This window comes from Flavobacterium sp. IMCC34518 (genome assembly GCF_027111095.2).
Classification (GTDB): Bacteria; Bacteroidota; Bacteroidia; order Flavobacteriales; family Flavobacteriaceae; genus Flavobacterium; species Flavobacterium praedii.
In genome coordinates this window covers 3,131,460-3,246,802 of sequence record NZ_CP114284.2, presented here as the reverse complement: position 1 = coordinate 3,246,802, position 115,343 = coordinate 3,131,460, and the positions used below count along the sequence as shown (strand labels likewise).

The following is a 115,343-nucleotide window of genomic DNA, read 5'->3' as shown; positions in this document are numbered from 1 at the left end:
AATCAAGCCAAGTTGATTTAGGAGTTGAAATTGGTTTTTTAAATCGATTTAATATAGACGCTGATTATTATAACAAAAAAACAAATGATTTACTTTTTCAATTACCTATTCCAATCAGTTCAGGTACATCAACAGTTAATCAAAATATTGGAGATATACAAAGTTCAGGATTTGAGTTTACATTAAATTCTAAAAATATTGACAACGATAATTTCAAATGGAATACAAGTTTCAATATAACAACAAACAAAACGGAAGTTATAGCACTAGCTAATAACAAAGATGTTGTTGGGGCTTATACCATAAATAGAGTTGGCGAAAATGTATCCACATTCTATTTAAAAGAATATGCCGGTGTAGACCCTGCAAATGGAGATGCATTATACATCAAAAACACTGTTAATTCAGATGGAACTATTGACAGAAGTACAACAAATGATTATTCTGAAGCACAAAGAGTAGTTACAGGTAACCCATTCCCTGAATTAATGGCAGGATTAACCAATGTTCTTAATTACAAAAACTTCGATCTTTCTTTCACTTTTCAAGGAGAATGGGGCGCAAGTATCTACAATTCTGCAGGAAAATATCAATCGGTAAATGCAGATTATTTTGACAATCAAACCTTAGATCAATTGGACCGTTGGCAAAAACCAGGAGATATCACAAATGTGCCTCAAGCCCGATTTGGTGGTGGTAATGGAGCTGGTGAATCAACACGTTTTCTAGATAGTGCTGATTTCATTCGATTAAGAAATCTTACATTAGGATATACTTTACCAACTCAAGCACTTAAAGAAACAGGCTTAAGTTCTGTAAGATTATACTTCACAGGGGTTAACTTATTAACTTTTACTGATTACAAAGGATACGACCCTGAAGCAAGAAGAGACGATCAAGGAGTTGGTGAAGAATTCTACTCTGCACCGCCTGCTAAAACAATGGCATTAGGTGTAAATATTAATTTTTAAATTTAAAAAAATGAAAACAAATAAATTAATCCTATTTATAATTCTAGCTTCATTTTTTGTAAGTTGTGAAAATGAATTAGAAATTGAACCTAAAAATTCAAAAGACGCAGTAGAGATATTAAAAACCGAAGCAGGTATAATTAATATTTTAAACGGAACATATGCTCAAGCAGCTGCAGGTAGTGGCTACGGCGGAAGAATATCAATTGTTTCTGATTTATTAGCTCAAACAGGAAAATCATCTTCTGAATGGAGATTTAGAGGTACAACTGGAAGCTTAAGAAATATATTCACAAAATCTATATTGGTAGACAATACTGCTGTAGAAGACATCTATACTAATAGTTATGCTATCATTAACAGCACTAACACGGTAATTGAGAATATAGATAAAGTAACCGATACAAATTTGCAAACTAGAATGATTGCAGAAGCAAAATTCCTTCGTTCATTAGTTTATTTCGACTTAGTACGATTGTTTGCCAAACCCTATATTGCAGGATCTATAAACAATCAATTGGGGGTTGTTATTAGATCAAAAGCGATATATGATTATAAAGCAGATTTATCTAAAGAAAGAAGTACTGTAGAAGAAGTTTATGCTTTAATCATTTCTGATTTAAAAGATGCATATGCAAACCTACCTGATACAAATAGTTATTATGCTGACAAATATGCTGCTCAAGCAATTTTAGCTAGAGTTTATTTGCAACAAGGAAACTATGCCGAAGCAAGAGATGCTGCAAATGATGTAATTTTAAATAGTGGAAATGAATTAATGAAAAAATATTCTCAAGCTTTTAATCATGACACTGATCAATTAGAAGATGTATTTGCTATCCAAATGACTAAACAATCTGGTTCAAATCAATTAGTAAATTCTTATGCTTCTGAAGTAAACGGAGGTCGCGGGGGTGATATTGTAATCAATTCAGCATACATCAATAAGTTTGAGACAAACGACGAAAGAGGTAGTTTTGTATATATAAATCCAGTTAATAATCGAAGACTTAGTTCTAAATACACAAGTGAATTTGGAGACGTTCCTTTAGTTCGTTTAGCTGAAATGTATTTAATTCGTGCAGAATCTAATTTTAGAGAAGGAACTGCTGTTGGTGATACCTACACAAATGACATCAATTTGTTAAGAAACAGAGCCAAAGCAACTCCATTTGCAAATCCAACTCTAACTGATATTTTAAGAGAACGCGAACTTGAATTAGGAATGGAAGGGTTTAGAATACATGACATCAAAAGAACAAAAGGATCTATTTCAGCTTCTTTACCTTGGGATTCTGATCTATTGGTTTTCCCTATTCCACTGTATGAAACCAATACTAATAAATTAATAACTCAAAATCCTGGATATTAATAACTTTTATTCTTGATTAAACTAAACCATCCGCCTCATCGGATGGTTTTTTTTTGACTCATTTCTATAGCAAAAATCAAAGATGAACCAAAAGTCCAAAGATTTGATTGAGAAACAAAAGATATTCAAGGGTACAATAACTATTTATTATCCAATGCCTTGTCCTTAATGATTGGCTTTTGTCATTCCGACGAAAGAGGAATCACATTATGTGTTCATGTAATCTGAATTCTCCCGCTGGACGAATTGAAAAACTAAACGAATATAGTTCGCGAGCTCCTTAAGTAAATGATAATGATTCATTATCCATAAATCACTCCAAACTAAATTATGATTAGTTAAAGCTGAAGTATTACAGCAAATTAGACCGAACGGAACCTAAGCGTCAAAATTCACTAATTTTTAAGCAAAAAAAAAGCCTAAAAACAAAAATATGTTTTCAGGCTTTTAACCAAATTCAAAATATGTATAACCAAACTAACTTATTACTCAATAGGCAAAACTAAATTTACCGTTATGGCTTCTAAAACCTGAAATGCGGTTTCTGCCATTTTATTCCCTTTGGTATCCAAAAGTGGATTTACTTCAACCACTTCAAAACAAACCACTTTTTTAGATCGAATAATTTGATTAATGATTTCAATAATCTCATATTGATCAAACCCTCGAGAAACGGGAGTTCCTGTTCCAAATGAAATTAAATCACAATCCATAGAATCGACATCAAAAGAAACATATAAAACATCACAATGTGATAATTTTGCCAAGGCTTCATCTACACAAATCTCTAAACCTCTAAAACGAATTTCATCTACTTTGTAATTACGGATTTTCAATCTTTCAATCTGTCTGTCTTCTGCTTCTTCTGTATCGCGAACACCAAAATAAATCAAGTTTTCAGGCAAAACTTTAGCGCCTTCAATACCAATATTCTTCATTTCGTTCCAATGTTCCTGAGTGTCTACAGCAACAGAATTTACTTGACAATCTATATTATCATCTGCAAGCGCTGCCGCCAATGGCATACCGTGAATATTACCTGATGGCGTTGTATAAGGCGAATGCAAATCGGCATGGGCATCTATCCATATTACACCAACAGTTTGATTTGGATAAGCTGCTTTTACACCGCTTATAGTTCCTAATGCTGAAGAATGATCTCCAGACAGAACTATCGGAAAATAATTAGTATTCAAGTTTTTTTTGACCGAATTACTCACACGTGTACATTGTTCTACAACATGTTCAATTCTTTTGGCTACAGAACTACGGTATTTGTCATATATGGATTCGTTATGCGTTTTAACATCTTCAAATTCATATTCATTAAAATATTCACTATTTTTATTAATCGCTGCTATTTCAATGGCATCAATCCCTAAATCCGAGCCTCTGGTTCCAGCTCCGATATCGGATCTGTTTTTTATTATTTTAATAGCTTTTTGCATGGATACTATTTTTGACTATTAGAGCATTAGACTTTATAAACTTAGAATCTCAGAATCTTAGAATCTCAGAATCTTATTTAAAATCATTTAAAGCTCTTTCGATAATAGCCAAACACTCTTGAATTTGAGTTTCTGTAATTACTAATGGTGGTGCAAAACGAATTTTGTTACCATGAGTTGGTTTTGCCAATAATCCATAATCTCTAAAACGAAGACATATATCCCAAGCCAAATCTGAATCTTCTCCACAATTGATCACAATAGCATTCAATAATCCTTTTCCACGAACCAATTCGATTAATGGATTTCTTTCTGCAATTTCATTCAATCCTTTTCTTAAAATAATACCTAATCTTTCTGCATTTTCAGATAAATTTTCTTCGCGAACCACTTCAAGAGCTGCAATAGCAACAGCGGCAGCCACAGGATTTCCTCCAAAAGTAGAACCGTGCTGTCCTGGTTTAATGACATTCATGATTTCATTATTGGCCAATACTGCCGAAACTGGATAAACACCACCAGAAATTGCTTTACCCAAAATCAAAATATCTGGTTTTACTTCAGGTCTATTTTCGCATCCTTTTTCACAAGAACAATTACCACAAGTTGCCAATAGTCTACCTGTACGAGCAATTCCGGTTTGAACCTCATCTGCAATAAACAAAACATTGTGAGCTTCACAAAGCGCTTTGGCTTTGGCCAAATAACCTTCAGTAGGTACATAAACGCCCGCTTCGCCTTGAATTGGCTCCACCAAAAAACCTGCAATATTCTTTGACGATTTTAATACATTTTCTAATGCTTCAGTATCGTCGTATGGTATTTTTATAAAACCTTCGGTAAAAGGACCAAAACTTTTACGAGCTCCTTCATCATTAGAAAAAGATATAATAGTAGTAGTACGACCGTGAAAATTATTTTCACAAACTATAATTTGCGCTTGATTTTCGGCAATTCCTTTTACTTCATACGCCCATTTTCTACATAATTTCAAAGCGGTTTCTACTGCCTCAGCACCAGTATTCATTGGTAATATTTTATCAAAACCAAAATAGTTTGACATATACTCCTCATAAACACCCAATTGATCATTATGAAAAGCACGCGATGTTAAGGTTAATGTTTGCGCTTGTTTTATCATTGCACCAACAATTTTTGGATGGCAATGTCCTTGATTTACAGCCGAATAAGCTGATAAGAAATCATAATATTTTTTTCCATCTACATCCCATACAAAAACACCTTCTCCTTTTTCTAAAACAACTGGTAGAGGATGGTAATTATGAGCCCCATATTTATTCTCTTTTTCAATTAAAACTTCCGATTTTGAAGAAAGTTCTTGTGCTGTATGTATCATGATTCAATAATTAATTAAAAAACTTTACACAAAAGTAACAAATATTTTTTATTTACCAAATAAAATACTAATTTTGACTTAAATTTAATCTAAATAAAGAAAATATTTTTTAAATTCATTTTAAATAAAGTCATTTTGGCCAATTCATAATTCATTTTACAGATTAATATAGGATATGAATAAAAAATAATTACTTTTATAACTCTAAAAAAAAGTGATTTTAACTTAAAAAACCAGATATGGACGTATTAGATGAATTTGACATCAGCATCATTAAAGAATTAGAAAAAGATGGTAGAATGGCCTTTTCGGCAATTGCGAGTAATCTTAAAATATCAAATACTATGGTGCATCAACGCATCAATAGACTAATAGAACAAGGAATTATTGTAGGAATCAAACCCGTTTTAAACGAAAAAAAAATAGGTTATGATTGGGGTTCTTTTACTGGAATCACTTTAAACAAAGATCAAGATTCTGACAAAGTTATTGAAGCTTTGAAAAACATACCCGAAGTAACCGAATGTTATTACATTACAGGATCTTTCACACTATACATTAAATTGATAGCAAAAGATCACGAACACATGAGAAAATTACTATATGAAAAAATAGATAATATACCAGGCATTGCCAAAACCGATTCTATAATCGAGTTAGGTTGTGCTTTTAAGCGAAACGTAACTTTATAAACCACTATAAAATGTCCTCAGATTTATTCATTAAAACAATCCGAAAATTAACACTTGCCATTACTTATTTTAGCTTAACATTTACACTTTTATCTTGTGATAGTAGTTCAAATGAACCAAGCCCCTCTCCTACTCCAAAACCCGTTTTTAAACTACCATCATCAATTGGTATTGTAGGAGACACGAGTAATGTAAATGCACCGTCAAGTTTTGGTACTGTTTTAATGGGTGGATCGACAGATGTTGACGCTGCCATGAAATGGATGATCAACAAAAGCAAAGGCGGTGATGTCATTATTCTAAGATCAACTGGCGGCACAGGTTACAATCAATACCTTTATGACTTGGTTAAAGTTGACGGAAAAAGCCAAGTAAATTCGGTTGAAACTTTATTAATCAACAGTATTGAATTGGCCAATAATCCAAAAGTAGCTGAAAGAATCAAACAAGCCGAAATGGTTTTTATTGCTGGAGGAGATCAATCCAATTATATTAATTATTGGAAAAATACTTTAGTTGAAGATGCCCTAAATTATTTAATTGCGACAAAGAAAATTCCAATCGGAGGAACAAGTGCTGGTTGTGCCATTATGGGCGAGGCCTTGTATACCGCCGAAAAAGGTTCTGTAACTTCGGACCAAGCACTAACAAATCCTTATAATGTCGACATGACGCTACAAAGAGATTTTGTAAACAACCCGTATTTAAAAAATACCATTACAGATACTCATTACAACAATCCAGATAGAAAAGGCAGACACTTTACTTTTTTGGCTCGTTTGATGAAAGATTTTTCTATTGCAACTCCAAAAGGAATTGGTGTTGAAGAAGAAACAGCTGTATGCATAGATGAAAATGGTAAAGCAACTGTTTTTGGAATCGGTTCCGCTTATTTTTTAATTGCAAAAGAAGGTGCCCCAGAAAACTGCACTACAAATACCGCTCTAAATTGGGTTTTGAACAAAAAAGCTGTTCAAGTATATACCATTGTTGGAAATTCAACTACTGGCAACGGAAATTTTGACCTTACCAATTGGACTGCCGTTTCAGGAGGAACTACTAAAAATATGTACAGTACAAATGGTGTACTTACTATTGAATAATTTTAAATCCTTCTAATACAAAACAGTTATGAAAACTACCCTTTTTACTACTACAACTATTTTCAAATTATTCACACTATTACTACTACTTTTGTTTTGTAATTACAATCAAGCCCAAACTCCTAAAGGGAAATTATTCATTATTGGAGGAGGAAAACGCTCTGATAAACTAATGAGTCAACTTTTATCCATTTCGAGTTTACAGAAAAAAGATTATATCGTCGTCCTGCCCATGTCAAGTGAAGAACCAGACAGTGCTTATATTTATTTCAAAGAACAAGTACAAAAATTGACTTCCAACCCAATTGTAATGCTAAATTTCGACAAACAAACGGCAACAAATCCAGTTTTAGTTGACTCCTTACAAAAAGCAAAAATAATATTTATTAGTGGTGGAGACCAAACACGTTTTATGGGAGTGGTAGCTAATACTCCCGTTTTCAAAGCCATTCATCAAGCCTATCAAAATGGCGCCAGCATTGCTGGAACAAGTGCTGGAGCTGCGGTTATGTGCGAACACATGATTACAGGAAATCAAAAATTAGAAACCAAATATACCGAAACTTTTGACAACATTCGATATAACAATCTAGAAACTGCCGAAGGTTTAGGATTGATTAAAAACGTAATTATAGACCAACATTTCCTTAAAAGAAGCCGCTACAATAGACTCCTTTCCGGTTTAATTGAATTCCCAACTCACATCGGAATTGGTATTGATGAAAGCACCGCAATAATTGTACGCAATAAAGAAATTGAAATTGCGGGTGAAAGCGAAGTTATTGTGGTACAAAATCCAAAAGAAATTACAAAAGGACCAAGAAATAATACGATAGGAATAAAAAGTCTTGAAATGGGTGTTTTTTATGAAGGTCAAAAATTTAAAATCAAGTAATATGCAAATCTTTAGAAGAAATATAAAAGTTGGAATTCTATTTATTTGTTTTTCAACAATTGGTTTGGCTCAAAAACTGGATAGTAAAGAAATAAATAGACTGAATAAAATTGCTCAACAAGTTACTATTATCAGAGACAATTGGGGAATTGCTCACATTTATGGAAAAAAAGACTCAGATGCAGTTTTTGGGATGTTGTATGCACAATGCGAAGATGATTTCAAGAGAGTCGAAATGAATTATATAGACAAACTTGGTCGACTTGCCGAAATAAAAGGACAATCTGTTTTATATAATGACTTAGAGACCCGTTTATTAATTGATGTAGACGAGGCCAAAGCCGATTATAAGAATGCAGCTCCTTGGTTAAAAAAATTACTAAACAGTTATGCAGATGGTATTAACTACTACTTATACAAACATCCTGAAGTAAAACCATTAATGCTTACTCATTTTGAACCTTGGTTTCCTTTACTTTGGACAGATGGTAGCATTGGCGCTATTAGTACAGCAGATTTATCAAACGCTGAATTAAAATCCTTTTACGGAAGTGATGACAAATTTGCTTATATCGAAAAAGTAAAAGACATGCAAACAGGTTCCAACGGTTTTGCTATCGCTCCTTCAAAAACAGCCAGTGGAAATGCTATTCTGTATATTAATCCACACACTACTTTTTATTTTAGACCCGAAATACAAATCAATAGCGAAGAAGGTTTGAATGCTTATGGTGCCGTAACTTGGGGTCAATTTTTTATCTATCAAGGATTTAATGAAAATTGTGGTTGGATGCATACTTCATCCAATGTTGATGTTGCCGATATGTACGCCGAAAAAATAGTAACAAAAAACAAAAAACTTTTTTATCAATATGACACCAAATTATATCCAGTTATAGAAAAGAAAATCACCATTAGTTATCTAGAAAATGGCAAATTAATTCCAAAAACATTTACTACTTTTTTTACCAATAATGGTCCAATAATGGCCAAAAGAGATGGGAAATGGATTAGTCTCAAGTCCAATAACCGTTCCATGAAAAGCTTAGAACAAAGTTGGGTTCGTACAAAATCCAAAAACTTTGATGACTATAAAAAAGCAATGGAATTGAAAGCCAATGCTTCAAACAATACGGTTTATGCCGACAATAAAGGAAATATCGGATACTGGCACGGAAATTTTATTCCGATTCGGGACAAAAACTTAAATTGGGCAAAAGTAATGGACGGAACTACTTCAGCAACACAATGGAAAGGTTTTCACAATCCATCTGAAACAGTACACCTTTTTAATCCACCAAATGGTTGGCTGCAAAATTGCAATTCGACACCCTATAGCGTTGCGGGAACAAATAGTCCAAAAGAAGAAAATTACTTGCCGTATATGGCACCCGATGGCGAAAACTTTAGAGGAATAAACGCCGTCCGTATTTTAAGCCCGGGAAAAAATTATACCTTAGATAAAATAATTGCTGATGGATATGACTCCAAACTTTCTATTTTTGAAGTTTTAGTCCCTGCTTTGATTGCGAGTTTTGAAAAAAACATACAACCCGAAAATCCAATTTATACTGAATTAATAGAACCTATAACTTTATTAAAAAAATGGAACTATTATGCCAATGAAAACTCTGTTGCTACAACTTTGGCCAATGAGTGGGCGTACAAACTTAATCCGATCATTCAAAAAGTCTATATCGATGAAGGTGAAATGGACCAAGTTGAAAATACCATTCAATTTGCCAAAACTGCAACAGCTGACCAACTAATTCCGCAATTGCAAACTGTCGTAAATGAGTTAAAAACAAAATTTGGTACTTGGCAAATTCCTTGGGGCGAACTCAACAGATTTCAGCGCTCCTCTGGCGACATAGATTTAACATACAATGACAACCTTGAAAGCTTACCAATTGGCAACGGATCTGCGCTGTGGGGCAGTTTGCCTGCATACAAAAGTGCGTATCAAAACAGTACCAAAAAACGGTATGGTTATAATGGAAATAGCTTTGTTTGTGCAGTAGAATTTGGAACAAAGGTAAAAGCAAAATCACTTTTGGCGGGAGGCAATAGTGGCGATCCAAAATCGAAACATTTTATGGATCAAGCAATACTGTATCAAAAAGGACAATTCAAAGATGTATTATTTTACAAAGAAGACGTTCAAAAAAATGCTGAACGTACTTATCACCCTGGTGAATAATTTCAAAATTAATCAATCTCATAGAACCTTGAAAGAAGTAACTTTCAAGGTTTTTTTATATCATTATTATTCTGATATTTGTAAAAACTAAAGCCATGAAAAATTTAAAATTTTTACTATTCTTCTTATTATCAATTACAAATCAGACTTTTGCACAATTAAAACCCGTACAATACAAAGATGATAAACAAATTCTAAATGGTTTTAAAATCGCCCCGACAAAAAAAAGCACAGAAAAACCAGGGATTTTAATTTTACCAGCATGGAAAGGAATTGATAAACTCTCTAAAGACACTGCTGATAAACTTTCAAAAATGGGCTATTATGCCTTTATTGCTGATATTTATGGAGAAGGAAATTATCCAAAAGACAACAATGAGGCTGGAAATAATGCAGGATTTTACAAAAAAAACTATGAAGCTTATCAAAAAAGAATCTCATTAGCTTTAAACCAATTAATACTTGCTGGAGCCAATCCAGAAAATATTGTAGTCATTGGATATTGTTTCGGAGGAACTGGAGCACTTGAGGCAGCTCGCGGCCATCTTAATGTAAAAGGTGTTGTATCTTTTCATGGAGGTTTAACCAAAGACGAATTTCGTGCCACTGAACCAATTACCGCAAAAGTTTTGGTATGCCACGGAGCCGATGATCCTTATGAATCTACTGAAGAGATTTTAGCTTTTCAAAAAGAAATGCGAGACACAAAAGCCGATTGGCAAATGATTTATTACGCCAATGCTGTTCATTCTTTTACCAATCCAGAATCTGGAAATGACAATTCAAAAGGAGCTGCTTATAATGAAAAAGCTGCAAAACGATCTTTTGAACATTTCAAATTATTTTTAAACGAAGTATTAAAAAAATAAAATAACAAATTTAACTCCTCCAATTCTAAATGAAAAAAGCACTTGCTATAATTGCGTTTATCTCAACATTTTCCTGTTTTGCTCAAAAAAAAGAAGCTAACATTGACCCCACAATCCAATACATGAATACTATTACTGCAGAGAAACTAAAGACAAGACTCTACATAATTGCTTCTGATGAAATGGAAGGCCGAGATACAGGATCCAAAGGCCAAAAAAAAGCTGGAAAATATCTAATTGAACAATACAAAAAAAGTCAAATATCTTTTCCAAAAGGTGCTAAAAACTATTATCAACCAATTCCTGCTGCCTACTTAAATGCTAAGCGAAACGAAAACTTACCCGATTCTGAAAACATCTGGACCTATATTAAAGGATCCGAAAAACCAGACGAAGTAATAGTCATTTCTGCTCATTACGACCATGTAGGCGTGAAAAATGGTGATGTTTACAATGGTGCCGATGATGACGGTTCAGGTACTGTTGCAATCCTACAGATTGCAGAAGCTTTTCAAAAAGCTAAAAAAGAAGGTCATGGTCCTAAACGTTCTCTATTATTCTTGCATGTCACTGGCGAAGAGCACGGTTTACATGGTTCTCGTTTTTACTCAGAAAACCCTTTGTTTCCAATTTCAAATACTGTTGCCGATATCAATATCGATATGATTGGTCGTCGCGATGTAGAACATACCAATACCAATAATTATGTTTATGTAATTGGTGCCGATAGACTGTCAACCGATTTACACAACATTACTGTTGCACAAAACGAAAAATACACAAAACTTGATTTAGATTTCAAATTCAATGACCCGAAAGATCCAAATCATTTCTATGAGCGTTCAGATCATTATAATTTTGCAAAAAATGGTATTCCTGCTGTATTCCTTTTTAACGGTGTACATGCTGATTACCATCAAAAATCAGACGAACCAAACAAAATTGAATATGATGCTTTGGCAAAAAGAGCACAACTTGCTTTTACAATTGCTTGGGATTTAGCCAATAGACCAGACAGAATCGTAGTCGACAAACCGATTCAATAGTTGAATTGGGGGTGATTCTCTACTTACAATTAATTAAAAAAAGAGTTTTGAAGCAATTCAAAGCTCTTTTTTCATTACATTACAGCCATAATTACAGATAATAGTCTTTAAAAAAAATAGTCTATCATCAAAATTCTATTAAACAATATCCATAATAGTTTTTAGTTTCATTAAATACTAGGCAGCATCTTTTTAATTCACTTAATTGGAACCGAAAATTTAGAAAATTCTTAAATCAAATGATAACAGAAAAGTTCAATTCAAATTTAAATCCTAACAACAACTATATTTTCGAACATTTTTTCGAACTTTCTGCTGATTTGTTATGCATTGCTGGCTTTGATGGTTATTTTGTAAAAATAAATCCAGCTGTTTCTAAATTATTAGGGTATACCAATGAAGAATTATTTTCTAAACCAATTAATGAATTTGTCTATATTGATGACAGACATTATACCACTATAGTTCGAAATGAACTTCTAAACAATAAACCGCTTTTGAATTTCGAAAATCGATATGTAACAAAGAGTGGTGAAATTGTATGGCTCTCATGGTCATCCATGCCAATCGCAGAAGAAAAATTAGTTTATGCAATTGCCAAAAATATAACTCACAACAAAAAACTGGAAGAGGAAAGAAACTTGCTACTTTCAAACATAACAAAAATTAACAAAGATTTAAAAAAATTAAGCTATACTAGCTCACACGACTTAAGATCACCTGTAAACAATCTTCTGTCAATTTTTGACATACTAGATCTTTCAAAAATTGAAGATCAGGAAACACTACAATTTATAGAAATGCTGAAATCAACCAGCGAAAATTTAAAACTTACTTTAAATGATTATGTTGATCTTTTAATTCAAGAAGACAACATGACTATACAAATTGAAGAATTAGACCTAGGTGAATCTCTAAATTTAGTCATAAAGTCAATTAGTTCTTTAATAAAAATTTCAAAAGTCTCCATTTCTATAAACTTTAGTGAATTAGAAAAAGTCTATTTTAATAAAGCCTACTTAGAAAGTATATTTCTAAACTTAATAACAAATTCCATTAAATATGCCAAACCGGGTTGTTCTCCCACTATTTCTGTTTATTCTAAAAGATATAATGATACAGATCAATTGTATTTTTCAGACGAAGGGATAGGCTTTGACATGGAGCTTGTAAAAGACAAAGTATTTGGTTTGCATCAAAAATTCAACAACCATATTGATAGCAAAGGAATCGGTCTTTATTTAATAAACAACCATATTACTAGTTTGGGAGGTAAAATTGAAGTGGAGAGCCAAATTAATGAGGGCGCAAAATTCACAATATCCTTTAAAAAAAAGGATCAGAACCAATAAAACAAAAGAATAAAAGTTAACGTAACAAAAAAAGCCTTGAATTTCTTCAAGGCTTTTGACTTTTGGGTGGATGACCGGGTTCGAACCGGCGACCCTCGGTACCACAAACCGATGCTCTAACCAGCTGAGCTACAACCACCATTTGCGCTTAGCGGTTGCAAATATAGAACAAATGTTTACTTCTACAAACAAAAAATCAAAAAAAATTCAACAAATTTACATTAAATCTCCTAAACTATTGACTACCAAATACCTTTCAACAGTAAAACCTTCGGCATGTTCTACTCCAGTTAACCTTCCTAAATCCCTAGAACGATAATTCAAGCTTTCCATAAAGTTTTTACTCGATATGGGTGACTCTGGCTCATTTGAGTTTGGATCATAAAACTGGGAGCGATAAGCTAAAATTGAATCCATTTTTTTATCCGTAAAACCACTTATATCTACAACAAAATCAGGTTCAATATTCTTCCATTGCATATAATGGTATACCACTTTCGGTCGCCACGCTTTCTGCATCTCGCCATCAAAAACAGTTTCAATTTTCAATAAACCAGATAAAAAACAAGCATCCGAAACCAATTTACTCCCTTTTGCATGATCAATGTGTCTATCATCAATTGCATTGCATAACACAATGTCGGGTTGGTATTTTCGAATCATTTTTATAATTTCTAATTGGTGTTTTTCGTCATTAACAAAAAACCCATCTCGCATATTCAAATTCTCTCGAACAGAAACTCCTAAAATTTTGGCTGCGGCATTTGCTTCTTGATCTCGAATTTCAGCAGTTCCACGCGTTCCAAGCTCGCCTCGGGTCAAATCAACAATTCCAACTGTTCTTCCCAAAGAAACTTCTTTTAGGATCGTACCAGCGCATCCCAATTCTACATCATCGGGATGTGCACCAAAAGCTAGTATATCTAATTTCATCTGTTTTATTTTAATGTTAAAAAGAGAAAATTTAAAATCAATTCTCTATAATATTTTTCTAAATTCTAAATTCCGCATTCTAAAGCCCCCTCTTCATTGTCATTGACTTGTTTAGACTTTCCTCCCATTCTTTTTCGGGAATACTATCTTTGGTAATACCGCAACCCATAAATAAATTGACCTTTGTTATGCTGTTTACCAAATTAGTCTCAATTTCCATACAACGCAAATTCACAAATAAATCAGAACTGTTTTCATCTTTTGATGAACTACTATTCATTTCCCCTAAAAAACCAGTATAAAACCTCCGATCGTAAGGTTCATTATCCAAAATGAATTTTTTCGACTCAGCTTTCGGCAAACCACAAACGGCGGGAGTTGGATGTAATAAAGCAATCACTTCTTTCAAATTTCGGACAGAATTTAATGCTCCCGAAATATCCGTTTTTATATGCCAAATGCTCCCTGCTTTTAAACTATATGGATTTGAAATCTGAATTGATTTTGAAACCTTTCTCAATTCAGAAACAATAAAATCTGTTACAAATTGTTGCTCTTGTTTTTCTTTATTTTGCCAAACTACTTCTTCATTACCAATACTTTTTTGCGTGCCTGCCAAAGCCATAGTTTCAAAAAAAGCACCTTTTACTTTGATCAATTGCTCTGGTGTAGCGCCCATCCACAATCCTACTTTAGGATGAAAAAAACAATAAACAAAAGTCGCTGGATACAATTGAACTAATTTTTCAAAAGTTGAAACCAAATCAAAATCAAATATGTCAATACTTTCTTTTCGGGACAAAACAACTTTTTGAAAAACATCATTCTGTATTTCTTCAATTCCTTTGTTTACTAATGCTTCAAAATCTTCTTTTACAATTTTATCTGGAGTAACAAACTTCATTTCAATTTCCGAAAACTCCTTTTTATCAATAATAAAATATTCTATAACAGAATTTTCTTCTAGGATTATATATTTTTCATTTCCATCAAAAGGAGCAAAAACAAAACCTTTCTCCGTAAAATCGATAATTTCACTTAAAACATCATTTTGCTGAAACATACCAATTACAGTATCTGAATTGGGTTTGCAATACATAGCAAATGGAAGTTTTTGCTCTAGTTGTAGAATTACTTTTTCAAAAAAATCATTCATAATTACTTAGTCTCTCGTGTCAAAACCATATTCGTCAATTTGCAAAGTGAAATTAAATTTCCCGCTTCATCTGTGATTTTAATTTCCCAAAGATGCAAACTTCTACCTTTATGAATGATACGCGCTGTCCCAAAAACAACACCTTCACGAATACTCTTCAAATGGTTAGCCGAAATCTCAATACCACGCACTTCTTGATTTTTATCATTAATAAAAAAATGGGATGCAGCACTTCCCACACTTTCTGCCAGCGCCACTGAAGCGCCTCCATGCAATAATCCCATAGGTTGATGAACAGCCGAATCAACAGGCATCTTGGCAACAAGAAATCCCTCTCCTGCATCTATAAACTCGATTTTAAGCGTTTCCATCATAGTGTTCTTGGAAAAGGCATTGCAATATTCGAGCATTTTATCTTTGTCTATTACCATATCTTGAATTTAAAGAATGTAAAATTACGCTAATTTGATAATTCAAAAAAGAAATAAATGGAATGCTAAAGAAACTAAAAATCTATTTTATTGCTATTTTTACAAAAAATAAAAATTATGCGCCACATCACCTTGCTTTTTTTAATTGGAATCCTATTCTCTTTCTGCTCTTGTCGCTCTGATTTTGAAACCATTCCAAGTTCTGGTGATTTGACTTTTTCTAAAGATACTGTTTATTTAGACACCGTTTTTACTAATTTGAGTTCAAGCACCTTTACCCTCAAAGTTTATAACCATTCCAAAAATGACATCAATATTCCCCTTATTAAATTCGGTAAAGGATTAAACTCAAAGTATCGGATGAGTGTTGATGGCGCACAAGGTAATCAAGGCAAAATATTTGAAAATGTTACGTTGTTAGCCAAAGACAGTTTGTATATTTTTATAGAAACCACTGTAGAGAGTGACAACACTACCCCTTCTGAGTTTTTATACACAGATCAAATCGAATTTGATGGAGGCACTAATCTTCAAAAGGTAGAATTAGTAACTTTAGTTCAAGATGCTATTTTATTATACCCCAACCGTAATTCAGATGGTACGACAGAAACGCTACCGAATGGAAATGAAAAAATAAACGGTTTTTATCTGGACAAAAACGATCCCATTCATGGCAATGAACTCCTTTTTACCAATAAAAAAGCCTATGTTATTTATGGTTATGCTGCAGTACCAGAGGGAGAAACAGTAACTTTTGAACCCGGTGCAAGAGTTTATTTTCATGCCGATTCTGGGCTAATTGTACCTAAAAATGCTTCAATTGAGATCAACGGAACCAATTCAACTACAGATAAACTGGAAAATGAAGTCATTTTTAGCAATGATCGTCAGCAACCTGATTTTGCTTATATACCAGGCCAGTGGGGAACAATTTGGTTACAAAATGGAAGCACCAATAACAAAATCCAAAATCTTACACTAAAAAATGCAACAGTTGGATTATTAATCGACGGTAATAATGGCAGCACTACTTCTATAAAAAATACACAAATTTACAATTGCACACATTATGGAATTCAAGCAAAAAATGCTTTAATTGAAGCCGAAAATATCGTCATTAATTATACTGGGCAAGCAAGTTTGGCTTGTACTTATGGAGGGAATTACAAATTTACCCACAGCACTTTCAACAACGACTGGTCTAGTCCAGAACAAGTTGCATTATACATTAGCAATTATAATACTGGAGCAACTCCCGAGACAAAAGACCTTAATCAAGCAACTTTCAACAATTGCATTATTTATGGCTCTTTTTCTAACGAACTTCTTTTGGATAAAAAAACAGGAGCTGCTTTTGAATATCAATTCAACAATTGCTTGATTAAATTCAACAATACCAACAATAAATACACAAAAGACGCAGATTATCAATTCGATACAGATCCGATTCATTACAATGCAATAATCCTCAATAAAGACCCAAAATTCTTTAATTCAAATATTAATAATTTTAACATAGACAATACTTCTTCCGCTTTCGCAAAAGGGAATTCGACGTATTTAGTTCCACTAGATATTATTGGAATTACAAGGGTTCTACCACCAGATTTAGGAGCATATCAAAGCAAACCCTTTCCTAAATCAAAATAGTTAAAAAAGATTCATTGACAATAAACCCTTAATAATCTTATTTAAAAAAATCAGAAAAAACATAATTTTATTACCTTTTCTTAACCTTTTATAATACAAAAAATTATATTTTTGTTTTTAAAAAACAAATACTAACCTGACAATCAGGCTTATATTTATTACCACAACACTAATAACCTAATTTTTTAAATTATGAAAAAAATTTACTCTTTATTATTTTTATTGTCCTTTGCTATAGGAATTGCGCAGATTCCAAGTGGTTATTACACAACGGCAACTGGTACAGGCTATACTCTAAAAACCCAACTTTACAATATCATTAAAGGGCATACTGATAATGGTTATGCAGGTTTATATACTACTTATCAAAGTTCTGATATTGATAATTTTTATGAAAATGACGGAACAATTTTAGATATGTACTCCGAGAAACCATCTGCAACAGATCCGTACAATTACACTTCGGGATCTACTCAAAGATGCGGAACCTATTCTACAGAAGGAGATTGCTATAACAGAGAACATATAATTCCACAATCGGTATTTAATTCGGCTACGCCAATGGTTTCTGATGCCCATTTTATTACACCTACAGATGGGAAAGTAAACGGACAACGTTCCAATTATCCACATGGTACAGTAGGAACTGCAACTTGGACATCTTTAAACGGAAGTAAACTAGGTTCAAGCTCGGTTTCTGGATATACAGGCACTGTTTTTGAACCGATAAATGAATTCAAAGGTGATATTGCGAGAATGTATTTCTATTTTGCAACACGTTATGAAAATACGGTTTCTGGCTATTCTTATGCCATGTTTAACGGAACTTCTAATCAGGTATTCACAACTGCATTTCTAAATTTACTTTTAACTTGGAATACACAAGACCCCGTGAGTGCAAGAGAAATTGCAAGAAACAATGCCATTTACACCAAACAAAACAACAGAAACCCTTATATCGATCACCCAGAATACGTTCAAGCTATTTGGGGAGGAACTACTCCAGTTTCAGACACACAAGCGCCAACAACACCATCAAGTTTAGCAGTCACTACCAAAACAGCAACTTCGGTTTCATTAAGTTGGACTGCTTCTACAGATAATGTTGGAGTAGCCAGTTATGATGTTTATATGAATTCTGTTTTGAAAACGACTGTTGCCACATCAACTGCAACCATTTCAGGACTAACAGCCTCAACAGCATATTCTTTTTATGTAAATGCAAAAGATGCAGCAGGTAATGCATCTGCATCTAGCAATACCGTATCTGCTACAACAAACAGCAGCGGAGGAACAGCAGCAGAATTACTTTTCTCTGAATATATTGAAGGTTCGTCTAACAATAAAGCTTTAGAAATAGCCAATATGACTGGTGCTGCAGTTAACTTATCAGTTTACACAATCAAAAAACAAACCAATGGAGCTGGAGCTTGGAGTACAGGTTTAGCTTTATCTGGCACATTAAACAGTGGAAGTAAATTTATCATTGTAAATAGTTCAATAGCCTCAAGTTGTTATTCAATAAGTTTAGCCAATATTTCTACAGCAGCAACCGAATTAACTTTTAATGGAAACGATGCAGTAGGTTTATTCAAAAATGGAGTGCTTATTGACGTTATTGGAACTTTCAATGGTGGAACCGCAAACTTTGCAGCCGATGTTACTTTGAGAAGAAAATCAACTGTTACTTCACCGAGCACTACATTTAATTTATCTACCCAATGGGATTCATTTACCACAGATACTTGCACTAATCTTGGCAGCAAAATAAGCACCAAAGTAACAAAAGAGGAAATTGTTACGGAAGCCGATGGAATTGCTTTATACCCAAATCCATCAAATGGTGAATTCACCGTTTCCTATACCAATTCTAACAAAACTTATACTATCGAAATATTTTCAATGTTAGGTCAAACTGTTTATAGTAAAGAAAATATAAAGCAATCTTCAGTACAAATAAGCAATCTTCCAAAAGGAATTTATCTCGTTAAAATTACCGACGATTCTAAAACAACCAATAAAAAGATAATAATCAACTAATTATAAATTTAGCATCTTAAAAAAAAGCGACACAATTGTCGCTTTTTTTTTATTCCTTTTTTAATCTTAATTAACTAAATTTGCACCTTTCAATACAACAAACTACACAACAATGATCCATTTCTTTGAAAACCAAAGCAAAACTGTTTTTGCAGTACACACGCAAAACGAAATTTCGGCTCAAGACATTTCAAAACTCAACTGGCTTTTTGCCGACTCCAATAAAATAGAAAAATCCGTCTTGTCGGATTTTTTTGTTGGACCTCGTGCCACTATGATAACACCTTGGAGTACCAATGCAGTAGAAATCACTCAAAATATGGGGATTTCTGGAATCATTCGTATTGAAGAATTCCATAAAGCTACTGCCGATTTCAATGATTTCGATCCAATGCTTTCGCAAAAATATACCGAGCTGAATCAAGATATTTTTGCCATACACATTCAACCCGAAGCGATTTTAGATATTGATGACATTGCTGCTTATAACCAATCCGAAGGGTTATCGTTGAGTGCTGAAGAAGTGGAATATTTAGATAATTTAGCCACAAAACTGGGTAGAAAATTAACGGATTCAGAGATTTTCGCCTTTTCACAAGCCAATTCAGAACACTGTCGTCACAAAATTTTCAACGGAACTTTTGTAATTGATGGTGTAGAAAAAGAAACCTCTCTTTTTAAATTAATCAAAAAAACATCTCAGGAAAACCCTAACGATATCGTTTCGGCTTACAAAGACAACGTGGCTTTTGTAAAAGGACCAAGAGTACAACAATTTGCTCCAAAAACTGCCGACAAACCTGACTTTTATGAAATAAAAGAATTTGATTCGGTTATATCTTTAAAAGCTGAAACACATAATTTCCCAACAACAGTGGAGCCTTTCAACGGAGCTGCAACTGGATCGGGAGGAGAAATTCGTGACCGTTTAGCAGGTGGACAAGGTTCATTACCAATGGCAGGAACTGCTGTTTACATGACTTCCTATTCTCGTTTAGAAGAAAATCGTCCTTGGGAAGATGCTGTAGCCGAAAGAAAATGGTTGTATCAAACTCCAATGGACATCTTGATAAAAGCTTCGAATGGAGCATCTGATTTTGGAAATAAATTTGGGCAACCGCTTATTACCGGTTCGGTTTTGACTTTCGAACACGAAGAAAACAACCGCAAAATTGGTTACGACAAAGTAATCATGCAAGCAGGTGGAATTGGTTACGGAAAATTAGATCAAGCCATAAAAAAGAAACCACAAGAAGGAGACAAAATTGTTATTCTTGGTGGAGAAAATTATAGAATCGGAATGGGTGGAGCAGCAGTTTCCTCAGCTGATACTGGAGCTTTTGGTTCTGGAATCGAATTGAATGCTGTACAACGTTCCAACCCGGAAATGCAAAAACGTGCTGCCAACGCCATTCGTGGTTTGGTAGAAAGCGATAATAATCCAATTGTTTCTATTCACGATCACGGAGCTGGAGGACACTTAAACTGTCTTTCGGAATTGGTTGAAGAAACTGGAGGATTAATTGATTTGGACAAGTTACCTGTTGGTGACCCTACCCTTTCGGCAAAAGAAATCATTGGTAACGAGTCTCAAGAAAGAATGGGATTAGTTATTGGTCAAAAAGACATCGACATTTTACAACGAATTGCAGATAGAGAACGCTCGCCAATGTATCAAGTGGGTGACGTAACTGGTGACCACCGTTTTACTTTCGAGTCAAAAACTACAGGTTTGAAACCAATGGATTATGCTTTGGAAGATTTCTTCGGAAGTTCTCCAAAAACAGTTATGACCGATACCACTATCGATTACAACTATGGTGGTTTAACGTATGATAAAAACAATATTGACACCTATTTAGAGCAAGTTTTACAACTAGAAGCCGTTGCTTGTAAAGACTGGTTAACAAACAAAGTAGACCGTTGTGTGGGTGGAAAAGTAGCCAAACAACAATGTGCTGGTCCTTTGCAATTGCCATTAAACAATTGTGGTGTTGTAGCTTTAGATTATTTAGGAAAAGAAGGAATTGCAACCTCAATTGGACACTCTCCTATTGCTTCCTTAATTGACCCAGTTGCTGGAACAAGAACTGCCATTGCCGAATCCTTGTCTAATATTGTTTGGGCTCCTATAAAAGACGGAATGAAAGGGATTTCACTTTCGGCCAACTGGATGTGGGCATGTAAAAATGCAGGAGAAGATGCTCGCTTATACGCAGCCGTTGAAGCGTGTTCGGATTTTGCAATCGAATTAGGAATCAACATTCCTACTGGAAAAGATTCGCTTTCGATGAAACAAAAATATCCAAACGACGAAGTTATTGCACCGGGAACGGTAATTATTTCTGCTGGTGGAAATTGTATCGATATCAGAAAAGTAGTGGAGCCCGTTTTACAAAAAGACGGTGGTTCAATTTATTATATCAATTTATCCCAAGACGACTTTAAACTAGGAGGTTCTTCTTTGGCACAAACCATGAACGCTATCGGAAACGAAGCACCAACAATTAAAGACGCTGCTTTTTTGAAAAATGCATTCAATACGTTACAAGAATTGATTTTAAACAATCAAATCTTGGCAGGACACGATATCGGAAGTGGTGGTTTGATTACTACTTTATTAGAAATGTGTTTTGCAGATGTGAATTTGGGAGCTAAAATTGATTTCTCTTTATTTGAAGAAAAAGACATTATCAAATATCTTTTTGCCGAAAACATTGCAGTAGTTTTCCAAGCCAAATCAGACGAAACTGTTGAAGCTAAATTAAAAGCAAATGGCGTTTCTTTCTACAAATTAGGAACAGCAACAACCGAAGCTACTTTAGACTTTGGCCCTTGTAAATTAGACATTGCCAAATACAGAGATATCTGGTTTAAAACTTCTTTCTTATTAGACCAAAAACAAGCCAAAAACGGAACTGCCCAAGCGCGATTCGATAATTACAAAAATCAAGCATTAAACTATACTTTCCCTGCACACTTTACGGGTAAAGCACCAGTAATAGATAATTCAAAACCAAGACCGAAAGCGGCAATCATTCGCGAGAAAGGAAGTAATTCTGAACGTGAAATGGCCAATGCGATGTACTTAGCAGGTTTTGACGTGAAAGACGTTCACATGACCGATTTGATTTCGGGACGTGAAAATCTGGAAGACATTCAGTTTATTGGAGCTGTTGGTGGATTCTCGAATTCGGATGTTTTGGGTTCTGCCAAAGGTTGGGCCGGAGCATTCAAATACAATGAAAAAGCAAATACAGCATTGAAAAACTTTTTCAAAAGAGAAGATACTTTATCAGTTGGAATCTGTAACGGTTGTCAATTGTTTATGGAATTGGAAGTAATCAATCCAGAACATAAAGTTCACGGAAAAATGCTTCATAATGAAAGTCATAAACATGAAAGTATTTTCACGTCAGTAACGATACAAGAAAACAAATCCGTAATGTTATCTACATTGGCTGGAAGCACACTTGGAGTTTGGGTTTCGCATGGTGAAGGAAAATTTAATTTACCTGAACCGGAAGAAAACTACAATATTGTTTCCAAATATGGTTACGAAGGCTATCCAGCAAATCCAAACGGATCTGATTATAACACTGCAATGATGTGCGATGCAACCGGAAGACATTTGGTAATGATGCCACATATTGAGCGTTCTACCTTTCAATGGAACTGGGCACATTATCCAAAAGACAGAAACGACGAAGTTTCTCCTTGGCATGAAGCCTTTGTGAATGCAAAAAACTGGTTAGAAAAAATATAACTTTTTTTTGATTATAACTTTTTTTAAAAAACTCATTCGAATAACCGAATGAGTTTTTTTTATCTACAATTCAGTTTGTATCTTAGCCAATTCAAACACCAATTTGTACTTTATAATAGTATTAATGGTATGATCCTCAGCCCAACCCTCTTTGAAGCAGAGGAAGATAAAATTAAATTATTATATATTTCGAAATAATTCAATCCTAACTTTGGTTTAAAAAGTAATGCCCTTTGCTCTTTAAACTTTTAAAATTAACCTACATTCATGAAAAATTTTTACTTATTGGCTGCTGCACTTGTGATAAGTGCAACAAACTCTTATGCTCAAATTAAAGTTACCAAAATTAAAAACAGCAACAAAGATCATTACATTGCCACAGTAATCGGTTATCCAATAACTGGCCTTTATACTTATGTAAATCAAATTGAACCTACAACACTACTCAACGAAGACGGTACAGGATTCATTCAAAATGAAGACCTCATAAAAGAAAACATCCTTTGGGGAATTGAATGTTCCGAATCGGGAATTCCAATTTTCAAAGAAGGCTTTAACAGTGCTTCATATTCCTTTTGGTATAGAAAAAGTGATCAAAACAATTCAAAATCAAATGATCAAAATGAGTGGGAATTAACTTCATTTTCCATTCACTACGATAAAAAGAAAATATATATTTCGGGAGAAAGATTCAAAGAATATATCGAGTAATAAACAAATCGTAATAACCTGAACACCTTATTATTCCGATTTATTTTAGTAGAATTCATTCAAATACAAAATATTTAAGAAATCGATTTCGTTGATTGTCAATTATGTAATTATATTTTTGATATTTATTCCTTGAAAAAAAATAAATATTAATAATTTTTATTTAATTTGCGACCTAAACCAATAAATATACGATGACAACGATCACCCGTCTCTTTGATTTTCCATACTTTCAGTTAGAAAATTATGACAAACAAGATGCTTTAGTAACCAAGCAAAATGGGGTTTGGGTGAAAACCTCTACTCAAGAATATATCGATAGCGCGAATGCTATTTCTAGAGCTTTGCTCCGAATGGGTATTCAAAAAAATGATAAAATAGCGATCATTTCAAGCAGTAACAGAACCGAATGGCACATCATGGACATTGGTATTCTGCAAACTGGCGCGCAAAACGTTCCTATTTATCCAACTATCGCTCAAGAAGATTATGAATACATTCTCAATCATTCTGAGGCAATGTATGTGTTTGTCTCGGATATTGAAGTATTGAATAAAGTAAACAATATAAAAGCGAATGTACCATCCTTAAAAGACGTTTATTGTTTTAATGAAATTGAAGGCTGCAAAAATTGGAAAGAATTATTAGTTCTTGGAGAAGATAAAAGTAATCAAGATGTAGTTGAGGATCGAAAAAACAACGTAAAACCAGAAGATTTAGCAACAATCATTTATACATCAGGAACCACAGGAAGACCAAAAGGTGTCATGTTATCCCATAACAACATAGTTTCTAACGTTTTAAATAGTGCTCCAAGAATCCCTTTTGAAGCTGGAAAAAGTGTGGCTTTGAGCTTCCTTCCAATCTGTCACATATTTGAAAGAATGATTTTATATTTATACCAATATTATGGTGTATCGGTATATTTTGGAGAATCAATAGATAAAATCAGTGACAACATAAAAGAGGTAAAACCAAATGTTATTACTGCAGTTCCAAGGCTTTTAGAAAAAGTATACGATAAAATTTACGCCAAAGGACTAGAATTAAAAGGAATAAAAAGAATGTTGTTCTTTTGGGCCATCAATTTAGGTTTGCATTATGCACCTTATGGAGCCAATGGTTTTTGGTACGAATTCCAATTAAAAATTGCCCGTAAATTAATTTTCAGCAAATGGAAAGAAGGATTGGGCGGTAATTTGGATTTAATGGTTTCCGGAAGTGCTGCGCTTCAAAAAAGGTTAGCCCGTGTTTTTGCTGCTGCCGAAATTCCAGTAATGGAAGGCTACGGATTGACCGAAACCTCACCGGTGATTACAGTAAACGACATGCGAAATCGAGGTTTCAAAGTGGGAACTGTAGGGAAAGTGATAGATAATGTAGAAGTTAAAATTGCCGAAGATGGCGAAATACTTTGTAAAGGACCAAATGTAATGATGGGGTATTACAAAGATTCTGAAAAAACAGCCGAAGCTATCATCGATGGATACTTCCATACGGGAGATATTGGAAATCTTGATGAAGAGGGCTTTTTAACCATTACCGATCGCAAAAAAGAAATGTTCAAAACCTCTGGAGGAAAATACATAGCACCACAAATTATCGAAAACACCATGAAACAATCCCGTTTCATTGAGCAAATTATGGTCATTGGTGATGGCGAAAAAATGCCTGGAGCTTTTATTCAACCTAGTTTTGAATTCATAAGAGAATGGGAAAAATTACACGGAATTGAAGTGGGTAAAACTAATCAAGAAGTAATTGCCCATCCAAAAGTAATTGCCCGTATTCAAGAAGAAATTGATCACCTAAACCCAAAATTCGGAAATTGGGAACAAATCAAACGTTTTGAATTGACACCCGATGTTTGGTCGATTGAAGGAGGACACCTTACCCCTACTTTAAAATTGAAACGAAAAATTATATTGGAAATTTATAAAAACCTATACATAAAAATATACGGTCATTTCGAATAAAAACCAATTAAATTAAAATTCACAAGTCCTGATAGCTACTATCGGGACTTTTGCATTTAAAAACTTCTTATCTTCACAATAATTTTGAAAAAAAGTTTATAAATCAATCTTTCGCAAAGACACTAAGACGCAAATAGAAGGGTTCTAAACTTTGCGTCTTTGCGTCTTTGCGAGAAAAAAAATTGCATGATAACTGCCTTAATCCATTAAAAACAAATACTATCAACCTATGAAAATCAAAATCTACACCCTGCTTTTCATCAGCCTCTTTTTAATTGCAGGCTGTAAAGAAAAAACAGAAGACAGCGTAAAAGCCAATTATCTGAGTTTTGCAAAAAGAGACGATCAATTTACGGGTGGTATCAAAATGATTCCGATTACCACTCCAAAAGGCACTTTCAAGGTTTGGACAAAAACGGTGGGCAATAATCCAACCATCAAAGTATTGTTGCTTCACGGAGGTCCTGGACTTACCCATGAACTGTACGAAGCTTTTGACGGCTATTTTCCAAACGAAAGTATTGAATACATCTATTATGACCAATTGGGTTCGTATTACTCCGATCAACCGAATGACAATAGTCTGTGGACCAACGAACGTTTTGTGGAAGAAGTGGAACAGGTTCGAAAAGCACTGGGTTGCGACAACACCAACTTTTATGTTTTGGGACAATCCTGGGGCGGAATCCTTGCGATGGAATATGCTTTGAAATACCAAAAGAATCTCAAAGGACTGATTATTTCCAACATGATGGCCAGTGCACCTGCGTACAACAAATATGCCGAAGAAGTACTAGGACCCAAACTTCCAAAAGCTGTTTTTGATCAAATCAAAACATTTGAAAAAAACAAGGATTACACCAACCCAAAATACACCGAACTGCTGTTTAAATATTACTATACCGAGCACATTCTGAGAATGCCTGTTGATCAATGGCCAGAATCCATAAACAGGGCTTTCAAGCACATGAACCCGTCTGTGTATGTGTACATGCAAGGCCCAAGTGAATTTGGAATTACAGGAAACGCCACTTTAAAAGATTGGGATGTCACGGCTCGACTCAAAACCATTACCGTTCCTACGCTTGTGATTGGTGCCAAATTCGATACTATGGATCCCAAACACATGGAATGGATGTCCCACGAAGTACAAAACGGACGCTTTTTGTTTTGCCCGAACGGAAGCCACCTTTCGCAATACGATGACCAGAAAAACTATTTCAAAGGCGTGATTCAGTTTTTGAGAGATGTGGATAGTGGGGATTTTAAGAAAGGGTGAATGATATGAAAAATTTTAGAAATATAAAAGCGTCCTGAATTGGGACGCTTTTGATTTATAATAATGATTCGAAAATTAATTCTGAATATTTATAAAATCACTTTTTCAATTTCGAATCCTTTAAAAAAATCTAACAATTGTTTTTCTTCTTCTTCATCAGAAACTAATCTAACACAAATCAAATTTTTAATGGTTCTCGAACAAGCAACATAAAAAAGTTTTTGATTTTTTGATTTTTTAATTAAATCTTCCTCATCAACATCATAAATTGATTTAAAATTATACTTATTCCAAAAATATTCATCCATTACAACCATTACATTTTCAATACCTGAACCTTTAGTTTTATGCATAGTAATATAATCGGATACTATATTCTCATCAATATAATTATAATAATTTAAGACTTCAGCAAATTTTAATTTCTCAGAAAATAAATCATTGTAGAATGTTTTTCTCTTAATATTTTTTTCAAACTCTACAAACTCTTCATCAGAAATGGAATCATCCTTTGCAATCATTCTCGTCGACGTATTTCCTTCATCAATATATAAAGACTCTAAGTATTGGAATCTATCGTCTTTTTTAAAATTTGCGAGAAAAGCATCTTTATTTGAAATATATTGTTTGTATGAATCTGATTTATTAATCAAATTGCTTTTAAATGCTGTATCTAAGACATTATTAACAGACTCAGTAGAACTTAACAATTCATTGAAGATTTCATTAATCTTAATCTTGTCTTCTAGAGTTTTAAGTTTAAAACCATTTTTTTTCAATTTGGTAAGAACAAAATTATAATTCTTGCTTTTATAAGCAGAACAGAGTTCATATAATTCTATTAATTGAATCCTTGCTAATGTTTTTTCAATTTCCTCTTTAACTTCTGTATATCTGTCATTAAATATCTGATAAAGTATACTAAAATTTAACTCACTTGAAATAGATTTATTAGTTAACATCAATTTTTTAACTTCTGCATTATTAGTTGAAACTTGAGTTATTAATCCATTAAGAGTATCAAAGTAAATGTTTTTGTCTTCACTACTACTGAAAGCATTTGGCTTCTTTCCATAAATAGAATAATACAATTTCACTTCTCCTTTTCTATCATCTACAGTTTCTAAATCTTTTAAAGCTAATTCTTGTTTTAAACCATCATTTCTAATTGTGTTTATAAAATCAATAACTTTATCAGAACATCTAAAATTATCTTCCTTTTCAATTTTAATTAATTTCTCTTCTGATATTTCTCGTTCTACATCTCCAATCCCATCATCATAAATTCCTTGCATAGAATCACCGAAAAAACCAATTGTTGTTTTATTATTTTTAGGTATTGAATTTAAAAAAATATCAACTATTTTTTCATTTGTATCTTGATATTCATCAATTAATATGAAGTCAAATTTATCACTAACAATTTTCCCTAATAATTCATGTTTTTTAAAAAGTAAAGAAGCAATATGTAATAATTCATCATGCCCAAAAGACAATTCTTTAAAATTATTATAACGTGTTTCATTATATCTTACTTTGTTATAATCTATTGAATTAATTTCTGCTTTGATTATTTGATTTAATTTATCTACTTCCGTATTTAGATCATTATTGAATTTTATTGGTTCTTTATCATATTCTCTCTTGCCTGTAACTTTAGAGGTTTTCTCTCCAGTTGTTGAAAATAGCATACCAGAATATTTCCCATATAATTTCTTAAACTTTTCATGTTCATTTTTATTATACCCTTTTTCGTCATCACCAGTAATCAATACTTCTCTTATTATTTTCTCAACTTTAAAAATTTCAAAAATTACCTCGTGAATATTTTTTTTATAATCTTTAATTAAGTCATTTAAAAAAGAGTGTATTGTTGATACTATAAAGTTGTTTTTCTCTCCAACTCTTGCCTTTATTTCTTCAACTGCTACATTAGTAAGTGTGATACAAACCCCTTTTTTATCAGGATAACTTTCAGTAATAAATTCAAGTATTTTTTTTAATGATTCTGTTTTACCACTTCCAGCACCTCCTTGCAAAACAAAATTTTCAAATTTTAACTGAGGATTTTGATTATTATCTATAACCTCTTTTATTTTTTCAATTGCTATCATTTAGCTATCCATTTTAATCCTTCAACAATATATAACGGAGTTTTCCATTCTGCTTTACCCGTTAATGCTAAATACAAAATCGAAGAAGCAAAATCTGATTTTCCATCATCTTTTAAAATTTCTTCAATTAGCTTATAAAAATCAGTTCGCGAATCTATTAGCTTATCCTTTTTCTTGAGTCCCGAAATATCACCCTTAAAATCAGCTATCTTTTTTAAATTGATACTTAAAAAAGCATCTTCAAAACTTCTACCATGATAATTTTCTTCTTTAATCTGATAAGCTATTTTTATAAAATAATCATCATCTTGTAATGAGTTTGATTTCAGCGCTTCGAACCATTTTGTAAATTCAGTACTGTCTAAAGCTGGCTTACATAAAAATTCTGCTATCGAATAATTACTTGTATTTTGACTTTCTGATACCTCACAAGCTTTGAAACTTGATTTTTCTTTTTCTGTAGTCGTTTCAGGTGTAATAACTAATTTAGTAGTATCAATATCTGTAATAATCAAAGTCTTAATTTCTAAAAATTCTAAAAAATGTTTAAATACTTTTGAATTAGCCCCGACTTCAATTATAGAAATATTCTGTGATGATATTTTGTTTTCCGGAGCTACGACTAATTTATCATATTGACTAATAAAGTAAGGTAATAACATTTTTTCTGTAGTTCCTTCAATAAAAATAATTTTTTCAGCAAAGAAAAGTTCAGAAGAATATAGAGTCAAATATTGTTTCAAAAATTTAAAATATTCTTCTTCGCCTTTATATTTAACTTCTAAATCTGTGTAAAAATTTTTTATATTAATATTTCCGCCCTTGAGTTTAAAATAACGCAAATCTGAAAAATCACATTGAGAAACTATGTGTGAAGAATGTGTAGATATAAAAGTTTGTAAATTAACTTTTTCATTAATCTCTCTTATTATTTCCTGAATTTTTTGACTAAAAACATATTGCATTTGAGGATGAGTATGTGCTTCCGGTTCTTCAATAAATAATAGATTTATATCTTTTTTCTCATCCAAAAAATATTTTTTCTTTACTTCAATTTGAAGCAATAAATAAAGAATATTTAAATAACCTAAACCGTTTAAATGTTCAGGTAGATTATTTGAACCGTCACCATAAACAATTTTAGAGTGATTAGTAAATAATTGTTTAGATTCTAAATCTGAAACAACTCTTAAATCCTTTATATCAAGAAATTTTTTAGCATTTTCTAAAAATGGTTCAAAATGTGTTTTATACTTTTCATCTAAAGTAGAATCCATAGTAGCTATTGCATCATTAATCTCAAAAAAATCAGCAGATGATTCTTTATTCTCTTTGTTAAAATACTGAGTAGTCATTTCTGACAAAGCTCTTTTACCATTACCTGTTGTTTCAGAACTTGAAACATTTCTTTTTGCATGAATAACTTGAAAATTTATTAAATTTCTAATACTAGAAATATCTTTCTTAACTAGATTTCCTCTATTAGCTACTTCTAAATCAATGTCATTTTCAAAAACATATATATCTTTATTAATTAAATAGTCTGACAAATTCTTTTCAATAAACTTCTCCTTCTTACTTGTTACTTGTAATAAATCCTTAACCAGTTTATCTTTATCAATTGAACATTCAAATAAAATCTTAACAACATTTACAGCAGGATCTAAGTCTAAAATAAAATCAGATATATTTTCTAAAGAATCTTTAACATCATATTTTATTTCAAGAATCATCTGAATAGATAAATCCTCAATAACTGTAGTATCATCTATCTTAAAAATTTTATCTCTTAGTGATGTAGAAAAATCATAGAAATTAAATTTAAAATTATCATTTCTATAAAACTTATCAAAAAGCATTATAAATGAAGTTTTACCACTATTATTTCTCCCAATTAAAAGTGACAATTCTTGCTTTTCATCTTCATTTAGTAAAAGTGTAGTATCTCTTAATAATCTAAAGTTTTTAATTTTAATTTTGCTTATATACATAATCTTATTTATTTCCTCAAATATAATTATAATAAATTTCTTAAAATTACGACAAACCGTAAAAAGTGAATAAATCGGATTATCGGTTGTCAATCAAATGCAAAAAAGCTTGGAAAAATCGCTTTTGAGTACTCCAAATCAAATTTTTATCCCTTTTTATTCAAAACTCAAAAAAACATCCTTTTTGTTAAAATCACGAAATACTGCGCATGCATAATATTTTCTAAAGTCCTTATTTCAAAGGAGTTTTTTGTCTATATTTATAAAATATTAAAAAAAAACGAAATTTATTATGCGTGCATAGTATTTTTTTTATTACTTTTGAAATCGATATAGTAGAATATGAAAAACAAAACAATAGATTATATCCTAAGAGCAACTTGGCAAGCCGTATCCAGAATGTACAACGAAGAAGCTCATAAATATGAAGCCACAATGGCCACTGGATTTGCTTTATTAAGCATTGATAGAGAAACAGGAACACCATCAACTGCCTTGGGACCCAGAATGGGAATGGAAGCCACCAGTTTGACCAGAACGTTGAAATCGATGGAAGAAAAAGGGCTAATCACCCGCAAGAAAAATCCGGAAGACGGCAGAGGCGTTTTGATTTATCTGACCGATTTTGGAAAAGAAAAAAGAGAGCTTTCGAAGAATACCGTTTTGAATTTTAATGAATCCGTAAGAAAACACATTTCGGAAGAAAAGATAAACACTTTCATAGAAGTGGCAGAAATAATAAACGAACTAATTCAGAATAAAAACATATTTAATCAACAAGAAAACAGTAATGATGAATCGAACCATTAAAAAAGTTGCAGTAATTGGATCCGGAATTATGGGTTCAGGAATTGCTTGCCATTTTGCTAACATTGGTGTTGAAGTCTTACTTTTGGACATTGTACCAAGAGAATTGACTGATGCAGAAGCAAAAAAAGGATTGACTCTTGAGAGTAAAATCGTGAGAAATCGTTTGGTAAATGATAGTTTAGCTACGGCTTTAAAATCAAAGCCCTCTCCTATTTACAGTCAGAAATTCGCCAGCCGAATCACCACTGGAAATACTACGGATGATATGGCGAAAATTGCCAATGTAGATTGGATCATCGAGGTAGTTGTGGAGCGTTTGGACATCAAAAAATTGGTTTTTGAGCAAATTGAAAAATTCAGAAAACCAGGAACTTTGGTTACATCAAACACTTCTGGTATTCCAATTCATTTCATGAGCGAAGGACGTAGCGAAGATTTCCAAAAACATTTCTGCGGTACTCACTTTTTTAACCCGGCTCGTTACTTAAAATTATTCGAAATCATTCCTGGTCCACAAACTTCAACAGAAGTATTGGATTTCTTAACGATATACGGAGAAAAATTCTTGGGAAAAACTTCCGTTGTTGCCAAAGATACTCCAGCATTTATTGGAAACCGTATTGGTATTTACGGAATTCAAAGTTTGTTCCACTTGGTAAAAGAATTGGGATTAACTATTGAAGAAGTAGATAAATTGACTGGTCCGGTTATTGGACGTCCAAAATCGGCTACCTTCAGAACTGTAGACGTTGTTGGATTGGATACTTTGGTGCATGTTGCCAACGGAATCTACGAAAACTGCCCGACAGACGAACAACACGAATTGTTCAAACTTCCAGAATTTGTTAACAAAATGATGGAAAACAAATGGTTGGGAAGCAAAACAGGTCAAGGTTTCTACAAAAAAGTAGACAGAGATATTCTTTCTTTGGACTTGGATACTTTGGAATACCGTCCTGCCAAAAGAGCTTCTTTTGCTACTTTGGAATTGACAAAAACAATTGACAAACCAATCAACAGATTTAAGGTTCTGGTAAAAGGAAAAGACAAAGCAGGTGAATTCTACAGAAAAAGTTTCTCTGGAATGTTTGCTTACGTTTCCAACCGTATTCCTGAAATCTCAGACGAATTATACAAAATAGACGATGCCATGAAAGCTGGTTTTGGATGGGAAAATGGTCCATTCGAAATTTGGGACGCCATTGGTGTTGAAAAAGGAATCGAAATCATGAAAGCCGAAGGTCTTGCCCCAGCCCCTTGGGTTACCGAAATGTTAGCTTCTGGAAGTACTAGTTTTTATACTATTAAAGAAGGAGCAACTTATTTCCATAATATTCCAACCAAATCGCAAACTAAAGTTCCAGGCCAAGATGCATTCATCATCCTGAACAACATTCGCGAAAGCAAAAAAGTTTGGAGTAATAGCGGTGCTATCATCCAAGATTTGGGTGACGGAATTTTGAATTTAGAATTCCAATCCAAAATGAATACTATTGGAGGTGATGTTTTAGCTGCGATCAATAAAGCGATAGATTTATCCGAAAAAGAATACCAAGGTTTGGTTATTGGAAACCAAGCAGCGAATTTCTCTGTTGGTGCCAATATCGGAATGATTTTTATGATGGCAGTGGAGCAAGAATACGATGAGTTGAATATGGCTATCAAGATGTTCCAAGACACTATGATGCGTGTGCGTTATTCCGGAATCCCGGTTGTAGTTGCTCCTCACGGAATGACTTTTGGCGGTGGTTGCGAAATGAGTTTGCATGCTGATAAAGTGGTTGCTGCTGCAGAAACCTATATGGGATTGGTTGAATTTGGTGTTGGGGTTATTCCTGGCGGTGGTGGTTCGAAAGAATTGGCCTTACGTGCATCCGATTTATTCCGTAAAAATGATGTCGAACTGAATGTGTTGCAAGAATACTTTATGACTATCGCTATGGCAAAAGTATCGACTTCAGGTTACGAAGCATTTGATACTGGACTTTTACAACATGGTAAAGATATTATAGTTGTAAACAAAGACCGTCAAATTGCTGAAGCTAAGAAACATGCTTTATTAATGGCCGAAGCCGGTTATACACAACCGATTCGCAGAACAGATGTAAAAGTCTTAGGAAAACAAGCATTGGGAATGTTCTTGGTAGGAACCAATCAAATGGTTGCCGGTAAATACATCTCGGAACATGATCTAAAAATCGCAAACAAACTAGCTTATGTTATGGCTGGTGGTGATTTATCTGAAGCTACTTTGGTGTCTGAGCAATATTTATTGGATATTGAAAGAGAAGCATTTTTATCACTTTGTACTGAGAGAAAAACGCTAGAAAGAATTCAGTTCATGTTAACCAAAGGGAAACCACTCCGCAATTAATTTTAAATTATAAATTATGAATTTTAAATGCCCTTTGAATTAATTTAAAATTCAAAATTCAAAATAATAATTATGAAAACAGCATATATAGTTAAAGCGTATCGTACTGCGGTAGGTAAAGCGCCAAAAGGAGTTTTTAGATTTAAAAGACCTGATGAGTTGGCTGCAGAAACCATTCAATACATGATGAATGAGTTGCCTGATTTTGACAAAACACGTATTGACGACGTTATGGTAGGAAACGCCATGCCGGAAGCAGAACAAGGTTTGAACGTAGGTCGTTTAATCTCTTTGATGGGATTAAAAGTAGATGACGTTCCAGGTGTTACCGTAAACAGATATTGCGCTTCAGGATTGGAAACAATCGGAATGGCAACTGCCAAAATCCAATCAGGAATGGCACATTGTATCATTGCCGGTGGAGCCGAAAGCATGAGTTTTATTCCAATGGGAGGTTACAAACCTACTCCGGATTATGCTGTTGCAAAAGCGGGACACGAGGATTACTATTGGGGAATGGGATTGACATCCGAAGCGGTGGCGAAACAATTCAACATATCTCGTGCAGACCAAGATGAATTTGCTTTTCAATCACACAACAAAGCATTGAAAGCTCAAGCTGAAGGTAAATTTGACAAACAAATTGTGCCTATCACGGTAGAGCAAACTTTTATCAATGAAAACGGTAAAAAAGAAACCAAATCATACGTGGTAAGCAAAGACGAAGGTCCAAGAGTTGGAACTTCTTTGGAAGGATTAGCAGGTCTTAGAGCTGTTTTTGCTGCAGACGGAAGCGTAACTGCCGGTAACTCTTCGCAAATGAGCGATGGTGCGGCATTCGTACTGGTTATGAGCGAAGAAATGGTAAAAGAATTAAATCTTGAACCAATAGCTCGATTGGTAAACTTCGCCTCTGCAGGTGTTGAGCCAAGAATCATGGGAATTGGGCCTGTAAAAGCGATTCCAAAAGCGTTGAAACAAGCAGGATTAACGCTGAATGATATCGATTTAATTGAATTGAACGAAGCTTTTGCTTCACAAGCATTAGCAGTTACTCGTGAGTTGAACTTAAATCCAGATATCATCAATGTAAATGGTGGGGCGATTGCCTTAGGTCATCCTCTAGGTTGTACCGGAGCTAAGTTATCTGTTCAATTGTTTGACGAGATGAAACGCAGAGGAAGCAAATACGGAATTGTGAGTATGTGTGTGGGAACTGGACAAGGAAGTGCTGGTGTTTTTGAATTAATTTAATTTTATTATAAATTTTGAATTATAAATTTTAAATGAACGTGCATGAAGGAAAATATTATTGCAACAAAAACATTTGATTTTGCACTATCGATAGTAAACCTTTTTATTCAGCTTAAAAAAGAAAATGAATTCATAATTTCTAAACAAATCTTAAGATCTGCCACAAGTATTGGAGCGAATGTTGAAGAAGCAATTGCTGCACAATCAAGAAAAGATTTTATTCATAAAATGTCCATTGCTTCAAAAGAAGCTAGAGAAACTAAATATTGGTTGCGATTATTAGATAAATCTGATTTAACAACAATTGAAATTAATCATTATTTAATCGAAGTTGAACACATAATTAATATAATAACCAAAATCATTAAAACATCACAAGAATCAAAATAATTTAAAATTTAAAATTCATAATTTAAAATAATAAAGCAATGAGCGACAAAACAAGAGGTGGTCAATTCATCGTAAAAGAAACAAAATGTGAAGATATCTTCACGCCAGAAGATTTCAATGAAGAGCAATTAATGATGCGTGACTCTGTAAAAGAGTTCGTTGACAAAGAATTGTGGGCACACAAAGATCGTTTTGAGAAAAAAGATTACGGGTATACACAAGAGTGTATGAAAAAAGCGGGAGATCTTGGTTTCTTAAGCGTAGCAGTACCGGAAGCTTATGGTGGAATGGGAATGGGATTTGTAAATACTGTTTTGGTATGTGATTATATTTCGGGAGCAACGGGTTCATTCTCTACTGCTTTTGGAGCGCACACCGGAATTGGTACCATGCCAATCACATTGTACGGAACAGAAGAGCAAAAACAAAAGTATGTACCAAAATTAGCTTCTGGAGAATGGTTTGGAGCATATTGCTTAACTGAGCCAGGTGCTGGATCTGATGCTAATTCTGGAAAAACAAAAGCTGTTTTATCTGAAGACGGAAAAACATATTCGATCACTGGACAAAAAATGTGGATTTCGAATGCAGGATTCTGTTCTGTTTTCATTGTATTCGCAAGAATTGGTGATGACAAAAATATTACTGGATTTATCGTAGAAAACACTCCAGACAATGGAATCTCGATGAATGAAGAAGAACATAAATTAGGAATTCGTGCATCTTCGACTCGTCAGGTTTTCTTCAACGAAACTAAAGTTCCTGTAGAAAACATGTTGTCTGAAAGAGGAAATGGTTTCAAAATCGCAATGAATGCTTTGAACGTAGGTCGTATCAAATTGGCAGCAGCTTGTTTGGATGCACAACGTAGAGTAATCAATGGAGCCGTAAACTATTCTAACGAAAGAATTCAGTTTAATACAGCAATTTCTCAATTTGGAGCTATTCGTTCTAAATTGGCCGAAATGGCAACTTCTTGCTACGCAGGTGAAAGTGCTACATACCGTGCAGCAAAAGATATTGAAGACAGAATCACGGCTCGTGAAGCTGAAGGTGTTTCGCACCAAGAATCAGAATTGAAAGGTGTTGAAGAATATGCTATCGAGTGTTCTATCTTGAAAGTAGCCGTTTCTGAAGACGTTCAAAACTGTGCCGACGAAGGAATTCAAATCTTTGGTGGAATGGGATTCTCTGAAGACACACCTATGGAAAGTGCATGGAGAGACGCTCGTATTGCTCGTATCTACGAAGGTACAAACGAAATCAACAGAATGCTTTCAGTTGGAATGTTGATCAAAAAAGCAATGAAAGGTCACGTTGATTTACTTGGACCTGCTTCTAAAGTACAAGAAGAATTAATGGGAATTCCATCTTTTGAAACTCCTGATTATTCTGAATTGTTTGCTGAAGAAAAAGAAATGATCACCAAATTGAAAAAAGCATTCCTAATGGTTGCCGGTGGAGCGGTTCAAAAATACGGCCCAGACTTAGATTCTCACCAACAATTATTGATGGCTGCCTCTGATATCTTAATCGAAATCTATATGGCCGAGAGTACTATATTGAGAACCGAAAAATTAGCTAAAGCAACTGGTGAAGACAAAGTGAAAGAACAAATTGCAATGGCAAAATTATACTTATACCAAGCGGTTGACATCATCACTCAAAAAGGAAAAGAGAGCATTATTTCTTTTGCTGAAGGCGATGAGCAACGCATGATGTTAATGGGACTTCGTCGTTTTACTAAATACACCAATATGCCAAATGTTGTTGGATTAAGAGAAACGATTACTACAAAATTAGTAGCAGAAAATACTTACTGCTTCTAATTCATAATTTTTTTTAGTTTTTTATTTGTTTAAAAAGCCGCAATTGTCCCTGAATGACAAAGCGGCTTTTTTATTTTGTAAAAAAATTAAAAAATACAATTTTGAATAAGAGAGAACCAGTAAAGGTATTTTGTACAATAATTAAAAAGTTTCCCCTGCATTAAGATAGAACCCTTTAGAATGATTCCCAACTGCATAATCTAAAACCAAATTCGTACGAGTGGCCTTATCAATTAAAATTCTCAAACCCAAACCAAAAGCAGGTTGAATATATTGCAAAAGTCTAATGTTATTAATTTCATTACTAGCCGTGGTTAAATTTGTAAAAACTGTTCCACTAAGGAATTGATTACAAGTTATAGGAAAACGCAATTCAGCTTGAAAATAGGCTAAACTATTTCCTCTAAAAAGACCTTGAGTATACCCCTCACCGCTTCGGCTTCTTTGGTCCCAACCAATTGAAGGTAAATTCAAATACGGAACAACTCCTTTGGTCACAAACTGCCCATAAGCCCAAATACCCAATACAAAATTTTCCTTTTTGGAATCTAATGGAAGAAAATATCGCAATTCCGAATAAAGAACATTACTAGCGCTTTGTTCGTTAAATAAATCAGCATTAAATCTATAATTTAATTTTGCATACCAACCTTTTCTTGTATTAATTTGATTATCTCTAGAATCATATATCAAATTAAGACTCAAGCCATTTACAAAATATTCATTTGTATTAAAGCCATATAAAATACTATACTCATAATGGTTGGTATAAATTCCGTTATTAACATCTAAGTTTGTATCAACTATTGTAGAATACCAATCCAGTTCTATTCCGCCTCCTACATAAAAATGTTTTTTTATTTCCCAAGAAGCCGTTTGATGAAACTTAAAATAGTTATAATCCATAGGTTCTTCAATCGATTTAATATCAAAATCAGGATCTTTATTATATTTTGGAATATTGTTTGTCCCTAACCCATAATTGGGTTGTGTAAAAACATATAATCGATAATCTCCACTTAAATATAATTTATTATCACTTAATAAAATATTATTTTTAACATTCAGTAATAATTGTTTTTTGGTTGTAAAAATCAAACCAAGATTAGTGGATGAATATTTATCTAAAACATCTCTACCTTTAAAAGTATATTGAATTGCTGCTCCAAAATTTAATCCCGTTGCAGGTTGAAATCCAATAACAGGCATTACTAGCAAAAAACTATTCTTTACTGGTTTTACCATTAAAATAGAATCTTTTTTATTAAACAATTCAAAAATAGTTTTGGGAGTACATGAATTGTCAATATCTGTAGCTATTTGAGCATAAATAACATTCTGATTCAGAATAAAACAAACAAAAAAAGAGATTAAATATTTAATCATATCGTTCTTATTTAAACAATTACAAACTGAACAATCTACTACGGAATTATTGTTGTAAATAAATAGACTGAAAAAATAACTAACAAAACAACCCCTTGTATCATCGTGGTTTTTCCAGTGCGCAATGAAAGTGACAATACAAAAAGAGATAAAACAAATAGAACAGTAGATTTGATATCTATTCCCAAATAAAGGGGCATATCAAAATAAATGGATACAAATGCAACTGCAGGAATTGTTAGTCCGATACTGGCTAATGCAGAACCTAGAGCTAAGTTTAAACTAGATTGCAATCTATTTTTACGAGCTGCATTCAAAGCCGATATCCCTTCAGGCAGTAATACGACCATTGCAATGATAATTCCAACTGTTGATTTTGGAGCTCCAATTGAATCAATACCGGTTTCAATACTAGGAGACAATGCTTTAGCCGAAATAACGACTGCTACTAAACTAATTAACAATAAAACAGAACTTACAATACTAACCTTTAAAGTTGGGGGTGTTTCATGAATCTCTTCTTGCGCATCAGCATTTTCCGGCAAAAAATAATCGCGATGTTTGACTGTTTGCATCAATAAAAAAGAACCATAAAGTAACAATGAAATAATTGCTACAAAAAACAGTTGATTTGTATTGAATTCCGGACCTATAATACTAGTGGTATAATTTGGCAAAATCAAAGTCAAAACAGAAATCGCTGTCAAAACCGTCAAGGCTGCACTAACCCCTTCCAATCCATAACTTTGCTCTTTAAATTTCAATCCTCCAATTAATAAACAACCACCTACAATACCATTTATAATAATCATTTCGGAAGCAAAAATGGTATCTCTAGCCAAAACTGCTGTTTCTTTACCACCTGTAAGCATTAATGAAACAATTAAAGCTACTTCGATTGTCGTAATTGCTAAGGCTAAGACCAAAGTTCCCAAAGGTTCTCCAACACTTAGTGCTATCACTTCTGCAAGATGTACTGCTGCCAGAATACAAACTATCAAACTTGAAGCTAGAAAAAACAAATACCAACTTCCAAAATTAAACGAAATTCCAGCATACAGTAAACAAGTTAAAATTGGGGCAACGACTGACCACAAAGGAAGATGAGAATTGATTTCTTTTTGCATAAGTATTTTATTTTATAAATATTTTAAAACAATTGTTGCGTCTATTGCTGTTACTTAAGAAAAAACTCAACTTAAGAATCTCCATCATTATCGTTCAACCTTTTTTTGTGTAATTATAATTTTAGATAATTATACTAAACATAAAAAAACCAACTTAATTGACTTTAATTTGGTCTACACGCCCTAGATAATTAATTGAATTTCGATTGGAAGAATTTATTGTTAATGATGCATTTCCTTCCAAAAAAACAATTAAAGTAATACTGTAATAATCTGAATTGTCTTTTACTTTTGCTAAAATGGTATACCTTTTCTTGTCTTTAGTTATCGAATAATCTTGAATAGGCCCTTTGAAATCCAATCCCCCTCCTTTTCCAAAACCTATTCCAGCATAAGCCCTACCAAAATAGGGCATTTCACTAAAAATAGAATCTTTTTTAAAACGCAAATAATTAGGATTTGTAGTCAAATCAATACTTCTAGTCCCTAGAGGGTAAGCCGTACTAGCTACAAACTCATATTCTTTTGAATCAACAAGAGCTTGAATTTCATTTTGCTTTACAATTATTTTTTCTTGTTTGATTTGCTGCTTTGACTTTTCCTGAGCAAAACCAATAAACATTGAGAAAAAAAGTAAAAAAGTAACAAAAACAGTTTTCATGATTTGAAAGTTCAAATTTATATAAAAATCAATCGTCAATCTTGATGGGTAAATCGCATCATAACAACGTCATTCATCAAAAAATTCAATGTTTTTCCTTCATCTGTAATCGTATAGGAATCAATCTTCTTTAGTATTTCCATATAAACAGAATCTCCATTTCCTTCACAAGCCATCATTGTCATACCCATTTTAGCATCTGCAAAATTAATTTTGGAACCATCTACAAGTAAAGCACCAAAATATTGATTACAACTATTGTTTCCTGCAACTTTATTTTCTTTTAAATCGAAGGAAATTGTCGGTTTATTATTAGGAAACAAACCATCAAAAGCAATTCTGGGGCCAGAAATATAATTCAATTGCCAAGTACCTTCCAATGAATACGATTTTACAGCAGATTTTGGAGTACCACAAGAAGCAAAATTCGCTCCTATAAACATAAATAATAATGCTATTTTTCTCATAATCTTGTAATTAAATTTATAATTGTTTCTTGTAAAAATAAGAAAAATTACTAAGATAAAATATGTTTTGAATTCCTATTTGTTTTTTATAAAGGGTATTATTATTTTCGTAAAAAGATAAAAAATCATGATTATACTAGGAATTGGTTCTCGAATAGAACATCCCGAATACGGAAAAGGAGTAATTACCAATGTTTCATCCAAAGAATATTGGGTGACATTTATTGAAAACGGATTAGAAACTATCGCAATAGACGATGCGTTCAACGTTATTGAAGCTACTGTTGACGAAGTGGATACCGTTAGTTTTTCGGAAGTGGAACAAAGTTTAAGAGACCTTTTGAAAAAATGGTCTGATGTATCCGAAATAGTTCCAATAGGCGACAAATGGAAAGGTGGTAAACTTATTTTAGAACCTGGACAAGCTGGGTTGGCCTCCAAAGAAATTCCAATTGATACTTTTTTCCATAAAATTATAATGGTTCGAGATCGACTACGCGTAATGGAACAAAAAATAAATAGCAGCAAAATAGAAGAATTAGAAAAGATAGAATTACAACAATACCTTACCCGTATTTATGGTAGTTTGACATCTTTCAATATTTTGTTTAAATCTCCGACAAACCATTTTGTGGGTGAAAAATCAAAATAGAATTTAAGAAACAATTAATTTTAATACGCTTTTTTATACGTATTTTTATAGTCCAATTAAAATTTTAAATTATGAAAAAAATCGTCTTTTCTATCGTTATTATTATTGCTGTAATTATAGGTTGCAAAACCAAAGGTAACGCAAGTGATTCCAAAAGTTTAAACCTGATATTTGAATCCAAAAGCAATAGCAATGTAACAGGTACAGCTACATTTGTGGAGAAAAATGGCAAAGTAACCTTTGTGGCAAAAATTGCTGGGTTACAACCAGGAATTCATGCCATACACATACATGAAAAATCAGATTGTACAGCTGCTGACGGAAGTTCTGCAGGAGGACATTGGAATCCTACTTTCAAAAAACATGGAAAATGGGGCGTAGGAGAATATCACAAAGGAGATATTGGCAATTTTATTGCAGATGAAAAAGGAAACGGTACTATTACTTTAACTACAGACGAATGGACTATCGGCGGTGAAGATCCTACCAAAAACATTCTTGGAAAAGGACTTATTGTACACCAAGGAGCAGATGATTTTACAACTCAACCTTCTGGTAATGCTGGGGCTAGAGTAGCTTGTTCTGCAATTATCAAATAATTTTTTTTTGGCCTTGAAAGAAAAGGAACATTATTACTTTAAAAACACAACAGCTTGGCGGGAATGGTTGCACCACAATCATCATTCGTCAGCTGGTGTTTATTTAATTTTTTATAAAGTAAATAGTCCTTTCGAAAGCATGCGTTGGGAAGAAGCTGTTCAAGTTGCCATTTGTTATGGATGGATCGATTCTACTGTTAAAAATATTGATGAACACAGCCGCAAACAAATGTTTACTCCTAGGAAACACAATAGCGTTTGGAGTAAACTCAACAAAACCTATATTGAAAAATTGATTGCAGACAATCTGATGCATGAAAGTGGATTGGCTAAAATTGAAATAGCTAAACAAAATGGATCTTGGACTTTCTTGGATGCTGTCGAAAATTTGCTACTACCCGAAGATTTAAAATTAGCATTCGAAAAAAATAAAATTGCTTTCGATAATTACAAAAATTTTAGTCCTTCCTATCAAAAAAGCTATCTGTACTGGCTCAACCAAGCCAAAAGAATTGAAACCAGAAACAATCGAATTACAATAATAATTGAACATTGTAAGCAAAATAAAAAATCTAGGGAATAAATTTATCAAAAAATTGAATATTCAAGACACTTAACAATAGTGATGATTTTCTATTAAAAAAAACCTTTTGCCAAATCTTAATTTACTTTACTTAAAAATTGAAGATTTCATAAAAATAGAGTGTACCCCATTTTATAAACCCTAGAAACAAACATTGATTCATAAAAATACATAGCTTTGCAAATCAAAACATAGCAATGATTAACCCTTCTGCACCTGGTTGGATAGATAAATTCTTTATTAAACTAAAGTTATCAGAACAAACTGTCTCTGAAACGGAAGATGATTTTTATCAAAAATTAAGAAATACCGGTTTCATATATGGTCACATCATTTCATTTGATATTCCTTTCAAAATTGAAACTAAAGGTTGGTTTCAAGAAGAAATTTCAAAAATCGCATTATTAAATGCTTTATATGGTGTATTTACAGAAACCAAAAAAGAAAAGGACTCAACACTTTTTATAGAACAAGTGAATGCCTTTTATAAACAGATGCATCCAGAAGGATTCAATTTATTCAAAAAGATTTTACCAAAAAGCACACCTTCGTTAACACTAGAAAAAATAATAAACCAACGGGTACAGACGAATGACAATATCATCAATAAAAACTTTTCCCATTTAGTTACCAATGCTCTTTTATTCATAGATGTTTTAGCTTTTCGCCAATATCTTATTCATGGTAATATTCCTGAAAAGTACCTAAAAAAGATCGAAGAAACGATTATTAATATTGTTACATTGGCTTTGAAAATAAAAACAAATAAATCTCAATACGATGATTTATTAATAAAATTATTTGAAGCTTCAATTCGGTATAGTAAATTTTCTAAAAACAAAAACACAACCCTAGAGACATTAGAACTTCATTACTTTACTGCTGATTTAGAAAAAAAATACCTTATTGATATTGCAGGAATGGCATTATGGAGTGATGGTGTTTTAGAAAATAACGAAGCCTATTTTTTATATACTTTGGCTCATACTTTTGCAATATCAAATGAATTTGTCTCACAAAGTATTTTGAGTACAGATGCATTTATTTCAAAATATAAAAAAGAGATTCCGTATTTTAACTTTTCCAATCCTGTTAAACATTTTTACGACCAAACGACCCAAAGTGTCGTAACACTTGTTTCAAGAAACAAAACAAGACTAGTAAAAGAAATCATTCAAAGTAAGGAATTAATGCTTCTTTTGGCCCATTCTACCCACAGAGATTTAGATGAAAAAGAAAAGAAAAAAGTCAAAAAACAAATATTAGACATTTGTAAAACCATCCCTTCTTTAACAATATTCTTACTCCCGGGAGGTAGTTTGTTATTACCAATTTTAATCAAATTTATACCTACATTACTGCCATCGGCATTTAATGAAAATTTAAACAATGATGACTAAATACAATAAAAGCTACCAAAAAAGTAACTTTTATTGTTTTATAGGGATTTATATTATTCGAAATTCAATTGATACACTCCTGTCAGATCTTTGTTTGAACTAAAATTAACTCCTAAATCCGTAACAAAACCAGAATTTAGCCCATAAACCCATCCATGTATAGTTAATTCTTGTCCCGATCTCCACGCTGATTGCACTATTGACGTTTTAGCCAAATCATAGACTTGCTCTTTTACATTGATTTCAACAAACTTGTTAAATCGTTCCGTTTCATCTACAATAGAATCCAGATACAAATGATGCAAACGATAAACATCTTTGATATGTCGAATCCAGTTATCTATAATACCAATTGAAGCATTTCCCATTGCTGCTTTTATACCTCCACAACCATAGTGACCGCATACAAGAACATGTTTTACTTTGAGAACATTTACAGCATAATCCAAGACACTTAACATATTCATATCCGAATGGACAACCATATTTGCAATGTTTCGATGTACAAATACTTCTCCAGGCTTAGCACCAATAATTTCATTTGCAGGAACTCGACTATCCGAACATCCAATCCACAATAACGGTGGTGTTTGGCTTTTGGCTAAATCCTTAAAATATTCAGGATCATTATTCAATTGATCTTCAACCCACTTTTTATTATTATCTAATATTTTTTTATAAAAATCACTCATTTTAGATGTATTATTTTTTTAGTAAATGTATATAGAAAATTTACAGACAGTAAAGTAAACCATTTTTACGCTGATTATCCAAAAAATACAACAAACTTAATCAATTTGAAACTCTTATTTCAATAGGGATTTTTTCTATAATCACCCTTTAAAAAAATTAAACCACTGTCGATTTAAAGTCCTTAGATTGGTTTGGCAGACTGAAAGTCTTCGATGTTGAAAAGTAAAATCTACCACAAATTCACAAATTTAAAGACTTAGAAAGAAAAAATATCGCGAATTTGCGGTGGATATTTTTAGAACCTGAAAGAAAAATGCACTAAAGTACATAGTTTTAACTATTTTTGAGACCAATAAATACAATTAACAATTGAACCATAATGATAATTTGTAACGCTATTCTCAAGTGCTACTTCTTTCTTAAATCCTGCTAATTTAAATCTCAGTTTACTATTTTTCGATACTGTTTTTAATTCCAGTATAAAATTAAAACAAACCCATTTATAAAGATTAGATTCTAAATATAAAATGCCCACTTGATTTTAAACATCAAATAGGCATTCCTTTTTTATTATCAAATAGTAAAGTTTATTCTAACCAAGCATTCATCATCCAAATGGTTTTTTCCTGTTCTACAATAAAATCACTCATCATAGAAGAAGTACCTTCATCGTTAATTGCAGAAGCCTTTTCTAAAATTGTTCTTTCAATTTGTAACAATTGAGAAAGAGAGCTTACAATTAATTGAATACTAGTTTCATCATTTGAAATATTTTTACCAACTGCTAATTTATTGAATTTCAAGTAATCTTCAAAAGTATGTAATGGTCTACCACCCAATGTCAACACTCTTTCAGCAATTAAATCAATTTTTAATTGGGAATCATTGTATAATTCCTCAAATTTAAGATGCAAGTCAAAGAAACGTTTTCCTCTTATATTCCAATGCATCCCTCTTAAACTTTGATAATAAACTTGAAAATTTGACAAAAGAACATTCAATTCAACTATTATAACTTCTGATTCTGCTACCGGTAATCCTATTGCATTTAATTTCATCCTTGTTTAATTTAAAGTTTACTCTATTTATAAACCAGAGTAATTAGTTATTTTATTTAACAAATTTACAGAATAATTAAAAAAATTTACCATAAGTTAAATTGATTGTTTTTATATTTGCATAAAAAATTACTATTTCATGACTATCACACAACTTAAATACGTATTGGCTGTAGCCGAACATAAAAATTTCACTCAAGCTGCCGAAAAATGTTTTGTAACGCAACCAACATTGAGTATGCAAATTCAAAAAATTGAAGAAGAACTTAGTATTCAAATTTTTGATCGCACCAAAAAACCAATTCAATTAACCGATATAGGCCAAAAAATTGTCACTCAAGCAAAAAACATTGTAAATGAAGCTGATCGAATTCAAGATATTGTAGAACAACAAAAAGGTTTTATAGGAGGAGAATTTAGACTTGGAATTATTCCGACGATTATGCCAACATTACTTCCTATGTTTTTGAATAATTTTATAAAGAAATATCCAAAAGTTAAACTTATTATTGAAGAACTGAATACTGAAGAAATAATTACAAAATTAAAAAATGGGCATTTGGATGCTGCCATAGCCGCAACTCCATTGGAAGATGAGAAAATCAAAGAAATTGTGTTGTATTTTGAACCATTTGTTGCTTACATTCCAGAAAACAATGCTATTTTTCAGAAAGCAGAAATTGAAATAGATGATCTTAATATTAATGAAATTTTGCTATTGCAAGATGGGCATTGTTTTAGAGATGGAATTTTAAATTTATGCAAAAATCGTAACGAATCAGGCCTTAAGTCATTCCAAATAGAAAGTGGTAGTTTTGAAACTCTAATCAAACTAGCCGATGAGGGATTAGGAACTACATTATTACCCTACTTACATACATTGGACTTGAATGAGTCAGACAAATTAAAATTAAGACATTTTAAAGAACCAAAACCAGCAAGAGAGGTTAGTTTAATATATCCCAAAAGCGAATTAAAAATTCAAATCATCGATGCTTTAAGAAGTACAATTGCCGGAGTTGTAAAAGGGGCAATTGTTTTTCAGAATGTACAGATTGTAAGCCCACTGTCAAAAAAATAATTAAATAAAAAAGGAACCAAATTACAGTTCCTTTTTGCCTCTTTTTTAGTTTTTGATTTTGGACTTATTGAATTTAATATATAAAAAATATATTCTTAATTCTGGTTTATCTTTTGTGTAAAAAAACAACCATTTTTTTAAATTTTCCAACTCAAAAGGTAATAAATTTTTAGCAGCTATTTTTATCTCTTTAGCGAAAAGTTTGGGATCAAGACTCACTCTTTCGAGCACCATTTTGGTATAATCGTATATCATCCTAGACATAACAAAAACAGCTTAGAGGTTAAGTATAGTAAACATACTCAAAGTTAAATAAAAGTTTTAATTTACGAACAAAAAAAATCTATTAAATTCACAAATAATCGACAAAATACACATTATAAAATATTTTTGTAATTTTTTTTTTATATCTTAAAACAAGAAACAGCCAAAATAAATAATTCGAGTTCTTACTAAAATAGTAATTCTTACCTGTTGGGTGCAATTATTTTAAACACAAAGAAACATAGATTTTCTAGGCTCAAAAAAGAGGCGTTTGACCTATTTGAAACACACATAGTGCTCTATGCGAAATAAATATATTTTTTTTTGATATTCTTTTTTAAAATAAAGTTTATATTCCTCCTATGTTTTAAAAAAATTTTATGAATTACATTCAGTAAATTAATTCCTATAAAATCACTCTTCCCTATTGTCTTTCGTGAATACGTATACTTTTGAGAAAGTGTATTTTATTTTTACAATTTAAACACAAAGAGTCATGCCCAAATAAAAGAGGTGAATTCAATTTTTCTAATATTAAACATTGTTATCTATTATGTAAAAATGGCTATAAAAAAAGGAACCAAATTCATGGTTCCTTTTTATTATTTATTTACAATTATCAAACATTGCTTTAATTCTGGTTTTTCTATTGTGTAGTTAAACAACCACTCTCTTAATTGATCCAGTTCGAAAGGCAGTAGTGTTCTTATAGCTTTTTCTAATTCTTTACAAAACAATACTGGATCAAAACTTACTCTTTCCAACACAGATTTTGTGTAATCAAACATTATTTTAGACATAATAAATTAAGATTTTTGGGGTTAGATCTTGTTTTTAATGTGTTGTAAATGTACATTATTTTTTAAATATAAATTATAACTTTAACATAGAAATTAAGAAATTTATGATTTTTAAAATAATTATTTATCAGCTAAAAATCAATAAGTACAATTATTTTCTTGCTCTAAACATCTCTCGTTTTCCTGGGGGACCTGCAAGCTTTTCGACAGTAAAACCAACCTCTATCATGCTTCTTTTTACAACACCACGAGCTGCATAAGTCACTAATACTGAATTAGTTTTTAAAGCTTTATACATTTTTTCAAAAATTGCAGTACTCCATAATTCGGGTTGAACGCGATACCCAAACGCGTCAAAATAAATCAAATCAAATTTCTCAATATCATCAATTGATTCAAAAAACTGTTTTCTTTTTGTTAAAGAAAAACGTTCAGACAATTCCATTTTTTCTTCCCAATTTATAGCATGCATCTTTTCAAAAACAGCCTTAGAATCTGATGCTTCCAATTCTTCTAAATAGTTCATCGATTGTAGTTCTAAATCCGATATCGGATACGCTTCAACACCAACATAATCTATTGTTTGACTAAGTTTCTGAGCTTCCAAAAAAGTAATAAAAGCATTTAAACCTGTACCAAAACCAATCTCTAAAATAGCTATTTTTTGATTTGGAAATAATGCCAAACCATTTTTAATAAAAACATGTTTTGCTTCTTGTATTGCACCATGTTTTGAATGATAACACTCATTCCATTCTTTAATATGGATCGTTGTTGAACCATCCAATGTCTGTATAATTTCTCTTTCCAAAATATTTTTTTTGAAGCGATTTAGTTTTTTAAATCCCAATAATATTCCCAAAATTAATTAAAAGTATTTCTTATCGCTATTTATATCATAGAATATTTAAATATTTAATAGAATTTCATCTGAATTACTAAATAAATTTATACTATAAACAATTCACAAATAACCATTATAATTAATGATATTTTAGCAAGTATTTATATGATTTTTATTTAATTTTGCAAACAATATCTCAAGCAATAGAACGTATTTTTATTGCAACCGTTTTATTAACTAAACAACTATATATCTCAAAACAATTCAAGTAATAATTATGAGTACCACTCAAACCAACAAAATAGAAATAATAAAGGCTGCTACTTCAAAAATAAATGAAGTTGATTTTGATAATTTAAGCTTTGGAGCAGTATTTACTGATCATTTATTAGAATGTGACTACATTAATGGAGAATGGCAACAACCTGTTATAAAACCTTATGCTCCTTTTTTATTAGATCCTTCTGCCAAAGTATTCCATTATGGCCAAGCTATTTTTGAAGGCATGAAAGCTTACAGAGATAATAAGAATGATTTATGGCTTTTTAGACCCGATGAAAACTACAAACGTTTTAACACTTCGGCTGTAAGAATGGCCATGCCTGAAGTTCCTGAATATGTATTCATAGAAGGTTTAAAACAATTACTTAAATTAGATGAAGCTTGGGTAAAAAACGACAATGGTAGTACCATGTACATAAGACCTTTCATGATTGCAACCGGAACTGGAGTTGTCGCAAACCCATCCGAAGATTATAAATTCATGATTTTATTGTCTCCTGCAAAAGCGTATTACTCTGGAGAAGTAAAAGTATTAATTGCAGAGCATTACAGTAGAGCAGCAAACGGAGGTATTGGTGCGGCCAAAGCGGCAGGTAACTATGCTGCACAATTCTACCCAACAACATTAGCAAATAAACAAGGATTCCAACAAGTAATTTGGACAGATGACGCTACACATACCAAACTTGAAGAAGCAGGTACAATGAATGTGTTTTTCAGAATAAACGATACTTTAATTACAGCACCTGTAAGCGAACGTATTCTTGATGGTATTACAAGAAAAAGCCTTATAGACATGGCCAAAAAAGAAGGAATATCAGTAGAGGTTCGCCCAGTATTGGTTTCTGAACTAGTTGAAGCTTCTAAAAACGGAACTTTAAAAGAGATTTTTGGAGCTGGTACTGCTGCCGTAGTAAACCCTATTGCTGGTTATTCCTATAAAGATGTTTATTATGAGTTACCAAAAATAGAAAACTCTTATGCATCCCAATTGAAAGAAAAGCTAACAAACTTACAAAACAAACTAACCGAAGATACTTTTGGTTGGACAGTTAAAGTATAGTTTACAATTTTTAGATATAACAAAAAAGCGATTTTCATTTTGAGAATCGCTTTTTTTATGGATAATTACAAATACTAAATCAACTTAGAAAAATCAGGTTTAAAATAATTTGGCCCTTTCATCACTTTACCATCTTCACGATAAATAGGATTACCGTCTTCACCCAATTTACTCATATTAGACCGTTGAATTTCATCAAACACTTCCTCAATTTTATGCTGCAATCCGTGTTCGATAATGGTACCACAAAGAATGTACATCATATCCCCTAGCGCATCAGCAATTTCTACCAAATCATTATTTTGCACTGCTTCGAGATATTCTTCATTCTCTTCTTTCATCAAATTATAACGAAGTTCATTTTTGGCTTCGCCTAAACTAGCAATTGGAGTTTCGCTGTGTCCTATCCTAAATGCTGTATGAAATTCTTTGACAGCGTTGATTTGTTTTTGCATTCTATTTAATTATTGATTTGAAATGGAAAATTAACAACTATTTCTAAACTATTACCTAAATTTGTCAAAAAATATTTCAACATGTTCAGCCAAGGCCAACTAATATTTGCAGTTTGTTTTTTCATCGCTTTTGTAATAGCAATGATTTTTGCTTATCGAAAAGATGCTAATTTACATAAAGTTTTTTACAAAGGAAATTATAAAATCTTGATTGGTTTTTTGGTTTTTATAAGCTTATTATTTGTCATCAAAATTTACTTTAAACATTAATTTTTAAAATAATAATTTTCTATTATCCAAACAGAAGATTTAACCTGAGATTTCATATTATACGATTCCCAGTATCCCAAAAAAGAAAAACGTCCAACAATGTGGACGTTTTTCTGTTATAAATTTTCTATGTTCTAATTCTCTAAAGGAAGAAAACCATAAATTTTAGAATAGTTCAACATTTGCTCAGCAAATGTTTTTGGTTGCTCAATTGCTATCGAAATTATCGCTCCTTTTGCATTTACTTTTGGCACCAATACTGGATTTACAAAACCATTATAAGGAGCATCTGGAAATTGTTTATTCCGTTCCAATACTTCGGCATGAAGTATTTGATCCACTTTTACACCATAATTCTCAACCAAAGCTTTTCCTGCTTCAAAATCACCTTCCGATTTAATACGCTGTACTTCTTTTAATAACTGTCCAAATAGTTCGTGCAATTTATCATAATCTGTGATATTGAAATAGGTTTTCCCATTACGGGTAATTTTTTCGATTACATTGTCTTTTTTTCCTTTTTCAAAAACCCAAGAACTCACCATCTGGCGGTTTCGCATGTGGGCTTCCTCAATATCAGCTCCTAATTCAATTCGTACCAATTGCGTCATTAGTCCATTTCGAATATAATTATCATAACACTGCATCCCCAAATCTTTCCAATTATCAACCAAACCAATTTCTTGAATTTTTGGATTATATAAATAATACAAACCAACCAAATCAGCTCTTCCTTCTTCAAGAGCAGAAGAATAGTTTTTTAATGTTTGCTTTGGAGTCCCTACACCAGGATTAATTTGACCCGAAGCATGACCTACTACTTCATGTAAAGAAGTATGCAACTTACCTCCTAACTCTGCATATTTCTCGGCCAAACGTATTTCATCTGTATCGTTGGCAAACTCTTGCAATTTTCCTTTTCCACCAGCTTTAGAATAAGCGTCTATAATATTTCCTAATGAAACTGATTTAGAACCATAATCTGCACGAATCCAGTCTGCATTTGGCAAGTTTACACCAATTGGAGTACTCGGAGACGAATCACCCGATTCTCCAGCAACAACTACCGTTTTATAAGATACCCCAACTACATTTTTCTTTTTATGTTCCGGTGCCAATGGTGAATTATCTTCGAACCATTGCGCATTTTTAGAAACAACTTCCATCTTTTTAGACATATCAAAATCCTTTATTTGGACAATTCCTTCATAAGAACCTCTATATCCCAATGGATCATTATAAACTTCAATAAAACTATTAATATAATCAATATTCCCATCTGTAGCTTGCAGCCAAGCAATATTATAATCATCCCACGTTTTGAGGTCTCCAGTTTTATAATACTGAATTAAAAGCCCAATAGCATCACCCTGCTTTTTATTTTCGGCAACTGTTTGTGCTTTTTCCAACCAAAAAATAATTTTATCGATTGCAGCTCCATACATACCTCCACTTTTCCATACTTTTTCTTCTAATTCTCCTTTTGAATTTCGAACTAATTTTGAATTCAAACCAAAAGAATATGATTTCTTTGGATCTGGACTTTTCTTTAGAGCATAAAAAGCTTCAACATCTTGTTGAGTTATCCCTTTGTCATAAAAATTTATCGCTGAACCTTCTAATAAACCTTTTGAGGCATCTAGATTCACTCTTTTTGAATCAACGTTATTGAATAAAATTTCAACAATCTCAGGAGACAAAGACGTTTTAGTAGCTTTCAATAACGCATTAAAATAGACTATGGAAAAATCGGGCTTGATTTTTTCACTTGAATAATGATGGTGTATTCCGTTTGAAAACCAAACTCTTTTTAAATAAATTTCAAAATTTTTCCAATCATTTGAACTTTTATCTCCTTTATAATTTTGATAGATATTCTCTAATGCCTTACGAATTTTTAAGTTATATTTATAATGTTGATCCCACATTATATCACGACCAGAATTTCCTGCTTGAGTTAAATAATACACTAACTCTTGTTCCTTAAGAGTAAGATTTTCCCATCCTGGAATTTGATAACGTAAAACTTTTATGTCTGAAAACTGTTCCACAAAGAAATCAAATGGTACACTTTCATTAACTTTCATTGTTGACTTTTTATCATTTTGTGCAATCCCAACAATAGAAATTGCAAAAGTCATAGTGAGACAGGCTATTTTAATTAATTTCATTATTTTTTTATTAGATGTTAAACAAATAAATACACAACAAATATAATGATTCTTTAAATAAATAATAAAAACACAATTAAGAACAATTGCAATTATAGACAATTCGCAATTTAGAAAACACAGTTCAACAAAAAGACTTTAACAATTTATGAATTGATGTTGTAGTATAATTAATTAAATTTCTAACTTTACAACAGAAAAAAATCAAACCCAATTATGAGAATTATTAAATATCTTTTTCTTTTGTTTCTATTAAGTCTTGTGGCAATTACTGTATTTATTGCTACACAAAAAGGCAATTTTACAATTGAAGGTAATAAAATAATTCATTCTCCAAAAGCAACCGTTTTTAATTATGTCAATGATTATAAAAATTGGCAAAATTTTTGCTCGTGGATCTCAACAAACCCTACAATAAAAACTTCTTTTTCTCCAATTACATTCGGCAAAGGAAGTACGTTAAATTGGGAAAGCCCAAGCAATACAGGTAATCTTAAAACTTTATATACTAAAGGAAACGACAGCATTGTACAAAAAATGGAATTTAATGACGCTTCTTTTGATGTGTTTTTATCTTTTAAAGATACGCTAGGCGGTACAAAAGTGAGTTGGAAATCTAATGGTAAAATGGATTTTATGATGAAAGTAAATACATTTTTAACAGGAGGCACACAAAATTCCTTAACAAAACGCTTTGACAAAAGTTTAGCCAATCTTGATAAGACTCTTAATTTCGAAAACAATACGTTTAATGTAAAAATAAATGGTATTGTTAAAAAATTGGAGACTTTTTATTTAAGAGAAGCTTTTACCAGCAAAATTTCGGACATTACTCGAAATGCTAATGTAGTATTCCCTAAAATAGAAACCTTTTGCAAACAAAATAATATTGTTTTGAATGGTAAGCCTTTTATCATATACCACACTTATGATACAATACATAATTTAACTAAAGTTTCTTTTTGCATTCCTATTAAAGAACAAATATTTACAAGTCAAGGAAGTGAAATATTATCTGGAAAATTAACTGCTTTTGATGCTTTAAAAGTAAGCTTAACTGGCAATTACACCTATAAGGATAAGGCTTTAAAAGAAGCAACAACCTATTCAACCACTCACAATATCAAAACGGGATCAACATTTACCCATTTGGAAATATTTACAAGAGGCCAAAACGAAACCAAAAGTATTTCAAAATGGCTAACAGAGATCTATTTCCCATTACAGCCAAAAATTATCCCAAAAACTTTTAGACCAATAGTAAAAGACAGCCTTAATACTGCCCCTGCCCCAATTATCAAAGAAGATAAATCTGAATTTTAATTTATTCAATTCCCGATTAAACCTTTTGTATTTATTTGCATCTAAGTTTAAAAAAAGAACAAATTGCTGGAAGAAAAGGAATTCATTACTAGTTTATTGAACCCGAAAACGCAAAACGAAGCGTTTGAATTACTCCTACGCGATTATCAAAAACCGTTATACAATCATATACGAAACATCGTTTTAAATCACGATGACACCGATGATGTATTACAAAATACATTTGTAAAAGTATTTCAAAACCTGAAAAATTTCAAAGGTGAAAGCAAACTGTTTTCATGGATGTATCGTATTGCGACCAATGAAGCACTTACTTTTTTAAACCAAAAAGCAAGAAAAAGTGGGATTACATCAGTTGAATTACAAAATAAAGCAATAGATAATCTAAAGGCTGATATCTATTTTGATGGAAATGAAATTCAAATCAAATTACAAAAAGCAATAGCAACATTACCCGAAAAACAACAATTAGTCTTTAAAATGAAATATTTTGAAGAATTAAAATATGAAGAAATATCTGAAATAGTGGGAACATCGGTAGGTGCATTAAAAGCATCTTATCATCATGCAGTAAAAAAAATAGAAGCATTCGTAACCCTAAATTAAACCTTTTGAATACGAATTAGTCAAACGAGTATTATGAAAACATTTAAATTAGAAAACCAACCCAAAATAGAAACTGGATTTAAAACTCCAGACCATTATTTTGAGAATTTTTCAGCAAATATTATACAACAAATAAAGGAAGAACCGGTTACCAAAAAGAGCAATGTCATTTCTATTTTCAGAAAAAGAAAAAATACACTAATGGCTGTTGCTGCAGTTTTAGTATTCGGCTTAATGATTCCTGCTTTTTACCAAAATAGCACGAAAAATACTGAAATAGATTTAAATACTTTAGAAAACTATTTAGCAGAGGAAACACCAATAAATCAATACGAATTAATTGAAGATATTGAAACAAAAAAATTAATTGCAAACGAAAATAGCCTTGAAAAAGAAACACTGGAAGACCTATTAATTACCAATTCAAACCTTGAAAATTTGATCATTGAAAATTAAAACAAACAAATTACAAACTCTTCATACCAACATATTATGTATTTAAAAAATATTTACCCGATACTGCTTTTTATATTGTCCTTAAATATTCATGCACAAGGCGAACGTCTAAGAGAGAAAAAAGAACAAATAAAAGCAATGAAAGTAGCTTTTTTGACAAGTGAACTAGATCTTTCATCAAATGAAGCAGAGAAATTTTGGCCTATATACAACACTTACGATGACAAACAATTTGAATTGAGACATCAAAAAATGAAAAGCTATTTCAAAAGAATGGAAGAGGACGAACTCAATAAATTATCTGAAAAAGATGCTGCTATCCTTTTAAATCAGATAGAAAGCAATGAAGAAGATTTATTTAATTTAAGAAAAAAATTCATCATTAGCCTAAAAGGAATTTTACCTTCAGTAAAAATAATCAAACTTAGAAAAGCAGAAGAAGGTTTCAATAGAAAACTCCTTCAACAATACAGAGACAAGGCTCCAAAAAGGTAGTTTCGTTATTTCAACAAAAAAGTCCCGTTTTATAAATACATTATAAAACGGGACTTTTTTACTTAAAACGAATTCGTATCAATTTATTTCGACCTGCTGCAATTGCGACAGTATCGGACAAAAAACGAATAGTATATAAACTTGGATCTTTAGAAAATTGAATCCAATTTATACCTCCATCCGAAGAGTAATACAAACCAGAAGCTCCGACAACCACAATTCCTTTACTATCACTTTTTGGAACATATTGAACACAAGAAGCATATCCAAATCCCCCTCCGTTTCCTATAAGACCCCATGTTTTACCTCCATCTTTTGTTCTTGCTTTATTTTCAGTATTTTGATTCAATAATTCATAGTTCCCACCAGCAACAAAACCATTCTTTGCGTCATAAAAATCTGCCGTAAAAATTCCAGTCATTTGTTTACCTTGAACAATTGGTGTATCATAAACCGTCCAAGAATTCCCTTTGTCTGGAGAATAAAAAACCCTTGATTTCTTCCCTCCCGAAACAATCCATGTATCATTGCCTTTGATAACGATATTGGTATTACTAGCCGCAAAATGAGCTTCTCCTTCAGCAACTTTAGGTAATTTATCATCAGGTATTTTACGCCATGAATTACCTCCATCATTAGTTATAAGCACAGAAAGACAATCCTTTATAGGATCTCCAACAGCAATTCCCTCTTTATCATTCCAAAACTGCATGCTATCATAGAAAACTTTTTGATCTTTTTCTTGATAAACAAGTTTTACCTTTTTACCGTCTTTAGTGATTTGATAGAGTAAACCTGGATTAGCCACACTTAACACATAAATATGGATGGATGTTTTTGTAATACTTCTAAATTCTATTTCTAAAGCATCTTCAGTAATCGAATTCTCAAACTTTTGATTGGTTTTCAAATCAAAAAAACCAAATCTATTCTTGTCACCAGCATACCAAATTTTATCTTTATCCACCACAATTGCCCTAAGACTAATTTTATCTTGAAAAAGAGTATCAATTTTAATAGACCGAAAACAATTTTCTTCAATTTTTTTTTCATTTAAATTTTGAGCGTGTAAAAAATGCAAACCACTAAACAACAATGTACTTGCAAATATTTTTCTTATCATATCTTGATTATTTATTTTAAATATATAATATTATTAAAAAAACGTTGCTATAATTATTAATTTCTGGCACAGTTGTTGCTTATATCTCAAAACAAACCATTAACTCAAATTCGCCATGAAAACAAAATTACAATTAGCCGCCATTATCGCTTCCTTTTTTGCCTTTCAAATGAGTGCACAAAATAGAACAACTATAAATGCAATGAATTCTGAAATTAGCGATAATTTAGATTTAACAGCAGTATCGTCGATCTTTGGTGAATCTCAAAACTTAAGTGATTTCGAGAAACGCTTAAATGATCCTAAATTACAAATTTCAAATCTAGACTTAAATAACGACAATCGTGTTGATTATTTAAGAGTAATAGAATCTATAGAAAAAAGAACGCATATTATAATTATACAATCTATTATTGGTCGTGATTTATATCAAGATGTAGCTACTATTGAAATTGAAAAAGACAGACGCAATAATATTTCTATTCAAATAGTTGGTAATGCTTATATTTATGGACAAAATTACATTTACGAACCAGAATATTGCTATACTCCACAAATATTTACAACATTTTGGGCAGGCTTTTACAAACCGTATTATTCTAGCTGGACTTGGAATTATTACCCAACTTATTATTATGCTTGGAATCCATTTCCTGTTTACAGATACCAAAAAAACATCTATGGATGTGTAAATTACAACAACACATATAACTATGTAAGCTACAGAAGATGTAACAGGGCTCCATATATCTATAACTCATACAGCTGTAATAGTTATGAAAAACAATATCCTGAATATAATTTTTCAAGAAGAAACAGTAAAATATCAAATCGATATGAGTTAGATCAAAGAAGAACATATAATAACAACGGATTAAGAAATGAGCTAACTTATTCAAGAAATTATTCTGGTAATTCAAGAAACAACGGTAATTACAATTATAACAATAACTCACAAAGAGACTATTCTCAAAATAGAACTAACAATTCAAGAGAGATCAATACGCAAAGTGCATCACCGCAAAGGGATTATTCACAAAGTAGAACTAACAATTCAAGAGAGATCAATACGCAAAGTGCATCACCGCAAAGGGATTATTCACAAAGTAGAACTAGTACTTCAAGAGATGTTAACCCACAAAGTACATCAACGCTAAGGGATTATTCACAAAGTAGAACTAGTACTTCAAGAGATGTTAACCCGCAAAGCACAACATCGCAAAGAGATTATTCACAAAGTAGAACTAGCACTTCAAGAGATGTTAACCCGCAAAGCACAACAACTCAAAGGGATTATTCACAAAATAGAGCAAGTTCAACAAGGGAAGAAAACACCCAAAGATCAGAACCTCAAAGAGGTAACAATTATTCTTCAAGAAGCACAAACAGAAGAATTTAAATAATTATCAACATTAACAAAAAGGCTAATTATAACAGAATTAGCCTTTTTTATTATTTTAAAAATAAGTCCTCTTATTTTATTTAATTATAGTAAATTTGACGTGTTTTTATAAATAATATACATGAGCGCAACGCACAAAGACCTCCATAGCAAATTAACTTTAGGTGGTTTATTAGTTTCTTTAGGAATAATTTATGGAGATATAGGAACTTCTCCATTATACGTAATGAAAGCCATACTTGGCGATTATATTATCAATGCAGATGTAGTTTTGGGAGGCATCTCCTGTGTATTTTGGACTTTGACACTGCAAACTACAATCAAATACGTTTTAATTACATTAAGTGCAGACAATCATGGTGAAGGCGGAATATTTGCCTTATATGCCTTAGTAAAAAAGACCAAAATTAAATGGCTGATAGTCCCCGCGATTATAGGAGGTAGTGCTTTATTAGCCGATGGAATTATAACCCCTCCAATTTCTGTTTCTTCAGCAGTTGAAGGTATGAGAAGTTATTTCCCAGAAATAAACACTGTACCAATTGTTATCGGAATCTTGGTAGTACTTTTTACTATACAACAATTTGGCACAAAATTGGTAGGTAAATTTTTTGCGCCTTTGATGCTTATTTGGTTTGGAATGCTAGCCATTTTAGGCATTTACCAAATCACAATGCATCCTGAGGTATTCAAAGCCATTAATCCTTATTATGCTTACAATTTATTATCCATTCATCCAGAAGGTTTTTTTGTTTTAGGTTTTGTTTTCCTATGTACCACAGGAGCGGAAGCACTATATTCGGATATGGGACATTGTGGAAGAAAAAACATACGTATAAGTTGGATTTTTGTAAAATCTGCTTTAGTACTTAATTACTTTGGACAAGCCGCATATCTAATTCATCATGAAGGCGTTACTTTAAAAGCATTAGGTGGTGATTTTGCGAATCCTTTTTATTTAATAATGCCTTTATGGTTCAAACCTTTCGGTATTGTTATTGCTACAATGGCTGCAGTTATAGCTTCACAAGCTCTTATTTCTGGTTCATTCACACTAATAAATGAAGCCATGCGCTTGAGTTTTTGGCCTAAAGTTAAAATTAAATACCCAACAGAATTAAAAGGCCAATTATACATCCCTTCCATCAATTGGTTACTACTTTTGGGTTGTATTGGAATCGTATTGCATTTTGAAGAATCAAGTAATATGGAACATGCTTACGGTTTAGCGATTATTTTATGTATGATAATGACAACAATTTTGCTAAATTATTATTTAATCATGAAACGAGTAAAATGGTATTTCTTTGTGCCTCTAATTTCCATTTACTTATGCATTGAATTAAGTTTTCTAGCAGCAAATATCACAAAGTTTGCCGAAGGTGGATACGTAACACTTTTAATAGCCCTTATCCTAATTGGTATAATGACCGTTTGGTACAGAGCCAAACAAATTAATAAAAGCTACACTAAATTTGTGAAAATTGACGATTATAAAAAAGTTCTTAGCGAATTAAGTGCCGATTTATCTATTCCAAAATACGCAACCCATTTGGTTTATATGACAAATGCAAATCGCTCTGACGAAATAGAGGAAAAAGTAATGTTTTCTATATTACAAAAAAGACCTAAAAGAGCCGATATTTATTGGTTTGTTCACGTAAATATTTTGTCTGAACCCTATAAAACCGAATACAAAGTAAAAGAAATCTTAAAAGACGATTTATATAGAGTTGACTTTAATTTAGGATTTAGAGAACCTACAAAAATAAACCTAATGTTTAGGGAAGTTATTAAAGATATGGTGAAAAATGGCGAAGTTGATATCACAAGTAGATATGAATCCTTGAATAAAAACAACATCATTGGAGATTTCAAATTTGTATTGTCAGAAAAATTTCTTTCCAATGACAGTGATTTATTATGGCATGAAAAATTGATAATGAACTCCTATTTCTTTATTAAAAAATTAAGCCTTTCCGAAGAAAGTGCTTTTGGATTAGACAGTAGCTCTGTAAAAATCGAGAAATTCCCAATGGTGCTGCATCCACCAGAAAATATTGGACTAACGAGAGTTTATGTTAAAAACTAAAAAAATAAAAACACTGTTTACATGCAGTGTTTTTTTTTGATTAAAATATAAAACTTAGAATTAATCAATAAATAGTACCTTTGCAATTCAATTATTTAAAATGAGATTACACAGAAATTTAGTTTATACTACTATCGACGCCCTGAATGCTATTTTTAACGAAGGAGAATATGCAGACAAAGTAGTAGCACGATCCCTAAAAAAAGACAAACGTTGGGGAAGTTCAGATAGAAAATTTGTAGCAGAGACCATATACGAAATCGTACGTTGGAAAAGGTTATATGGCGAAATTGCAGAAGTCAAAGAACCTTATGACAGAGACAATCTTTGGAGAATGTTCTCTGTTTGGGCTGTATTAAGAGGATATCCTATTCCAGATTGGAGACAATTAGAAGGAACTCCAGAACGAAAAATAAAAGGTCGATTTGATGAACTATCAAAAGTAAGAGCCCTAAAGGAATCTATTCCGGATTGGATGGATGAATTAGGTGTAAAAGAATTAGGCGAAAAAGTTTGGGCAACAGAAATTGCAGCCCAAAATCAACCAGCTAAAGTTATTTTGAGAGTAAACACTCTTAAAACCACTAAAGAAAATCTTAGAGCTATTTTGATGGATTTAAACATCGAAACTGAGTTCTTAAAAGACCAACCAGATGCTCTAGTTCTAAAAGAAAGAGCCAATGTATTTCTAACCGATGCTTTTAAACAAGGATTCTTTGAAGTTCAGGATGCTAATTCACAATTAGTAGCGCATTTTCTGGATGTAAAACCGGGCATGAGAGTTGTAGACACTTGCGCTGGTGCAGGTGGAAAAACTCTTCATATTGCTTCTTTGATGGAAAACAAAGGACAATTGATTGCAATGGATTTATACGAAAGTAAACTAAAACAATTAAAAATTAGAGCCAAAAGAGACGGGGCTTTCAACATTGAATATCGCATTATAGACTCTACAAAAATCATCAAAAAACTTCATGAAAGAGCAGACAGGGTCTTGATTGATGCTCCTTGTAGTGGATTAGGTGTTTTAAAAAGAAATCCAGATTCCAAATGGAAATTAAAACCTGAATTCATAGATAACATTAGAAAGGTACAATCAGAAGTATTGGAAAGCTATTCTAAAATTGTAAAACCAGGCGGAAAATTAGTTTATGCAACTTGCTCTATTCTTCCTTCTGAAAATCAAGAACAAATTGCTCGTTTTCTAACAACAGATATTGGAAAACAATTTAATTTTATAAAAGACCAAAAAATATTGGCATCAGAATCTGGTTTTGATGGTTTTTACATGGCTTTGCTAGAGAGAAAGGTAATTTAGAAAGCAGTTTGCAGTTTATACACAAAATAGTCCTCAATTGAGGACTATTTTGTGTATACTTATATATTAAATATTGAAACTTTCTTATTAATCATTCATTGAAATCAAGAATTCATCGTTAGTTCTGGTTTGTTTGAAGCGATCATTTATCAAAGTCATTGCCTCAACAGGATTCATATCAGAAAGCATTTTTCGCATAATCCACATTCTTTGCAATGTTTTTGGATCCAATAATAAATCATCACGTCTTGTACTGGATGAAGTTAAATCAATAGCAGGGAATATTCGTTTATTCGCAATCTTTCTATCCAACTGCAATTCCATATTACCTGTTCCTTTGAATTCCTCAAAGATAACCTCGTCCATTTTAGAACCAGTTTCTGTTAGAGCAGTAGCTATAATACTCAAAGATCCCCCGTTTTCTACATTACGCGCGGCTCCGAAGAAACGTTTTGGTTTTTGCAACGCATTAGCGTCTACACCACCACTCAATACTTTACCAGATGCTGGTTGTACCGTATTATAAGCACGAGCCAAACGAGTAATTGAGTCTAATAAAATCACCACATCATGACCACATTCTACCAAACGTTTTGCTTTTTCAAGAACGATATTAGCAATCTTTACATGCTCTTGAGGTTCTCTATCAAATGTTGAAGCAATAACTTCTCCACGTACACTACGTTGCATATCTGTTACCTCTTCAGGACGCTCATCTATCAATAATACTATTAAATAAATCTCAGGATGATTTGCTGCAATTGCATTGGCAATTTCTTTCAACAGCATTGTTTTACCTGTTTTAGGTTGCGCCACAATCATACCACGTTGCCCTTTTCCTATTGGAGAAAACAAATCAATTATTCGGGTAGATATTGTGCTTTGTTTTTCGGCCAGTCTAAACTTTTCAGAAGGAAAAACAGGTGTTAAGTGTTCAAAAGAAACTCTATCACGAACTACTTGTGGATCATGACCATTAATTTTTAAAACACGTACAAGAGGAAAAAATTTTTCTCCTTCTTTTGGAGGACGTACAACACCTTTTACGGTATCACCAGTTTTCAATCCGAATAATCGAACTTGAGATGTAGATAAATAAATATCATCTGGAGAAGCCAAATAATTATAATCAGAAGAACGCAAAAAACCATAACCGTCTGGCATCATTTCTAACACACCTTCACTTTCTATAATACCATCAAACTCAAAATCAGCATCTTTGAAATTACTTTTTTTGTTCTTAAAATTTGGATTTTGATTGGGGTTTTGGTTGGGATTTTGATTAGGATTCCCATTTTGATTGGGATTTACTTTTGTAATTTGAGTTGGTCCCTTTTTATTCAATTGGCCTACTTCGCCAGTACGTTTGGATTCGTTTGGATTCCCTTTTTTTTCTGGAGTAGAACTTTCAACTTTTTCAACCGTTACTTCTATTTTACTATCCAAAGAAGTTTCTTCAACAACAGCAGTTTCTTTCAAAGCTTCCTTTTCTCTTTGCAAGGCCATTTTTTTCTCGTAGGCTGATTTACTAAACTTTACGACTTTTATATCTTTCTGGGGAGCTGGTTCACTCTCAGCAACATCACTTGTATCATTCGAAATAATTTTTTCCTTTTTTTGAGGTACCACAACCACTTCAGGTACTTCTATATTTTCATCATTTACGAATAAAGAAGGAGAATCTTTTTTTGGAGTGATTCCCTTTTTTACAGCCGTAATTCGAGCTCTTTTGGGTTTATCTTCCTCATTATTATTTTCTGATTTTTTGTCTATTATTGATTCTGATTCAACAGTAGCTGCTTGATGTTCTAAAATCTGGCTAATCAAAGTCTCTTTTTTAACACCGTTGAATTTTATAGTTTTAGCCGCTTTAGCTATTTCTTGAAGCTCAGCAAGCTTCATTTCTTTTAATACAGAAATATCAAACATGAATGTTCTATTTGTTTAATTAATTTGGAAATAATACAAAAGATTTTTTTTAGGTAGTATCTTATCTAAATGACCCGCAGTATGAAGTGCTTACGGAATTGTCATGCAATAATACAAATAAATTTTATCATACAATAGTATTTATTAAAAAGAAAATATATTTTTGTAAAACAATAGAAAGACATGATACAAAGAATTCAAACTATATATTTAATCCTAACCTTTTTGATAATAGGAATTTTGCCATTTATTTTTCCATTATGGGTATTAAAAGATGGCAAAGAATTTTATTTTATGCAAAATCAATTTTATGTGATTTTGTTAGGATTAAGTACTGCAATTACAATTTATAGTATAGTATCCTTTAAGAAAAGACAAACTCAATTTGTTGCTAACAGATTGAACATAATATTAAATTTGATTTTATTAGGATTATTTGTTTATCATTCACTAAATTTATCTGGAGAGACAGTAATTGTTTCTGAGAAAGGTATTGGGATGTTTCTACCTATCTTGGCTATCGTTTTCTTAGTTTTAGCAAACAAAGCCATCAAGAAGGATGAAGATCTTGTAAAATCTGTGGATCGATTGAGGTAAACCTATAAAATTAATTTATTAATGTGCGAAGAGAACCCGAATGAAATATTCGGGTTTTTTTATTCAAAAAACAATTTTAGAATATTTGTTAAATAAAAAAATTAGTACGTAATAAGAACCTTTTTTTTTATAAATTTGAATACAGTAATTGATAATATGACAAAGAATATTAGAATTCACCTCGCAGATGATCATCAAATAATTATCCACGGAATTCAAACCTTACTCCATACCGTCCCAAATTTTGAAGTAGTAGGTTTCTCTCTTAACGGGACTACTATTTTTGAAGATGTAACTAACAACAAAGCAGATGTTTTGGTGCTAGACATCAGTATGCCAGAAAAAGACGGCATTGAAGTAATTAAAGAATTTGCAGAAAAAGGTTTTCCGTGTAAAGTAATTATACTTTCAAGCTATGATGACTTAAAATTAATCAAAGAAATCATGGATTTGGGAGTTAGTGGTTATTTGACTAAACAATGTGCTGGCGATAGCATTATCGAAGCCGTGCAAGCTGTAGCTAATAATGAGGAATATTTTTGTGAATCCATTAGAGAAAAAATCTTTAGCAACGCCACTAGAAATAACCCAAAGTTAAATACATATAAACCCAATGTCAATCCATTATTAACAGAGCGTGAAATAGAAATCATCATTTTGATTGCTCTTGAATATAGTGGAAAAGAAATAAGCGAACAACTTTTCATAAGCACCAATACGGTAGAAACACACAGAAAGAATATTATGAAAAAATTAAGAGCAAAAAACACAATTGGGATTGTCAAATATGCCATGAACAATCATTTGATAATATCATAATTTCTTTAAAAAAAACTAATTTTTCATTTTTATTCATTGCAATTACTGTTTATGTTTTTAACTAGATTTCGATTATTTACTTTTATTATAATTCTAACCTATTTTAGTTCAAATTTACATGCTCAGATAAAAAATCTTTCTAAAAAAGAAATCACTACCTTAATAAAAGACGCTAATAAAAATTTAAACAATGGAGAATTTGAAGCTTCTTTATTAAAATTAAGGGTAGCATTAGAACAAGCCAACAAAATAAAAGCCAACGACTTAATTGCCAATGTTTACCTAAATATTGCTGCAAATTTTGATGAATTATCAGATCCAAACAAAGCTTTATTTTACTACAATTTAGGACTACATCATGCCAAACAAACAAAAAATAATTGTTTAAAAAATCAATTTTACAACAATCTTGGTAACATATACTGTTTTGACAAAAAAGAGTACAACAAAGGAATTTACTACTACAAAAAATCATTATTACACAGTCAAAAAATTTTAGATCGAGAACAATTACTTATTACGAATCTAAATTTAGCTTGGGCTTTTTTTGACATCGGTAAATTTGAAGAAGGCCTAACTCACCTAAATTACATCAACAAATACCAATCAATTGACGGAGATGATTCGACTATTGTAGCTTTGCATATGCTAAATGGCATTTATAATAGCTACATAAATAACATAGAAAAAACAAAATATCACTTTGACAAAGCAATAGAACTCGGAAATAAGGGGACAGAAAAATCAGATTTATCATATTCTTATCAAGAGTATTCAAAATTTTTAAATAAAAATAATGAACCTCAAAAAGCTTACAACTGTCTTTTGAAGTATAACGAAATCACTACTCAATTAAACATCGAAGAAAAACTAAATAAAGCAAATATAATAGGGATTAATCTTGAACTTGACCAATATAAAAGAGAAATAGACAAAATTGAAACTGCATATAAATCAAAAGAAAATATCCTACTAGAACAACAATCCAAAAACAAAAAAATAGCAATTGTTATTATAGCTTTACTGTTAAGCCTAAGTATTTTCTTTTATTTTTTTGTACAAAATGTACGCTTGAAAGAAAAAAATAAACTCAAAGACATCCAAAGCAAAGTGCAAGAAAACATAATAAATGCTTCGATTGATGGGCAAGAATTAGAGCGAAAAAAAATTGCTGCGTTTTTGCATGATAATATAAGCTCATTACTTTCTTCAGCAGGCATGCATCTTCATGTTTTTTCGTCCAATCTAAATACTCAAACAGAAGAAGTCATAAAGACCAAAAAATTACTAGAAGAAGCGCACAAACAAATCCGAAATTTATCACATGAATTAATGCCTTCGCTACTAGTTCGATTTGGATTACTCTTTGCCTTAGAAGACTTATGTGAAAAAATTTCTAATTCAAAACTCAAAATAGATTTCAATTCAACAATTCATATTAAAAAAAGATACAATGAAGATTTTGAAATGAAACTTTATTTTATCATCACAGAATTAATTAATAATATCATTAAACATAGTAATGCCGAATATGCTATAATTAACATAGATGAGACAAAATCTCATTTAATCATAAATGTCGAAGACAATGGCAATGGTTTTACAAACAATCAATTTGAACTGTTAGAAGGCTTTGGAATCAATCAAATCCGAGCTCGAATAAATAATATGAAAGGAGAATTTAATATTAATTCGATACTCAATAAAGGAACTAGTATTAGTTTGAAAATTCCTTTTATCAATCCGCAACCTTAAGCTTTTTTATCAATCTCTATAATTTCCATATTTTTAATAGCATCACCCTCTATTTCAAAACGAAGCATGGTTCGCACTTGATGAAAACCACTTTTTCCAGCAGCTCCCGGATTCATGTGCAACAGATTATTCTTCTTATCAAAAATCACTTTTAGAATATGCGAATGCCCACAAATAAACAACTTTGGAGGATTTAATGACATTTCAGTCTTCAAAGCGGGATTGTATTTCCCAGGATAACCTCCAATGTGTGTAATCCAGACATCGACACCTTCACAAAAAAAACGATTGTGCAAAGGAAATTCCAAACGCGCTTGACTATCATCAATATTCCCGTACACAGCGCGCAAAGGCTTCAGCTTTTTTATAGTATCCGTTACTATTAAATCACCAATATCACCAGCATGCCAAACCTCATCAGCTTGATTAACATACTTTAAAATAGTGTCATCAATATGACTGTGCGTATCGGAAAGAAGGAGAATTTTTTTCATATTTCTAAGGAGCTAATCCTGCTATCCGCTTGTATCTTTTTATTTTTAAAGAAAAAATAAAAAGGATACCGCTTCTATCAGGGCTATGGCATTTGGACAAAAATAGACATTCTCTTTTAAATAAAAATATGTTTTCAATCCAAAAAACTTTGCTCCAAAGCCTATTCATGACAAAAAAATTAATAAGTATCTTTGCAACTTCAAATGATAAATCTGATTTCAATCAAAAAAATCTGAAATCTAAACTTTAAAATTCGACCTTGAGGTATTTTATAAAACTAGCATACAACGGAACGCATTATCACGGTTGGCAATACCAGCCCAATGCTGCATCTGTACAAGAAACAATGAACAAAGCTTTTTCGGTTATTCTCAACAACGAGATTAACCTTATGGGTGCAGGCCGAACAGATACTGGAGTTCACGCCAAAGAAATGTATGCGCATTTTGATTTGGAAACCCTATTTGATATTCCGAATACAATACACAAACTGAATTCTTTTTTACCGAAAGATATTGTTATCTACGCCATTTTACCAGTTGCTAATGAAGCGCACAGTCGTTTTGATGCTACCAAAAGAACGTATGAATACCATATAAATACTTTTAAGGATGCTTTTCTTCAAGAGAAAAGTTGGTACTTTCATCAAAAATTGGATTTGGATTTAATGAATGAAGCAGCGAAATCATTGCTGAATCATACCGATTTTCAATGTTTTTCCAAGGTCAATACGGATGTAAATACCTTTGATTGTAGTATATTTGAAGCCTATTGGAAACAAGAGGATGATAAATTAATTTTCACCATTTCGGCCAATCGTTTTTTAAGAAACATGGTACGATCCATAGTAGGAACCTTGATTAATATTGGCTTGTACAAAATTACATTGGATGATTTTGAAAAAATTATCGAAAGTAAAAACAGAGACAAAGCTGGGTTTTCGGTTCCGGCACATGGGTTATATTTAACCAAAATAGCATACGATTACATTACACCATAGCCCCGATAGAAGTGGTATCTTTTTTATTTTTTCTTTAAAAATAAAAAAATACAAGCGGATAGCGGGAATAGCTCCTAAAAAATAAATGAAAGCAAAAGCATTTGATACTCGATTATTCAAGAGAATATTAAAATACACCAAACCCTACCAATGGCGTTTTAATGGTGTGATTATTTTTGCCATTTCACTGTCGGTATTTGCGGCACTTCGCCCCTATTTGTTGAAACAGACGGTAGACAGTTACATTCAACCCAAAGATCAAAATGGTTTATTACTGTATATCACTTTGATGGGAATTATACTTTTATTGGAAGTTTTCTCTCAATTTTTCTTTGTGTATTGGGCGAATTGGCTGGGACAAGATATTGTAAAAGACATTCGAGTAAAACTGTTCAAACATATTTTGAGTTTCAGGATGAAATATTTTGATTTGGTTCCTGTGGGTCAACTTGTAACGCGTTCTGTATCAGATATTGAAGCGATTGCCCGTATTTTTAGTCAAGGATTATTTATGATTATCAGTGACTTGATGAAAATGCTAGTAGTTCTAATTTTTATGTTTTATATGAACTGGAAATTGACGTGGATTGTGATTGTTGCCATGCCAATTTTAGTTTTCATCACAAGAATCTTTCAAAAAAAGATGCAAGTTGCCTTTGAGGAAGTACGAACACAAATTGCCAATATGAATTCTTTTGTACAAGAAAGAGTGACGGGTATGAAAATAGTTCAGCTGTTTCATCGCGAAGATATTGAGGCCGAAAAATTCAGAGTCATCAACGACAAACACAACAGGGCGTGGATAAAAACGATTTTGTACAACTCAATTTTCTTTCCAATTGCCGATATTATTTCATCATTAACACTTGGATTTATCGTTTTGTATGGTGGATTTAATATCTTGCAAGGAGATACGACAACTACTTTTGGAGATTTATTTTCGTACACGATGTTTATTGGAATGTTATTCAATCCTTTGCGCCAAATTGCAGATAAATTCAACGAGATGCAATTGGGAATGATTGCCGCCAACCGTGTTTTTGACATATTGGATACGCAAGACCAAATTCAAGATACAGGAACTATTGAAGCTCCTTTATTTAATGGAGAAATCCGTTTTGAGAACGTTTATTTTGGCTATATTCCAAATGAAGAAGTCATCAAAGGAATCAATCTCGAAGTAAAAGCAAGTCAGACTATTGCTATCGTAGGTTCTACAGGAGCCGGAAAATCGACTATAATCAATCTACTGAATCGTTTTTATGAGATCAATAGCGGCTCAATATTTATAGACAATCAGAATATTGAGAATTACACTTTAAGTTCGCTGCGCAAGCAAATTGCGGTTGTTTTGCAGGATGTCTTTCTTTTTGCCGATACCATTTACAATAATATCACCCTCAATAATCCTGAAATCACTAGAGAACACGTTTTGGCTGCTGCCAAAAAAATAGGAGTCCACGATTTTATCATGAGCTTACCGGACAATTATGATTTTGATGTAAAGGAACGTGGCGTAATGCTATCCTCAGGACAACGCCAATTAATAGCTTTCCTGCGTGCGTATGTGAGTAATCCGAGCATTCTTATTCTGGACGAAGCAACATCTTCAATCGATACCTATTCGGAAGAATTAATTCAGCGCGCCACCGAAACTATTACCAAAGGAAGAACATCGATTGTTATTGCACATCGTTTGGCTACCATTGTCAATGCTGATAAAATTGTAGTTATGGACAAAGGACTCATTGTAGAACAAGGAACGCATCAGGAATTAATCAACCAAGAAAAAGGATATTACAAAAACTTGTATGATTCGCAGTTTTCGGTTGCCAATTAATTTAAATTAAGAAAATTACCTTATTATCTGCAATTATCTCATCAAAACTCCAAAGAAAAACCTAACAAACAATCAATTAACACATTAAATACTTTTATTTAAATATCTTTGAATATCTAAATTCAAATTCAAATGCCACAAATTAGAATTTACCCAAACGAAAAATTTAAAGAAATAGAAATTGAATATCCTTTGAAACTTCGACATGCTATTTCAAATAAAGGACGATTAATTAGCTTTTCAGAAAACATGGAAGATTGTCGTCTTTTAAAAGGATCTATAAGTGATGGTTATCCAACTTTTTCATACCAAATAAAAAGAGACGGCAAAAGGAGTAGCAAATGTTTATTTCTATATAAACTAGTAGCGCAATATTTTATTCCGAAACAATCTGAGGATCAAACGTATGTATTACATTTAGACTACAGTCGTAATAACGATGATGTCAATAATTTACGTTGGGCTACCAGAGCTGAAATGATTGAACACAGGAATAAGAGTCCAAAAATAATTCAGGCCAGAAAAGATCTAATCGAACACAACTTAAAAGCTGACGGAAGAAAATTAACGATTACCAAAGTCATGTTAATCAAAACGATTTTATCTCGACCAGAACAAAAAACACGCCTAAAAATGATTGCCAAACAATTTGGTGTAAGCGAAATGCAAATCAGACGTATTGCATCTGGTGAAAATTGGGGACATGTAAAGATTTAATTATACCGTTGGGTGAAATTAATTATTAGTTTTTAAACAATTAACGATCGATGTTATCTCCACAAGCAACCTATAGTTATTTTTTCTATATAAAAAATTCCTTCACTTGTTTATAATTTCACAAGTTTCCAATTATTATAATTTATAACCAAAAGTATATTCTACAATTATTGAAAACGAAATCTACTACTATTTCGAAAATAAAAAATCAAAGTCAGATCTATCAAAAAATAGAGAAAAACTTTGTCCTAACTAAATTTTTCAATAATCAAATAAATCCTTAAATTCGCACTCTCAATTTATTATTTTAAATAAACATTAAAATGAAACGTGGTATTCATGTTCCATTTTTATTAATTAATAACAAATACAAAATGAAATACGATATTATAGTTTTAGGAAGTGGCCCTGGAGGATATGTTACCGCAATTAGAGCCTCACAATTAGGATTTAAAGTTGCCGTAGTAGAAAAAGAAAACCTTGGTGGCGTATGTTTAAACTGGGGATGTATTCCAACTAAAGCATTATTAAAATCGGCTCAAGTTTTTGATTATTTAAAGCATGCTTCTGATTACGGATTGACTGTTTCATCATTTGACAAAGACTTCCCTGCAGTAGTGCAACGTAGTCGTGGAGTTGCCGAAGGAATGAGCAAAGGAGTTCAATTCTTGATGAAAAAAAATAAAATTGACGTTATTGATGGTTTTGGAAAGCTAAAAGCTGGTAAAAAACTAGACGTTACTGATAAAGACGGAAAAGTAACTGAATACAGTGCCGACCACATTATCATTGCTACTGGAGCTCGCTCTCGTGAATTACCAAACTTACCTCAAGATGGTATTAAAGTAATTGGTTACCGTCAAGCAATGACATTACCAACTCAACCAAAATCGATGATCATTGTAGGCTCTGGAGCTATTGGAGTAGAATTTGCACATTTTTATAACTCAATGGGAACGGATGTAACTATTGTAGAATTTATGCCAAACGTAGTTCCTGTAGAAGACGAAGACATTTCAAAACAATTTGAGCGTTCTTTGAAAAAAGCGGGTATCAAAATCATGACCAACTCATCTGTTGAACGTATTGATACTACTGGTACTGGAGTAAAAGCGTTTGTTAAAACAGCAAAAGGTGAAGAAGTTTTGGAAGCTGACATTTTATTATCAGCTGTAGGTATCAAAACCAACATCGAAAACATAGGATTAGAAGAAGTGGGTATTGCTACCGATAGAGACAAAATCTTGGTAAATGCATACAACCAAACAAACATTCCAGGATATTATGCTATTGGAGATGTTACACCAGGTCAAGCTTTGGCTCACGTAGCTTCGGCTGAAGGAATTAACTGTGTGGAAAAAATTGCAGGTTTACACGTTGATCCTATTGATTACGGAAATGTTCCTGGATGTACGTATGCCACTCCCGAAATTGCTTCTGTTGGATTAACAGAAAAACAAGCCAAAGAAAAAGGATATGAATTAAAAATTGGTAAATTCCCATTCTCTGCTTCAGGAAAAGCAAAAGCTGCTGGAACTCCAGATGGTTTTGTAAAAGTAATTTTTGATGCCAAATACGGCGAATGGTTAGGATGTCACATGATTGGTGCAGGTGTTACCGATATGATTGCTGAAGCAGTTGTTGCACGTAAATTGGAAACAACTGGACATGAAATCCTAAAATCAATTCACCCTCACCCAACTATGAGTGAAGCAGTTATGGAAGCCGTTGCTGATGCTTATGGAGAAGTGATTCACTTGTAAAATAGTAGTCCTTTTGATATTCACTACATTGGATTTCAAATATATACTACTACAAAACATATAAACAAAAAATACCCCGATAGAAAATATTTTAGATCGGGGTATTTTTACAAGTAAATCTCTATAATTTTTATAGAATTAATATATTTATAATTTTGAAAATAACATTTTCTATCATATATTTACTCAAATAAAATATACAAACATGGTACACAACAACATATTAGAAACTATTGGTAATACACCACACGTAAAAATCAATAAATTATTTGGTCCAAACGCAAATGTTTGGGTAAAACTAGAGAAAACAAATCCAGGCGCCAGTATCAAAGATAGAATCGCATTATCGATGATAGAAGATGCCGAGCAAAAAGGATTTTTACAAAAAGGGAGTACCATAATCGAGGCTACATCTGGAAACACAGGAATAGGTTTAGCAATGGTTGCTGCTGTAAAAGGGTACCGATTAATCTTGGTAATGCCAGAGTCTATGTCTATTGAAAGACGTCGTTTGATGAGTATTTACGGTGCTGAGTTTGTTCTTACACCTCGCGAAAAAGGAATGAAAGGAGCCATTGAAAAAGCACAAGAATTAACAGCCGAAATTCCACAAGCTTGGTCTCCTCTACAATTTGAAAACCCAGCAAATATCGACATCCACAAAACCACAACAGCTCAAGAAATCATTAAAGCCTTTCCAAATGGTTTAGATTATTTAATAACTGGTGTTGGTACTGGCGGACATATTACTGGTTGCGCCGAAATACTAAAACAAAAATTTCCAAACCTAAAAGTTTTTGCTGTAGAACCTGAAGCCTCTCCTGTCATCAGTGGTGGAGCCCCTTCACCTCACCCTATTCAAGGAATTGGCGCTGGTTTTATCCCAACCAATTTACATACTTCAATTCTTGACGGAACGATTCAAGTAAGCAAAGACGAGGCATTTGAATTTACACAAAGAGCAGCCAAAGAAGAGGGTATTCTTCTGGGAATTTCTTCTGGAGCTTCGCTAGCAGCGGTTGCCAAAAAACTAAAAGAGATTCCATCCGATTCCAAAATACTAACTTTTTGTTATGACACTGGAGAACGCTATTTGAGCATTGAAGGTTTATTTGAATAAAAAATTAAAACCCCAACAACAAACCGATTTGTGAAAGCAAGTCGGTTTTTTTTGTTTTACAAATTAAAAGCAAAATCGTTTTTTATTTCTTCCATTACAAAAGAACTTTGCACGTTAGAAATCCCTTTGATAACCGATAATTTATCGATGACAAACTTTTGGTATTCATTCATATCATTGACAGCTACTTTCAATAAAAAATCATAATTACCCGAAACGTGAAAACAGCCTGTAACTTCTGGCAATACAAGAATATGTTGTTTAAAATCATCTATCAATTCCCGGGAATGTATTGCTAAAGTCACTTGACAATACACACTGATAGATTTTCCAATTTTGGTAGCATCCAGCAAAGCCACATATTTCTGAATATATTTTTTTTGCTCCAACTTTTTAATTCTCTCAAACGTAGGCGAAACAGACAAGCCCACTTTCTCTGCAATTTCTTTGGTATTTTGTTTCGCATCTTGCTGCAAAAGCATCAAAATTTTTTTGTCTATGGCATCCATTTCAGAATAATTATATGGTTTAAAAAACTACAAATATCAAATACAATTCATAAAAACTGTTTTTATATACAAATCTAGAATTATATTTTGAAAACGACAACATATAAAGTTTTTTTAAATCATTAAAACTACATTTACGGTAAAATATAATACAATGCTACCTGTTTCAGAATCATTATCACCACAAGACAATCAACGATTATTCGAGCTAAATCAATACATAGAAAATGCCAGAGATAATTTCTTGGGTTATCCAGTATCCAAAGATTTTGACTATTCGGAAATCAATCATTTTTTTAAATATCCAATCAATAATCTCGGCGATCCTTTTGAGGATTGTACCTATAAAGTACAAACCCATGAATTGGAAAGAGAGGTGGTTGGCTTTTTTGCAAAATTATTTCGTGCCAATCCAAAAGACTATTGGGGCTATGTCACCAATGGCGGATCGGAGAGTAATTTATACGGATTGTATCTCGCTCGAGAATTGTACCCAAAAGCTATGGTTTATTACTCGGAGTCGACTCATTATAGTGTTCGCAAAAACATTCATTTACTCAATATTCCAAGTATTGTAATCCGTTCTCAAGAAAATGGGGAGATCGATTATGTCGATTTTGAAAACACCCTAAAAATGAATCGCCACAAACCCGCCATTGTACTTACTACTTTTGGTACAACTATGAAAGAAGCCAAAGATGATGTTTCAAAAATTAGAAACATTCTAAAAGGATTAGCCATACAAGACAGTTATATTCATTGTGACGCAGCCTTATCAGGCAGTTACGGCGCTTTTATGGAACCTCGTTTACCCTTTGATTTTAAGGATGGAGCAGATAGTATTTCGATAAGCGGACATAAATTTATAGGCTCACCGATTCCAACCGGCGTTATTATTACGAAGCGATCCAATAGAGACCGAATTTCAAAAGGAATATCCTACATTGGCTCTTTAGACACCACCATTACTGGGTCTAGAAACGGTCATTGTCCATTATTTTTATGGTATGCTATAAAGAAACTTGGAGTTGATGGTTTAAAAAACCGTTATGAACACAGCTTAGAAGTAGCCAAATATTGTGAACAAAGACTTAATAATATTGGAATTCCGGCTTGGCGAAATCCAAATGCCATTACGGTTGTTTTTCCAAAGACTACGGACGAAGTCAAAACAAAATGGCAATTGGCTACAGAAGGTGATATCTCACATATTATTTGCATGCCCAATGTAACAAAAAACCAAATTGACCTTTTTATAAACGATATTGAAAATTGTATTGAAAACCCGGAAGAAATAATGGAATTTAGTTTTTAGAATTCTAAATGATTCCAAAAAAATTTCATCCTACTTATTTATTTTTAATTCTAAAATCCAGTCACAAATTGAATTTATCTTAATCAATTTGTGGCTTTTTTATTAAATATTAATCCACAAATTGAAAATATATTAATAAGCTTGCAGCCAATGTCATGATAATCAAAGCAACAAATCCTAAAACATTAGCTATCCAACCATTCACAAATTCACCCATAATTTTTTTATTATTGGAAACATGTAAAATGATGGCAATTAAAACGGGAGCTGTCAGTCCGTATAAAATTGCTGTATAAATTAGTGCTTTGACTGGTGATATTCCAATATAATTAAGCGATAAACCCAGCAATAATGAGATCGCAATAATGATATAAAATCCTTTTGCTTCATGAAATTTTTTATCCAATCCTTCTTCCCACCCAAAAGTTTCAGTAAAAATATAAGACAATGAACCACTCAATACTGGAATTGCAATAAGCCCAGTTCCTATCACACCTATTGCAAAAAGCAAGTATGCCATATTACCTGCCAAAGGTTTCAAAGCTTGTGCAGCTTGTTCTACTGTATCAATTTGATGAACTCCTCCTTTGAACAAAACTGTACCAGTTGTTAGAATGATAAAATACATCACCAATCCAGAAAACGTCATTCCAAAATCGACATCCTGCTTCATTTCATGGATAATTTTTTTATTTACCATCAAATGTTTCCTCTTATGTTTCATTTCCTCAACTTCAACAGAAGCTTGCCAGAAAAATAGATAAGGAGAAATAGTTGTCCCTAAAATACCAACAAGAATAGCAATAAAATCCTTGTTCCATTTAATACTTGGAACAAAAGTAGCTTTCATAATAGCTACAAAATCTTGTTTGTATAAAAAAGGAACGATAAAATAAACCAACATTACAATACATAAATATTTAAGGACTGAGGCTATTTTTTGATAAGGCAAATAAATAATGAGTCCCAAAAGCAAAATTGTAAAAAATACACTAAAAAAAGAAGCATCAATAGCTGGAAAAAGCAAGTTACCAACCGCTCCCATTCCAGCAATATCAGCGCCAATATTCATAATGATAGCAGGAAAACTAAACAATAACATTAAATACAAAACGGGTCTTGGATAACTTTTCTTTAATGTCCCAGTTAAACCTTGACTGGTTACCAAACCAATTCGAGCGCACATTTGCTGAATAGCCGCCATCAACGGGAAAGCAACAATTGATGTCCATAAAGTGGCAAGACCGTAAGCTGCACCCGCCTGAGAGTATGTAGCAATTCCGGAAGGATCATCGTCGCTGGCACCCGTTACAAGTCCTGGCCCGATTAATCGCCAAAAATGAGAAATTCTATTTTTTAATCCTTTTCGATTATACATTATACGATTTTACAATTTCAAAAAACAATTTAACCAACTTATAGTCAGAACTATCATGCTAATTTACACATTTTAAACGATAGATCTTTGATTCCAATTTTATTTCAATTCAAACAAAATATAATGTATATTAGTTTATAATTTGAATAAATCCTTAAGCAAGAATAAATGAAAAAATTTAAATTTAAATATCTACTATCCCTTTTTATAATTATCATGGCAGGAAAAGCAAAAGCACAAGATTGGGCAAATCTAAACAAATACAAAAACGAAAACACTATACTTACAACTCCTGTATCTGGAGAAAATAGAATTGTCTTTTTTGGCGATTCCATTACTGAAGGCTGGGAAACAATTTCTCCAGAATTCTTTAGTAGTGCTCCATATATCAATCGAGGAATAAGTGGACAAACAACATCACAAATGCTATTGCGTTTTAGACCCGATGTTATTGAACTAAAACCCAAAATTGTTTTAATTTTGGCTGGAACCAATGATATCGCAGAAAATACTGGACCTATAACGCTCCAAACCATTCTAGGAAATATCATATCAATGTGCGAATTGGCGCATGCAAATAACATAAAAGTAATTCTTTGTTCTATTCTTCCTGCCTTTGATTACCCATGGAAAAAAGGAATGAATCCTGCTGCAAAAATTGAAGCATTAAATACAATGATAATACAATATGCCAAAGCGAACCATATTGACTATGTAGATTATTATTCGGCAATGGTCGATGACCAAAAAGGTTTAAAATCCATTTATAGTGAAGATGGAGTTCATCCCAATAAAGAAGGATACCTTATAATGGAGAATATCGTTCGAAAAAAATTGGCAAAACACAAATAATATGATATAATTTTCTAAAAAATAATGATTATGCTACTGCAATACAAACTTCCTTTATTCGATAGATGTTAGGTTAATTCTTTAAGCAATCATTGCTGTTTTTCCTGAAAAACACCTTACTTTTATCCCTTCAAAATAACAATTCAATTTCATAATCATGACCAAAGATCTGATTGTTCAAAATATTAGTGCCTCTAAAAGTCATTTTACTATCAATTATAGCATAAAGACCAAAACAGAAGCCTTTACCGAGAAACTGTTTTACACCTTATTCGATTCTAATGCACCACTAGATGAAAGCATTAACGAATTAGAAAAACAATTTAAAGAGATTGCGTCTATTGCTTGCAAAAAAGCACATGATTCTTGTGATTCTGCTTGGGATAAATTTTTAGAAAAACTCCCTTCCGTACTTGAAAACTTAAACAAAGATGCTTCTTACATCTTAGAAAATGACCCCGCATCGAATGGGATTGAAGAAATTTATCTTGCTTATCCAGGATTTTATGCCATAGCGATTTACAGATTAAGTCACGAACTATATTTGTTGGATTTGATGCTTTTTTCAAGATTAATGAGCGAATATGCACATCGTATTACAGGTACAGATATTCACGCTGGAGCAACAATTGCATCGCCTTTCTTTATTGATCATGCTACTGGAATCGTTATTGGTGAAACCGCTGTTATCGAAAAAAATGTAAAAATATACCAAGGTGTAACTTTGGGAGCATTAAGTGTGAGCAAAGACATGAAAAATTCCAAAAGGCATCCTACAGTCGAGAAAAACGTTTGTCTTTATGCCAATGCTACGATATTGGGTGGAACGACAATCATTGGCAAAAATAGTATTGTAGGTGGAAATTCATGGGTAACCAAGTCAATTCCTGCTGATTCAATCGTGTTGAATACCACTACAACCGAAGTTAAAATAAAAGAGAAGAAGTAAAATGAAGACCTTTAAATTAGTAGAATTAATCGGAAATACTCCACTAGTAGAAACAACCCGCTTAATTAAAAACAAAAATGTAAAACTCTTATTGAAACTCGAAGGAGATAATCCTGGCGGAAGTGTAAAAGACCGTGCCGCTTACAATATGATTGCCTCTGCTGTTGAAAGAGGCGATATCAAAAAAGGAGATAAATTAATTGAAGCTACGAGTGGAAATACCGGGATTGCTCTAGCTATGATAGCGCAATTATTCAACATAGAAATCGAATTGGTTTTACCTGAAGACTCCACTATTGAGCGTACACAAACCATGCAAGCTTATGGCGCAACGGTTATTCAAACTCCTGCTAGTTTGGGAATAATAGGTTCAAGAGATTATGCCGATAAAAAAGTAGCCGAAGGCGGTTATGTGATGTTGAATCAATTCGCCAATGATGACAATTGGAAAGCGCATTACAAAACCACGGGACCTGAAATATGGAATGACACTGATGGAACGGTAACTCATTTTGTATCGGCAATGGGAACAACGGGAACTATTATAGGAACCTCAACATACTTGAAAGAAAAGAATCCAAATATTCAAATCATAGGGGCACAACCGAGTGAGGGCTCACAAATTCCGGGTATTCGAAAATGGCCGCAAGAATATTTACCCAAAATTTTTGATGCCTCAAAAGTAGATATTACTCTTGATGTCAGCGAAAAAGAAGCACGCGAAATGACCAAAAAATTAGCCCAAGAAGAAGGTATATTTGCAGGCATGAGCAGCGGAGGATCGGTGGCAGTCGCCGTAAAAATCGCCAATCAATTGGAATCTGGAGTGGTAGTTGCCATTATCTGTGACCGCGGAGACCGTTATTTATCTTCGGATTTATTTGATTAAGAACAAGTTGCTATGTTCCTGAGAGACTAAGTTGCTAAGTTTTTTTTTGACTTATTAATCTCAAAAATTTAAAAATTACGGCTTTATTCTATGATTAACAGCATTAAATTTTAACCATATAAGCCATATAAGTTATTTTTTACTGTGCTTTAAGCGAGCACCCTAAAGAGAATATAAGTTAAAACCCTTGATCCGACTACGAGCTTTGACTTAAATGAACTTAATTTTATGCGCTTTCTTAAAAAAGAAAACTTATATGACTTATATGGTCGAAAAATAGTAAACAAATGCTGTTGTTTATAGAATTAAGCGGAAATTACCATCCAATATTTTAGAAAAAACCTCAGTGTCTTAGAAACTTAGTCTCTCAGAAACTTAAAAAAAGAAAAAATGAACTATCGTAAACTAGGAAAAACCAATTTCAATATTTCAGAAATAGCACTTGGAACATGGCAAGTGGGCGGAAAATGGGGTTCTCCCTTTAATGACAAAACCGCAGACGAATTGATCAATACCGCCATTGATAACGGAGTGAATTTTATTGACACCGCCGATGTTTACGAAAACGGAATGAGTGAAACTGCTGTAGGAAGAGTGGTTCGTTCCCGTTCTGAACGTATTTATGTAGCGACAAAATGTGGCAGACACATCAATCCACATATAAATGAAGGATATCAGCCCAAAGTTTTGCAAAAATTTGTAGAAGACAGTTTGAAAAGAATGGGATTGGAAACAATCGCTCTTATTCAGTTGCATTGTCCTCCCAACCAAGTATTCTACCGTCCAGAAATTTTTGAAATGTTTGACCGATTGAAAGATCAGGGAAAGATTTTGAATTTGGGTGTTAGTGTAGAAAAAGTGGAAGAAGCATTAAAAGCTATCGAATATTCTAATGTAACTACCGTTCAAATTATATTCAATCTCTTTCGTCAGCGTCCATCAGAATTATTTTTTAAGGAAGCTCAAAAAAAAGACATTGGAATTATTGCCAGAGTACCTTTGGCCAGCGGATTATTAACTGGTAAATTTGATGCTAATTCTACTTTCGACGCACAAGATCACCGAAACTTCAATCGTGATGGAGCTGCTTTTGACAAAGGAGAAACGTTCTCTGGTATTAATTATGAGTTGGGTTTAAAAGCCGTGGAAGAATTAAAAGCATTATTTCCTGAAGCTTCAAACTTGGCACCTATCGCACTGCAATGGATTCTGAGTTTTAATGAAATAAGTTGTATTATTCCAGGTGCATCCAAGCAAAGTCACGTTGTATCTAATCTTTCGTTGTATGATTTACCAAAACTAACTCCGGAAAAAATTGCTGCAATGAATGCCATTTACGAGCAATACATCAAACCGCAAGTACATCAGCTTTGGTAATTCATCAAAAGGAACTATGAGAGAATTCATCAAAAGAAATATAAATGGTAAGACTGTATTATTGCTTTTTATACTTTGTAATATCGTCTACGCCCTAATGCTTATCGTAACCATTCCTGAAATAATGCACTATTCTGGTGGAATGAAAATTCTCGATATGATGCCAACGGGTTATGATACGCAATATGTCAACACGCTTTTTAACACTTTGGGAACGGTCGGAAGAGATGTATATTTGTATCATCAACTTCCGTTAGATTTGATATATCCTTTGCTTTTTGGAATTAGTTCCTGTTTGGTACTCGCCTTTTTTCTAAACCAATTAGGAAAGCTAGACAGTTGGTTATTCTATTTTTGTTTGATTCCATTGTTTTCAGGATTTTTTGATTACTGCGAAAATTCCGGAATCATAAGCATGTTAAGAATATACCCAAATATTAGTGAATTTAAAGTTCAAATCACAAGTGTATTTACGGTTTTAAAGAGCATTTTAACTACACTATATTTTATTAGCCTCATCATTACTTTAATGGCATTAGCCAAAAACAAATTATTTATTAGAAAGGTTTAAAAACTAAAACCTTTATTCTAATTCTCTAAAAAAAATACAAATAAATGTTCAATAAAGCCAATTTCAAAGAGTGGTTCGATCGCTATAAATATTCAGAGTTAGCCGCTACCACCGCCGCTTTGATTGCTTCACAATTCAGTAGAATTTTTAGTGGATTGGTTACAGCCTATCTAATAACATTTGCCGAATATTTTGCTTTTTATGGCGTTATGATTTACAGGTCATATAGAAGGCATAAACTCCACAATGACAAAACGACTCTAAAGGGGATTTTGTACTTAATCCGAAATTTATTTCTCGAATTTGGTTATCCTGCGGCACTAGATTTCTTTTTTATCCGACCGTTTTGCATGTATTGGATGCCAATCCTGACAGGGAATTATTTCGTTGGAATTATTTTAGGTAAAATTACTGCTGATTCCTTTTTTTATACTTTATCCATTGTGAACTACGAATTGATTAAGAAGAAAGAATAACCTTTTAATAAATAGCTTTACTATAATACAACCATAAAGATTGTAAAAAAATTAAAGCGCAATGAACACAAAACTTTGCTTTCATTGCGCTTTTTTATCATAAAACATATTTTCCTTTTGCGTTCCTTGAGGTTAAACTCAAAGTTGCATTTTTTAAGCCAAAGTAGCTGTTGTCGTGATTTCGGCTGTGAAAAGTTTAGAAATCGGGCAATTTTTTTCTGCTTTAGTTACTAATTCTTGGAACGTTTCATTGGATATGCCACTTATTTTGGCATTTACCGTTAAATGAGAACCAATAATTGTTCCTTCTACCAAATTGATATCGCATTTCGTTTCTATGCTTTCAATTACAGCACTCGTTTCACCAATAAAAGCAGTAAGCTGCATGGTAAAACATCCCGCATGTGCAGCGGCAACAAGTTCTTCGGGATTGGTGCCTACTCCTTCCTCAAATCGGGATTTGAATGAATATTGCGTATTGTCTAAAGTTTTACTTTGTGTGGTTAATTTACCGGCTCCTTCTTTCAGTGAGCCATTCCAAACTGCGGTTGCATTTCTTTTCATATATCTATTTAATTTATAGTTTTTAGCTTACTCAAATTTAGTTGTAAATTGAAAAAAAAAGTTTCAAAACTTATTTATTTAACTAATATTTAATAATGATTTTGATCAAATAAAAAAGTCTTCCTGTTTTTTTTTGTATATTGTATGTAAGTTCTTTATGAAGCACATTACTAATACATTTATCTCAGCTGTTAAAACAAAATTCAAATGGCAAAAATTCAAATATCCCCCTCTAAAAAAGGAACGACCCTTGAAATTTTACAATATTTATTTATTGCTGTAGTTCTTATGTATTTTGGAAGATCACTATTTATTCCATTGAGTTTTGCACTGCTTATAAGTCTTATACTTTACCCAGTTTGCAAATGGATGGAACGGAAAGGAATTAACTTTAATCTAGCAATTGGAATTTCTTTAATTGCGGTAACCTTTTTGTTGGCATCCCTATTCTTTCTTTTATTCTCCCAAATTTTGGAATTTTCTAATGAATGGCAAAGTTTAGAAACAAAATTAGAGGGAACTCTAAACCAGCTGAGTATATTTCTAACCGATCAATTTGGTATAAACGAAGAAAAACAATTGAGTTATATTAAAAATGCACTTAACAACTCTGGTTCGCAAATATTTTCTTTACTTAAAGACACACTCTATTCTTTATCAGAATCATTATTTTATCTTTTAATTGTTCCTGTTTTTTCAGCATTGATATTGTTTTATCGTCAATTATTGGTTGAGGCATTGTACCATCTTTTCCCATTGGATAAAACAGAAATGATTCACGAAATCATTGTTGAAACGATTCATGAATACTACAAATTCATAAAAGGAATGCTTGTCGTTTACATAATAGTAGGAATTTTGAATAGTATCGGACTTGCTATTATTGGCGTTCCTTATCCCTTTCTTTTTGGGTTTACCGCTTCCATACTAACTTTCATTCCTTACGTTGGTATTATGGTTTCGTCGCTTTTGCCAATTACAGTAGCTTGGATTACTTTTAATTCTATTTGGTATCCATTGGGAGTGATTGCGGTCTTCACATTGGTACAAGTACTGGAAGCTTACATTATTTTTCCTTACGCCGTAGGAAGTCGCTTGAAGATTAACACACTCGCTGTATTAATTATGATTATTGCTGGTGGCATTCTTTGGGGAGCAGCCGGAATGATTCTTTTCATTCCTTTTATTAGTATTGTAAAATTAATAGCCGACCGAACAGAAGGTCTAAAATCATTATCGTTGTTACTTAGTGATGGGAAACAATTTCAATAGTAATTACAATGGCAATATTCAAATAAAAACCACTGCTCCCCTGCCCCGATTGCAGCGAAAATCGGGATTAGACTCTAATAATGAATTAATTACACTTTATTTCACTAACTTACGTTCTTATTGAAACTTATAGTATCATGAAAAAAGTAATTATAATATGCTGTCTATTGGCGTTTATTGGCTGTAAAACCAAAACCGTTAATGGAAAAAAAATGGGTAAAAGTATTGAGCCGACGGAAATGAATGCAGAGGAAGTAACTCAAAAAGCCAAAGCTTACGAATTGGGAAAAAGAATTTTGACAACCTGTAATAATGTAAAATTTAAGCCTTTTACACAAAGTGAAGCCACCGATAAAGTCATTGCCAAATCTACTCCTGAAAATATCAAAAAAATATGTGTGAAATACAACCTAAAGTATGGTCTTTTTAAAGATCTTGAATTTGTGGAAATGATTCCGAACAAGACTGATTATACAAATATCTTCCGATTTAAAGCCCTTTTTGAGTATGTGAAGGCCAATAAGGAACTTCGGGTGACAATGAACTCCGAAAATAAGGCTTCGGCCGTCACGACCAAAAACTGGAAGGATGAATATGAGTGAATTTTAAGTTTTCACCCGTGCAATGAGCAGAGAAAAGTTTTCAGTCCGAGTCGCAGTTTTCAGAGTTAAGACGAGTCAAAAAAAGTTTGCAGTACCGCTTGAAAATATGAAATATCAAAAACTCTGACAGAATACTGAGACTAGACACCAAATACTTCTCATGATTTTATTAAAAAAAATTAAAATTAAAATCCATAAATAAATTCAAAGCCTTATTTTTGCGCTATGGCAAAGAAAAATACAGACAAAGTTGTCTTTCATCAAATAAAAGTCCTTGATGCTGGTGCAAAAGGCGTTTCGGTGGCAAAAGCTCCCGATGGAAAAGTAGTTTTTATCCCAAATGTAGTTCCTGGGGATGTGGTTGATGTGCAAACTTTTAAGAAGCGTAAGGCTTATTATGAAGGCAAAGCAGTTCTTTTTCATGAATTATCAGAATATCGAGTTGAACCAATTTGTGAACACTTTGGTGTTTGTGGCGGTTGCAAATGGCAAAACATGAATTACAGCCAACAATTGGTTTTCAAACAAAATGAGGTAAAAAACCATTTGCAACGCATTGGAAAAATTGAACTCCCTGAATTTGAACCCATTTTAGGTTCTGAAAAGCAGTTTTTTTATAGAAATAAAATGGAATTTTCGTTTTCGAACAGCCGTTGGTTGACTGAAGCCGAAATTGGAAGCGAAGAAGATTTAGGTAATAGAAATGCACTTGGTTTTCACATTCCAAAAATGTGGGATAAAATATTAGACATTAACAAATGCCATTTACAGGAAGATCCATCCAATGCTATACGTAACGAAGTTCGCGCTTTTGCCAACGAGCATGGTTTGACTTTCTTTAACCCGAGAGCGCACGAAGGTTTACTAAGAACCTTGATGTTGAGAACGGCTTCGACAGGAGAAATCATGGTTTTGATTCAGTTTTTTGAAAACGACAAAGCCAACAGAGAGTTAATTCTAGATCATCTTTACGAGAAATTCCCTCAGATTACGTCCTTGCAATATGTGGTAAACAATAAAGCAAACGATACTTTGTATGACACCAATATCAAATTATACAAAGGAAGAGATTACATCTTGGAAGAAATGGAAGGACTAAAATTTAGCATTAATGCCAAATCTTTTTACCAAACCAACTCGGATCAAGCGTATGAATTGTACAAAATAACCAGAGATTTTACTGGACTTACCGGTAACGAAGTCGTTTATGATTTGTACACTGGAACAGGAACAATTGCCCAATTTGTATCTAAAAATGCCAAAAAAGTAATTGGTGTAGAAAGTGTTCCAGAAGCGATTGTTGATGCCAAAGCCAATGCAAAACGCAATGAAATTACCAATTGCGAGTTTTTTGTTGGAGATATGAAAGTGGTTTTCAACGAAGAATTTATTGCACAACATGGCAAACCCGATGTGATTATTACGGATCCACCAAGAGATGGAATGCACAAAGACGTAATCGAACAAATTCTAAAAATAGAACCTTCAAAAGTGGTTTATGTGAGTTGCAACTCGGCTACACAAGCTCGTGATTTGGCTTTAATGGACGAAAAATATAAAGTTACAAGAGTGCGTCCTGTGGATATGTTTCCGCAAACGCATCACGTAGAAAATGTTGTACTTTTAGAAAGACGATAAGCCGCCACTCCCTAACCCCCAGAAGGGGGAACAAGAAAAAATATGAAAAAAATAATTGCATTTTTACTGATTCTTGGTTTCGCCTCATCCAGTTGTGAACCGGATGATATTTGTGACCCAAATACTCCCACTACACCAAGAATGCTTATTCAGTTTTATGACATTTCAAATCCTTCCGTTAAAAAGAATGTAACCAATTTAAAAATTATTGGAGAAGGAAAAACGGAAGGTGTAGTTTTAAACACAAGCAGTACAACTGAAACAAAATATTTATCAAATGCAGATACTGTTTTGTTGCCATTAAACACTGAGACTGATGTTGTAAAATATAAGTTCATTTTAAACTTTGGCAATTCAAACCCTTTATTGGTTAATGAAGACAATTTGGAAATTAAATATACTCGTGAAAATATATATGTTTCCAGAGCTTGTGGTTTCAAAACCAATTTTAATCTAGATCCAATTTCACCTCTAATACATACCGACGCTTCTACAGCAGATGATAAATGGATGCAATACATATCCGTCGCAAAAAATAACATAGCAAATGAAAATGAAATTATCATTAAAATATTCTTTTAGTATTTGCTTTTTGTTGTCATTATTTTTTGCTCAAGCACAAGAAAAGACTACAACAAGCAAAGAGCAAGGAGTTACAATAACCGAATCTAAAAGTATAGTTACTTCTAAAAAGAAAGCTGATAAAAAACTTGAAGTAGTTGAAAAAGACAGCATCAAACCCAAAACGGATCGTTATGGATTGATCGTTGGTGTCGATATAAATAAAATCGCACGATCACTTTATGATACTGACTACAAAGGAATTGCCTTTACAGGAGATTATCGATTAACTAAAAACTATTATTTATATGGTGAACTTGGAAATGAAAACATCACTGTAGATGACCCACAATTAAATACTACTAGCAAGGGGTCATATATTAAAGTAGGATTTGATTATAATGCGTATACAAATTGGTTGGATATGGAAAATCGTATCACTTTGGGAATGCGTTATGGCTTTGGAACATTTAGTGAGACATTAAACAGTTATGAAATTTACAATCCTCATCCTTATTTCCAGCAATCTCCAAGCGTAACATCTGGAACTACCTTTGATGGTTTAACAGCAAGTTGGGCCGAAGTAGCTGCTGGAGTAAATGTAAAAGTTTTTAATAATATTTATGTAGGCTTTAGTCTGCAATTGAAAATGTTAATTACAAATTCCGAACCTACAAACTTTGAAAACCTATACATTCCAGGATTCAATAGAACGTATGATGGTAATTTTGGAGCTGGATTTACCTACAGTGTTTCTTATTTTATTCCTATCTATAAAAAGAAAGTTACTGCCACCAAAAAAGTAGCGCCAAAAAAATAAAAGTATAACAAAACCCAATAAAAAAGGAGAACAATTGAAATTTAAAACTCAATTGTTCTCCTTTTATTTTAGTTAAAAACTAAACTGCTATTTATCCGATTTCTTTAATCCCTTTAACAAACAACCAAGACATGAAAAGCTTTTCACCATCTTTGGTTTTTACAGCTTGAAATTTTGGCGCCAATATAGTACCTGCAATAAATGCGGTCATCGGAATCCAAAAACCAGTTAAATTGGTGTAATGCTCTACCAAATAACGAAACAAGACAAACAATATTGCAAAGCATCCTAAATTGTATAGAAACGCTCTTACCTGTAATTTTGACATTTTTTTAAATTTAAAATATAAATTCAAAATTAATTCAAAATCTAGATAATTCTCCATAAAAACAATTATTTATTTTACCTCATTGATAAGCTTTTTAAAATACAAACCAATCAATTACAATTTTAATAATTAACTTTACTTTTTTTCGTATTGATTTATGTATTAATTTTATCAAATACCAAAAAATAAAAACGCCAACTTTTTGACTACTAGCAAAATACACTTTACTAATGAATAAATTAATATTGAGAATTATATTTTTTATTGTAAAATACGTCAACTCAAATTTATTTCGATTCCAAATGCAAAACGTTAAACTATCAAGTTGAATGTTTTTTCAAAAAATAGAAACCTATTAATTAAAATAGAATAAAAATATTAATCCACCTTAAGCCATCCAATTATGGAAAATGAAGTTTACTTAATTGAAAAACGAGAGAATGAAATTTTTATAACTGTAACTGTTTCAACACACGGTATTGCAACTACAGAAATAAAATTATTCCAAGATGGAAGCATCATTAATAAAGGATTTTCAAACAATGGAGCCGGTTTAATCAGCAAAACAAGCTTAGGAATAGACAGTAAACTTAATGGTGCAACAGTAAAAATAGAAACAGATATTGTGTTGACAAAAGTGCCAAAATCGGCTTGGGAGAATTGCTTCAAAAACTTAGAGATTCATTATTATTTGGAAGGTGGCAAAGCCAATCAAAAACAGCCAATAGAATTACTTGTGTCCGAAAAAAAGAAAAGTAGTAGTGGAGAAACTATTGTTGCCATAAAAAGGATAGACTTGCTTTTGGGATAAATGATATTTCAATAAAATAAAATTCAACCAATCTATTTTCTGATGAAAAATAATATACTGGCTATACTAATACTCTTCTGTTCATTTCCATTATTTGCACAAGATATTGAAATTAAAGATCTAAAAACACTGAATGCGCCTGGATTTCAAATTCTTGACATTGCGCCCAATACTATTGATAAACCTTCAAACCCAAAAGCGTTTGCAGCAAGTCTTATGAGTTTAACAAGCAATGGAACAGCACTTCCAAAAAACGTTGCACTTGAAATTTCACCTTATTGGTATTTTAAAAATAAAAATGCAACCGTTTCTCAATATTTAAACATCCAAGAAAATAATAAATCAAATTCATTCTCCGGGTTATTCAACAAAATGAGTATCTCAATTGCATCGGTTTTGAATGATTCGACTTTAGGAAGTTTAGTGAAAAACACAAACTATATTGCTTTTGGCGTTAGAACAAATGTGTTTACTTTTCGAAATGAGAAACAAAATCAGAAATTAAGGACAGCATTAGCTAATTTTTCCAAAAGAGTAATTGAATTACGACCCAACCAAAAAGACACTGATTCCCTTGAGATTCTACTCAATGCAACATCATATAAAATCAGAAAACTTTACGATGAACTAATGACTGCAAATAACGATTCATTAAAGCGGGTCATCAATGAAAAATACATAAATACCATTTCTCAAAAAACACTGATTAAAAAGAAATTAGATGATTTAGAAAATCAAGCTCCTGATTTATTAGAAACCAACATAAAAAAAGACACGCTCAGTCAAAATTACCTTAAAGAACTAGATGATCTTCCTTTATTTCAATTAGATGCAGCCTTTGCTTATTCAGAAGCCTTTCCAGAAAATAAAACAGAAAACAAACGCTTCAACAGAAGTGGTATATGGATAAATGCAACACTAAATGCGTTCAGTTTTGACCATGAAGAGCTGAATGATAATCTTTCGCTCATGATGTGCTCCCGATTTATCAGTGACAATATACTAATAGAAAACACAGTGAATGAATTTGACAAACAAAATGCTTTTGATTTAGGCTTCAAGATAGAATATTCCATAAAAGAATTATCCCTTTCCTTTGAATATTTAAAAAGAGACTATTCGAATAACAGCAACTTGAATAGCGAAAGAAGAGTTGGAACATTACAATACAAAATCAGCGACAATTTATACCTCACAGGATCTTACGGAACCAATTTTGGCTTTGACAAATCGCTATTTACAGTTTTTGGTATAAACTACGGGCTTGGAAAATCTGATTTAAAGTCAAAATAAAAACAATCAGAATCTAGGTTTAAAAAAACTCAAATAAACTCGAAAAAAAAATCCAACAATTACACTTTTTAAGTTGCAATTATTGGAATCTATTTTAAACTAAGATTTTAAATACTATGACCTACTAACTTATATCCGAATTCTGATTTTGAAACTTCGTTCTCTTACTTCCTTCGTACATTTCGTATTTCACTAAACGGGCTTCAAGGCTTGCATTAAAAAGTTTTATTTTTCGAGAAGGTTTTAACCCTACATATTTCAGCGCTTCTAGGTTTGCTGTAATAAACCAAGCATTTGTACCCGGATAATTTTTTTTCAAGGTATCTCCAATACTTTTATAAAATTCTTCCATGTGAATATCCAAACGCTCATCATATGGCGGATTGAAAACGATATGCAATTTCCCTTCTGAAGTTTTCTCAGTATCAAAGAAGTTTTGCTCTTCTATCTTAATGTATTCATCAAGATTGGCATTCTTAATATTATCTCTTGCTTTTTGAACTGCAGATGGAGCTTTATCATACCCTTTTATAGTATAATGAAATTCGCGAACTCGCTTCAATAAACTATCTTGAATATTATCAAACAAATCGTTGTCCCAATCGTTCCATTTTTCGAAAGCAAACTCCTTACGATTTATATTCGCAGGAATATTACAGGCGATCATTGCTGCTTCGGCAAGAAAAGTTCCAGAACCACACATGGGATCCAAGAAATCCGTTTGGCCATCCCAACCCGAAAGCAATAAAATACCCGCTGCCAAAACCTCATTTATAGGAGCAATGTTCGTAGCCGTTCTATACCCACGTTGGTGCAATGAATTCCCAGAAGTATCCAAAGCTACCGAAACCTGATCTTTATCAATATGAATATTGATTCTCAAATCAGGAAAAGCCTTGTCAATACTTGGTCTTTGTCCCGTTCTTTCACGAAATTGATCTACAATAGCATCTTTACATTTTTGAGACACAAACTCCGAATGATTAAAATACTCCGAATGTACCGTTGCATCAATCACAAAAGTCTGATTTGCATTGATATATTTAGACCAATTTGTACCTCTTATTCCTTTATATAACGTTTGCTCGTCTCTTGCTTTAAAAAAATAAATCGGTTTCAATATCTTCAAAGCTGTACGCAAGGATAAATTTGCTTTGTACATAAATCCTTTATCCCCCTTAAAACTAACCATTCTCACTCCCTGCTCTACATCCTGTGCGCCCAGTAATGTCAACTCTTTTGCTAGTATTTCTTCAAAACCAAAAAAGGTTTTAGCAATCATCTTAAAATTCTCCATATCACCCTAACCCCCAAATGGGGGAATTGTTATCATTAATATTCAGCAAAAATACACTAAATTTGCGGGACTTAAATTAATTGAAAAAGAATAAATGCCAGATTTAAACAATCCTAAATCAAATAACAGTATCCAGAACGCAACCAACGGTACCAATTCCGATGGGAAAAACTGGTTTGCATCATGGTTCGACAGTCCTTATTATCATATTCTTTACAAAGAAAGGAACTATAGAGAAGCGCAATTGTTTATGGACAATTTAACTCATTATCTTAATCTTCCCGAAAAAGCCAAAGTACTTGACCTTGCTTGTGGAAAAGGCCGTCATTCTATTTACTTAAACCAACTGGGCTACAATGTTATAGGAGCCGATTTATCCGAAAACAGCATTCTAGAAGCGCAAAAAAACAGCAATAAAACCCTGCATTTTCAAGTACATGACATGCGCGAAACCTTTGAAGATAAATTTGATGCCATTTTCAATTTGTTTACCAGTTTTGGATATTTCGAAAACGATGAGGACAATCTCACCACACTAAAAGCCATTAAAGAAAGCTTATCCGAATATGGTTTCGCTGTAATCGATTTTATGAACGTACCCAATGTACTTAATACTTTGGTTCCAGAAGAAGTAAAACAAGTTGATGGAATTAATTTTCACATCAAACGTTACCTAAAAGAAGGTCATATTTATAAAGAAATTGACTTTGAAGACCAAGGTAAAAAATACCATTTCACCGAGAAAGTAAAAGCACTTACATTAAAAGACTTTGAACAAATGATGGAAGAAACAGGCATCTTTTTATTGGATATTTTTGGAGATTACAAACTAAAAAAATTCCATAAAACGGAGAGCGAAAGATTAATTATGATTTTTAAGTAATTGGTTCTACAACAAAACAAACGATTAAACAAAAAACATGAATTATCTTTTGCCTTTACTTTCCGTACTTATTGGTTATATTATTGCTTTGTTTCTAAAGCCAAAAAGTAAAACCAACCTCAAACTTTTACTGGCTTTTAGTGGTTCGTTCTTGCTATCTCTCACTGTAATGCATATTTTGCCAGAGGTATATGAAAGTAAAAACCACAACATCGGCCTTTTTATAATGTTGGGTATTTTGTTCCAAATTATTTTAGAGTTTTTTTCCAAAGGTGCCGAACACGGTCACGTACACGGACATGCCAAAATGTACCAAATTCCTTGGTTATTATTCATCAGCCTTTGCATCCATGCTTTTCTTGAAGGATTTCCGGTAAGTCATCATCACGATTTAGCCATAGGAATTGCAATTCATCATTTACCCATAGCCATCATTTTGACCTCCTTTTTTGTGAGTTCCAGTCTTAATAAAAATGCTATTTTTTTATTCATGGTCACTTTTGCAGTTATGACACCATTAGGCACCATAGTATCAGAATATATTCCTCAATTAAACACCTATTACTCAGAGATTACTGCGATCGTTATTGGTATATTATTCCATATTTCATCCACTATCATTTTTGAAAGCAGCGAAGGACACAAATTCAATATCGCCAAAATATCCATGATCGTAATTGGAATTCTATTGGCATACTTAATATAACTAAAATACATCTTTGGGCGTGACCCCATTAAGCAAAGGGGCTTATTTATAGTATCGCTCATAGAGCCCCTTCGCTCAATGCGGTCGGGCAATCCGCGCTACTTCGGTAGCTAGCTCCTGTCCCTCACGCAATTCACGTATCAAACAACTTTGATCTTCAAAAAACACCCCAAATTGGTTTTATTTAATTGCACTTTAAAAGGTTAATTAATAATGAAAATATCTTGATTACACACAATTAATCCAAATAATTTGCATTATCAAAAACAATACTGTTAATTTGTCGCAACTTATTAACTGAGAAGTTTCTGTCCATAGTAGAATTGACACAAAAACAGTACAAAATTTAACCAACAGGAAAAAGATGAAAAAAAACAAAAGAAAAACGATAACGAGTAGAAATACAAATGTTTAGTATTTTCAAAAAAAAGCAAAGAGCATATTCCAAAATTGAAAATCATATTTTCGGAATAATTACCGAGTTGCTAAAAATTGGAGCAACCGATATTAATTGCGACGAATTGGGTGGAAAATACTATTTAAGCAATGAAGAACAACACTTTAGAGTTACAATATTTAGTAATGAATCTGTAATACGATTGACCAACACACGAGATTCTGTTGCTGAAAAATACGATAAATTTTTTGTAGAAAATGTTCTAAAAGCAGTAAAAGAAGAAAAACATCGTCGAATGGAATTGGTGTGCGATTCAATTACAAATAGCATCGAAAAGATGGCAGAACGTTTGCATAATGTCCTTATTGAGAACAATGAAGAAGAAGAAAACAAAAAGGATGAAATTTATAAAATTCATAAAATCGAAGAAGAACAAAGAGCTAAAATTGTTTGATTTTGATTTTAAAGTAAATTCAACTTTATAGAAATAGTTTCTTTATTTTTTTTAAAATTTACTGTAATTGCAAAAAATGAAAGTTGAAAAAGCAACAAGCAATGATAATGAAATTTTGACTGAAATAACTAAAAAGTCAAAAGCCTATTGGGGATATTCAGAAGAACAAATTTTACAGTGGATTGACAACCTAACCATTTCCAAAGAATATATTGAAAATAATCCAGTCTTCAAATTAGTAAATGACAATACAATTATCGGCTATTATTCGTACCTCATTAAAGACGAAAAAAACATAAAACTGGACAACTTATTTTTACTCCCTGAATATATTGGAAAAGGATTTGGAAAATATTTGATCAACGATTTTATAAATCGAATGAGAATCGAAAAATTCGAAAAAATAATATTGGATTCAGAACCAAATGCAGAGGAATTCTATCTGAAAATTGGATTCAAAAAAATTGGCCAGTTTGAAACTTCCATAAAAAATAGGTTTATGCCAATTATGGAAATGATTCTTTAAAATCCTTCATATTTTTCATCTATCAGAGAATAGATAACTTTTAAAATTCCCTAACTTTACCAACCCACAAAAAGTTGTCAATTTTAAAGCAAAACAATGAACTTCACAAAGACTACCGAACAATCTTCCAAATACGAACATTTGGAAAAAATGTCCGTTCAAGAATTACTTTCCAATATCAATAAAGAAGACCAAACCGTTCCTTTTGCTGTAGAAAAAGCATTACCGCAAATAGAAACATTGGTTACCGAAATTGTAGCCAAAATGAAATTAGGTGGACGCTTATTTTACATTGGAGCAGGAACCTCAGGTCGTTTGGGAATCTTGGATGCTTCAGAATGTCCTCCAACTTTTGGAGTTCCTTTCGATTTGGTTGTTGGAATTATAGCAGGAGGTGATACCGCTATTCGCAAAGCCGTAGAAAATGCCGAAGACAACGCAACACAAGCTTGGGAAGATTTAAAAGCATTCCATGTAAACGAAAATGATGTGGTTGTTGGTATTGCCGCTTCTGGAACAACACCTTATGTTATAGGAGGCTTGCAAACCTGCAATGCCAAAAACATCAGTACTGGAAGTATTTCCTGCAATGCTGGAAGTCCACTTTCGCAAACGGCAAAATTCCCCATAGAAGTTATTGTTGGACCAGAATTTGTGACAGGAAGTTCCAGAATGAAAGCTGGAACTGCACAAAAATTAGTACTGAATATGATTACGACTAGCACAATGATTCAGCTTGGAAAAGTGAAAGGAAACAAAATGGTCGATATGCAATTAAGCAACAGCAAACTGGTTGATCGTGGTGTAAAAATGATTATGGGTGAAATTCCTGTTACCTACGAAGAAGGCTCCGAATTGCTAAAAAAACACGGAAGCGTGAGAAAAGCAGTAGATTTTTATAACAACAAATAGAAAATAGTCTTTAACAAAAACTATAAAACACAAAAATGGCAAACAAAGAACACTTAGCAAAAGGAATCAAATATTTAACGGGTGCTTTACCCCTTATATTTATAGGGCCATCAGTGATTTATAATGCATTTATGAATCAGAAAAATGATTGGCACTATTTGGTTTTGGCCATTGGAATCATTGCGTGTCTAGCATCGATGGTTTTAATGTTTGTGGGTTTGAAAATAATAATGAAAGGCATATTTAACGACTAATTTGTATCTTTACAAAAAATGCAATTATGGATATTCAAGCAGAAATAAATTGGATTCATCAAGAAATTGACAAAGTAAAAGACCCCTCTTTTATAGAAAAAATGAAACACCTATTGCAGTCTATCAATTCCACTTCGGAAGATACTGCAATTGAATATAATCTTGATATTGATAATGCATTAGAAAGTATTAAAGACGGACGTTTTTATTCAGAAGAAGAAGCTAAGGAAATTTCAAAAAAATGGGGAAGAAAATAATCTGGTCTTATGATGCATTAGAACAGTTGGAGGATATTCATTTTTATATTTTTTTTGAAAGCAAATCAATTCGAATTGCAGATAAAGTAACTGACACTATCTTCGAAAGTACCGAAATCCTAAAAACTAATCCCGAAATCTACAAACTCGACATTCAAAAAGTCAATAACGACGGGAGTTTTAGAGTTTATTATATTTACGACTATAGTATTTCCTATCGAATTACTGATAGTTCCATTCAAATTCTCCGTGTGAGACATACTGCACGCAAATCCAAAAAACTCCCATGGAAAACCTAATTCACGTTCAAAAAACATTCGAAAAAGTCATATATCTTGACAAAAAAATCAACAATCGGGAATTTGAAGATTGCATTTTCAAAAACTGTGATTTCTCCAATAGTGATTTCTCCTATAATACCTTTATGGATTGTGAGTTCATTGATTGTAATTTATCAATGACACAATTAGGAGGAACAAGTTTAAAATCGGTTAGTTTCAAAAACTGTAAACTTCTAGGCATTCAATTTCAGAGCTGTGAAGATTTCTTGTTCAATGTTCAATTTCTGGAATGTGTTTTGGATTATTCTTCGTTTGCCAATAAAAAAATGCCCAAAACCAAATTTAATTCGTGTTCGATGAAAGAAGTAACTTTTATTGGAACCAATTTGACCAATTCGGTTTTTGAGAACTGTAATTTGGATAATGCCATTTTTAACGATACTCTTTTGGCCGGAGTCGATTTTACAACTGCTTACAATTATAAAATAGATCCCGAATTCAATCCGATGAAAAAAGCCAAGTTTTCCAGTCAGGGAATTGTTGGACTTTTGGATAAATATGATATAAAAATTGAATGATGATCCGAATCAAATTAACACCTTTGTCAAAGTTTTGAACTTTGAAAAAGGTTCACGAAAATAAGCATCTGTTGTTACAATTTAATTTACCGTATGGAACTCCAAGAACAATTTTCACACATAACGACGCTCCTATCAAAAGCAAAAGAGAATGCTTTCCATGCTGTAAACAAGGAATTGGTAACTCTTTATTGGCATGTTGGGGAGTATGTAAGCCAGCAAGTAGAGAAGAAAGCTTGGGGTAAATCGGTAGTAAAAGAACTGTCTCTTTTTATTCAGCAGTCAGAACCCAATATAGTTGGGTTTTCTCCTCAAAATATATGGAGAATGAAGCAATTTGTTGAGACCTATAAAGATTTTCCAAAACTCGCAACACTGTCGAGAGAATTAAGCTGGTCACAAAATAGACTGATTTTACCGCTTAAAAGTCCAGAGGAACAAGAATTTTACTTACTTTTTTGTATCAAGGAAAAATGGTCAGTTAGAGAACTTGAAAGACAAATCAATACATCTTGTTTTGAACGTATAATGCTTGCAAATGAAAAACTCGCCACACTGTCGGGAGTTTTTCCAAAAGAAGTAACAAACACTTTTAAAGATACATATGTATTAGAATTACTTCAATTACCTGAAAGTCATTTAGAGAAAGATTTAAGAAAAGCAATTACACAAAACATAACCAAATTTCTATTGGAATTTGGGCGAGACTTTGCTTTTATGGGAGAAGAATATCCATTGCAGGTAGGAAATCAAGATTTCGCCATTGATCTTTTGTTTTATAACAGAACCCTAAATTGTATGGTCGCTATTGAAGTGAAAATAGAAAAATTTAAACCCGAACATTTAGGACAGCTTAATTTTTATCTTGAAGCACTAGACAGAGATATTCGCAAACCACATGAACAACCCAGCATTGGTATATTGTTGTGCAATGGCAAAGATGACATTGTTGTAGAATATGCTTTAAGCCGAACAGTATCGCCGACATTAGTAGCCGATTATCAAACAAAACTTCCTAGTAAAGAACTACTACAGCGCAAGTGGAAAGAGATTTTAGAGTCACTCGATACGGGATATAGTAACGAACAAGAAATATTTTAATTTATGAATGCAACCACATCCTATCTTGAAAGCGTAAAAAAGCAATTTCTCTACTATAAAATGTTGGGAGAAAAAGCCATGGAGCAACTAGAGCCGGAACAACTTTTTGTATCTATAAACAAAGACACCAATAGTATTGCCGTGATTGTAAAACACCTTACGGGAAATATGGTGTCACGTTGGACCGATTTCCTAACTACAGATGGTGAGAAAGAAACAAGAAACCGTGATACTGAATTTGAAAATGATTTACAAACCAAAGATGAGTTATTGATCTCTTGGAATGCAGGTTGGGATTGCTTTCTCAGCGCTTTAGACGGTTTGCAAACAGATCAACTTTCGGAGATAATTTACATCAGGAATGAAGGTCATACGGTTATTGAAGCCATCAACAGGCAACTGGCGCATTATCCGTATCATATTGGTCAAATTATTTTTTATGCCAAACAATTAAAAAATAGTGACTGGAATAGTTTATCCATTCCAAAAAATAAATCGAATAGTTATAATGCCGATAAATTTGCACAAGAGAAATCGATTAAAAATTTTACGGAAGAAGAATTTAGAAGATTGAAATAAGACAACGAACATCACTGCCCCAGATGGAAGTGAAAACCCCGCAGGGCTATACCCTATTTTTTCCTGCTCCAAAAGAGCGACCAAAGGAAGCTCCTTTTGGGGCATTGGAAAAAAAGGGGATAGCACGAGGAGTTGCAACGAACAGCTGGACAAGGCCCAAATAATACTTAAAACGACTTGAAATGAAAAAAATAATAATGCTTTCTCCACTATTACTCTTTATGTCCTGTTATAATACGGATCGCAACTGTGCTGACTTTAAAACTGGGAAATTTAAATTTGAATATGAAATTGACGGAATTAAAAAAACTACAGTCTTTGAACGTAATGACAGTATTGAAATTGAGACTTTTGAGGGTAAAACGGACACTTCAACAGTACGTTGGGTGAATGATTGCGAGTATGTTTTGCAAAAAAAACATCCTAAAAACAAGGCCGAAGAGAAGGCAATTGACATGAAAATCTTGACAACTACAAAAAATTCCTATACCTTTGAATTTGGAATGATGGGTGTTGATGAGAAACAACGCGGTACAGTTACCAAAATTTCAAATTAAGAAACACATACTAAACCTCTAAGAATATAAAATGGAAGTATTTTTGAACCCCGATGCTTGGATTGCCTTATTAACATTAACGTTTCTCGAAATTGTTTTAGGTATTGATAACATCATTTTTATCTCTATTGCAACTGGAAAATTAGCAATTGAAGACCGTAAAAAAGCTACTAAAATAGGAATGTTTTTAGCCATGTTCATGAGAATTGGGCTTTTGTTTGGAATCAATTTTTTGATCCAAATGAAAAAACCCTGGTTCACGATAGATTGGGCTTGGTTACATGCTGGAATTACGGGGCAAAGTGTTATTTTATTATTAGGGGGCTTATTCTTAATTTATAAAAGTACGAATGAAATACGTGAAAAAGTAGACGAAAGAGGTCATGAAGAAAAAGAATTAGGCAAGGCTGCGGCAAAATCTTTTCAAAGTGTAATACTTCAAATTATAATGATAGACTTGGTTTTCTCTTTTGACAGTATTTTGACTGCTGTTGGTATGACCAATGGCGTTGAAGGTGCTTTGTATATAATGATTACTGCAGTAGTTATTTCGGTTTTGATTATGATGCAATTCGCGGTTCCTGTTGGAAATTTTGTCAACAAACATCCATCTATTCAAATTTTGGGTTTATCCTTTTTAATTTTAATTGGGTTTATGTTATTGACCGAAAGTGCCCATTTATCTAACGCCCTTATTTTTGGCAGTCATGTGACTCCTGTTCCAAAAGGGTATTTGTACTTTGCTATTTCATTCTCCTTATTTGTAGAAATATTAAACATGAAAATGACCAAAAAGAAAAATTCATAATAGGATTCAAAGAATCCAGTTACCAAAAGTAGCTGGATTTTTTTTTACATAATTTATTATCGTTTCAGTACAATGAAAAATACTATTTCCCATAGAGTTGCCGATTTTTTAAAAAACTTCCCTCCTTTTACCTTTTTGAACCAAAAAGATATCGAAATCCTTTCGGAACAAATTTCTATCATCTATAAAGAAAAAGACAGTGTTATTTTTTCAGAAAATGAAGAAACACATCATTCATTTTATGTGGTTCATAAAGGAGCTGTCGCACTAAGGAAAAGTCCAAAAAACAACATTATCGATATGTGTGATGAAGGGGATGTTTTTGGTTTAAGACCACTTATCGCCAATGAAAACTACAAAATGGAAGCTAGAACTTATGAAGAAAGTATTCTTTATGCTATTCCTATTTCAATTTTTAGACCTTATGCACTAGAGAATAAAGATGTTGGTAATTTTTTGATTCAAAGTTTTGCTTCAAATACTCGAAATCCGTATTCTAAAAGTCATAGAGGAAAGCTATATGGAGAAACTTTAGCTGGAGAAATTCTGGATACTGATACCAAATTATTTGATATTCAACCCGTAAAATATTCTAAAAAAATAGTCACTTGTTCGTCTATAACTTCAGCAAAAGTAATAGCCCAAATTATGACCAAAAAAAATGTTGGCGCAATACTTGTTGTAGAAGATAAACTCCCCATTGGAATCATTACCGATAAAGATTTAAGAAACAAAATTGTAACTGGTGAATTTCCAATCACAACATCGGCATCAGTAATTATGACAAGTCCTGTAATTACTTATCATAAAAAACTGACTACCACGCAAGCACAAATGGCAATGATGAAAAGTAACATCAGTCATATTTGTTTAACAAAGGATGGTACTCCAAACACAAAAGCGGTTGGAATCCTTTCTAAACATGATGTGATGGTTTCGCTAGGAAACAATCCAGCCGTATTGATAAAAGCGGTAAAAAGAGCCAAAAAAAATAAGGAAATCAAGCCCATAAGAGCCAATATCATGCAATTATTACAAGGCTATTTGGATCAAAATATCCCAATCACGCTGACATCAAAAATAATTACAGAATTGAATGATGTGTGTATTCAACAAGTAATTGAAATAGCATTAAAAAAAATGAGTACCCCGCCACCTGTTAAATTTTCATGGTTGGCCATGGGAAGTCAAGGGCGCAGTGAACAATTATTACAAACGGATCAGGACAATGCTTTAGTTTATGAAGATGTACCAGAAGAATTAAAAGAGAAAACTAAAAAATATTTCTTGGAATTAGCCACTCATGTCAACAAAGGATTATTTGAAATTGGTTATGATTATTGCCCTGCCGAAATGATGGCGTCTAATCCTAAATGGTGTTTGAGTCTTGATGAATGGAAAAAACTTGTACACCATTGGATTACAAATACTGGAAAAGATGAAGTCCTATTATCTTTCATTTTTTTTGATTACAGTCTTTCGTATGGCGATAGCGAACTGGCAAACAAGCTATCCGATTATATACTAGAAGATATAAAAGCAAATCCTGTATTTTATCTTCATTTGGTGAGTGGTGCATTACAAAGTCCTTCTCCAACAGGATTCTTTAGAGAATTTTTATTAGAACAAGATGGGGCTAACAAAGATTTTTTTGATATAAAAAGAAGAGCTTTAATGCCATTGAGTGATGCCGCAAGAGTTTTGATTTTATCTCATTCCGTAAAATCCATCAGTAATACTCCAGAACGTTTTGAAAAATTAGCGGAATTGGAACCGCAGAATAAAGAATTGTACCTAGCTTGTTCTTATTCCTATAGAGCATTATTAAAATTTAGAACAAAACAAGGACTTTTGCATAATGATTCCGGTCAATATATTGCTTTGGGAGATTTAACCAAATTAGAAAAAATAAAACTCAAGAGTACCTTTAAAACTATTAAAGAAATACAAGAAATTATTTCTATTCGCTTTAATCCATCAAATATTTTGTAATGGTAAATTTTTATATAAAATGCAAAGCAATTGTATTTAGTTTTCTAGAATACTTTAAAAAACCAATTGACGAATCCTTATTAAAAACAGTCGAAAGCACTCGTTTTGTAGTTTTAGACACCGAAACTACTGGTTTTGATTACACCACTGACAGAATACTTTGCATTGGTGCTGTCACTTTACAAAATGGAGTAATCGCTATTCCAGAAAGTTTTGAAATTTTTATAGAGCAAGAACATTATGATGAAAATACGGCGAAAATACATGGGATTCTAAAAGATTGGATCATTAAAAGACCGTCAGAACTGGAAGCTTTAGAACAATTCCTGACTTTTTTGGATGATGCAATAATTATTGCCCATCATACTTTTTTTGATATAACAATGATTAATTGCGCTTTAGAAAGAAACAATCTCCCTAAATTAAAAAACAAAACGTTAGACACTGCTTTTCTTTATAAAAAAACACTAATTATATCCAATCTTTTGGAACGAAAAGAACATTACACATTGGATGATCTTGCCGATAAATTTGATATTTCAAAAAAAGACCGCCATACTGCAATGGGAGATGCTTACATAACCGCTATCGCTTTCTTGAAAATTGTAAAAAAGTTGAAGGATAAAAAAGGTAAAACCGAATTTACTTTAAGAGATTTATTTAATTAAGAAAAGCTCCTTTTGGAGCTTTTCTTGATTCTAAAACAAAACAACCTGACCATCATCTTCCAATTGAATGTCCGAATCGTCAATATTAGTATCTCCTTTAACTTCTAATTCTTCTGGAATAATTTCCTCAGGAACTTCGTAAGGCAATGGTTCTAATAAATTTACTTGTTTCAGTTTATCGGTAGTCAATTGATTTCCTAGTGCTTTAAAACCTTTTACAGCTATAAACGACTCAATATCTACAGTCTGATTTTCTTTTTGAACTCCTTTTATTTTAGGAAAAACGAGTTCGGCTACAGGACGATAATCTGTTGCTACGATTTCTAATCTTGAATTAGGATGTTCTGTGATAAATGATTCCTCTTTATTTTCGGTTTCTACCAAGAAACGTTTGATGTAATAACGCTCTTTTTCACCATCATAATAAATGGCCGAAATTGGTTTTTTAGGAATCCATTTCTCCAAGACAATCATATCTTCATCAAAGTGTGTAGATAACTCCGGCGTAATGACTTTGATTTTTCCCGCTTGTGATACCACCAAAATTTTATCACTTGGTCTAAATTCGCCCAACAGTTCTCCTCTTGCATCAACATTCAATCGTTGAACCGTATCATCAAACCAAACCTTTCTTGGCAATAAAGTTGAAATCCCTTTCTCCTTCAATTCAATTTTCTTAATCGGATATTTAGAAACTAAATTCCCTTTGGAAGCCCTACCTTTAATTGCTAAAGAAGCAAAATCAATATCAAATTTCAATTTCTTTATACTTCCCACTTGTCGCAATAAAATAGTAATCACCTCTGCTTCTCCATTTGGGTTACACGAAAAATACAAAATTTGTGATCCCGCAGTTTCATTCGTTAAATCATATGGTTTGTCACGTGTAACACCCGTCACATTAAATCGCTTGATATACGATGGACCCGATTTTCCATCACGATAAATCATATTATAAATGGTTCGTTTGTCACTTTTGTCAAAAATAGCAATATGAATAATATCTTTTCCAACAAAGGTTTTGGCATCGACTTTGGTAATCATCATTTTTCCGTTTCTTAGAAAAACAATTACATCATCAATATCAGAACAATCGGTAACGTATTCGTCTTTTTTCAAGCTTGTCCCAACGAAACCTTCTTCCCTATTTACATATAATTTGGTATTTCTTAAAACCACTTTTGTAGCTTCGATATCATCAAAAATACGCAACTCGGTTTGGCGCTCTCTACCTTTTCCGTACTTCTCTTTTAATTTTGAAAAATAGGCAATCGCAAAATCAACTAAATTAGCTAAGTGATGCTCTACTTCCTTCATTTCTTCTTCTAACTTAGCAATAAAGTCATCAGCTTTGTCAGAATCGAAACGAGTAATACGAATCATTGGTATTTGAGTTAATCGATGCAAATCATCATCATGAATATCTCTAACAAATGATTTTTTGAAAGGCTCAAAACGATCATATAAATAGACATACAACGACTCTCTATCTCCATACAACTTGAATTCAATGTACATTTCTTCACGAATAAAGATTTTCTCTAAAGTCGAGAAATGCCATTTATTTTTTAATTCTTCTAATTGAATTTCCAACTCTTGTCGAAGCAAATCAACCGTTCTGTTAGTCGAAATCTTCAACATATCCGAAACCCCAATAAACAAAGGTTTATTATCCTCAATTACACAGCCTAATGGCGCCACCGAAGTTTCGCAGGCCGTGAATGCAAATAAAGCATCGATCGTTTTATCTGGAGAAACCCCAGGGAAAAGATGAATTAATATCTCAACCTCAGCGGCCGTATTGTCTTCAATTTTTTTGATTTTGATTTTACCTTTATCGTTGGCTTTCAAAATACTGTCAATCAAAGTCGTCGTATTAGTAGAAAACGGAATTTGAGTAATCACCAACGTATTTTTGTCAAGTTGACCAATTTTGGCACGAACACGAACACGTCCACCACGCAATCCATCATTATAATTGGACACATCTGCAATACCTTGTGTCAAGAAATCCGGATATAAGGTAAATGGTTTTCCTTTTAAGATTTTAATGGATGAATCTATCAGCTCATTAAAGTTATGAGGTAAGACTTTGGTCGAAAGACCTACTGCAATCCCCTCCGCTCCCGACGCCAGTAATAATGGGAATTTTACCGGTAAATTATTCGGTTCGGCACGACGTCCATCATAAGAAACACCCCAATCGGTAATTTTTGGAGAATACAAAACTTCCAAAGCGAATTTTGACAAACGCGCTTCGATATAACGAGAAGCCGCAGCTCCATCACCCGTCAAGATATTCCCCCAGTTCCCTTGGCAATCGATTAATAATTCTTTCTGCCCAATTTGTACCATTGCATCACCAATACTTTGATCCCCGTGCGGGTGATACTGCATGGTGTGACCAACAACATTGGCAACCTTATTGTAACGACCATCGTCCAACTCTTTCAAAGAGTGCATAATTCTTCGCTGTACCGGTTTGAAACCATCCTCAATAGCTGGAACAGCACGTTCTAGAATTACATAAGAAGCATAATCCAAAAACCAATCTTTGTACATTCCTGTAACTTTGGTAATGGTATCGCCTTCCTCATTATCATTCTCATAAAAATGCCCTCCTTCAAAATGTTTGGCTTCTACGTCAATAATTTCATCGGAATCAGTATCATCCTGATTTTCATCATTTGATTGATCTTCCGAATTATTTTCTTCGTTTGCTGGGATTATGTTATCGTCTTCTTCGTCTTTCATTTATGCTGAATTTATTTCAGTTTATTCTTTTATAAAAAATTTTACCAACTCTTTGAATATGCTCAATTAAACTTTCCGATTTCAAATCATTATAAATTGAAATATCGAATTTATACGGAATAAAGCTATCATCTAGTTTGTGCCACAACTTATTTAAATCTTTTTTATCGACATTTCCCTTTAGTGTAATATCTATATCCGAACCCTCTTTAAAATTTCCCTTGGCTCTGGAACCATATATAACAACCTCATCAATAGAAGAACAATCTTCAATTATTGATAAAATCTCTTCCCAACTTTTAGGATATATTCCAAACATTACAAATAAGTTTTCATTTTATTTTCAAAATCTATAAAAACAGGAAAATAATCATTTAGAATAATTTCTAAAATTGCTAAAACTTCACTTTCATCGTATATGTGAGAAGTCAAATTTCTGCTTTTAATCATATCAAACCAAACATCACCATTTGAAATAAGTCCAACATTAAATGCTTCTTTGACTGCAATTTTACTCCCAAACAAATCTGTTTTCCCTTGGTCTTCCAGGAAGTCTTTCATCACTTTCCATGACAATTCTTGCGAAACTTCAAAAGCTTGTATCACACCTTGTAATTCTAATTCAGTGTAATCTCGTTCATTTTTTAACTCTTTGGCTTTTTTTAATTGCCTAAAAGCTTTTACAAAATGCTCAAATCTTTGCTTCCAACGAATATCTTGATTTTCCATAGTTTCAAATTACAAAATTAATTGTATTAAATCTTCTCTGCTTGGCAGAATTGTTTTGTATTTACTGGCAAATATTTGCTCGTTATTTTCAGGTAAAGTATATTCTACAACCAAATCACTTTTGTTTTGGCAAAGTACAATTCCAATGGTTTTGTTTTCATCTTCCAAACGCATTTCTCTGTCGTAATAATTAACATACATTTGCATTTGTCCTAAATCCTGGTGTTTTAATTCTCCTATTTTTAAATCAATTAGAACAAAACATTTTAATATTCGATTATAAAAAACCAAATCGATTCGAAAATGTTTATCATCAAAGGTAATTCTGTTTTGTCTAGCTACAAAAGTAAAACCGTGACCCAATTCTAATAAAAAATGCTCTAATTTATTGATAATTTCTTCTTCCAACTCCGACTCAGAATATTGATGCAATTCAGGCAATCCTAAAAATTCCAAAATATAGGGATCTTTAATAAGGTCTTTTGGTTTCTCTATAATCTGGCCTTTCTCAGAGAGTTTCAAAATTCCTTCTTTATCTCGGCTTAAAGCCAATCGTGTATAAAGTGCCGAATCATATTGCCGTTTTAATTCCCGAACGCTCCAATTGTATTTTTCGGATTCTATTTCGTAGAAACGTCTTTCGTTTAAGTCATCAATTCGCATTAAGAAAACATAATGTGTCCAAGTTAGTTTGAAAAACGAAATTGGTGATTGCGTTTTTTCATCTTTAAATTCCCCAGTCAGTGACTCGGAAATTTGTATTTGAGATTTCGTCATCACTGATGACGAAATTGAATATATTTTATAAAATTTCCTCATTCGGTCAAGATTTTCAACAGAAAACCCTTTCCCAAACTCCTTTGTCAATTGCTGAGAAAGTCCTTTTAATAATTGCTTCCCATATTCGGCCCTGTCTTTTCCGTTTTGTTCTTCTTCCACAATCATTCTTCCTATTTCAAAATAGGTGTAAACCATTGTTGAATTTACAGTACGCAAAACCTGTTGACGAGCATTTTGCAATAGTTCGACTACTTGAGAAAATAAAACTTTATTTTGAAGATTTTCTGACACTAGCAAATCTATATTATTTCACTTCTTCCAAAACATCAATCTCTACCTTCAAATTCTTGATAATAAAATCTTGTCGGTCTGGAGTATTTTTACCCATATAAAACGACAATAACTGTTCGATTGAAGTGTTTTTATCCATCATAATAGGATCAAGACGAATAGTTTCTCCGATAAAATTTTTAAACTCGTCTGGTGATATTTCTCCCAATCCCTTAAATCGAGTGATTTCTGGTTTTGGTTTTAGTTTTTCTATGGCGTCTTTTCGCTCTTCTTCCGAATAGCAATAAATGGTTTCTTTTTTGTTTCGTACTCTAAAAAGCGGTGTCTGCAAAATATACAAATGTCCTTCTTTGATTAATTCTGGGAAAAACTGCAAGAAAAAAGTAATCAACAGCAAGCGAATGTGCATTCCATCGACATCGGCATCGGTTGCAATTACGATATTGTTGTAACGCAATTTTTCTAATCCGTCCTCAATGTCTAACGCCGCTTGCAGTAAATTGAATTCTTCGTTTTCATACACAATCTTTTTACTCATCCCGTAGGAGTTCAAAGGCTTACCACGCAAACTAAAAACCGCTTGGGTATTTACATCACGAGATTTGGTAATCGACCCCGAAGCCGAGTCCCCCTCGGTAATAAACAAAGTACTTTCTAAACTCTTAGGGTTTTTGGTATCAGGAAGATGAGCACGGCAATCTCTTAATTTTTTATTGTGCAAATTGGCTTTCTTTGCACGATCTGTAGCCAATTTTCGAATCCCTGATAATTCTTTACGCTCGCGTTCGGCTTGAAGAATTTTTCGCAATAAAGCATCTGCTGTTACTGGATTTTTGTGCAAATAATTGTCCAGTTTTGTTTTCACAAAATCATTTACAAAAGTACGAACAGAAGGCATTCCTGGTTCAGAACCCATATCTGTAGATCCCAATTTGGTTTTTGTCTGTGACTCAAAAACAGGTTCCATCACTTTGATACTTATGGCACTCACAACCGATTTACGTACATCCGAAGCTTCGAAGCTTTTGTTATAAAACTCTCTGATTGTTTTTACAATTGCCTCACGATAGGCCGCGAGATGCGTTCCTCCTTGTGTGGTATTTTGTCCATTCACAAAAGAGTGGTATTCTTCGCTGTATTGGGTTTTACTGTGGGTCAAAGCCATTTCGATATCATCGCCTTTGAGGTGAATAATCGGATACTCTAAATCATCAGCGTGTATGGTTTCTTCCAGTAAATCTTTTAATCCATTTTCGGAATAATATTTTTCGCCATTAAAAATTATAGTCAGACCATTGTTTAAGTAACAATAGTTTTTGAGCATTTTGATGACATACTCATATCTGAATTTATAGTTTTTAAAGATGGTCTCATCTGGAATAAAAGACACTTTGGTACCTTTTCGTTTTGTAGTTTCAATAACATCTTCTTCGAGAACTAAATTCCCACCTGAAAACTCGGCAGCTTTTTGTTTTTCATCACGAACAGATTCTACACGAAAAAAATGAGACAAGGCATTCACCGCTTTTGTCCCGACTCCATTCAAACCCACCGATTTTTTAAATGCCAATGAATCGTATTTACCACCGGTATTCATTTTGGACACCACATCAATTACCTTTCCTAATGGAATTCCACGGCCATAATCACGAACGGTAACTGTTTTGTCCTTAATGGTAACTTCGATGGTTTTACCAGCACCCATTACAAATTCATCGATACAGTTATCGAGAACTTCTTTTAATAAAATATAAATACCATCGTCTGGCGAAGAACCATCCCCTAGTTTTCCGATGTACATCCCAGGACGCATACGGATATGTTCTTTCCAGTCGAGAGAACGAATATTATCTTCGGTATATTGATTTTGATCTGACATTTTGGAATTTTATCGAATTTAACTGCGTTCTGTTTGATCCTTGCTTTTCACACAGACCTCGAGTGTGCTAATGTAGTGTAATCTGATAAAATTTAAAAGAGGATTACCGCAAAGTTATCAAAAATAATATTGACAGATTTGAATGTGAATTTTAGTATTCTGGTTATTTTTAATTTAGAATTGATTTGGCCAATTAACATTTACAAACCAGCAACAATCTCTTTTAATTGATTATCTAATTCAACGTTTGAAATAACATTAGCTTCAATATCAAAATTTTCATTAAAACTTGGCAGTGAGAAAACTGCTTTAATATCGGCAGTAAAACGAGGGAAATTATTTTTGGCAATTTCTAAAACACTAGCTCCACCTCTGGCACCCGGTGAAGTAGCCATCAATAACATGGGTTTATCTTGAAAAATTTTTCCGTTTATTCTAGAACACCAATCCACTGTGTTTTTGAAAGCGGCACTGTAATTACCATTATTTTCGGCAAGTGAAACTACCAAAACATCGGCCGATGCAATTTTATCCAAAAAGGCTTTCGCCAAGGGGTGTTGACCAATTACAATTTCCTTGTCAACGCTGAATAACGGCATTTCAAAATCATTTAAATCCAACACTTCCACTTCAGCATTTTTAAATAAATCCGAAGCATAAGTGGCCAATTTTTTATTTATGGAATTTTTACTTGGACTTCCGGCAAAAGCTATGATTTTCATATATTCATTTTTTAAGTTTTATCTATTTCAAAAATTTCTTTTTTTATTTCGACAGAATATTCATTTGGAAATATTTTTTCTCCATACGTTTTGGCATACACTTTAGTGAACTCAGCACCAAAGTAAAGAATTATAGCCGAATAATATACCCAAACCAAAATAATTATTACCGAACCCGTAGCACCATATATAGAACCAATAGTAGAATTCCCAAGATAATAACCAATGCCAAATTTACCTACCATAAACAATATTGCAGTACAAGCAGCTCCAAAACAAGCATCTCGCCATTTTATAATCCCGTCTGGCAATGTTCTAAAAATAATGGCAAAAAGCAATGTGATTATGCTAAAGACAATTACCGAATTAATGACATAAAATAAGTAAATCGTACTTTCTGGAAAATATAATTTCAACCTTGAATTTACAATATCTAATATAACATTTACCAATAAACTCACTATCATCAAAAAACCCAATGAAACAATCATTGAAAAAGACATCAATCGATTTTGAATAAACTTTTTAAACCCTTTATTCGGTTTGGCACGCAGTCCCCAAATATAATTGATTGAGCTTTGAATCTCCGCAAAAACTCCTGAAGCCCCAATTAGCAGCATGACAACTCCAAATACAGTGGCAAAAACAGTATTCCCAGACAGTTCAACATTTTTTATAGCCTCCTGAATTTGAACAGCGGCATCGTTACCAACCAAAGATTTTATTTGTCCATAAAGCTGCCCCGTGACGGCTTCCTCGCCAAAGAAAAAACTACAAATTGTAATAATAATGATTAAAAGTGGCGGAAGAGCAAAAATGGTGTAATATGCCAAAGCAGCACTTAGTTTTATAGCATTATCATCGATAAATTCTAAAGTTGTAATTTTAAGCAAAAACCAAGATTTTGACATAGAGTCTTTATTTAGCATACTATTTTAATTGAAAATTTAATCAAAGTTATACCAACCTTCTTACCAAAGTTTTACATAATTATTTTTATTTTTTACAACTTTAAAAATACTTTTTAAATTAAAATTCTATCTTAAATTAATTATTAATCCAAAACAAATCAATAAAAAAACCTGCAAAATGACTCTTGCAGGTTTTTATCTATTTTCTTTATTCTTTTCTCTATTTTCTAGAAATTACACATTAAATCTAAAATGCATTACGTCTCCATCTTTAACGATATATTCTTTTCCTTCTACTTTGAATTTTCCTGCTTCTTTGCATTTGGCTTCTGATCCATAATGTACAAAATCTTCGTAAGCAATTACTTCGGCACGAATGAAACCTTTTTCGAAATCAGTGTGAATTACTCCCGCAGCTTGAGGTGCAGTTGCTCCAATATTGATGGTCCAAGCACGAACTTCTTTGACACCACAGGTAAAATAAGTTTGTTGTTTTAATAATTTGTAAGCTGTACGAATCAAAACTGATGCTCCTGGCTCCGTAAGTCCCATATCTTCTAAGAAAACCTGACGCTCTTCGTAGCTTTCCAATTCGGTAATATCAGCTTCAGCCCCTACCGAAAGTACGATAACCTCCGCATCTTCATCTTTTACCAATTCGCGAACTTGATCCACGTATTTATTTCCAGTAACTGCTGAATTCTCATCTACATTACAAACGTATAGTACAGGTTTTGCTGTAATCAATTGAAATCCTTCTAACAAAACTTCCTCATCATTATTTTGAGGAATTACGGTTCTAGCCGATTTTGCTTGCAAAAGTGTTTCTCTAATTCTGTCTAAAAGTGCTTTTTCAGTTTGTGCTTCTTTATTACCAGTTTTGGCAGCGCGATTTACTTTCTCTAAACGTTTTTCTACGTTTTCAAGATCTTTCAATTGCAATTCGATATCAATAGTTTCTTTGTCACGAATAGGATTTACATTTCCGTCAACGTGAACAATATTATCATTATCAAAACAACGCAATACGTGAATAATAGCGTTACACTCTCTAATGTTTCCTAAAAATTGATTTCCTAAACCTTCTCCTTTACTAGCTCCTTTAACCAATCCAGCAATATCAACGATATCTACTGTCGCCATTTGAACACGTTCTGGTTTTACCAACAATTCTAATTTTTCAATTCTTGGATCGGGTACATTTACCACACCAATATTAGGTTCGATGGTACAAAAAGGAAAGTTAGCACTTTGCGCTTTTGCATTTGATAAACAATTGAATAATGTTGATTTTCCAACATTTGGTAACCCTACAATTCCTGCTTTCATAGTATATATGTTTACAAATAACAGTTTTCTGTTATCTGTCTTTTAGTAATTCCTTTTTTAAAGTTTGCAAATATAAGATATAATGACGTTACTCCACAAGTATTAAGCCCTCGTTTTCATCCTTACCGTTTAAACGGATACTAGAAGTACTAAAATCACAAGATCATAATAAAAAATAGAATAGAATCCTGCTATATCTATTCATTTAATATGAATGTATTTTTTAGTCTGTCATCTAAAAAAACAGAACTTTTTATATCACTACAAATATAAACTGCAGTAAAATAATCTCAATTAAACCAAGAATATTTTAGATTTCCTCTTTAAATTATTTTATACAAAAAAAAGAAAATCATAAAATAAACCCCAAAAATTATCGATTACTTTTTTTACAATAAATAGGATTGCATCAAATTACCATATTAGCAAATACACCTTACTTTTTAGATAAAAAACAACATTACACATATTTTATGTTAATATTATGTTATATTTGACACAATACTAATTAACCAATAACCAAACCAATACCTAATTATGAAAAAAATCACACTGCTATTCTTTTTATTAAATGCTACTTTCCTGCTAGCTCAAAAAGAAATTTCCGGAGTTGTAAAAGACAAAACAGGAACACCACTACCAGGCGTTAATGTACAGGAAAAAGGAACAAAAAATGGAGTTTCTACTGATTCAGAAGGAAGCTACAAACTAACGGTAAACGAAGGAGCCACCATAATCTTTAGTTATATAGGATATACAACGGTTGCCAAGCCTGCAAACGCAAAAATTATAGATATTGAACTGGAAGAAGACAATGCTGGCCAAAAACTGGATGAAGTTGTTGTAACAGGAACTCGTACTGCCCCTAGAAGTAATACAACGAGTGCTTTACCAATTGATATTTTATCTTCAAAGGATTTAGCAGCAACAGGCCAAGCAACATTTGATAAGGCATTACAATATAAGATTCCATCCTTTAATACAGTTCAAACTCCAGTAAATGATGCAACATCATTATTAGATCCGTATGAAATTAGAAATATGGGGCCTAGTAGAACTCTAATCTTAATTAACGGCAAACGTAAAAATTTAAGTTCATTATTGTATGTTCAAACCTCTCCAGGTCGTGGTGAAACAGGTGCAGATATTTCCGCCATTCCTACAGACGCCATCGAAAGAGTTGAGATTCTAAGAGATGGAGCTTCTGCTCAATACGGATCAGATGCAATCGCTGGTGTAATGAACATTATTTTAAAAAAGAATAGCACAGATGGATCTGTTACTTTACGAACAGGTATTACAGCTGAAGGAGATGGTGAAATGCTTGGAATAACAATAAATAATGGTACTACTGTAGGGGATAATGGTTTTTTAAATTACACTATCGATTTCTCTAAAGTTAAGTTAGCCAATAGACCAGGAACAGTTGATGCTGAGGGCGATTTCAACGATTTCTTAAAAGTAAATCCGGATAGTTCTTCTAGCTATATAAATGATGACAATACACTAGGTGGGACAGATTTAACTGGATTAAGTGATGCGCAAATAGAAACTGTTTTTGATGGATACAAAGGATCTCCAGATTACAATGCTAAATTAGCTACAATCAATCAAGGTAATATAGACGGAAAAAAATCAGTAGATGATTTTCTAAAAGAAAAACCAGACGGCGGAAATATAAATGGTTCACCTGAGACAGCAGCTGCAAAATTCTCTATAAATGGTGGAAATGACATAAATGAAACTACTCAAATGTATTATAATGCTGCTTATGTTTATAAAAAAGTTAGCTCATTTGCAAACTATAGAACTCCATATTGGAGATCTATTAAAAATCCTTTTGAAAATACAAGTATCCCAAATTGGGGAATTGGATCAACTTATCCTACTTACTTAAAAGACTTTTTTAGTAATGGTTCTGCTGCAGCATATAGAGGTTATGTACCTACTTTTGTTGGAGATTTAAATGACTACAATGCGACTTTAGGTTTCAAAACTACAAAAAATGGATGGAATACAGATGTAAGTATAACAACCGGCGGAAACAGTCAAACTTACACAGTCGAAAATTCTCAAAACAGATCTGGAATTATAGATCCTGACACGGGTGAAAATGTTTATCAAGAAAATAGTCCAATTACCTTCAAACCAGGAGGAACTTCATTTAACCATATCGTTGGTAATATCGATATTTCTAAAACACTTTCAGACCACATCAGTATAGGCTTTGGATCAGAGTTTAGAACAGAAACTTTTGGGGTGCAAGCAGGAGATCTAGCTTCGTATGATGGTTTAGGCGCAGATTCCTTTGCAGGAAATCGTCCAGAAAATTCTGGAAAATGGAATCGTTACAATTTGGGTCTTTATCTAGATGTAGCCTATGATGTAACCAAAGACTTTTTAATAAACGGAACCGTTCGTTATGAAGACTACAGCGATTTTGGAGATGCAACAGTATGGAAATTGAGTTCAAGATATAAGTTCCTAGATGATAAAGTAACTTTGAGAGGATCACTTTCAACTGGATTTAGAGCACCAACCTTACACCAAATTTATACTCAAAAATCACAATATTCTTTTGTTCCAGGACAAGGAATTCAAGTAAGCGGAATTATAAATAATGTCTCACCTCAAGCACGTCAATTAGATATTCCTGAATTATCTCCAGAAAAATCAACAAACATTACAGTTGGTTTAGGATCAAAACCATTCAGAAATTTCAATTTCACACTTGACTATTACAACATCAAAGTAGAAGACAGAATTGTATTAGGAGAC

General features: G+C 32.6%; 105 protein-coding genes and 1 tRNA gene (2 of these 106 cut by a window edge). 72 read left to right on the top strand and 34 right to left on the bottom strand.

Going from position 1 to position 115,343, the window contains the following annotated elements; genetic code table 11:
• Both OZP06_RS13925 and OZP06_RS13920 read left to right on the top strand, forming a co-directional pair.
• A protein-coding gene (locus OZP06_RS13925) for a TonB-dependent receptor (protein ID WP_269222397.1) crosses the window boundary here: on the top strand, positions 1-971 show its 3' portion. The gene continues 2,029 nt to the left of window position 1, outside the view; 971 of the gene's 3,000 nt are visible here — the last part of the coding sequence; its start codon lies off the left edge, out of view; the stop codon is at positions 969-971.
• 10 nt (positions 972-981) lie between these two features.
• Positions 982-2,343, top strand: coding sequence for a RagB/SusD family nutrient uptake outer membrane protein (locus tag OZP06_RS13920; RefSeq protein WP_269222396.1), 1,362 nt, complete (start codon positions 982-984; stop codon positions 2,341-2,343).
• Positions 2,344-2,828: 485 nt separating this feature from the next.
• On the opposite strand, the gene OZP06_RS13915 is transcribed toward OZP06_RS13920, so the two are convergent.
• A complete protein-coding gene (locus OZP06_RS13915) occupies positions 2,829-3,791 on the bottom strand; it encodes an arginase (protein WP_281323850.1) in 963 nt (320 codons plus the stop codon).
• Between the two features lie 73 nt (positions 3,792-3,864).
• Positions 3,865-5,148, bottom strand: coding sequence for an ornithine--oxo-acid transaminase (gene rocD, locus OZP06_RS13910; protein ID WP_281323849.1), 1,284 nt, complete (start codon positions 5,146-5,148; stop codon positions 3,865-3,867).
• A 239-nt stretch (positions 5,149-5,387) separates the two neighbouring features.
• On the opposite strand from rocD, the gene OZP06_RS13905 reads away from it, so the two are divergent.
• From OZP06_RS13905 to OZP06_RS13875, 7 genes are all read left to right on the top strand, one after another.
• Positions 5,388-5,840, top strand: coding sequence for an Lrp/AsnC family transcriptional regulator (locus OZP06_RS13905; protein ID WP_281240109.1), 453 nt, complete (start codon positions 5,388-5,390; stop codon positions 5,838-5,840).
• A gap of 11 nt (positions 5,841-5,851) precedes the next feature.
• Positions 5,852-6,943, top strand: coding sequence for a cyanophycinase (locus OZP06_RS13900; RefSeq protein WP_281323848.1), 1,092 nt, complete (start codon positions 5,852-5,854; stop codon positions 6,941-6,943).
• A 28-nt stretch (positions 6,944-6,971) separates the two neighbouring features.
• On the top strand, positions 6,972-7,838 hold the full coding sequence (locus OZP06_RS13895) for a cyanophycinase (protein ID WP_281240111.1): 867 nt from the start codon (positions 6,972-6,974) through the stop codon (positions 7,836-7,838).
• Between the two features lies 1 nt (position 7,839).
• Complete coding sequence (locus tag OZP06_RS13890; protein WP_281323847.1) at positions 7,840-10,038, top strand: penicillin acylase family protein; 2,199 nt, start codon at positions 7,840-7,842, stop codon at positions 10,036-10,038.
• Positions 10,039-10,133: 95 nt separating this feature from the next.
• A complete protein-coding gene (locus OZP06_RS13885) occupies positions 10,134-10,907 on the top strand; it encodes a dienelactone hydrolase family protein (RefSeq protein ID WP_281323846.1) in 774 nt (257 codons plus the stop codon).
• A gap of 29 nt (positions 10,908-10,936) precedes the next feature.
• Positions 10,937-11,953 carry a M28 family peptidase gene (locus tag OZP06_RS13880; protein WP_281323845.1) on the top strand — a complete coding sequence of 339 codons (1,017 nt, stop codon included), beginning with the start codon at positions 10,937-10,939 and terminating at the stop codon, positions 11,951-11,953.
• 239 nt (positions 11,954-12,192) lie between these two features.
• Complete coding sequence (locus tag OZP06_RS13875; RefSeq protein ID WP_281323844.1) at positions 12,193-13,305, top strand: PAS domain-containing sensor histidine kinase; 1,113 nt, start codon at positions 12,193-12,195, stop codon at positions 13,303-13,305.
• 65 nt (positions 13,306-13,370) lie between these two features.
• Here the strand turns inward: OZP06_RS13875 and OZP06_RS13870 are convergent.
• The 4 genes from OZP06_RS13870 to OZP06_RS13855 all read right to left on the bottom strand — a co-directional run bounded on the left by OZP06_RS13870 (position 13,371) and on the right by OZP06_RS13855 (position 15,825).
• Positions 13,371-13,444, bottom strand: a tRNA-His gene (locus OZP06_RS13870).
• A gap of 77 nt (positions 13,445-13,521) precedes the next feature.
• Entirely contained in the window at positions 13,522-14,238 is a 717-nt protein-coding gene (gene bshB1 / locus OZP06_RS13865; RefSeq protein WP_269222386.1) for a bacillithiol biosynthesis deacetylase BshB1, read from the bottom strand.
• 79 nt (positions 14,239-14,317) lie between these two features.
• Complete coding sequence (locus OZP06_RS13860) at positions 14,318-15,394, bottom strand: chorismate-binding protein (RefSeq protein ID WP_269222385.1); 1,077 nt, start codon at positions 15,392-15,394, stop codon at positions 14,318-14,320.
• Between the two features lie 2 nt (positions 15,395-15,396).
• A complete protein-coding gene (locus OZP06_RS13855) occupies positions 15,397-15,825 on the bottom strand; it encodes a hotdog fold thioesterase (protein WP_269222384.1) in 429 nt (142 codons plus the stop codon).
• 117 nt (positions 15,826-15,942) lie between these two features.
• Between OZP06_RS13855 and OZP06_RS13850 the strand changes: the two genes are divergently transcribed.
• The 6 genes from OZP06_RS13850 (at position 15,943) to OZP06_RS13825 (ending at position 27,247) form a co-directional block, all read left to right on the top strand.
• Entirely contained in the window at positions 15,943-17,475 is a 1,533-nt protein-coding gene (locus OZP06_RS13850) for a hypothetical protein (protein ID WP_269222383.1), read from the top strand.
• A gap of 192 nt (positions 17,476-17,667) precedes the next feature.
• Entirely contained in the window at positions 17,668-19,515 is a 1,848-nt protein-coding gene (locus OZP06_RS13845; protein ID WP_269222382.1) for an endonuclease, read from the top strand.
• 112 nt (positions 19,516-19,627) lie between these two features.
• Positions 19,628-23,281: a phosphoribosylformylglycinamidine synthase gene (purL, locus tag OZP06_RS13840; RefSeq protein WP_281323843.1), complete on the top strand. Its 3,654-nt coding sequence runs from the start codon at positions 19,628-19,630 to the stop codon at positions 23,279-23,281.
• A gap of 267 nt (positions 23,282-23,548) precedes the next feature.
• Positions 23,549-23,992, top strand: a complete 444-nt coding sequence (locus OZP06_RS13835) for a hypothetical protein (protein ID WP_269222381.1) — start codon at positions 23,549-23,551, stop codon at positions 23,990-23,992.
• Between the two features lie 194 nt (positions 23,993-24,186).
• Positions 24,187-25,968 carry a long-chain fatty acid--CoA ligase gene (locus tag OZP06_RS13830; RefSeq protein ID WP_269222380.1) on the top strand — a complete coding sequence of 594 codons (1,782 nt, stop codon included), beginning with the start codon at positions 24,187-24,189 and terminating at the stop codon, positions 25,966-25,968.
• A 229-nt stretch (positions 25,969-26,197) separates the two neighbouring features.
• On the top strand, positions 26,198-27,247 hold the full coding sequence (locus OZP06_RS13825; protein WP_269222379.1) for a proline iminopeptidase-family hydrolase: 1,050 nt from the start codon (positions 26,198-26,200) through the stop codon (positions 27,245-27,247).
• Between the two features lie 89 nt (positions 27,248-27,336).
• Here the strand turns inward: OZP06_RS13825 and OZP06_RS13820 are convergent, their stop codons facing one another.
• Together OZP06_RS13820 and OZP06_RS13815 are read right to left on the bottom strand one after the other, a co-directional pair.
• The gene (locus OZP06_RS13820; RefSeq protein WP_281323842.1) at positions 27,337-29,361 is read right to left on the bottom strand and encodes a UvrD-helicase domain-containing protein; all 2,025 of its coding nucleotides are present in this window, start codon (positions 29,359-29,361) and stop codon (positions 27,337-27,339) included.
• Entirely contained in the window at positions 29,358-31,352 is a 1,995-nt protein-coding gene (locus tag OZP06_RS13815) for an ATP-dependent endonuclease (protein ID WP_269222375.1), read from the bottom strand. Before OZP06_RS13815 ends, OZP06_RS13820 begins: the two co-directional genes overlap by 4 nt.
• 342 nt (positions 31,353-31,694) lie before the next feature.
• Here OZP06_RS13815 and OZP06_RS13810 point away from each other — a divergent pair, with 342 nt between their 5' ends.
• From OZP06_RS13810 to OZP06_RS13790, 5 genes are all read left to right on the top strand, one after another.
• The gene (locus OZP06_RS13810; RefSeq protein ID WP_269222374.1) at positions 31,695-32,162 is read left to right on the top strand and encodes a MarR family transcriptional regulator; all 468 of its coding nucleotides are present in this window, start codon (positions 31,695-31,697) and stop codon (positions 32,160-32,162) included.
• The gene (locus tag OZP06_RS13805; protein WP_281324519.1) at positions 32,146-34,536 is read left to right on the top strand and encodes a 3-hydroxyacyl-CoA dehydrogenase/enoyl-CoA hydratase family protein; all 2,391 of its coding nucleotides are present in this window, start codon (positions 32,146-32,148) and stop codon (positions 34,534-34,536) included. The genes OZP06_RS13810 and OZP06_RS13805 overlap by 17 nt, the downstream gene beginning before the upstream one ends.
• Positions 34,537-34,608: 72 nt before the next feature.
• Positions 34,609-35,790 carry an acetyl-CoA C-acyltransferase gene (locus OZP06_RS13800; RefSeq protein WP_269222373.1) on the top strand — a complete coding sequence of 394 codons (1,182 nt, stop codon included), beginning with the start codon at positions 34,609-34,611 and terminating at the stop codon, positions 35,788-35,790.
• Between the two features lie 42 nt (positions 35,791-35,832).
• Positions 35,833-36,180 carry a four helix bundle protein gene (locus tag OZP06_RS13795; protein ID WP_269222372.1) on the top strand — a complete coding sequence of 116 codons (348 nt, stop codon included), beginning with the start codon at positions 35,833-35,835 and terminating at the stop codon, positions 36,178-36,180.
• Between the two features lie 38 nt (positions 36,181-36,218).
• Positions 36,219-38,009: an acyl-CoA dehydrogenase family protein gene (locus tag OZP06_RS13790; RefSeq protein WP_269222371.1), complete on the top strand. Its 1,791-nt coding sequence runs from the start codon at positions 36,219-36,221 to the stop codon at positions 38,007-38,009.
• Positions 38,010-38,150: 141 nt separating this feature from the next.
• Here OZP06_RS13790 and OZP06_RS13785 read toward each other — a convergent pair whose 3' ends face one another.
• From OZP06_RS13785 to OZP06_RS13770, 4 genes are all read right to left on the bottom strand, one after another.
• Entirely contained in the window at positions 38,151-39,395 is a 1,245-nt protein-coding gene (locus tag OZP06_RS13785) for a BamA/TamA family outer membrane protein (protein WP_269222370.1), read from the bottom strand.
• A gap of 38 nt (positions 39,396-39,433) precedes the next feature.
• Positions 39,434-40,522: an ionic transporter y4hA gene (locus tag OZP06_RS13780; RefSeq protein ID WP_281323841.1), complete on the bottom strand. Its 1,089-nt coding sequence runs from the start codon at positions 40,520-40,522 to the stop codon at positions 39,434-39,436.
• 154 nt (positions 40,523-40,676) lie between these two features.
• A complete protein-coding gene (locus OZP06_RS13775) occupies positions 40,677-41,183 on the bottom strand; it encodes a DUF4251 domain-containing protein (RefSeq protein ID WP_281323840.1) in 507 nt (168 codons plus the stop codon).
• A gap of 35 nt (positions 41,184-41,218) precedes the next feature.
• Positions 41,219-41,650: an META domain-containing protein gene (locus OZP06_RS13770; RefSeq protein WP_269222367.1), complete on the bottom strand. Its 432-nt coding sequence runs from the start codon at positions 41,648-41,650 to the stop codon at positions 41,219-41,221.
• Between the two features lie 127 nt (positions 41,651-41,777).
• Here OZP06_RS13770 and OZP06_RS13765 point away from each other — a divergent pair, with 127 nt between their 5' ends.
• The 4 genes from OZP06_RS13765 (at position 41,778) to OZP06_RS13750 (ending at position 44,884) form a co-directional block, all read left to right on the top strand.
• A complete protein-coding gene (locus OZP06_RS13765) occupies positions 41,778-42,302 on the top strand; it encodes a hypothetical protein (protein WP_269222366.1) in 525 nt (174 codons plus the stop codon).
• Between the two features lie 71 nt (positions 42,303-42,373).
• Positions 42,374-42,901 carry a superoxide dismutase family protein gene (locus tag OZP06_RS13760; RefSeq protein WP_269222365.1) on the top strand — a complete coding sequence of 176 codons (528 nt, stop codon included), beginning with the start codon at positions 42,374-42,376 and terminating at the stop codon, positions 42,899-42,901.
• 13 nt (positions 42,902-42,914) lie between these two features.
• Positions 42,915-43,484 (top strand): YdeI/OmpD-associated family protein, encoded by a 570-nt coding sequence (locus tag OZP06_RS13755; RefSeq protein WP_269222364.1) that lies wholly within the window; start codon positions 42,915-42,917, stop codon positions 43,482-43,484.
• 197 nt (positions 43,485-43,681) lie between these two features.
• Entirely contained in the window at positions 43,682-44,884 is a 1,203-nt protein-coding gene (locus OZP06_RS13750) for an LETM1-related biofilm-associated protein (RefSeq protein WP_281240133.1), read from the top strand.
• A 53-nt stretch (positions 44,885-44,937) separates the two neighbouring features.
• On the opposite strand, the gene can is transcribed toward OZP06_RS13750, so the two are convergent.
• Together can and OZP06_RS13740 are read right to left on the bottom strand one after the other, a co-directional pair.
• Positions 44,938-45,576 carry a carbonate dehydratase gene (gene can / locus OZP06_RS13745; RefSeq protein WP_269222363.1) on the bottom strand — a complete coding sequence of 213 codons (639 nt, stop codon included), beginning with the start codon at positions 45,574-45,576 and terminating at the stop codon, positions 44,938-44,940.
• Positions 45,577-46,164: 588 nt separating this feature from the next.
• On the bottom strand, positions 46,165-46,635 hold the full coding sequence (locus OZP06_RS13740) for a Dps family protein (protein WP_281240135.1): 471 nt from the start codon (positions 46,633-46,635) through the stop codon (positions 46,165-46,167).
• A 139-nt stretch (positions 46,636-46,774) separates the two neighbouring features.
• On the opposite strand from OZP06_RS13740, the gene OZP06_RS13735 reads away from it, so the two are divergent.
• Positions 46,775-47,716, top strand: coding sequence for a hydrogen peroxide-inducible genes activator (locus OZP06_RS13735; RefSeq protein WP_269222362.1), 942 nt, complete (start codon positions 46,775-46,777; stop codon positions 47,714-47,716).
• A gap of 866 nt (positions 47,717-48,582) precedes the next feature.
• Here OZP06_RS13735 and OZP06_RS13725 read toward each other — a convergent pair.
• Both OZP06_RS13725 and mnmD read right to left on the bottom strand, forming a co-directional pair.
• Positions 48,583-48,780 carry a hypothetical protein gene (locus OZP06_RS13725; protein ID WP_269222360.1) on the bottom strand — a complete coding sequence of 66 codons (198 nt, stop codon included), beginning with the start codon at positions 48,778-48,780 and terminating at the stop codon, positions 48,583-48,585.
• 151 nt (positions 48,781-48,931) lie between these two features.
• Positions 48,932-49,591 (bottom strand): tRNA (5-methylaminomethyl-2-thiouridine)(34)-methyltransferase MnmD, encoded by a 660-nt coding sequence (gene mnmD, locus OZP06_RS13720; RefSeq protein ID WP_269222359.1) that lies wholly within the window; start codon positions 49,589-49,591, stop codon positions 48,932-48,934.
• A gap of 310 nt (positions 49,592-49,901) precedes the next feature.
• Here mnmD and OZP06_RS13715 point away from each other — a divergent pair, with 310 nt between their 5' ends.
• Positions 49,902-50,969 carry a branched-chain amino acid aminotransferase gene (locus tag OZP06_RS13715; protein ID WP_269222358.1) on the top strand — a complete coding sequence of 356 codons (1,068 nt, stop codon included), beginning with the start codon at positions 49,902-49,904 and terminating at the stop codon, positions 50,967-50,969.
• 74 nt (positions 50,970-51,043) lie between these two features.
• Here OZP06_RS13715 and OZP06_RS13710 read toward each other — a convergent pair whose 3' ends face one another.
• Positions 51,044-51,424, bottom strand: a complete 381-nt coding sequence (locus OZP06_RS13710) for a nucleoside triphosphate pyrophosphohydrolase family protein (RefSeq protein WP_269222357.1) — start codon at positions 51,422-51,424, stop codon at positions 51,044-51,046.
• A gap of 81 nt (positions 51,425-51,505) precedes the next feature.
• Between OZP06_RS13710 and OZP06_RS13705 the strand changes: the two genes are divergently transcribed.
• The gene (locus tag OZP06_RS13705; RefSeq protein ID WP_269222356.1) at positions 51,506-51,694 is read left to right on the top strand and encodes a hypothetical protein; all 189 of its coding nucleotides are present in this window, start codon (positions 51,506-51,508) and stop codon (positions 51,692-51,694) included.
• Positions 51,695-51,828: 134 nt separating this feature from the next.
• On the opposite strand, the gene OZP06_RS13700 is transcribed toward OZP06_RS13705, so the two are convergent.
• A complete protein-coding gene (locus OZP06_RS13700; RefSeq protein ID WP_281323839.1) occupies positions 51,829-53,865 on the bottom strand; it encodes a dihydrofolate reductase in 2,037 nt (678 codons plus the stop codon).
• A 216-nt stretch (positions 53,866-54,081) separates the two neighbouring features.
• Here OZP06_RS13700 and OZP06_RS13695 point away from each other — a divergent pair, with 216 nt between their 5' ends.
• The 4 genes from OZP06_RS13695 to OZP06_RS13680 all read left to right on the top strand — a co-directional run bounded on the left by OZP06_RS13695 (position 54,082) and on the right by OZP06_RS13680 (position 56,745).
• Positions 54,082-55,188 (top strand): transcriptional regulator, encoded by a 1,107-nt coding sequence (locus OZP06_RS13695; RefSeq protein WP_269222355.1) that lies wholly within the window; start codon positions 54,082-54,084, stop codon positions 55,186-55,188.
• Positions 55,189-55,251: 63 nt separating this feature from the next.
• A complete protein-coding gene (locus tag OZP06_RS13690; RefSeq protein WP_269222354.1) occupies positions 55,252-55,794 on the top strand; it encodes a sigma-70 family RNA polymerase sigma factor in 543 nt (180 codons plus the stop codon).
• Positions 55,795-55,827: 33 nt separating this feature from the next.
• The gene (locus OZP06_RS13685; RefSeq protein WP_269222353.1) at positions 55,828-56,250 is read left to right on the top strand and encodes a hypothetical protein; all 423 of its coding nucleotides are present in this window, start codon (positions 55,828-55,830) and stop codon (positions 56,248-56,250) included.
• 36 nt (positions 56,251-56,286) lie between these two features.
• Complete coding sequence (locus OZP06_RS13680; protein ID WP_269222352.1) at positions 56,287-56,745, top strand: sensor of ECF-type sigma factor; 459 nt, start codon at positions 56,287-56,289, stop codon at positions 56,743-56,745.
• 58 nt (positions 56,746-56,803) lie between these two features.
• Here the strand turns inward: OZP06_RS13680 and OZP06_RS13675 are convergent, their stop codons facing one another.
• Complete coding sequence (locus tag OZP06_RS13675; RefSeq protein ID WP_281323838.1) at positions 56,804-57,868, bottom strand: oxidoreductase; 1,065 nt, start codon at positions 57,866-57,868, stop codon at positions 56,804-56,806.
• A gap of 115 nt (positions 57,869-57,983) precedes the next feature.
• Here OZP06_RS13675 and OZP06_RS13670 point away from each other — a divergent pair, with 115 nt between their 5' ends.
• The 3 genes from OZP06_RS13670 (at position 57,984) to OZP06_RS13660 (ending at position 62,680) form a co-directional block, all read left to right on the top strand.
• Positions 57,984-59,267: a hypothetical protein gene (locus tag OZP06_RS13670; RefSeq protein ID WP_269222350.1), complete on the top strand. Its 1,284-nt coding sequence runs from the start codon at positions 57,984-57,986 to the stop codon at positions 59,265-59,267.
• A gap of 124 nt (positions 59,268-59,391) precedes the next feature.
• Positions 59,392-61,362 (top strand): KUP/HAK/KT family potassium transporter, encoded by a 1,971-nt coding sequence (locus OZP06_RS13665; protein WP_269222349.1) that lies wholly within the window; start codon positions 59,392-59,394, stop codon positions 61,360-61,362.
• Positions 61,363-61,462: 100 nt separating this feature from the next.
• Positions 61,463-62,680 (top strand): methyltransferase domain-containing protein, encoded by a 1,218-nt coding sequence (locus OZP06_RS13660; RefSeq protein ID WP_269222348.1) that lies wholly within the window; start codon positions 61,463-61,465, stop codon positions 62,678-62,680.
• Between the two features lie 87 nt (positions 62,681-62,767).
• Here the strand turns inward: OZP06_RS13660 and rho are convergent, their stop codons facing one another.
• Positions 62,768-64,609, bottom strand: a complete 1,842-nt coding sequence (rho, locus tag OZP06_RS13655) for a transcription termination factor Rho (protein ID WP_281323837.1) — start codon at positions 64,607-64,609, stop codon at positions 62,768-62,770.
• 183 nt (positions 64,610-64,792) lie between these two features.
• Between rho and OZP06_RS13650 the strand changes: the two genes are divergently transcribed.
• The 3 genes from OZP06_RS13650 (at position 64,793) to OZP06_RS13640 (ending at position 67,780) form a co-directional block, all read left to right on the top strand.
• Positions 64,793-65,206, top strand: coding sequence for a DUF4293 family protein (locus tag OZP06_RS13650; RefSeq protein ID WP_269222347.1), 414 nt, complete (start codon positions 64,793-64,795; stop codon positions 65,204-65,206).
• A 156-nt stretch (positions 65,207-65,362) separates the two neighbouring features.
• On the top strand, positions 65,363-66,025 hold the full coding sequence (locus tag OZP06_RS13645) for a response regulator transcription factor (RefSeq protein ID WP_269224618.1): 663 nt from the start codon (positions 65,363-65,365) through the stop codon (positions 66,023-66,025).
• 51 nt (positions 66,026-66,076) lie between these two features.
• Positions 66,077-67,780: a tetratricopeptide repeat-containing sensor histidine kinase gene (locus tag OZP06_RS13640; RefSeq protein WP_281240146.1), complete on the top strand. Its 1,704-nt coding sequence runs from the start codon at positions 66,077-66,079 to the stop codon at positions 67,778-67,780.
• Here OZP06_RS13640 and OZP06_RS13635 read toward each other — a convergent pair.
• Positions 67,777-68,274, bottom strand: coding sequence for a metallophosphoesterase family protein (locus OZP06_RS13635; protein ID WP_281323836.1), 498 nt, complete (start codon positions 68,272-68,274; stop codon positions 67,777-67,779). The genes OZP06_RS13640 and OZP06_RS13635 overlap by 4 nt on opposite strands.
• Positions 68,275-68,534: 260 nt before the next feature.
• Between OZP06_RS13635 and truA the strand changes: the two genes are divergently transcribed.
• The 5 genes from truA (at position 68,535) to cysK (ending at position 74,715) form a co-directional block, all read left to right on the top strand.
• Positions 68,535-69,275, top strand: coding sequence for a tRNA pseudouridine(38-40) synthase TruA (gene truA / locus OZP06_RS13630; protein WP_281323835.1), 741 nt, complete (start codon positions 68,535-68,537; stop codon positions 69,273-69,275).
• A gap of 85 nt (positions 69,276-69,360) precedes the next feature.
• On the top strand, positions 69,361-71,115 hold the full coding sequence (locus OZP06_RS13625; RefSeq protein WP_281240149.1) for an ABC transporter ATP-binding protein: 1,755 nt from the start codon (positions 69,361-69,363) through the stop codon (positions 71,113-71,115).
• 132 nt (positions 71,116-71,247) lie between these two features.
• Complete coding sequence (locus tag OZP06_RS13620) at positions 71,248-71,832, top strand: hypothetical protein (protein ID WP_269222343.1); 585 nt, start codon at positions 71,248-71,250, stop codon at positions 71,830-71,832.
• Between the two features lie 374 nt (positions 71,833-72,206).
• Entirely contained in the window at positions 72,207-73,595 is a 1,389-nt protein-coding gene (gene lpdA, locus OZP06_RS13615) for a dihydrolipoyl dehydrogenase (RefSeq protein ID WP_281240371.1), read from the top strand.
• 205 nt (positions 73,596-73,800) lie between these two features.
• Positions 73,801-74,715 (top strand): cysteine synthase A, encoded by a 915-nt coding sequence (gene cysK, locus OZP06_RS13610; protein ID WP_269222342.1) that lies wholly within the window; start codon positions 73,801-73,803, stop codon positions 74,713-74,715.
• A gap of 56 nt (positions 74,716-74,771) precedes the next feature.
• On the opposite strand, the gene OZP06_RS13605 is transcribed toward cysK, so the two are convergent.
• Positions 74,772-75,224, bottom strand: a complete 453-nt coding sequence (locus OZP06_RS13605; protein ID WP_281323834.1) for an Lrp/AsnC family transcriptional regulator — start codon at positions 75,222-75,224, stop codon at positions 74,772-74,774.
• Between the two features lie 154 nt (positions 75,225-75,378).
• Between OZP06_RS13605 and OZP06_RS13600 the strand changes: the two genes are divergently transcribed.
• Positions 75,379-76,539 (top strand): histidine decarboxylase, encoded by a 1,161-nt coding sequence (locus OZP06_RS13600; RefSeq protein ID WP_281240152.1) that lies wholly within the window; start codon positions 75,379-75,381, stop codon positions 76,537-76,539.
• A gap of 109 nt (positions 76,540-76,648) precedes the next feature.
• On the opposite strand, the gene OZP06_RS13595 is transcribed toward OZP06_RS13600, so the two are convergent.
• On the bottom strand, positions 76,649-77,917 hold the full coding sequence (locus OZP06_RS13595) for a divalent metal cation transporter (RefSeq protein WP_269222340.1): 1,269 nt from the start codon (positions 77,915-77,917) through the stop codon (positions 76,649-76,651).
• Positions 77,918-78,085: 168 nt separating this feature from the next.
• Between OZP06_RS13595 and OZP06_RS13590 the strand changes: the two genes are divergently transcribed.
• The 6 genes from OZP06_RS13590 to OZP06_RS13565 all read left to right on the top strand — a co-directional run bounded on the left by OZP06_RS13590 (position 78,086) and on the right by OZP06_RS13565 (position 83,031).
• Entirely contained in the window at positions 78,086-78,769 is a 684-nt protein-coding gene (locus OZP06_RS13590; RefSeq protein ID WP_269222339.1) for an SGNH/GDSL hydrolase family protein, read from the top strand.
• Between the two features lie 157 nt (positions 78,770-78,926).
• On the top strand, positions 78,927-79,718 hold the full coding sequence (gene epsC, locus OZP06_RS13585) for a serine O-acetyltransferase EpsC (protein ID WP_269222338.1): 792 nt from the start codon (positions 78,927-78,929) through the stop codon (positions 79,716-79,718).
• 1 nt (position 79,719) lies between these two features.
• A complete protein-coding gene (cysM, locus tag OZP06_RS13580; RefSeq protein ID WP_281323833.1) occupies positions 79,720-80,607 on the top strand; it encodes a cysteine synthase CysM in 888 nt (295 codons plus the stop codon).
• Positions 80,608-80,997: 390 nt separating this feature from the next.
• Positions 80,998-81,984: an aldo/keto reductase gene (locus OZP06_RS13575; RefSeq protein ID WP_269222337.1), complete on the top strand. Its 987-nt coding sequence runs from the start codon at positions 80,998-81,000 to the stop codon at positions 81,982-81,984.
• Positions 81,935-82,555 carry a hypothetical protein gene (locus OZP06_RS13570; protein ID WP_269222336.1) on the top strand — a complete coding sequence of 207 codons (621 nt, stop codon included), beginning with the start codon at positions 81,935-81,937 and terminating at the stop codon, positions 82,553-82,555. The genes OZP06_RS13575 and OZP06_RS13570 overlap by 50 nt, the downstream gene beginning before the upstream one ends.
• 44 nt (positions 82,556-82,599) lie before the next feature.
• Positions 82,600-83,031 carry a hypothetical protein gene (locus tag OZP06_RS13565; protein ID WP_269222335.1) on the top strand — a complete coding sequence of 144 codons (432 nt, stop codon included), beginning with the start codon at positions 82,600-82,602 and terminating at the stop codon, positions 83,029-83,031.
• A 153-nt stretch (positions 83,032-83,184) separates the two neighbouring features.
• Here OZP06_RS13565 and OZP06_RS13560 read toward each other — a convergent pair whose 3' ends face one another.
• Positions 83,185-83,595, bottom strand: coding sequence for an OsmC family peroxiredoxin (locus OZP06_RS13560; protein WP_269222334.1), 411 nt, complete (start codon positions 83,593-83,595; stop codon positions 83,185-83,187).
• Between the two features lie 207 nt (positions 83,596-83,802).
• On the opposite strand from OZP06_RS13560, the gene OZP06_RS13555 reads away from it, so the two are divergent.
• The 5 genes from OZP06_RS13555 (at position 83,803) to OZP06_RS13535 (ending at position 88,488) form a co-directional block, all read left to right on the top strand.
• Positions 83,803-84,867 (top strand): AI-2E family transporter, encoded by a 1,065-nt coding sequence (locus OZP06_RS13555; RefSeq protein WP_269222333.1) that lies wholly within the window; start codon positions 83,803-83,805, stop codon positions 84,865-84,867.
• A gap of 137 nt (positions 84,868-85,004) precedes the next feature.
• Positions 85,005-85,469: a hypothetical protein gene (locus OZP06_RS13550; protein ID WP_281323832.1), complete on the top strand. Its 465-nt coding sequence runs from the start codon at positions 85,005-85,007 to the stop codon at positions 85,467-85,469.
• Between the two features lie 225 nt (positions 85,470-85,694).
• Positions 85,695-87,107 (top strand): 23S rRNA (uracil(1939)-C(5))-methyltransferase RlmD, encoded by a 1,413-nt coding sequence (gene rlmD / locus OZP06_RS13545; protein ID WP_269222331.1) that lies wholly within the window; start codon positions 85,695-85,697, stop codon positions 87,105-87,107.
• A 42-nt stretch (positions 87,108-87,149) separates the two neighbouring features.
• Positions 87,150-87,689: a DUF6452 family protein gene (locus OZP06_RS13540; protein ID WP_269222330.1), complete on the top strand. Its 540-nt coding sequence runs from the start codon at positions 87,150-87,152 to the stop codon at positions 87,687-87,689.
• Positions 87,661-88,488 (top strand): DUF6048 family protein, encoded by an 828-nt coding sequence (locus OZP06_RS13535; protein WP_269222329.1) that lies wholly within the window; start codon positions 87,661-87,663, stop codon positions 88,486-88,488. Before OZP06_RS13540 ends, OZP06_RS13535 begins: the two co-directional genes overlap by 29 nt.
• A gap of 91 nt (positions 88,489-88,579) precedes the next feature.
• Here OZP06_RS13535 and OZP06_RS13530 read toward each other — a convergent pair whose 3' ends face one another.
• Complete coding sequence (locus OZP06_RS13530; protein ID WP_269222328.1) at positions 88,580-88,816, bottom strand: hypothetical protein; 237 nt, start codon at positions 88,814-88,816, stop codon at positions 88,580-88,582.
• A gap of 403 nt (positions 88,817-89,219) precedes the next feature.
• Here OZP06_RS13530 and OZP06_RS13525 point away from each other — a divergent pair, with 403 nt between their 5' ends.
• On the top strand, positions 89,220-89,627 hold the full coding sequence (locus OZP06_RS13525) for a hypothetical protein (protein ID WP_269222327.1): 408 nt from the start codon (positions 89,220-89,222) through the stop codon (positions 89,625-89,627).
• A gap of 42 nt (positions 89,628-89,669) precedes the next feature.
• On the top strand, positions 89,670-90,920 hold the full coding sequence (locus OZP06_RS13520; RefSeq protein WP_269222326.1) for a hypothetical protein: 1,251 nt from the start codon (positions 89,670-89,672) through the stop codon (positions 90,918-90,920).
• A gap of 124 nt (positions 90,921-91,044) precedes the next feature.
• Here OZP06_RS13520 and OZP06_RS13515 read toward each other — a convergent pair whose 3' ends face one another.
• Positions 91,045-92,217 (bottom strand): THUMP domain-containing protein, encoded by a 1,173-nt coding sequence (locus OZP06_RS13515; RefSeq protein ID WP_281323831.1) that lies wholly within the window; start codon positions 92,215-92,217, stop codon positions 91,045-91,047.
• Between the two features lie 94 nt (positions 92,218-92,311).
• On the opposite strand from OZP06_RS13515, the gene OZP06_RS13510 reads away from it, so the two are divergent.
• From OZP06_RS13510 to OZP06_RS13440, 15 genes are all read left to right on the top strand, one after another.
• Positions 92,312-93,100 (top strand): class I SAM-dependent methyltransferase, encoded by a 789-nt coding sequence (locus OZP06_RS13510; protein ID WP_269222325.1) that lies wholly within the window; start codon positions 92,312-92,314, stop codon positions 93,098-93,100.
• 37 nt (positions 93,101-93,137) lie between these two features.
• On the top strand, positions 93,138-93,806 hold the full coding sequence (locus OZP06_RS13505; protein WP_269222324.1) for a ZIP family metal transporter: 669 nt from the start codon (positions 93,138-93,140) through the stop codon (positions 93,804-93,806).
• Between the two features lie 407 nt (positions 93,807-94,213).
• The gene (locus OZP06_RS13500; RefSeq protein ID WP_281323830.1) at positions 94,214-94,657 is read left to right on the top strand and encodes a hypothetical protein; all 444 of its coding nucleotides are present in this window, start codon (positions 94,214-94,216) and stop codon (positions 94,655-94,657) included.
• 76 nt (positions 94,658-94,733) lie between these two features.
• A complete protein-coding gene (locus OZP06_RS13495) occupies positions 94,734-95,183 on the top strand; it encodes a GNAT family N-acetyltransferase (RefSeq protein ID WP_269222322.1) in 450 nt (149 codons plus the stop codon).
• Between the two features lie 96 nt (positions 95,184-95,279).
• Positions 95,280-96,095, top strand: coding sequence for an N-acetylmuramic acid 6-phosphate etherase (gene murQ, locus OZP06_RS13490; protein ID WP_269222321.1), 816 nt, complete (start codon positions 95,280-95,282; stop codon positions 96,093-96,095).
• A 35-nt stretch (positions 96,096-96,130) separates the two neighbouring features.
• A complete protein-coding gene (locus OZP06_RS13485; protein ID WP_269222320.1) occupies positions 96,131-96,349 on the top strand; it encodes a DUF6095 family protein in 219 nt (72 codons plus the stop codon).
• Positions 96,350-96,375: 26 nt separating this feature from the next.
• Complete coding sequence (locus OZP06_RS13480) at positions 96,376-96,606, top strand: hypothetical protein (RefSeq protein ID WP_269222319.1); 231 nt, start codon at positions 96,376-96,378, stop codon at positions 96,604-96,606.
• The gene (locus OZP06_RS13475) at positions 96,591-96,905 is read left to right on the top strand and encodes a type II toxin-antitoxin system RelE/ParE family toxin (protein ID WP_269222318.1); all 315 of its coding nucleotides are present in this window, start codon (positions 96,591-96,593) and stop codon (positions 96,903-96,905) included. The genes OZP06_RS13480 and OZP06_RS13475 overlap by 16 nt, the downstream gene beginning before the upstream one ends.
• Entirely contained in the window at positions 96,893-97,465 is a 573-nt protein-coding gene (locus OZP06_RS13470; protein ID WP_269222317.1) for a pentapeptide repeat-containing protein, read from the top strand. Before OZP06_RS13475 ends, OZP06_RS13470 begins: the two co-directional genes overlap by 13 nt.
• 93 nt (positions 97,466-97,558) lie before the next feature.
• Positions 97,559-98,566, top strand: a complete 1,008-nt coding sequence (locus OZP06_RS13465) for a PDDEXK nuclease domain-containing protein (RefSeq protein WP_269222316.1) — start codon at positions 97,559-97,561, stop codon at positions 98,564-98,566.
• A gap of 3 nt (positions 98,567-98,569) precedes the next feature.
• Positions 98,570-99,145: a DUF1572 family protein gene (locus tag OZP06_RS13460; protein WP_281240176.1), complete on the top strand. Its 576-nt coding sequence runs from the start codon at positions 98,570-98,572 to the stop codon at positions 99,143-99,145.
• Between the two features lie 182 nt (positions 99,146-99,327).
• Positions 99,328-99,702: a DNA topoisomerase IV gene (locus tag OZP06_RS13455; protein ID WP_269222314.1), complete on the top strand. Its 375-nt coding sequence runs from the start codon at positions 99,328-99,330 to the stop codon at positions 99,700-99,702.
• A gap of 31 nt (positions 99,703-99,733) precedes the next feature.
• Entirely contained in the window at positions 99,734-100,510 is a 777-nt protein-coding gene (locus OZP06_RS13450; RefSeq protein ID WP_269222313.1) for a TerC family protein, read from the top strand.
• A 72-nt stretch (positions 100,511-100,582) separates the two neighbouring features.
• Entirely contained in the window at positions 100,583-102,502 is a 1,920-nt protein-coding gene (locus OZP06_RS13445) for a DUF294 nucleotidyltransferase-like domain-containing protein (RefSeq protein ID WP_281323829.1), read from the top strand.
• Positions 102,502-103,170 (top strand): 3'-5' exonuclease, encoded by a 669-nt coding sequence (locus OZP06_RS13440; protein WP_269222312.1) that lies wholly within the window; start codon positions 102,502-102,504, stop codon positions 103,168-103,170. Before OZP06_RS13445 ends, OZP06_RS13440 begins: the two co-directional genes overlap by 1 nt.
• 30 nt (positions 103,171-103,200) lie before the next feature.
• On the opposite strand, the gene OZP06_RS13435 is transcribed toward OZP06_RS13440, so the two are convergent.
• The 8 genes from OZP06_RS13435 to ychF all read right to left on the bottom strand — a co-directional run bounded on the left by OZP06_RS13435 (position 103,201) and on the right by ychF (position 112,565).
• Entirely contained in the window at positions 103,201-105,924 is a 2,724-nt protein-coding gene (locus OZP06_RS13435) for a DNA gyrase/topoisomerase IV subunit A (protein WP_281323828.1), read from the bottom strand.
• 16 nt (positions 105,925-105,940) lie between these two features.
• Positions 105,941-106,243, bottom strand: a complete 303-nt coding sequence (locus OZP06_RS13430; protein WP_269222311.1) for a nucleotidyltransferase domain-containing protein — start codon at positions 106,241-106,243, stop codon at positions 105,941-105,943.
• A complete protein-coding gene (locus OZP06_RS13425; RefSeq protein ID WP_269222310.1) occupies positions 106,243-106,653 on the bottom strand; it encodes a nucleotidyltransferase substrate binding protein in 411 nt (136 codons plus the stop codon). The genes OZP06_RS13430 and OZP06_RS13425 overlap by 1 nt, the downstream gene beginning before the upstream one ends.
• Positions 106,654-106,662: 9 nt before the next feature.
• Complete coding sequence (locus tag OZP06_RS13420) at positions 106,663-107,724, bottom strand: PDDEXK nuclease domain-containing protein (protein ID WP_269224617.1); 1,062 nt, start codon at positions 107,722-107,724, stop codon at positions 106,663-106,665.
• A gap of 13 nt (positions 107,725-107,737) precedes the next feature.
• Complete coding sequence (locus OZP06_RS13415; protein ID WP_269222309.1) at positions 107,738-109,603, bottom strand: DNA topoisomerase IV subunit B; 1,866 nt, start codon at positions 109,601-109,603, stop codon at positions 107,738-107,740.
• A gap of 200 nt (positions 109,604-109,803) precedes the next feature.
• Positions 109,804-110,325 carry an NAD(P)H-dependent oxidoreductase gene (locus tag OZP06_RS13410; protein ID WP_269222308.1) on the bottom strand — a complete coding sequence of 174 codons (522 nt, stop codon included), beginning with the start codon at positions 110,323-110,325 and terminating at the stop codon, positions 109,804-109,806.
• Between the two features lie 11 nt (positions 110,326-110,336).
• Positions 110,337-111,254, bottom strand: a complete 918-nt coding sequence (locus tag OZP06_RS13405; protein ID WP_269222307.1) for a YihY/virulence factor BrkB family protein — start codon at positions 111,252-111,254, stop codon at positions 110,337-110,339.
• A 216-nt stretch (positions 111,255-111,470) separates the two neighbouring features.
• Positions 111,471-112,565 carry a redox-regulated ATPase YchF gene (ychF, locus tag OZP06_RS13400; RefSeq protein ID WP_269222306.1) on the bottom strand — a complete coding sequence of 365 codons (1,095 nt, stop codon included), beginning with the start codon at positions 112,563-112,565 and terminating at the stop codon, positions 111,471-111,473.
• 537 nt (positions 112,566-113,102) lie between these two features.
• On the opposite strand from ychF, the gene OZP06_RS13395 reads away from it, so the two are divergent.
• Positions 113,103-115,343 carry the 5' portion of a TonB-dependent receptor gene (locus tag OZP06_RS13395; protein WP_269222305.1) on the top strand. It continues 624 nt past the right edge of the window, so the window shows 2,241 of its 2,865 coding nt (coding positions 1-2,241); the start codon lies at positions 113,103-113,105; the stop codon falls past the right edge of the window.

Coding starts and splice junctions, on each gene's coding strand:
- OZP06_RS13920 (WP_269222396.1), top strand. CDS start 982: ATGAAAACAAATAAATTAATCCTATTTATAATTCTAGCTTCATTTTTT.
- OZP06_RS13915 (WP_281323850.1), bottom strand. CDS start 3,791: ATGCAAAAAGCTATTAAAATAATAAAAAACAGATCCGATATCGGAGCT.
- rocD (WP_281323849.1), bottom strand. CDS start 5,148: ATGATACATACAGCACAAGAACTTTCTTCAAAATCGGAAGTTTTAATT.
- OZP06_RS13905 (WP_281240109.1), top strand. CDS start 5,388: ATGGACGTATTAGATGAATTTGACATCAGCATCATTAAAGAATTAGAA.
- OZP06_RS13900 (WP_281323848.1), top strand. CDS start 5,852: ATGTCCTCAGATTTATTCATTAAAACAATCCGAAAATTAACACTTGCC.
- OZP06_RS13895 (WP_281240111.1), top strand. CDS start 6,972: ATGAAAACTACCCTTTTTACTACTACAACTATTTTCAAATTATTCACA.
- OZP06_RS13890 (WP_281323847.1), top strand. CDS start 7,840: ATGCAAATCTTTAGAAGAAATATAAAAGTTGGAATTCTATTTATTTGT.
- OZP06_RS13885 (WP_281323846.1), top strand. CDS start 10,134: ATGAAAAATTTAAAATTTTTACTATTCTTCTTATTATCAATTACAAAT.
- OZP06_RS13880 (WP_281323845.1), top strand. CDS start 10,937: ATGAAAAAAGCACTTGCTATAATTGCGTTTATCTCAACATTTTCCTGT.
- OZP06_RS13875 (WP_281323844.1), top strand. CDS start 12,193: ATGATAACAGAAAAGTTCAATTCAAATTTAAATCCTAACAACAACTAT.
- bshB1 (WP_269222386.1), bottom strand. CDS start 14,238: ATGAAATTAGATATACTAGCTTTTGGTGCACATCCCGATGATGTAGAA.
- OZP06_RS13860 (WP_269222385.1), bottom strand. CDS start 15,394: ATGAATGATTTTTTTGAAAAAGTAATTCTACAACTAGAGCAAAAACTT.
- OZP06_RS13855 (WP_269222384.1), bottom strand. CDS start 15,825: ATGGTAATAGACAAAGATAAAATGCTCGAATATTGCAATGCCTTTTCC.
- OZP06_RS13850 (WP_269222383.1), top strand. CDS start 15,943: ATGCGCCACATCACCTTGCTTTTTTTAATTGGAATCCTATTCTCTTTC.
- OZP06_RS13845 (WP_269222382.1), top strand. CDS start 17,668: ATGAAAAAAATTTACTCTTTATTATTTTTATTGTCCTTTGCTATAGGA.
- purL (WP_281323843.1), top strand. CDS start 19,628: ATGATCCATTTCTTTGAAAACCAAAGCAAAACTGTTTTTGCAGTACAC.
- OZP06_RS13835 (WP_269222381.1), top strand. CDS start 23,549: ATGAAAAATTTTTACTTATTGGCTGCTGCACTTGTGATAAGTGCAACA.
- OZP06_RS13830 (WP_269222380.1), top strand. CDS start 24,187: ATGACAACGATCACCCGTCTCTTTGATTTTCCATACTTTCAGTTAGAA.
- OZP06_RS13825 (WP_269222379.1), top strand. CDS start 26,198: ATGAAAATCAAAATCTACACCCTGCTTTTCATCAGCCTCTTTTTAATT.
- OZP06_RS13820 (WP_281323842.1), bottom strand. CDS start 29,361: ATGATAGCAATTGAAAAAATAAAAGAGGTTATAGATAATAATCAAAAT.
- OZP06_RS13815 (WP_269222375.1), bottom strand. CDS start 31,352: ATGTATATAAGCAAAATTAAAATTAAAAACTTTAGATTATTAAGAGAT.
- OZP06_RS13810 (WP_269222374.1), top strand. CDS start 31,695: ATGAAAAACAAAACAATAGATTATATCCTAAGAGCAACTTGGCAAGCC.
- OZP06_RS13805 (WP_281324519.1), top strand. CDS start 32,146: ATGAATCGAACCATTAAAAAAGTTGCAGTAATTGGATCCGGAATTATG.
- OZP06_RS13800 (WP_269222373.1), top strand. CDS start 34,609: ATGAAAACAGCATATATAGTTAAAGCGTATCGTACTGCGGTAGGTAAA.
- OZP06_RS13795 (WP_269222372.1), top strand. CDS start 35,833: ATGAAGGAAAATATTATTGCAACAAAAACATTTGATTTTGCACTATCG.
- OZP06_RS13790 (WP_269222371.1), top strand. CDS start 36,219: ATGAGCGACAAAACAAGAGGTGGTCAATTCATCGTAAAAGAAACAAAA.
- OZP06_RS13785 (WP_269222370.1), bottom strand. CDS start 39,395: ATGATTAAATATTTAATCTCTTTTTTTGTTTGTTTTATTCTGAATCAG.
- OZP06_RS13780 (WP_281323841.1), bottom strand. CDS start 40,522: ATGCAAAAAGAAATCAATTCTCATCTTCCTTTGTGGTCAGTCGTTGCC.
- OZP06_RS13775 (WP_281323840.1), bottom strand. CDS start 41,183: ATGAAAACTGTTTTTGTTACTTTTTTACTTTTTTTCTCAATGTTTATT.
- OZP06_RS13770 (WP_269222367.1), bottom strand. CDS start 41,650: ATGAGAAAAATAGCATTATTATTTATGTTTATAGGAGCGAATTTTGCT.
- OZP06_RS13765 (WP_269222366.1), top strand. CDS start 41,778: ATGATTATACTAGGAATTGGTTCTCGAATAGAACATCCCGAATACGGA.
- OZP06_RS13760 (WP_269222365.1), top strand. CDS start 42,374: ATGAAAAAAATCGTCTTTTCTATCGTTATTATTATTGCTGTAATTATA.
- OZP06_RS13750 (WP_281240133.1), top strand. CDS start 43,682: ATGATTAACCCTTCTGCACCTGGTTGGATAGATAAATTCTTTATTAAA.
- can (WP_269222363.1), bottom strand. CDS start 45,576: ATGAGTGATTTTTATAAAAAAATATTAGATAATAATAAAAAGTGGGTT.
- OZP06_RS13740 (WP_281240135.1), bottom strand. CDS start 46,635: ATGAAATTAAATGCAATAGGATTACCGGTAGCAGAATCAGAAGTTATA.
- OZP06_RS13735 (WP_269222362.1), top strand. CDS start 46,775: ATGACTATCACACAACTTAAATACGTATTGGCTGTAGCCGAACATAAA.
- OZP06_RS13725 (WP_269222360.1), bottom strand. CDS start 48,780: ATGTCTAAAATAATGTTTGATTACACAAAATCTGTGTTGGAAAGAGTA.
- OZP06_RS13715 (WP_269222358.1), top strand. CDS start 49,902: ATGAGTACCACTCAAACCAACAAAATAGAAATAATAAAGGCTGCTACT.
- OZP06_RS13710 (WP_269222357.1), bottom strand. CDS start 51,424: ATGCAAAAACAAATCAACGCTGTCAAAGAATTTCATACAGCATTTAGG.
- OZP06_RS13705 (WP_269222356.1), top strand. CDS start 51,506: ATGTTCAGCCAAGGCCAACTAATATTTGCAGTTTGTTTTTTCATCGCT.
- OZP06_RS13700 (WP_281323839.1), bottom strand. CDS start 53,865: ATGAAATTAATTAAAATAGCCTGTCTCACTATGACTTTTGCAATTTCT.
- OZP06_RS13695 (WP_269222355.1), top strand. CDS start 54,082: ATGAGAATTATTAAATATCTTTTTCTTTTGTTTCTATTAAGTCTTGTG.
- OZP06_RS13685 (WP_269222353.1), top strand. CDS start 55,828: ATGAAAACATTTAAATTAGAAAACCAACCCAAAATAGAAACTGGATTT.
- OZP06_RS13680 (WP_269222352.1), top strand. CDS start 56,287: ATGTATTTAAAAAATATTTACCCGATACTGCTTTTTATATTGTCCTTA.
- OZP06_RS13675 (WP_281323838.1), bottom strand. CDS start 57,868: ATGATAAGAAAAATATTTGCAAGTACATTGTTGTTTAGTGGTTTGCAT.
- OZP06_RS13670 (WP_269222350.1), top strand. CDS start 57,984: ATGAAAACAAAATTACAATTAGCCGCCATTATCGCTTCCTTTTTTGCC.
- OZP06_RS13665 (WP_269222349.1), top strand. CDS start 59,392: ATGAGCGCAACGCACAAAGACCTCCATAGCAAATTAACTTTAGGTGGT.
- OZP06_RS13660 (WP_269222348.1), top strand. CDS start 61,463: ATGAGATTACACAGAAATTTAGTTTATACTACTATCGACGCCCTGAAT.
- rho (WP_281323837.1), bottom strand. CDS start 64,609: ATGTTTGATATTTCTGTATTAAAAGAAATGAAGCTTGCTGAGCTTCAA.
- OZP06_RS13650 (WP_269222347.1), top strand. CDS start 64,793: ATGATACAAAGAATTCAAACTATATATTTAATCCTAACCTTTTTGATA.
- OZP06_RS13645 (WP_269224618.1), top strand. CDS start 65,363: ATGACAAAGAATATTAGAATTCACCTCGCAGATGATCATCAAATAATT.
- OZP06_RS13640 (WP_281240146.1), top strand. CDS start 66,077: ATGTTTTTAACTAGATTTCGATTATTTACTTTTATTATAATTCTAACC.
- OZP06_RS13635 (WP_281323836.1), bottom strand. CDS start 68,274: ATGAAAAAAATTCTCCTTCTTTCCGATACGCACAGTCATATTGATGAC.
- OZP06_RS13625 (WP_281240149.1), top strand. CDS start 69,361: ATGAAAGCAAAAGCATTTGATACTCGATTATTCAAGAGAATATTAAAA.
- OZP06_RS13620 (WP_269222343.1), top strand. CDS start 71,248: ATGCCACAAATTAGAATTTACCCAAACGAAAAATTTAAAGAAATAGAA.
- lpdA (WP_281240371.1), top strand. CDS start 72,207: ATGAAATACGATATTATAGTTTTAGGAAGTGGCCCTGGAGGATATGTT.
- cysK (WP_269222342.1), top strand. CDS start 73,801: ATGGTACACAACAACATATTAGAAACTATTGGTAATACACCACACGTA.
- OZP06_RS13605 (WP_281323834.1), bottom strand. CDS start 75,224: ATGGATGCCATAGACAAAAAAATTTTGATGCTTTTGCAGCAAGATGCG.
- OZP06_RS13600 (WP_281240152.1), top strand. CDS start 75,379: ATGCTACCTGTTTCAGAATCATTATCACCACAAGACAATCAACGATTA.
- OZP06_RS13595 (WP_269222340.1), bottom strand. CDS start 77,917: ATGTATAATCGAAAAGGATTAAAAAATAGAATTTCTCATTTTTGGCGA.
- OZP06_RS13590 (WP_269222339.1), top strand. CDS start 78,086: ATGAAAAAATTTAAATTTAAATATCTACTATCCCTTTTTATAATTATC.
- epsC (WP_269222338.1), top strand. CDS start 78,927: ATGACCAAAGATCTGATTGTTCAAAATATTAGTGCCTCTAAAAGTCAT.
- cysM (WP_281323833.1), top strand. CDS start 79,720: ATGAAGACCTTTAAATTAGTAGAATTAATCGGAAATACTCCACTAGTA.
- OZP06_RS13575 (WP_269222337.1), top strand. CDS start 80,998: ATGAACTATCGTAAACTAGGAAAAACCAATTTCAATATTTCAGAAATA.
- OZP06_RS13570 (WP_269222336.1), top strand. CDS start 81,935: ATGCCATTTACGAGCAATACATCAAACCGCAAGTACATCAGCTTTGGT.
- OZP06_RS13565 (WP_269222335.1), top strand. CDS start 82,600: ATGTTCAATAAAGCCAATTTCAAAGAGTGGTTCGATCGCTATAAATAT.
- OZP06_RS13560 (WP_269222334.1), bottom strand. CDS start 83,595: ATGAAAAGAAATGCAACCGCAGTTTGGAATGGCTCACTGAAAGAAGGA.
- OZP06_RS13555 (WP_269222333.1), top strand. CDS start 83,803: ATGGCAAAAATTCAAATATCCCCCTCTAAAAAAGGAACGACCCTTGAA.
- OZP06_RS13550 (WP_281323832.1), top strand. CDS start 85,005: ATGAAAAAAGTAATTATAATATGCTGTCTATTGGCGTTTATTGGCTGT.
- rlmD (WP_269222331.1), top strand. CDS start 85,695: ATGGCAAAGAAAAATACAGACAAAGTTGTCTTTCATCAAATAAAAGTC.
- OZP06_RS13540 (WP_269222330.1), top strand. CDS start 87,150: ATGAAAAAAATAATTGCATTTTTACTGATTCTTGGTTTCGCCTCATCC.
- OZP06_RS13535 (WP_269222329.1), top strand. CDS start 87,661: ATGAAATTATCATTAAAATATTCTTTTAGTATTTGCTTTTTGTTGTCA.
- OZP06_RS13530 (WP_269222328.1), bottom strand. CDS start 88,816: ATGTCAAAATTACAGGTAAGAGCGTTTCTATACAATTTAGGATGCTTT.
- OZP06_RS13525 (WP_269222327.1), top strand. CDS start 89,220: ATGGAAAATGAAGTTTACTTAATTGAAAAACGAGAGAATGAAATTTTT.
- OZP06_RS13520 (WP_269222326.1), top strand. CDS start 89,670: ATGAAAAATAATATACTGGCTATACTAATACTCTTCTGTTCATTTCCA.
- OZP06_RS13515 (WP_281323831.1), bottom strand. CDS start 92,217: ATGGAGAATTTTAAGATGATTGCTAAAACCTTTTTTGGTTTTGAAGAA.
- OZP06_RS13510 (WP_269222325.1), top strand. CDS start 92,312: ATGCCAGATTTAAACAATCCTAAATCAAATAACAGTATCCAGAACGCA.
- OZP06_RS13505 (WP_269222324.1), top strand. CDS start 93,138: ATGAATTATCTTTTGCCTTTACTTTCCGTACTTATTGGTTATATTATT.
- OZP06_RS13500 (WP_281323830.1), top strand. CDS start 94,214: ATGTTTAGTATTTTCAAAAAAAAGCAAAGAGCATATTCCAAAATTGAA.
- OZP06_RS13495 (WP_269222322.1), top strand. CDS start 94,734: ATGAAAGTTGAAAAAGCAACAAGCAATGATAATGAAATTTTGACTGAA.
- murQ (WP_269222321.1), top strand. CDS start 95,280: ATGAACTTCACAAAGACTACCGAACAATCTTCCAAATACGAACATTTG.
- OZP06_RS13485 (WP_269222320.1), top strand. CDS start 96,131: ATGGCAAACAAAGAACACTTAGCAAAAGGAATCAAATATTTAACGGGT.
- OZP06_RS13480 (WP_269222319.1), top strand. CDS start 96,376: ATGGATATTCAAGCAGAAATAAATTGGATTCATCAAGAAATTGACAAA.
- OZP06_RS13475 (WP_269222318.1), top strand. CDS start 96,591: ATGGGGAAGAAAATAATCTGGTCTTATGATGCATTAGAACAGTTGGAG.
- OZP06_RS13470 (WP_269222317.1), top strand. CDS start 96,893: ATGGAAAACCTAATTCACGTTCAAAAAACATTCGAAAAAGTCATATAT.
- OZP06_RS13465 (WP_269222316.1), top strand. CDS start 97,559: ATGGAACTCCAAGAACAATTTTCACACATAACGACGCTCCTATCAAAA.
- OZP06_RS13460 (WP_281240176.1), top strand. CDS start 98,570: ATGAATGCAACCACATCCTATCTTGAAAGCGTAAAAAAGCAATTTCTC.
- OZP06_RS13455 (WP_269222314.1), top strand. CDS start 99,328: ATGAAAAAAATAATAATGCTTTCTCCACTATTACTCTTTATGTCCTGT.
- OZP06_RS13450 (WP_269222313.1), top strand. CDS start 99,734: ATGGAAGTATTTTTGAACCCCGATGCTTGGATTGCCTTATTAACATTA.
- OZP06_RS13445 (WP_281323829.1), top strand. CDS start 100,583: ATGAAAAATACTATTTCCCATAGAGTTGCCGATTTTTTAAAAAACTTC.
- OZP06_RS13440 (WP_269222312.1), top strand. CDS start 102,502: ATGGTAAATTTTTATATAAAATGCAAAGCAATTGTATTTAGTTTTCTA.
- OZP06_RS13435 (WP_281323828.1), bottom strand. CDS start 105,924: ATGAAAGACGAAGAAGACGATAACATAATCCCAGCAAACGAAGAAAAT.
- OZP06_RS13430 (WP_269222311.1), bottom strand. CDS start 106,243: ATGTTTGGAATATATCCTAAAAGTTGGGAAGAGATTTTATCAATAATT.
- OZP06_RS13425 (WP_269222310.1), bottom strand. CDS start 106,653: ATGGAAAATCAAGATATTCGTTGGAAGCAAAGATTTGAGCATTTTGTA.
- OZP06_RS13415 (WP_269222309.1), bottom strand. CDS start 109,603: ATGTCAGATCAAAATCAATATACCGAAGATAATATTCGTTCTCTCGAC.
- OZP06_RS13410 (WP_269222308.1), bottom strand. CDS start 110,325: ATGAAAATCATAGCTTTTGCCGGAAGTCCAAGTAAAAATTCCATAAAT.
- OZP06_RS13405 (WP_269222307.1), bottom strand. CDS start 111,254: ATGCTAAATAAAGACTCTATGTCAAAATCTTGGTTTTTGCTTAAAATT.
- ychF (WP_269222306.1), bottom strand. CDS start 112,565: ATGAAAGCAGGAATTGTAGGGTTACCAAATGTTGGAAAATCAACATTA.